The sequence below is a fragment of the Bifidobacterium sp. WK041_4_12 genome, assembly GCF_041080795.1.
In the GTDB taxonomy this organism is placed as follows: domain Bacteria; phylum Actinomycetota; class Actinomycetes; order Actinomycetales; family Bifidobacteriaceae; genus Bombiscardovia; species Bombiscardovia aquikefiricola.
In genome coordinates, this window is record NZ_CP129674.1 from 1268774 (window position 1) to 1384116 (window position 115343).

The 115343-nt window shown below is 54.1% G+C and carries 87 protein-coding genes, 1 other RNA gene, 1 pseudogene and 2 riboswitches (1 of these 91 cut by a window edge); of the genes and pseudogenes, 24 read left to right on the forward strand and 65 right to left on the reverse strand.

Annotated features, from left to right (window positions below; all coding sequences use genetic code 11):
* Window positions 1-134 precede the first annotated feature (134 nt).
* From tsf to QN215_RS05520, 6 genes are all read right to left on the reverse strand, one after another.
* A complete protein-coding gene (tsf, locus tag QN215_RS05495; RefSeq protein WP_369343352.1) occupies window positions 135-983 on the reverse strand; it encodes a translation elongation factor Ts in 849 nt (282 codons plus the stop codon).
* 78 nt (window positions 984-1061) lie between these two features.
* The gene (rpsB, locus tag QN215_RS05500) at window positions 1062-1928 is read right to left on the reverse strand and encodes a 30S ribosomal protein S2 (protein ID WP_369343353.1); all 867 of its coding nucleotides are present in this window, start codon (window positions 1926-1928) and stop codon (window positions 1062-1064) included.
* 221 nt (window positions 1929-2149) lie between these two features.
* Entirely contained in the window at window positions 2150-2635 is a 486-nt protein-coding gene (def, locus tag QN215_RS05505; protein ID WP_369343354.1) for a peptide deformylase, read from the reverse strand.
* A gap of 15 nt (window positions 2636-2650) precedes the next feature.
* Entirely contained in the window at window positions 2651-4747 is a 2097-nt protein-coding gene (locus tag QN215_RS05510; protein ID WP_369343355.1) for a long-chain fatty acid--CoA ligase, read from the reverse strand.
* A 40-nt stretch (window positions 4748-4787) separates the two neighbouring features.
* Entirely contained in the window at window positions 4788-5270 is a 483-nt protein-coding gene (locus tag QN215_RS05515; RefSeq protein ID WP_369343356.1) for an Rv3235 family protein, read from the reverse strand.
* Window positions 5271-5440: 170 nt separating this feature from the next.
* Window positions 5441-6565, reverse strand: coding sequence for a GuaB3 family IMP dehydrogenase-related protein (locus QN215_RS05520; protein WP_369343357.1), 1125 nt, complete (start codon window positions 6563-6565; stop codon window positions 5441-5443).
* A 156-nt stretch (window positions 6566-6721) separates the two neighbouring features.
* On the opposite strand from QN215_RS05520, the gene QN215_RS05525 reads away from it, so the two are divergent.
* Together QN215_RS05525 and QN215_RS05530 are read left to right on the forward strand one after the other, a co-directional pair.
* Window positions 6722-7954: an NADP-dependent isocitrate dehydrogenase gene (locus QN215_RS05525; RefSeq protein ID WP_369343358.1), complete on the forward strand. Its 1233-nt coding sequence runs from the start codon at window positions 6722-6724 to the stop codon at window positions 7952-7954.
* Window positions 7955-8129: 175 nt separating this feature from the next.
* Window positions 8130-9752, forward strand: a complete 1623-nt coding sequence (locus QN215_RS05530; RefSeq protein WP_369343359.1) for a hypothetical protein — start codon at window positions 8130-8132, stop codon at window positions 9750-9752.
* A 14-nt stretch (window positions 9753-9766) separates the two neighbouring features.
* Here the strand turns inward: QN215_RS05530 and QN215_RS05535 are convergent, their stop codons facing one another.
* A complete protein-coding gene (locus QN215_RS05535; protein WP_369343360.1) occupies window positions 9767-11605 on the reverse strand; it encodes a long-chain fatty acid--CoA ligase in 1839 nt (612 codons plus the stop codon).
* Window positions 11606-11761: 156 nt separating this feature from the next.
* The gene (locus QN215_RS05540; RefSeq protein ID WP_369343361.1) at window positions 11762-12367 is read right to left on the reverse strand and encodes a M23 family metallopeptidase; all 606 of its coding nucleotides are present in this window, start codon (window positions 12365-12367) and stop codon (window positions 11762-11764) included.
* A gap of 445 nt (window positions 12368-12812) precedes the next feature.
* Between QN215_RS05540 and QN215_RS05545 the strand changes: the two genes are divergently transcribed.
* The 5 genes from QN215_RS05545 to QN215_RS05565 all read left to right on the forward strand — a co-directional run bounded on the left by QN215_RS05545 (window position 12813) and on the right by QN215_RS05565 (window position 18406).
* Window positions 12813-14177, forward strand: coding sequence for an ABC transporter permease subunit (locus QN215_RS05545; protein ID WP_369343362.1), 1365 nt, complete (start codon window positions 12813-12815; stop codon window positions 14175-14177).
* A gap of 33 nt (window positions 14178-14210) precedes the next feature.
* The gene (locus tag QN215_RS05550) at window positions 14211-15194 is read left to right on the forward strand and encodes a branched-chain amino acid ABC transporter permease (RefSeq protein WP_369343363.1); all 984 of its coding nucleotides are present in this window, start codon (window positions 14211-14213) and stop codon (window positions 15192-15194) included.
* Complete coding sequence (locus QN215_RS05555) at window positions 15187-16281, forward strand: ABC transporter ATP-binding protein (RefSeq protein WP_404978484.1); 1095 nt, start codon at window positions 15187-15189, stop codon at window positions 16279-16281. Before QN215_RS05550 ends, QN215_RS05555 begins: the two co-directional genes overlap by 8 nt.
* The gene (locus tag QN215_RS05560; RefSeq protein ID WP_369343364.1) at window positions 16278-17078 is read left to right on the forward strand and encodes an ABC transporter ATP-binding protein; all 801 of its coding nucleotides are present in this window, start codon (window positions 16278-16280) and stop codon (window positions 17076-17078) included. Before QN215_RS05555 ends, QN215_RS05560 begins: the two co-directional genes overlap by 4 nt.
* Window positions 17079-17149: 71 nt before the next feature.
* Entirely contained in the window at window positions 17150-18406 is a 1257-nt protein-coding gene (locus tag QN215_RS05565; RefSeq protein ID WP_369343365.1) for an ABC transporter substrate-binding protein, read from the forward strand.
* A 204-nt stretch (window positions 18407-18610) separates the two neighbouring features.
* Here QN215_RS05565 and QN215_RS05570 read toward each other — a convergent pair whose 3' ends face one another.
* Together QN215_RS05570 and QN215_RS05575 are read right to left on the reverse strand one after the other, a co-directional pair.
* The gene (locus tag QN215_RS05570; RefSeq protein WP_369343366.1) at window positions 18611-20368 is read right to left on the reverse strand and encodes a flavodoxin domain-containing protein; all 1758 of its coding nucleotides are present in this window, start codon (window positions 20366-20368) and stop codon (window positions 18611-18613) included.
* A gap of 114 nt (window positions 20369-20482) precedes the next feature.
* Complete coding sequence (locus QN215_RS05575; RefSeq protein WP_369343367.1) at window positions 20483-21433, reverse strand: TMEM175 family protein; 951 nt, start codon at window positions 21431-21433, stop codon at window positions 20483-20485.
* Window positions 21434-21556: 123 nt separating this feature from the next.
* A riboswitch (M-box (ykoK) riboswitch) is annotated at window positions 21557-21714 on the forward strand.
* Between the two features lie 412 nt (window positions 21715-22126).
* Between QN215_RS05575 and QN215_RS05580 the strand changes: the two genes are divergently transcribed.
* Window positions 22127-23872: an ABC transporter permease gene (locus QN215_RS05580; protein WP_369345080.1), complete on the forward strand. Its 1746-nt coding sequence runs from the start codon at window positions 22127-22129 to the stop codon at window positions 23870-23872.
* Between the two features lie 84 nt (window positions 23873-23956).
* Window positions 23957-25276 (forward strand): nitrate/sulfonate/bicarbonate ABC transporter ATP-binding protein, encoded by a 1320-nt coding sequence (locus QN215_RS05585; protein WP_369343368.1) that lies wholly within the window; start codon window positions 23957-23959, stop codon window positions 25274-25276.
* Between the two features lie 7 nt (window positions 25277-25283).
* On the opposite strand, the gene QN215_RS05590 is transcribed toward QN215_RS05585, so the two are convergent.
* The 16 genes and pseudogenes from QN215_RS05590 to QN215_RS05665 form a co-directional block, all read right to left on the reverse strand.
* Window positions 25284-26072 (reverse strand): metal ABC transporter permease, encoded by a 789-nt coding sequence (locus tag QN215_RS05590; RefSeq protein ID WP_369343369.1) that lies wholly within the window; start codon window positions 26070-26072, stop codon window positions 25284-25286.
* A complete protein-coding gene (locus QN215_RS05595) occupies window positions 26065-26937 on the reverse strand; it encodes a metal ABC transporter permease (RefSeq protein ID WP_369343370.1) in 873 nt (290 codons plus the stop codon). Before QN215_RS05595 ends, QN215_RS05590 begins: the two co-directional genes overlap by 8 nt.
* Window positions 26938-27042: 105 nt before the next feature.
* Window positions 27043-27939 (reverse strand): metal ABC transporter ATP-binding protein, encoded by an 897-nt coding sequence (locus tag QN215_RS05600; RefSeq protein ID WP_369343371.1) that lies wholly within the window; start codon window positions 27937-27939, stop codon window positions 27043-27045.
* A gap of 11 nt (window positions 27940-27950) precedes the next feature.
* Complete coding sequence (locus QN215_RS05605; RefSeq protein ID WP_369343372.1) at window positions 27951-28880, reverse strand: metal ABC transporter solute-binding protein, Zn/Mn family; 930 nt, start codon at window positions 28878-28880, stop codon at window positions 27951-27953.
* 114 nt (window positions 28881-28994) lie between these two features.
* Window positions 28995-29486 (reverse strand): GNAT family N-acetyltransferase, encoded by a 492-nt coding sequence (locus QN215_RS05610; protein WP_369343373.1) that lies wholly within the window; start codon window positions 29484-29486, stop codon window positions 28995-28997.
* 41 nt (window positions 29487-29527) lie between these two features.
* Complete coding sequence (clpX, locus tag QN215_RS05615; RefSeq protein WP_369343374.1) at window positions 29528-30958, reverse strand: ATP-dependent Clp protease ATP-binding subunit ClpX; 1431 nt, start codon at window positions 30956-30958, stop codon at window positions 29528-29530.
* 216 nt (window positions 30959-31174) lie between these two features.
* A complete protein-coding gene (locus tag QN215_RS05620; protein ID WP_369343375.1) occupies window positions 31175-31855 on the reverse strand; it encodes an ATP-dependent Clp protease proteolytic subunit in 681 nt (226 codons plus the stop codon).
* A gap of 2 nt (window positions 31856-31857) precedes the next feature.
* Window positions 31858-32475, reverse strand: a complete 618-nt coding sequence (locus tag QN215_RS05625; protein ID WP_369343376.1) for an ATP-dependent Clp protease proteolytic subunit — start codon at window positions 32473-32475, stop codon at window positions 31858-31860.
* 216 nt (window positions 32476-32691) lie between these two features.
* Complete coding sequence (tig, locus tag QN215_RS05630; protein ID WP_369343377.1) at window positions 32692-34104, reverse strand: trigger factor; 1413 nt, start codon at window positions 34102-34104, stop codon at window positions 32692-32694.
* A 46-nt stretch (window positions 34105-34150) separates the two neighbouring features.
* Window positions 34151-35428, reverse strand: coding sequence for an HRDC domain-containing protein (locus tag QN215_RS05635; RefSeq protein WP_369345081.1), 1278 nt, complete (start codon window positions 35426-35428; stop codon window positions 34151-34153).
* Window positions 35429-35592: 164 nt separating this feature from the next.
* Window positions 35593-36300 (reverse strand): DUF3000 family protein, encoded by a 708-nt coding sequence (locus tag QN215_RS05640; protein WP_369343378.1) that lies wholly within the window; start codon window positions 36298-36300, stop codon window positions 35593-35595.
* Window positions 36301-36425: 125 nt separating this feature from the next.
* Window positions 36426-37268, reverse strand: coding sequence for a pyruvate formate-lyase-activating protein (gene pflA, locus QN215_RS05645; RefSeq protein ID WP_369345082.1), 843 nt, complete (start codon window positions 37266-37268; stop codon window positions 36426-36428).
* 222 nt (window positions 37269-37490) lie between these two features.
* The gene (gene pflB / locus QN215_RS05650) at window positions 37491-39863 is read right to left on the reverse strand and encodes a formate C-acetyltransferase (RefSeq protein ID WP_369343379.1); all 2373 of its coding nucleotides are present in this window, start codon (window positions 39861-39863) and stop codon (window positions 37491-37493) included.
* A gap of 253 nt (window positions 39864-40116) precedes the next feature.
* Entirely contained in the window at window positions 40117-40320 is a 204-nt protein-coding gene (locus tag QN215_RS05655) for a hypothetical protein (RefSeq protein ID WP_369343380.1), read from the reverse strand.
* 106 nt (window positions 40321-40426) lie between these two features.
* A complete protein-coding gene (locus QN215_RS05660) occupies window positions 40427-42124 on the reverse strand; it encodes an NAD+ synthase (RefSeq protein WP_369343381.1) in 1698 nt (565 codons plus the stop codon).
* 192 nt (window positions 42125-42316) lie between these two features.
* Window positions 42317-44020, reverse strand: a pseudogene (locus tag QN215_RS05665) (oleate hydratase); the annotation flags it as partial.
* Window positions 44021-44318: 298 nt separating this feature from the next.
* On the opposite strand from QN215_RS05665, the gene QN215_RS05670 reads away from it, so the two are divergent.
* Complete coding sequence (locus QN215_RS05670; RefSeq protein ID WP_369343382.1) at window positions 44319-44858, forward strand: peptidylprolyl isomerase; 540 nt, start codon at window positions 44319-44321, stop codon at window positions 44856-44858.
* 157 nt (window positions 44859-45015) lie between these two features.
* Window positions 45016-46062, forward strand: a complete 1047-nt coding sequence (locus QN215_RS05675; RefSeq protein WP_369343383.1) for a Gfo/Idh/MocA family protein — start codon at window positions 45016-45018, stop codon at window positions 46060-46062.
* Window positions 46063-46113: 51 nt separating this feature from the next.
* On the opposite strand, the gene QN215_RS05680 is transcribed toward QN215_RS05675, so the two are convergent.
* From QN215_RS05680 to hisS, 6 genes are all read right to left on the reverse strand, one after another.
* Window positions 46114-46851 carry an ECF transporter S component gene (locus QN215_RS05680; RefSeq protein ID WP_369343384.1) on the reverse strand — a complete coding sequence of 246 codons (738 nt, stop codon included), beginning with the start codon at window positions 46849-46851 and terminating at the stop codon, window positions 46114-46116.
* A gap of 197 nt (window positions 46852-47048) precedes the next feature.
* Window positions 47049-47153: riboswitch (TPP riboswitch) on the reverse strand.
* Window positions 47154-47155: 2 nt separating this feature from the next.
* Window positions 47156-48550 carry a replication-associated recombination protein A gene (locus QN215_RS05685; RefSeq protein ID WP_369343385.1) on the reverse strand — a complete coding sequence of 465 codons (1395 nt, stop codon included), beginning with the start codon at window positions 48548-48550 and terminating at the stop codon, window positions 47156-47158.
* 10 nt (window positions 48551-48560) lie between these two features.
* Window positions 48561-51131 (reverse strand): DEAD/DEAH box helicase, encoded by a 2571-nt coding sequence (locus tag QN215_RS05690; RefSeq protein ID WP_404978518.1) that lies wholly within the window; start codon window positions 51129-51131, stop codon window positions 48561-48563.
* Between the two features lie 170 nt (window positions 51132-51301).
* Window positions 51302-52273: a PPK2 family polyphosphate kinase gene (locus QN215_RS05695; protein WP_369343386.1), complete on the reverse strand. Its 972-nt coding sequence runs from the start codon at window positions 52271-52273 to the stop codon at window positions 51302-51304.
* Between the two features lie 216 nt (window positions 52274-52489).
* Window positions 52490-54289 (reverse strand): aspartate--tRNA ligase, encoded by a 1800-nt coding sequence (gene aspS / locus QN215_RS05700; RefSeq protein ID WP_369345084.1) that lies wholly within the window; start codon window positions 54287-54289, stop codon window positions 52490-52492.
* A gap of 74 nt (window positions 54290-54363) precedes the next feature.
* Window positions 54364-55755: a histidine--tRNA ligase gene (gene hisS, locus QN215_RS05705; RefSeq protein ID WP_369343387.1), complete on the reverse strand. Its 1392-nt coding sequence runs from the start codon at window positions 55753-55755 to the stop codon at window positions 54364-54366.
* An 82-nt stretch (window positions 55756-55837) separates the two neighbouring features.
* On the opposite strand from hisS, the gene QN215_RS05710 reads away from it, so the two are divergent.
* Window positions 55838-57310: a DUF349 domain-containing protein gene (locus QN215_RS05710; RefSeq protein ID WP_369343388.1), complete on the forward strand. Its 1473-nt coding sequence runs from the start codon at window positions 55838-55840 to the stop codon at window positions 57308-57310.
* A gap of 214 nt (window positions 57311-57524) precedes the next feature.
* On the opposite strand, the gene QN215_RS05715 is transcribed toward QN215_RS05710, so the two are convergent.
* The 3 genes from QN215_RS05715 to QN215_RS05725 all read right to left on the reverse strand — a co-directional run bounded on the left by QN215_RS05715 (window position 57525) and on the right by QN215_RS05725 (window position 60849).
* Window positions 57525-60008 (reverse strand): bifunctional (p)ppGpp synthetase/guanosine-3',5'-bis(diphosphate) 3'-pyrophosphohydrolase, encoded by a 2484-nt coding sequence (locus QN215_RS05715; RefSeq protein ID WP_369343389.1) that lies wholly within the window; start codon window positions 60006-60008, stop codon window positions 57525-57527.
* Window positions 60009-60085: 77 nt separating this feature from the next.
* On the reverse strand, window positions 60086-60556 hold the full coding sequence (gene dut, locus QN215_RS05720) for a dUTP diphosphatase (RefSeq protein WP_369343390.1): 471 nt from the start codon (window positions 60554-60556) through the stop codon (window positions 60086-60088).
* Complete coding sequence (locus QN215_RS05725; RefSeq protein WP_369341841.1) at window positions 60556-60849, reverse strand: DUF4193 domain-containing protein; 294 nt, start codon at window positions 60847-60849, stop codon at window positions 60556-60558. Before QN215_RS05725 ends, dut begins: the two co-directional genes overlap by 1 nt.
* 156 nt (window positions 60850-61005) lie before the next feature.
* On the opposite strand from QN215_RS05725, the gene sepH reads away from it, so the two are divergent.
* Window positions 61006-62427, forward strand: coding sequence for a septation protein SepH (gene sepH / locus QN215_RS05730; RefSeq protein ID WP_369343391.1), 1422 nt, complete (start codon window positions 61006-61008; stop codon window positions 62425-62427).
* Window positions 62428-62509: 82 nt separating this feature from the next.
* On the opposite strand, the gene QN215_RS05735 is transcribed toward sepH, so the two are convergent.
* Window positions 62510-63757, reverse strand: a complete 1248-nt coding sequence (locus QN215_RS05735; RefSeq protein WP_404978485.1) for an alkaline phosphatase family protein — start codon at window positions 63755-63757, stop codon at window positions 62510-62512.
* A 250-nt stretch (window positions 63758-64007) separates the two neighbouring features.
* Between QN215_RS05735 and QN215_RS05740 the strand changes: the two genes are divergently transcribed.
* A complete protein-coding gene (locus tag QN215_RS05740) occupies window positions 64008-66653 on the forward strand; it encodes a DNA topoisomerase (ATP-hydrolyzing) subunit A (RefSeq protein ID WP_369343393.1) in 2646 nt (881 codons plus the stop codon).
* Between the two features lie 116 nt (window positions 66654-66769).
* Here the strand turns inward: QN215_RS05740 and QN215_RS05745 are convergent, their stop codons facing one another.
* The 3 genes from QN215_RS05745 to QN215_RS05755 all read right to left on the reverse strand — a co-directional run bounded on the left by QN215_RS05745 (window position 66770) and on the right by QN215_RS05755 (window position 71444).
* Window positions 66770-69046 carry a type IIA DNA topoisomerase subunit B gene (locus tag QN215_RS05745; protein ID WP_369343394.1) on the reverse strand — a complete coding sequence of 759 codons (2277 nt, stop codon included), beginning with the start codon at window positions 69044-69046 and terminating at the stop codon, window positions 66770-66772.
* Window positions 69047-69169: 123 nt separating this feature from the next.
* A complete protein-coding gene (locus QN215_RS05750) occupies window positions 69170-70756 on the reverse strand; it encodes an RNA polymerase sigma factor (protein WP_369343395.1) in 1587 nt (528 codons plus the stop codon).
* A gap of 115 nt (window positions 70757-70871) precedes the next feature.
* On the reverse strand, window positions 70872-71444 hold the full coding sequence (locus QN215_RS05755; RefSeq protein WP_369343396.1) for a hypothetical protein: 573 nt from the start codon (window positions 71442-71444) through the stop codon (window positions 70872-70874).
* Window positions 71445-71738: 294 nt separating this feature from the next.
* Here QN215_RS05755 and QN215_RS05760 point away from each other — a divergent pair, with 294 nt between their 5' ends.
* On the forward strand, window positions 71739-72872 hold the full coding sequence (locus QN215_RS05760) for a polyprenyl synthetase family protein (RefSeq protein ID WP_369343397.1): 1134 nt from the start codon (window positions 71739-71741) through the stop codon (window positions 72870-72872).
* 134 nt (window positions 72873-73006) lie between these two features.
* A complete protein-coding gene (locus QN215_RS05765; protein ID WP_369345085.1) occupies window positions 73007-75061 on the forward strand; it encodes a protein kinase domain-containing protein in 2055 nt (684 codons plus the stop codon).
* A gap of 47 nt (window positions 75062-75108) precedes the next feature.
* Here the strand turns inward: QN215_RS05765 and QN215_RS05770 are convergent, their stop codons facing one another.
* A complete protein-coding gene (locus tag QN215_RS05770; RefSeq protein ID WP_369343398.1) occupies window positions 75109-75816 on the reverse strand; it encodes a lysophospholipid acyltransferase family protein in 708 nt (235 codons plus the stop codon).
* 49 nt (window positions 75817-75865) lie between these two features.
* Between QN215_RS05770 and QN215_RS05775 the strand changes: the two genes are divergently transcribed.
* Window positions 75866-76462, forward strand: coding sequence for a hypothetical protein (locus QN215_RS05775; RefSeq protein ID WP_369343399.1), 597 nt, complete (start codon window positions 75866-75868; stop codon window positions 76460-76462).
* Window positions 76463-76506: 44 nt separating this feature from the next.
* Here QN215_RS05775 and trpD read toward each other — a convergent pair whose 3' ends face one another.
* The 3 genes from trpD to hpf form a co-directional block, all read right to left on the reverse strand.
* Complete coding sequence (trpD, locus tag QN215_RS05780; protein WP_369343400.1) at window positions 76507-77556, reverse strand: anthranilate phosphoribosyltransferase; 1050 nt, start codon at window positions 77554-77556, stop codon at window positions 76507-76509.
* A gap of 149 nt (window positions 77557-77705) precedes the next feature.
* Window positions 77706-80636, reverse strand: coding sequence for a preprotein translocase subunit SecA (gene secA, locus QN215_RS05785; RefSeq protein ID WP_369343401.1), 2931 nt, complete (start codon window positions 80634-80636; stop codon window positions 77706-77708).
* A gap of 231 nt (window positions 80637-80867) precedes the next feature.
* Complete coding sequence (gene hpf / locus QN215_RS05790) at window positions 80868-81536, reverse strand: ribosome hibernation-promoting factor, HPF/YfiA family (protein ID WP_369343402.1); 669 nt, start codon at window positions 81534-81536, stop codon at window positions 80868-80870.
* 301 nt (window positions 81537-81837) lie between these two features.
* On the opposite strand from hpf, the gene rnpB reads away from it, so the two are divergent.
* Window positions 81838-82203, forward strand: an RNA gene (gene rnpB, locus QN215_RS05795) — RNase P RNA component class A.
* Between the two features lie 61 nt (window positions 82204-82264).
* Here the strand turns inward: rnpB and QN215_RS05800 are convergent.
* The 8 genes from QN215_RS05800 to QN215_RS05835 form a co-directional block, all read right to left on the reverse strand.
* A complete protein-coding gene (locus QN215_RS05800) occupies window positions 82265-82882 on the reverse strand; it encodes a MarC family protein (protein ID WP_369343403.1) in 618 nt (205 codons plus the stop codon).
* A gap of 42 nt (window positions 82883-82924) precedes the next feature.
* On the reverse strand, window positions 82925-83665 hold the full coding sequence (locus QN215_RS05805; protein ID WP_369343404.1) for a regulatory protein RecX: 741 nt from the start codon (window positions 83663-83665) through the stop codon (window positions 82925-82927).
* A 194-nt stretch (window positions 83666-83859) separates the two neighbouring features.
* Window positions 83860-85065 carry a recombinase RecA gene (recA, locus tag QN215_RS05810; protein WP_369343405.1) on the reverse strand — a complete coding sequence of 402 codons (1206 nt, stop codon included), beginning with the start codon at window positions 85063-85065 and terminating at the stop codon, window positions 83860-83862.
* A 231-nt stretch (window positions 85066-85296) separates the two neighbouring features.
* Complete coding sequence (locus QN215_RS05815) at window positions 85297-85530, reverse strand: DUF3046 domain-containing protein (protein ID WP_369343406.1); 234 nt, start codon at window positions 85528-85530, stop codon at window positions 85297-85299.
* A 107-nt stretch (window positions 85531-85637) separates the two neighbouring features.
* Window positions 85638-86174, reverse strand: coding sequence for a helix-turn-helix domain-containing protein (locus QN215_RS05820; RefSeq protein ID WP_369343407.1), 537 nt, complete (start codon window positions 86172-86174; stop codon window positions 85638-85640).
* 136 nt (window positions 86175-86310) lie between these two features.
* Window positions 86311-86892 (reverse strand): CinA family protein, encoded by a 582-nt coding sequence (locus tag QN215_RS05825; RefSeq protein ID WP_369343408.1) that lies wholly within the window; start codon window positions 86890-86892, stop codon window positions 86311-86313.
* A gap of 4 nt (window positions 86893-86896) precedes the next feature.
* Window positions 86897-87520, reverse strand: a complete 624-nt coding sequence (gene pgsA / locus QN215_RS05830) for a CDP-diacylglycerol--glycerol-3-phosphate 3-phosphatidyltransferase (protein ID WP_369345086.1) — start codon at window positions 87518-87520, stop codon at window positions 86897-86899.
* A gap of 218 nt (window positions 87521-87738) precedes the next feature.
* Window positions 87739-90492 (reverse strand): DNA translocase FtsK, encoded by a 2754-nt coding sequence (locus QN215_RS05835; RefSeq protein ID WP_369345087.1) that lies wholly within the window; start codon window positions 90490-90492, stop codon window positions 87739-87741.
* 108 nt (window positions 90493-90600) lie between these two features.
* On the opposite strand from QN215_RS05835, the gene QN215_RS05840 reads away from it, so the two are divergent.
* Entirely contained in the window at window positions 90601-90738 is a 138-nt protein-coding gene (locus QN215_RS05840) for a hypothetical protein (protein ID WP_369343409.1), read from the forward strand.
* Between the two features lie 115 nt (window positions 90739-90853).
* Window positions 90854-91576 carry a Fic/DOC family protein gene (locus tag QN215_RS05845; RefSeq protein WP_369343410.1) on the forward strand — a complete coding sequence of 241 codons (723 nt, stop codon included), beginning with the start codon at window positions 90854-90856 and terminating at the stop codon, window positions 91574-91576.
* 32 nt (window positions 91577-91608) lie between these two features.
* Here the strand turns inward: QN215_RS05845 and miaA are convergent, their stop codons facing one another.
* Entirely contained in the window at window positions 91609-92619 is a 1011-nt protein-coding gene (gene miaA, locus QN215_RS05850) for a tRNA (adenosine(37)-N6)-dimethylallyltransferase MiaA (protein ID WP_369343411.1), read from the reverse strand.
* Window positions 92620-92943: 324 nt separating this feature from the next.
* Between miaA and QN215_RS05855 the strand changes: the two genes are divergently transcribed.
* Complete coding sequence (locus QN215_RS05855; RefSeq protein ID WP_369343412.1) at window positions 92944-93663, forward strand: GTP pyrophosphokinase family protein; 720 nt, start codon at window positions 92944-92946, stop codon at window positions 93661-93663.
* A gap of 86 nt (window positions 93664-93749) precedes the next feature.
* Here QN215_RS05855 and QN215_RS05860 read toward each other — a convergent pair whose 3' ends face one another.
* Window positions 93750-94580, reverse strand: a complete 831-nt coding sequence (locus QN215_RS05860; RefSeq protein ID WP_369345088.1) for an aldo/keto reductase — start codon at window positions 94578-94580, stop codon at window positions 93750-93752.
* 210 nt (window positions 94581-94790) lie between these two features.
* Here QN215_RS05860 and QN215_RS05865 point away from each other — a divergent pair, with 210 nt between their 5' ends.
* Window positions 94791-95681 carry a Bax inhibitor-1/YccA family protein gene (locus QN215_RS05865; protein ID WP_404978486.1) on the forward strand — a complete coding sequence of 297 codons (891 nt, stop codon included), beginning with the start codon at window positions 94791-94793 and terminating at the stop codon, window positions 95679-95681.
* A gap of 167 nt (window positions 95682-95848) precedes the next feature.
* Here the strand turns inward: QN215_RS05865 and acnA are convergent, their stop codons facing one another.
* From acnA to QN215_RS05925, 12 genes are all read right to left on the reverse strand, one after another.
* A complete protein-coding gene (gene acnA / locus QN215_RS05870) occupies window positions 95849-98563 on the reverse strand; it encodes an aconitate hydratase AcnA (RefSeq protein ID WP_369343413.1) in 2715 nt (904 codons plus the stop codon).
* A 206-nt stretch (window positions 98564-98769) separates the two neighbouring features.
* Window positions 98770-101313, reverse strand: coding sequence for an HAD-IC family P-type ATPase (locus QN215_RS05875; RefSeq protein WP_369345090.1), 2544 nt, complete (start codon window positions 101311-101313; stop codon window positions 98770-98772).
* Between the two features lie 205 nt (window positions 101314-101518).
* Window positions 101519-102166: a hypothetical protein gene (locus QN215_RS05880; RefSeq protein ID WP_369343414.1), complete on the reverse strand. Its 648-nt coding sequence runs from the start codon at window positions 102164-102166 to the stop codon at window positions 101519-101521.
* A gap of 31 nt (window positions 102167-102197) precedes the next feature.
* On the reverse strand, window positions 102198-103529 hold the full coding sequence (locus QN215_RS05885; RefSeq protein WP_369343415.1) for a class I SAM-dependent RNA methyltransferase: 1332 nt from the start codon (window positions 103527-103529) through the stop codon (window positions 102198-102200).
* A 23-nt stretch (window positions 103530-103552) separates the two neighbouring features.
* Entirely contained in the window at window positions 103553-104266 is a 714-nt protein-coding gene (locus QN215_RS05890; RefSeq protein ID WP_369345091.1) for a DUF3159 domain-containing protein, read from the reverse strand.
* Window positions 104267-104413: 147 nt separating this feature from the next.
* Complete coding sequence (locus QN215_RS05895) at window positions 104414-105298, reverse strand: DUF3710 domain-containing protein (RefSeq protein WP_369343416.1); 885 nt, start codon at window positions 105296-105298, stop codon at window positions 104414-104416.
* A gap of 107 nt (window positions 105299-105405) precedes the next feature.
* Entirely contained in the window at window positions 105406-106266 is an 861-nt protein-coding gene (locus QN215_RS05900; RefSeq protein ID WP_369343417.1) for an exodeoxyribonuclease III, read from the reverse strand.
* Between the two features lie 34 nt (window positions 106267-106300).
* Entirely contained in the window at window positions 106301-108328 is a 2028-nt protein-coding gene (locus QN215_RS05905) for a dipeptide ABC transporter ATP-binding protein (RefSeq protein WP_369343418.1), read from the reverse strand.
* A 33-nt stretch (window positions 108329-108361) separates the two neighbouring features.
* Complete coding sequence (locus QN215_RS05910) at window positions 108362-109348, reverse strand: ABC transporter permease (RefSeq protein ID WP_369343419.1); 987 nt, start codon at window positions 109346-109348, stop codon at window positions 108362-108364.
* Between the two features lie 9 nt (window positions 109349-109357).
* Complete coding sequence (locus tag QN215_RS05915) at window positions 109358-110284, reverse strand: ABC transporter permease (RefSeq protein WP_369343420.1); 927 nt, start codon at window positions 110282-110284, stop codon at window positions 109358-109360.
* A 186-nt stretch (window positions 110285-110470) separates the two neighbouring features.
* Window positions 110471-112120: an ABC transporter substrate-binding protein gene (locus tag QN215_RS05920; RefSeq protein ID WP_369343421.1), complete on the reverse strand. Its 1650-nt coding sequence runs from the start codon at window positions 112118-112120 to the stop codon at window positions 110471-110473.
* A 308-nt stretch (window positions 112121-112428) separates the two neighbouring features.
* A complete protein-coding gene (locus tag QN215_RS05925; RefSeq protein ID WP_369343422.1) occupies window positions 112429-113364 on the reverse strand; it encodes a tyrosine recombinase XerC in 936 nt (311 codons plus the stop codon).
* 492 nt (window positions 113365-113856) lie between these two features.
* On the opposite strand from QN215_RS05925, the gene QN215_RS05930 reads away from it, so the two are divergent.
* Window positions 113857-114687, forward strand: a complete 831-nt coding sequence (locus QN215_RS05930) for an ABC transporter ATP-binding protein (RefSeq protein WP_404978519.1) — start codon at window positions 113857-113859, stop codon at window positions 114685-114687.
* Window positions 114684-115343, forward strand: the beginning of a protein-coding gene (locus tag QN215_RS05935) for an ABC transporter permease (protein WP_369343424.1). Its footprint extends 1974 nt past the window's final position; 660 of the gene's 2634 nt are visible here — the first part of the coding sequence; its start codon is at window positions 114684-114686; its stop codon lies beyond the right edge, outside the window. Before QN215_RS05930 ends, QN215_RS05935 begins: the two co-directional genes overlap by 4 nt.

Consider the following 115343-nt stretch of genomic DNA (forward strand, 5'->3'; position numbering starts at 1 on the left):
ATATGGGCAGCTGAGCAATGCAAAGCGAAGGACGGTGAGCCTGACAACTGCCAGGCTCACCGTCCTTCGCATTACTGATTCATGTATGACAAGCAATGCCAACAAAGGCGGCTTACATGCCATGCACTACGAAATCACTCTTCGCCCTTGCCCACTTCGAGTCGTGCGAAGTCAACGGCCTGTGCACCGGCAGCCTTGAACAGGTCACCGATTGTCTTGGACGTGTCCTTGACATATTCCTGCTCCAGAAGCACCGTCTCCTTGAAGAAGGCATTCAAACGACCCTCCACGATACGCGGAATGATCTTTTCAGGCTTGCCTTCAGCCTGTGACTTCTCCGTGGCCACGCGAGTCTCTGTCTCGACGACATCGGCAGGAACGTCTTCGCGACGCAACCACTTGGGGCTCATGGCAGAAATCTGCAAGGCGACCTCATGAGCGATGGAAGCTCCTGCTTCATCCGTTGCCACTACAGCAACGATTGAAGGAGGCAGCTCGACGGACTTGTGATGCGCGTAGATCTCAACGTGTGGACCTGCGACGCGAGCGAACTGACCAAGCTTGACATGCTCGTGGAACAGGGCTCCGGCCTCTTCGATGGTCTCGTTGACGGTGCCAGACTTCGAGGCAGCCTTGAGCACGTCTTCCGGTGTCTTGGCATCGGCCTTGGCGACATCGGCAACGACTTCGTCTCCAAATTCCACGAACTGTGGTGTCTTGGCAACAAAGTCGGTTTCTGAATTCAACTCGACGGCATAAGCGACCTGACCATCGGCAGCGTCAGTAACGGTGGATGCGATCAGACCTTCCTGAGCCTTGCGGCCCTCGCGCTTTCCAGCAGCCTGAATGCCCTTGGCACGAATGATTTCCTTCGCTCGTGCGACATCGCCTTCAGCTTCGGTGAGCGCCTTCTTGACGTCCATCATTCCGGCGCCAGTCGCATCACGCAGCTCTTTGATGAGTGCGGCAGTAATCTTTGCCATAGAAACTCTCCTCTGTGATAACTTGCCGGTCGCAGCGTTGACGCACTGCGACCGGAATGCAAGTTCCTGATGCCGAAACTACTCGGCCTTTGCTTCCTGATTTGGCTCTGCTGCAGGTGCTGCATCTGTCTTGTCAGCGGCAGCTGCACCTTCTGCACCTTCTGCGGTCTTCTCGCCTTCTGGAGTCTGAAGAAGATCCTTCTCCCATGCTGCCATCGGCTGTTCTGCGGTCTCTTCAGCCTTGGCAGCCTTGCCGGAACGCTCCAGCAGACCCTCGGCAACGGCATCAGCCATCAGTGAAGTGAGCAGTTCGATGCCACGAATGGCGTCATCGTTTGCAGGGATTGGATAGGTTACAGTCTCAGGGTCGGTGTTCGTGTCGACGAGTGCAACGACAGGAATGTGCAGCTTGTGCGCTTCCTGCACGGCAAGAGCTTCCTTGTTGATGTCGATGATGAACAGAGCCGAAGGAGTGCGGTTCATGTTGCGAATGCCGCCGAGCTGCTTCTCGAGCTTGTCCTTTTCACGCTCAAGCAGCAGGAGTTCCTTCTTCGTCAGGCCGGAAGCGTGAACGTCATTGAAGTCCATCTCTTCAAGTTCCTTGAGACGGGAGACGCGCTTGGTGACGGTCTGGAAGTTGGTGAGCATGCCGCCCAGCCAGCGTTCGGAAACATAGGGCATGTTCACGCGGGTTGCCTGGGTCTTGACTGCATCCTGGGCCTGCTTCTTGGTTCCAACGAACAGAATGGTGCCATTGTGGGCAACGGTCTGCTTGATGAAGTCATAAGCCTTGTCGATCAAATCGAGCGATTTGAAAAGATTGATGATGTGAATGCCGTTGCGCTCGGTGAGAATGTACTGCTTCATCTTCGGATCCCAGCGACGTGTCTGATGTCCGAAGTGGATGCCAGCCTTGAGCATTTCGCTCATGGTGATCTGTGCCATGATAGATACCTTTCATTGTCGGTTATTGCCTGGTCATGCGAACCTGAGTGCAACCTGAAGAGGCCGACCGACACAGGTCGTCGCCGACATGACGCGATGTCGTGTGTCATTTCTAGGAAAAGTTCGAATCCATAGAGCCTGCGACTGCCTATCGATTCATCGACACACAAATCTACATACTATCATGAGCCGTCGCCAGCATTGGCTATCCGCATTGGCTATCAATGGGCATGCGAGCGAAGCTCTCGCAACGCCTTGCGTCGCACGTCCTTTTCCAGACGATCAATGTAGACGTGGCCATCAAGATGGTCACATTCGTGCTGCAGCATTCTCGCCTTGATGCCATGGCCTTCAACGGTGATTTCGCCGCCTGACAAGTCGATGCCTCGCACGCGTGCAAATTCGGCACGGCGCGTGTCATACCACAATCCCGGCAAAGAGAGACACCCTTCGGCACCAATCTGTTCGCCCGAAGTCTCCTCCAGCACGGGGTTGATGACGTAGCCAAGTTCTTCGTCGATATTGAACGAGAAGATGCGCAAGGGCACACCGATCTGATTCGCAGAAAGCCCCGCTCTGCCAGGATCATTGACCGTATCCAGCAAATCCCGCACCAACCGTTCGATGGCGGGCGTTATGGACTGCACTGAGTCACAGACGGTACGAAGAATCGGATCGGGAACCACACGAATGTCACGAATTGCCAAAACTGCTCCTGAAACTTAGATATCAGAGCCTTGAGCATTGCCATCATGCGCATCAAAGCCTTCTTCATGGGATGAAGGCTCAGTGTCCGCAGAGGAGTCCTGCTCGGCCTGAGAACGAATTCTCTCAGAAACGTTAGCAAGGGAATCAGACACATTGCTGCGCGCACGGTCCAGGCTGCCGAGCATTTCGTTGATGCGCGGCATGGCATTGTCGTGGGCTTTATTGACGAGCGGTGAAATCGATTCGGAAGCTCGTTCCATCAGCTTTGCAGACGCGGGGACGGGTCTCGGCTGGCCAGGTCTTGGAGCATAGAGCACCTTGTCGATCAGATTCTCGTATTGGCGAAGCACCTGTGGTCGCACAACCTTCATGCTAGGAGTGAGCGTACCGCGCTCCTGCGTGAAGTCCTCGTCCAGAATCAGGAATTTTCTTACCGATTCCGCCCGAGAGACGCTGCTGTTGGCCTGATCGACAAACTGCTGGATATACGATCGAACCGCTTCGTTGCTTACCGCCTGAGCCATGGTGATCGAGGCATCCAGTTTCTGCGATGTCAGCCAGTTCTTCAGCATGTCGGGGTCGAGCGTGACCAAAGCGCCTATGAAAGGCTTTCCGTCGCCTACAACCACTGCCTGCGACACGATGGGGCACGATGCAATCGTATCCTCCATGGGAGCGGGGCTGATGTTTTTGCCTCCTGCAGTGATGATGATGTCTTTCTTTCTCCCGGTGATGAACACGAAGCCCTCGTCGTTGAGCTGAGCCAAGTCTCCGGTGTGCAGCCATCCATCGGCATCGACGGTGTTCTGTGCCAGCTCCGGCTGACCATAGTATCCGACGAATACGTTCGGTCCCTTGACGAGGAGCTCATCATCATCGGCGATGCGAACGGAAATGCCTGGGCCAGGACGACCTACCGATCCGACGATATTGTCATGCTCGCCATTGACGCAGCATGGCGCAGCCGTTTCGGTCATGCCATACCCCTGGATGAAGGTTATGCCGTCGAATCCGTTGAAGAAGTTCGCCAGATCGGCATTCATTGGTGCTCCGCCGCATGCCAGATAGCTCAGGTTCGGACCAAGCGCCGAACGAATCGAAGAACCCACCGTACGCATATAGAAGGAATGACGCATCTGCGCGATGACGCCATGATTGCCACTCTCCTGCTCGTCCTTTGACCATTGCACGAAATGCTTGAACGCACTGGCGAAGAGCCGGCCTTTGAATCCGGTTCCTGCCTTCTGCGATGCTGCGTTGTAAACCTTTTCGAATACTCGCGGCACACCGAGCAGATATGTCGGTTTGAAGCTGCGCAGATCGGCCAGAAGATGCTTGGCGTTGGGAACATACCCGACGACGCCCTGTGCCCCGATGCATACATATTGAATATAGCGGGCAAAGCAATGGGCCAAAGGAAGGAAGAGCAGCAACCTGGTGGGTGCAGCCAGCATGTCCGGCAACGCCTCATATCCGGCAAAGACGATATGGACGAAGTTCCGGTTCGATAGCATGACTCCCTTGGGTTTGCCCGTAGAACCTGAAGTGTACACGATGGTCAACAGATCATCCGCATGAACGTCTGCGATGCTCTTGTCGAGAGCTTCGTCAGTAACTGCCCTGCCGAAGTCGCTGACGGCATTGAGGCCTTCATTTTCAAAGTTAAAGACAAATTTCAGCTTGTTGTCGTCGAGGCGAACCTGTTCCATGATCTGCGTGTGATCGTTGTCGCCGGCAAACGCGACGACGGGATCCACGGCCTGGGTTATTGCAGCCGCCTGCTTGCTCGAATCGGTTTCGTAGATCGGCACGCTTACAGCACCAATAGCCGCACACGCAAAGTCGACTATCCCCCAGTCATAGCTCGTGGCGGAATAGATGATGATCTTGCTTCCCTTGACCACTCCCAAGGCAAGCAAACCCTTGGCAACCTGGCGCACCCGGTCAAGCATCTGCTCTGCCTTGACATCGTGCCAAGCCCTGGTATTCTCGTCCTGCCACTGAGCGATCACATCTTCGGGATCGCGTTTGCTGCGATTGCGCAGCAACGAATATACAGTATCGTCGTCCGTCGTTGGTCGGTTAGTTTTCACGGTGAATTCTCGCAACATGGATACCACTATAGAACCAGGCCAGAATCGTGGACGTGCACTACCCGATATCCAACAAGGAGCACCTCCATCGGCCACGTTCGACCTGCAGCACGATATTCGCCCAATAATGGCTGTCTCCTATGCTGAAGCAGACCGACACCTCATAGGTTTCCGGCCCTACCAGCAAGCCATGAATATGCTGCGGCACCACGGGCATATGTCTGAGCTCGTCCCTCACGAAACCCTTCTTCGGTCGTGACTGATGCAGAAGATTGGAAAAGGTGAGCAGCCGTCGAATCAGTTCAGGCTTGAGATAGCGCTCCAGCATCTTGGCATCGAGGCGATGACGGACCACATCCATGGCGATGCATGCGTTGCGGCAGGCGACGACTGCCAGTTGATAGCATTCCTCGTTGCTGATGGTGGAGGGAATGCAGCGCGCGATGCGTATCGGTATTGGCTTCATGGTCGCGACGATGCGGACCTTGCCAACATATGGTCCGGTTATTACCGGTTGTGCATCTTTGGTGGGAGCATCCATAACTTGTCCTCAACTACTAGCATTCGCTGTGCGCGTCATAGGTAGATTGAGCATCTCAGAGTTTTGACAAGTCGTCAAGATGACGATGAGTCTGTCGCAGATTGAGAACAGACCCATCGCCATCTTTACAGGAGCGGGTTATGGATGTTTCAGGAACGACCCTCGTCCGTTCAGATGTGCTGGTAAGGCGTGACGACGACGGAGCAGCGTTGGAAGTTCTTTACATCGACATAGCCAGTCGAAGCCATGGCCCTACGCAAAGCACCGATGTAGTTCGTGGCACCATCTGCCTGATGGCTTGGACCGAACAACACCTGCTGAAGCGGTGCAACGGTGCCCACCTCGACGCGATTGCCTCGCGGGAGCGTCTCATGATGAGCCTCTGACCCCCAATGCATGCCCTTGCCAGGTGCTTCGCTCGATCTGGCAAGAGGAGCTCCCAGCATCACTGCATCGGCCCCCATGGCCAGAGCTTTGACGAAGTTCCCTGACGTGCCCATTCCGGCATCGGCAATAACCTGAACGTAGCGTCCGCCCGACTCGTCAAGATAGTCACGACGTGCCTCGGCAACGTCTGCTATGGATGTCGCCATTGGTGCGTGGACTCCGATGGTCGTTCTGGTAGGCGAAACGGCGCCTCCCCCGAAACCTACAAGCACTCCGGCGGCACCCGTGCGCATAAGATGCAAGGCAGCCTGGTAGGTTGCGGCACCGCCAACGATTACAGGAACATCAAGTTCATAGATAAACTTCTTCAGATTCAAGGGCTGGTGGTTGGTAGACACGTGTTCGGCAGACAAGGCGGTGCCGCGAATGACGAACAGATCGACACCGGCCTTGATCAGCGTGGCAGTGAATTCCTGCGTGTGCTGTGGAGAAAGCGCACCGGCCACGGTCACCCCCGCCTTGCGAATCTCCTGAATGCGCTCTGTGATCAGCTCAGCCTTGATGGGTTCGCGATAGATTTCCTGAATCCTTGCAGTAGCCTTGTCGGCAGGCAGCTCGGAAATCTCTTGCAACAGTGAAGACGGATCCTCATAGCGTGTCCAGAGACCTTCCATGTCAAGCACACCAAGGCCTCCGAGCTTACCCAGTGCAATGGCCGTCTGTGGACTCATAACCGAGTCCATCGGAGCTCCAAGAACGGGGATGCCGAATTCATAGGCATCTATCTGCCAGGATGTGGAAACATCTTCCGGATCGCGAGTTCGACGTGAAGGTACTATGGCTACATCATCGAGTGAATATGCAAGGCGGGCCTTTTTGCCGAGCCCGATTTCGATTTCCTGAGACATAGTTCATAGGCTAATGCTCATGCCCGACCTATGCCCGACCCTCAAGTGGCCATGTACCGACCAAAGATCGAGTACCACGGTGCAATCGGTTAACATGAATGATGTATCAATGGGATTCGAAGCCGCCGCCATGCAAGGCGATCTTAGGAGGAATTCATGCCTACAAGCAACACTTCCAAAATCAAAGTCGAGGGCACCGTTGTGGAACTCGACGGCGATGAAATGACCCGCGTCATATGGAAGGACATCAAGAATCGTCTGATTCTGCCATATCTTGATCTCAATCTGGACTATTACGATCTGGGAATCGAGAATCGTGACAGGACCGACGATCAGGTGACCATCGACTCAGCCAACGCAATTCTGAAAACGCATGTTGGGGTAAAATGCGCGACCATCACACCCGATGAGGCCCGAGTGAAGGAATTCGGTCTGAAGAAGATGTGGAAGTCACCGAATGGAACGATCCGCAACATTCTGGGCGGCACGATTTTCCGCGAACCCATCGTCATCTCGAATGTGCCACGTCTCGTTCCAGGCTGGACCAAACCGATCATCGTCGCCAGACACGCATTTGGGGACCAGTACAAGGCTACCGATTTCACCGTTCCAGGCAAAGGCAAGCTGACCGTCACCTTCACTCCGGAGGATGGTTCGGCTCCAATCGAGCATCTCGTCTATGACTATCCGGGCGCAGGCATCGCGCAGGTTCAATACAATCTCGACGAATCCATCAGCGGCTTCGCTCGGGCATGTTTCAACTATGGGCTGCTGCGTCACTGCCCGGTGTACCTGAGCACGAAGAATACGATCCTCAAGGCCTATGACGGCAGATTCAAGGACATCTTCCAAGAGATATTCGAAACCGAATATAAGCAACGCTATGATGCGGAAGGTCTGACTTACGAACATCGACTCATCGACGACATGGTTGCCAGCTCATTGAAGTGGAGTGGCGGATACGTCTGGGCATGCAAGAACTACGATGGTGACGTACAATCCGACACCGTTGCCCAAGGCTTCGGTTCGCTTGGCCTCATGACATCGGTGCTTATGACACCTGACGGTCAGACCGTGGAGGCAGAGGCTGCCCACGGCACGGTGACCAGACACTATCGTCGATGGCAGAAGGGCGAGAAAACCTCGACCAACCCCATCGCTTCCATCTATGCGTGGACCGGTGGTCTGAAGCATAGGGCCAAATTGGATGGCAATCCGCAGTTGCAGCACTTTGCGGAAAGTCTGGAACGTGTCATCATCGAAACCGTCGAATCAGGCAAGATGACCAAGGATCTCGCACTTCTCGTAGGACCGGAGCAGCCTTGGCTCGATACCGAAGGCTTCATGGATGCCTTGGATGAAGCGCTCGCCAAGAAAATACACGACTGAATACTCGCTTCGGCCAGTATGAGCCCGTTGCCGTATGAGGCGAATGCCTCTCGCAGCGGGCTTTGTCATGTCCGAGACAAGCTCGCAGTCTTCGGTATGGCTCAGGCTCTACAATGGTGATGTCTCGAATACTGGTGGGCTCATGAGACGATGTTGATTGTTGCGAAGGGATTGCATGAACTGTATAGGGAAACGACTGGGACATGTCATCGCAATGGGCTTGAGTCTGTGTCTGATAGCGACCACATTCGGATGCTCTTCGGCACCGACTCCGACGAAGAGCAGCACTTCGAGCACAGCAGTGCGAGGTTCTGTGGCAATGTTCGTGCCTGCAGATGGCGTGACCTTTTCGGAACATACGCCACTGAACAAGTGGGCGACATTCACGCCGGAAGTGCAGGATGCCTTGGTTACAACCGAAGGCTTTCACAAGGATGCAATCACGACCACAGCCTCCGACAGCCTCGACGCTCAAAGCCGAGCGGTTCAGGACTATGTCGTAGGACACGTCACTTCGCAGAGTTCTGGTACTTCCAGCGCATCCGAAAGCTTCAAGCCCAGTCAGGAAACCATCATCATCGCGCCAGTTGCCGCCAATGACGATGCTATCCGGCAGTACGGTGATTATGTAGATCAACACGTTGGCTGGAATGAAACAACTGCCGATGCTTCATCCGCATCCAGCTCCCCTTCGGGTTCGGACTCTTCGTCTCCCTCACCCACGCCATCAAGTTCAGGCGACGATGGTCCGATGCTTGCGCAGCGGGCTGCCGGAGAACGTCTTGTGGCTGCCCTGCGTCTCGCACAACGTTCAGGCATGCATGTCATCGTCGTAGCCAATACTCTTCAAGGATTCACCCCTGAATTATTTGTCAGGATGGCGACCGCCCGTGAAATCGGCATCGTGCAGGCCAAGCAGCTGGTCAGCAAGCTTGCATTGAACTCGACAAGTTCGGAAAACCCTAAGCATATTGAAGTGATGATTCCCGTTTCGCGCAGTGCCGACGACGACACGGATACAGACTCGGCAGGAAATCTGTTCGCCAAGGAAGCCTTTGCGGGAATTTGGAGCGTGCTCGGAACATATTACCGCGATGGGCGTGTCACCAGCCCATCGAACACCTTGACGGCTTCGAGCACCGATTCCAGTTGGAACGATGTTGTGTTCGACGCGAGAAAGACATCCTCGGCACAGACTGCACTTGCCAGCCGACTTGGCAAGACCCCCGAAGGGCAGGATGTTCCCGCAACCATCAATGGAGTTCTTGCCATGAATGATTTCGTCGCATCCGGCATCATCGCAGAGTTGAAGAAGCTTGGTTACACGGGATCTTCCTCCGACATCAATCCGCAGATCAGCATCTCTGGAATCGTTGGCAACATCGCTGGCAAGCATGATTTGCAAAAGGGGAAGGCACCCGACCCGAAACGTGCTCCCACACAATCGAGCAGCGATGGTTCGGACAGTTCGGCCGCTGCGGACGGGAAGTCTTCGACGGCCTGGCCCATCATCACGGGCTATGGCTCCTATGTCGACAATATTCCGTCGATTGTTGACGGATTGCAGTGGATGACGGCGATTGAGGATCGAAAGAGCCTGGCAACCGATCTGGCACACGCCACGGCTCTGCTCAATGCAGGAGGAAACCTTACGTCACTGACTTCAATCGGTCAGGACACGATAGAGGGTACGAAAGTGCCGACTCTGTCTCGTGAGCAGCTCGTCATATCTGCATCAAATCTCAAGTCCATACTGCTCGACAAGGATTACATCACACCTGCTGAGGCTGGTCTATAGGACGAAGCGTGAACTCACGCTCTGCGATTGCGTGGTGTTGCGCTTTGACGCGGTACATAGATGACCTTGTCGATCAAATCGCTGTAGCGTTCGATGATTGCAGATCGCTTGGCCTTGAGACTGGGTGTGATCAGGCCATTCTCCTGAGTGAATTCATCATCGACGATCTCGAACTTGCGAATGGATTCTGCACGCGAAACCAGTTCGTTCGCCGTGTCTACGGCACGTTGAACCTCGGTGACGACAATTGGATTATGCTTGGCCTCGGCCAACGAGGTGACCTCTTCAGCACCTTGAGCCTTGAGCCACGCGTTGGTATCGGCAAGATCAAGTGCGATGATGGCCGCAATGAATGGCTTGCGATCACCAATGACCAGGCATTGACTCACCACGGGGGCAGTCATGACTGAGGCTTCCAACACTCCCGGCGATACATTCTTGCCTCCAGCAGTGATGATCAGATCCTTCTTCCGCCCGGTTATGGTAACGAAGCCCTGCTCGTCTATATCACCGAGATCACCGGTATGGAGCCAGCCGTCAACGATCTGGCTATGGGTGAGTTCAGGGTGGTTATGGTAGCCGACACACACGCTGTCACCCTTGATGCACAGCTCGCCATCTTCATCGATACCCATGCTGATGCCACCCAGCGGTTTGCCTATGGTGCCGATCTTGTATCCATCGGTTGGATTGACGCTTGCCGGTGCTGAGGTTTCCGTCATACCGTAGCCTTCAAGCAAAGGCAGGCCAACCCCATTGAAGAAGTGTGCTATCGAGACGTCGAGAGGAGCTCCGCCCGAAACGGCATATTCGACCTTGCCGCCGAATACGTTCATGATTGCGGAATAGATCAGCTTATTATAGAGTGCATATTTTGCGCCAGTCGCCAAGGATAGTTTCTCGCCACTCTGCTGGGCTTCGGATTTCAGACGTGCCACTTTGGCAGCATCGACGAACATGCGTCCTGTCAAGCCAGTGCCGGCGCGCTGGGAAGCGGCGTTATATATCTTTTCGAAGATTCGTGGAACGGCAAGCACGAATGTTGGCTTGAAGGTGTTGAAGTCATTGAGGATCGTCTTCATGTTGCTCGACAAGCCGAGTGTCACGTTGCCCGCGAATGAGAAGAACTGCATGTAACGGGCGAAGACATGTGCCAACGGCAGGAAAAGAAGCAGTCTCCTATCGGGCTTGAGACTGATGTCTGGCATGGTATTCACACCTGAGTAGGTGATCGATACGAAGTTGCTGTGCGAAAGTTCGATGCCTTTCGGGGTTCCGGTCGATCCTGACGTATACACGATGGTCGCCAGATCCGAACCTTTGACCGCTGACTCGCGCTCGAGAAACTCTTCTTCCCTGACTCCCCGCCCATAGGTCTGCAAGGTGTTGACGGCACCAAGGTCAATGACGTACAAATCATTCAGATATGCGCATTGATCACGCACGGAATCGACCTTGTCACGCATGGCATCGTCTTCGACAAAAGTCATTTTCACTTTAGAATCGTTGAAAATCGTACGAATCTGCGCTGGTGAGTTGGTTTCATAGACGGGGACGGTCAAAGCGCCGATGGACATGATGGCCATGTCGAGGGCTGTCCACTCCCAACGAGTATGTGAAATGATCGACACGGAATCACCGGGCATGATGCCACGAGCAATGAGACCCTTGGCAAGCTCGACCACTATGTTGCGAAACTCCAAGGCAGTGAAGGCCTGCCACGTGCCGTGTGCATCCTTGTATTCGACCAGCTTGTCTTCAGGAGCACGGTCAACTCGTTTCTGAAGTATGGAGAAAATATTGACATCACTATCGATGAATTCACTCAGTGGACGAGTATATTCTTTGTACATGCTGCTCCCTGTGTCGTGCCTCTTCCACGATTCTACCTTGTGTGCAGGCTAATGGCACTGGGTTTTGTATGACATGTTGCAGCATGTGAACATGCAGGCCAGCGTGCATGGCTAGCATGTCAGGAGCACATGCCAGTCAAGGAGTTCGGCACGTATCTACGGTGATTTCAGCACTATGCGCGTCCGTGCAACGCGAGATGCCGGATCGAGATAGTCGTCGCCTCGCTTGATGCCCCAGTGGATGCAAGAATCCTCGCAATGATCGGACACTCCTGCGACAGTGGCGAAGGGCTGCCCCTGCATGAGGTGCTCGCCTGTCGCGAACGATGTAGTTGCAGGCTCGAAAGTGAACGTCAAGGCTCCATGCTGAATGGAGACCACTGATTTTTGCGCCACCTTGCCTTGAAAGGAAATGATTCCTGAAACAGGCGAAAACAGCGTCTGACCAGGCGTTGTCTGTATGTCGACGCCTCGATGACCTGAAGACCACTGATGTGCAGGGGCGATGAATTTCTGTGTTATCGTCGGATTTTCAACAGGCCATATGGAAATCGCCCTGCAATCAGCAGGTACGGCTGTACCTGCCGTTGCTGCATGTACGGTGGAATCCGCCTGAAGCAACAACGGCGCTACGCATATCCAGCAGGCCGAACAGAGCAATGCAATCTGCAGACAGCACTGTCTGCCATATACCTGACTTTTCGCATAGGCGTGTGCGAAAATCCGAAACGCGCGTTCCTCACGCACCATTCGATCAATCATTGCAGCATTTCCTTTCTGAAATATGTTGCGGCAACGCTGTGTGATAAAGCTGTGTGATAACGCTGTGTGACAACGCTGTCCGACGGAGTGCTTCGAGAACGTATGAATCAGCAAGGTTCATCATGGCAGGTGTGAGCCGATGCATGGTGCAATATCAAGCAATGTGGTCGAATGTGGACCGTTTCGATGCCGGGTTGAACAGCGTTGAAAGTCACAGGAATCGACATGGATGCGGCTGGAATTCTGCCTTGAATCTGTACTGAGGGTGCACGCTTTTGTTTCGAGTCGTTAACCAACGTAATCTTTGCGAAACCTCAGCGCAATCCTTTTGGATGGTTACAGACTCTATCTTAGAGCACACCGAGGGAAGGGAAATCTCTTGAATCATTTTTTTGCTATTCGGAGTCATTGGAGAAGACCACTGACAATCCTTGCAATCATATGCATGGCTCTGGGCGTTGCTTCGTGCTTCACAATGCCCGCAGCGGCTGCCGAAGCCGTTCAGACTTGTAATCCCACCGCTTCCAATGGTTGCGTCAACGGGATACTCCAGGACGAGTCTCAACACGCTCTTGCTGATGTGACAGTGACCTTAAGCGGTGTAGAAAGTGCTTCGACAACAACCGATGCAAGCGGTAGATGGGCATTTTCGGTTGGTAAGGACGGATCCTATACCGTAAGCATCGATCCAACGGTCGCTTCTGCGCACGATTTGAAGGCAGACAAGGCAACGGTCGAAATCAAGAAGGGCGATTTCAGCAAATCTCGTCAAGTCGTGCGTTTCGACGAGGCTCAGAGTTCAGATCAGTCTTCACCGAGCAGCAGCGCTTCCAGCTCAAGCTCAAGTTCTGGTTCAAGTTCAAGCTCAGGTTCTTCCAAGCGAACTAGCTCTGCGGCTGCTACAGATGACACGAATCCTTGGGCGGACTTTTCAGCTCGCGTATGGGATCAATTGTTCAGCGGCATCGTATTCGGGCTGCTGCTCGGATTGATGTCCATGGGAATGAATCTCGTCTATGGAACGACCAAGCTCAGCTCATTTTCTCATGGCGAGCAAGTGACGCTTGGCGGACTGATGGCCTATGTAGGTACGCAGATTCTTCATTGGCCCCTGATCGTATCTGCCATATTTGCAGTCATCGTCGGTGGCATCACCGGCTGGATTCAAAATGATCTGATATGGTCTCCCCTGCGCAAGAAGCATGTGGGAGCGATGCAGCAGATGATTGTCACGATTGGCCTGTCCATGACCTTGCAATATCTTTTCCAGTTCTTCTTCGGAGGCGATGTCAAGGGCATCACGGTCAACGTGCCGAAGGGGTATCAAATCGGCCCCGTCACCACGGATACGCCCACGCTGATCGCTGCCGCCATAGCCATCGTGGTCATCATTGGCGTGACGTTCTTCCTCTACCAGACTCGACTCGGCCGAGCCACACGCGCAATATCCGATAACAGCGCACTGGCCGCAGCATCGGGAATCAACGTGGAGGAGGTCGTTCGTGTCGTATGGATTCTTTCCACCTCATTGGCAGCATTGTCCGGCGTGCTCATTGGCGTGTATTTCAATGGCATCCAATGGAATACCGGCGCGCTACTCCTGCTGCTGATGTTCTCGGCGGTCACGCTGGGCGGTCTGGGCACCCCGAACGGTGCGCTTGTCGGTTCGCTGGTCATAGGAATCGTCGCAGATATGAGCTCGCTCTTCATTCCCAACGACATGCGCTACGCCAGCGCACTCGCAATATTGATCATCGTCCTGCTCATCAGACCGCAAGGCATCTTTGGAAAATTGCAAAGGATTGGATGACATGTATTTGAAGATTATGAGAAGGGGCTCGCTATGGATTTCATGACTTTGCTCACCGACACCACTGCACAGTTGTTTGCACCGACGACCGCAGCCTACGTACTTGCAGCTATCGGCTTGAACATTCATTTCGGCATGACAGGTCTGATGAACATGGGACAGGCGGGATTCATGCTTCTCGGTGCATACGGATTCGCCATCACGCAGGGCATGGGATGGAATCTCTTCGCCTCATTGCTTGCGGCGCTTGTTCTGGCTGCCATATATGCGATTCTGCTGGGCATTCCGACATTGAAGCTCGGGCCTGACTATCTTTCGATGGTGACCTTGGCTTCCGCCGAAATCATACGAATCATTGCACGTTCCACATCGATGACAGCCATCACCGGTGGTTCGGGCGGCATTTCACCTCAGAACTTCACCAATCAATTCGAGAGCAGCTCACCCTTGCCAGAGGGTCGATCAACGATTCTTCTGTGGTCGTATTCCAACAATGTGGCTGATTCCTGGTGGATTCGCATTGTCTCTTGGGTACTGGTTCTGATTGCAGCATGGTTGACATGGCGTTGGTTCCATTCACCCTGGGGTCGTGTGCTGAAAGGCATACGCGAGGACGAGAATGCAGTGCGCTCATTGGGTAAATCAGTGACCCGCTTCAAGCTCGAGTCACTCTTCTTGGGTGGATCCTTCGGTGCCATCGCAGGCATCATCTTCGTGCTGCCGCGTTCCGTTCAGCCAGACTCACTCGGCCGTCAGGTCACCTTCTATGTATGGACGATCCTGCTTCTCGGCGGTGCTGCAACGATTTTCGGACCGATTCTAGGATCCTGCCTGCTATGGGTGCTCTTGACCTTCGTCAAGGAAATCATGCGAAGTGTCATACCCGACTCCATCATCTCCTCAAGCCAGATTGAATCACTGGGATGGGTCATCGTCGGGGTTGCACTGATGTGTCTGGTGATCTTCAGACCGCAAGGATTGCTAGGAGATAGAAAGGAGTTGGCGTTCAATGCGTGATACATCACAGAACACTCCTGAAGACAAGGCACCAGTGGAACAATCCGCTGCCACTGCCGCCACGGCAAGTAACGGCACCCATGATGGTGGCGGCCAGCGGTCTGCTTTTCAGGACATGACCAAATGGCCCATGAACAAGGAGCAAGCCGAGGGGCTTATCTCAACCGCATTCGTGGATCGCGTAGCCAAGGATCTCGAATTCGTGAAACCAATTCCTGGGGTCAAGAAACCCGATCCCATACTCGTTGCGGACAAAGTCACACGACGATTCGGAGGCATGACAGCAGTCGATGTAGACCATTTCGAGATTGAACGGCACGGCATTACGGCCCTGATTGGTCCAAACGGTGCTGGCAAGACGACCTTCTTCAATCTGATGACTGGCTTCGATACGCCGAACACCGGTGCATGGAACTTTGACGGCATGGATTTGGCCAAGGTATCCCCTGAACAGGTTGCACGCAAGGGCATGGTAAGAACCTTTCAGCTCACCAAGGTCATGAACCGGCTTACGGTCATGGACAACATGCTTCTGGGTTCGCAGCGTCAGAGCGGCGAAGGCATGCTGCGTTCATTGGTTCCAGGACTGTGGAAGTCACGCGAACGAGAGATCACCGAACAGGCCAGTGAGCTGCTCAAGAGATTCCTGCTCTGGAAGAAGAAGGATGATTATGCCGGATCACTGTCGGGAGGTCAGCGAAAATTGCTCGAAATGGCTCGTGCCTTGATGAGCAATCCGAAACTGGTCATGCTTGACGAACCTATGGCAGGTGTGAATCCGGCGTTGAAGCAGTCTCTTCTCGATCATATTCTTTCGCTGCGCGAAGAGGGCACGACGGTGCTGTTCGTAGAACACGACATGAACATGGTTCGTCATATTGCCGACTGGATCACCGTCATGGCAGAAGGCAAGATCGTTGCCGAAGGCAAACCATCCGAAGTCATGAACGACCAGGCGGTTATCGACGCCTATCTCGGTTCACATGCAAACATCGATCTTGGAGACATTCCCGAGTCGGACGTGACGCAGACATCCGCTCCACTCCCACAAGAAGAGCCTTCAGTCGATGGAAAGGAGCAAGCATGACATTGGCAGTCGAAGAACGATCACACGATAGCGAGCTCCGCAGCAATGCCCAGACTGAGACGGACACCCAGGAAATATTGCTGGAAGCCGACAATCTCATTGCTGGGTATCTTCCTGGGGTCAACATCCTCAACGGTGCTTCGCTGACCTTGCATGATGGCGAAATCGTCGGCATCATCGGCCCCAATGGTGCGGGAAAGTCTACATTGCTGAAATCCCTCTTTGGACTCGTGCACATCAATTCTGGTTCGTTGACGCTCAAGGGCACTGACATAACCAATATGCGTGCAGACAAGCTCGTAACCCGAGGTGTGGGATTCGTACCGCAGACAGAGAACGTATTCCCAAGCCTGACGGTGAGCGAAAACATGCAGATGGGTGCATATCAGCATCCGAAGGTGTTCAAGGAACGCTTCGACTACGTAGCTTCCATCTTCCCTCGGATCGCAGAACGCAAGGATCAGACCGCTGGCTCACTTTCTGGCGGTGAACGGCAGATGGTTGCGATGGGACGCGCGCTGATGATGAAGCCCACGGTGCTGCTGCTTGACGAGCCTTCTGCCGGTCTGAGCCCGATGCTGCAGGACGAGACCTTCATCCGTGTGCGTCAGGTAAACGCCGCCGGTGTCAGCGTCATCATCGTTGAACAGAATGCTCGCCGATGCCTTCAGATTTGCCACCGCGGATATGTTCTGGATCAGGGACGCAACGCCTATACCGGTTCCGGACGAGATCTGCTGAACGATCCCAAGGTCATTTCGCTCTATCTCGGCAATCTGGAAGAAGAGGATTCCTGATCGGATTCGCTTTTTCACCATTGAAATTTTTCCGTGTTATACCAAACAGAGAAAAGGAAGAGTAGGGAAACATGAATAAGAAATCATCAAGAAAGTATCTGTCTTCGACACTCGCTGCAGGCGCCGCGTTGGTGCTCGCATTATCAGGCTGTGGATCATCCTCATCGAGTTCTTCAGGATCATCCAAAGCATTCGTGCTGGGCGGACTATTCCCAGAGACCGGTTCCTTGGCGTATCTCGGACCGGCTGAAACCAGCGCATGGAAGCTGGCAGCCAAGGACATCAACGCCGCTGGCGGAGTCCTGGGCACCAAGATTCAGACGGTAAGCGCCGATATTTCCGATGCAGACCACGCTGATCAGAACACCGCCGGTGCGCAATCAGTGCTGTCCAAGAATCCGTCCGTGATACTTGGACCTGCATCCAGCTCCGTGGTGCTCAACACATACAAGTCCGTAGCCGAGGCGAAGGTTCCCATGATTTCCATGGGTGCAACCTCACCGACCCTTTCAGGCATCAGCCCGTACTTCTTCAGAACGGTTCCGCCTGATTCCGTTCAAGGTGCTGTGATGGGCAATCTGATTGCTCAGAATGGCGTTCAGAATCTTGCCATCGCCGTCTTCAACGACACCTATGGCACGAACCTGCGTGACGCCGTGGTCAAGTCCGCGACGGCAGCAGGTGTAAAGATTGTCTATGGTGAAAAGGACACCTTCGATCCTTCAGAGACCAACTTCTCGTCGCTGGTCACCTCGATAAAGGCAACCAAGCCTGATGCTGTTCTGGTCATCGCATTCGATCAGACCAAGCAGCTCCTGAAGGAAATGAGCAGCCAGGGCGTTGACACGAAGACCAAGCTGTACATGGTCGATGGCAACACTGCCGACTATTCCAAGGACTTCGAGGCTGGCATGCTCAAGGGCGCTCAGGGTACGATTCCAGGCGCTCACCCCAGCGATGCTTTCCAGAAGCAACTGAAGTCGGTAACGCCGAAACTCGCTGACTTCACCTATTCCGCAGAGACCTATGATGGTGCGATTCTCGCAGCTCTCGCCGCTGAAAAGGGCGGTAAAACCGACGGCACCACCATCAAAGACAATCTGGCCGCAGTATCAGGAGCCGATGGTGGCACGACATGCACGAGCTATAAGGCATGCCTGAGCCTACTCAAGGACAAGAAAGCCATTCATTACAAAGGTCAGTCCGGCATCGGTCCCTTCAACAAGAGCAACGATCCAAGCTCTGCAAGCATTGGCATCTACCAATTCGATGGCGATAACAAGCCAGTATTCAACCATGCAGAGGAAGGCGACGTCCCCGAGGCATGAGCCATGTGATCCGGAAGACCCAGTCACTGCAGCAGTGTCGAGTGAACTGTAGTGGCTGAACCCCGGAACATGGGAACGAACTACAATGCCTCGCTTGCGCATATCCGCAAGCGAGGCATTGCCATGTCTGATTCGATTGTCATAGCTGATTGCAAGCCATGTCTTGCTGACAGCACTGTCTTGCTGAAGGCGACTCCTCACACGCTACTGCTGAATGTGGTTGGTGCGCTGCAATTCAGCGATATATGATTCGGCTTCGTCACGTGTCAGTCTGCCGCTGAGCATCACCGCCCGTGTAAGGCTTTGCTCTATGGATGCAATCGCCGCATGGTCATGGCCGCAGATATAGAGGTACGCACCCGATTCGAGCCATTCGTAGAGTTTTCTCGCCTGATGCAATACGACATTTTGAACGTGTTCACGAACATCACCATAGCGAGACCATGCAATGTCAAGGGATTCGAGCACGCCCTGTTCGAGATACCGTTCGAGTTCATCTCGATAGAGATAGTCCTGCTCGGGATTTCTGTTGCCGACGATGAGCCAGTTTCTGCCACTTTCGCCAGCATGCAAGGCCCGCTCCTGAAGAAACGCTCGATAGGGTGCGATTGCTGAGCCGAGACCAACCATGATGATGTCTGACGACTGCTGCTCAGGAAGTCGGAATCGTTTATTGGCAAGAATTGAAATCGTGATGGGCGTGCCCAGCGGTGCACTTGTCAGATAGTTGGTGCACTCCCCCACAATGTGCTCATTTCGGAAACCGAACTGAACCTTGGTCACCGTCAGTTCAATATATCCAGACGAGACGGAGGCGGCATTCGAAATCGAATACAGACGCCTGTTGCTCGATGTGAACAGCGCAAGCATCTGGTCTGGTGTTATTTGAGCTGGAAAGTCCTGGAACAGCGCATATGGTGGGTGAGTCTGCGCGTAGTCTCTGAGAACTTGGTTGTCCGTCTGCAGACCGGCAAATGGGCTCTCCGGGGCATATTGCGTGTATCGCTCTATCAGCGCAGGGGTGTTGCGCGAAATGTCCTTGGAACTTTGCAATATGTCCACGATGCGGGCATCTACCTGAGATGCCTTGTCAGCGAACGCATTCTTCAGAAGACGCTCGACCGTCTTGCTGGAATTCGGATACTGAACGGTGACCATGTCGCCGGGAAGGAATGCGGTCTCCATCGAGGGAAGTCGCAGACGTATGCTGTACACCTGTTTCTCCGAAGTCGACGATGTCAGCATGCTTCGCGCTTCAAGGATGGCTTGGAATTCCTGGAAGCCGTTGGACTTGGCGTTCTTTTTGGTTGTTCCGGCCTGTGTTATGCCCCTCTGTGCATTCGGCTTCACCGGCGATGAATCATGCATCGCTGTTGCAGTGCGCTGCTGAGCGTCTGGTTGAGACGGATCCTGAGCAGGTGCTGAGGCTTCCGTGACTTCAGCGTCATCTGCTGCATCGGCTGGAATCTTGGATTTGCTCTGAGGGGTGCCTTGGGAAAGTCGTAGTTCTTTCTGTAACACTGGCATGAGTTCATGAATCCACTGCTGCGCCGCCAGTTCATAGTCGAAATCGCATTCGCCGTGCTTCAGGATTCTTCGTGCGCCAAGCTGTTCATATCGTGCATCGAACTGACGTGCCATCAGGTTGTAGCTTTCGCCGTATGCGCTGTCTCCCAGACCAAGCACGGCAAATGACATCGAGCTCAGCTTCGGCGCATCCTTGCCCATGATGAAGTCGTAGAGATCCTCCGCCTCGAATGGCGGCTCACCTTCACCCTGCGTCGAGGTGACCATGATAAGGATATCCTCTTCGGCAAAGTCTTCACATTCGTAATCAATGGAATCGACAAGGCGAACGTTGCTGAAGAGCGGCTGCACCGTTGCGAGCAAATCTTCGGCCACCCCACGGGAATTACCCGTTTCGGAAGCTGAAAGAATTGTTATATGTCGAGTCTCTTGCATGCCGGTTACCCCGTCCTTGTCATCAATCGTTGAAACATTGTTTCACGCAATGTTCCCAAACCCACTGCTGCGGGTTCAATCTATAGTAAATATTCCAGCATGGGTCAAGGCTGGCTAGTGTCGTCTGCCACGTTGCTGACGATTTCTCCTGCCATGCCGAGGCAGTGGCATGCCATGCTGCAATGTGCCCCTGTCGTAGGGTCGTTGAGCCATCGTTTCATGCTGGGTCTGACTGTCTCGATAACTTTTGTGCTCCAACGTTGCGTCATGGAACCATTGCGATGCCTGCTCTTCGCTGATTCCGAAGGAACGCTGAACGTCATTGACGAAACGCGTCCAGGCGGCATTCTTGTCGTCTCTGCTGAGATTTGGACTGCGCATCTGTCCAATGTAGCGTCGAAGAATCATGAGGAACCGACGCTTGTCGGACTGCGAAAGCTTCATGAAGCTCGATACTCCCTGACTGTCCAACTGCGAGATATCGTTGAAATTCTGCTGTTTCCCAGCATTTGAGATAAATGAGCGTATGGGGATGATGATGAACAGAACCAGCCCAAAGTATGGACGGAAGTATGCGAGAGCGATGAAGACAACCAATAGCGCGCTATTGGTCAGATAGGCGGAACCGAAAATATAGGTGTACACCTGCTTCATCTGTGCCGCGTCCTGATATTTTGCTGGCAGTATTGCTCTGGCTATGACCACTTCAAGAATCGTCACGATCAGATACGCCGTGCCGCACAGCATGACGGTGCCTTGTGCGATGTCCGAGATCATCAGCTTCGTGAACGCGGGGATCAGGGACACTGAAAGAAGCAGCAGAAAGTCAAGAATGATGACCGTATGTGGCACCTTGTCAACCTCATTGAACATCAAGGCATGCTTGTACCAGCAGTTGGCAACGAAGCAGAAGCTCACCACATAAATGCCAATATTCTGGGCGAGTTCCATATAGTTCAGTTCGCCATTGAGAACCTCGACCGGTACGTCCAAGACCATGATGGTAAGGATGATGGCGAAGACCGCATCGCTGAATACGTCGAACCGTTCCTTGAATTTCTTCACGCAAGTAGTATCCCGCACGCTCTCTACTCGGAGTGTCGCTGCGCTGGTAGTGAAACCGAGAGGGCTGTCGAGAGGACTCGCTGATTGAAGGAAGTTGACAAATAAAATGTGTGAAGCCTATCCTTTAGCCGTCGGTAGGCGAGACTGCCACGGGGATACGGGTTGCTGCCGCAGCACAGTGGAGACACTGTTCGTTGGTCAACAATTTTTGTCGAGTCAAGGCATTGATTAATGCAACATCATTGCCCCGTGAGGTTGAAGCTTGAACGATGACAACCAAAGGGAAGCACAAACCGCTGTCTGAGTTCATGGCATGGTCACCGATGATCGCTGTGTGAACCTAAGGGGGTGGGAATCATGGATAGTGATAGTGCACATCAATCCGATAGTCATAGATGTTCGAGATTCATAGCTGCACCAGGTATAGCTGTTTCATCCAATTCCACCCATACGAAACCCCAATCGATTACTGTGTCAATCACGCTACCTTGCCATATGACGCTGTGAACTGACTCATTGCTCTTCTGCGGTGTAGTCAGTCAGGAAGCACGCCATCAATGCACGTCTAGCGCGGCAGTATAACGGCAGATTCCAGAGAAGGGCCTGTTTCGTCCTTCAAGCCGCAGAAGGTTTCAGTGTGGGTGAGCAACCGTCGAAAAGAGGTTCCCCATGGCTTCGGTCTTTACTCTGACCATGAACAACGGCATAGCAGGAAGCACTGCCGAAGGAACAACAAGAGCCAGGCATTCATTGCTCTCCGATATCGTCGTCATCATTGGCATTCTTGCCTTGATAGGTGGCATCGCCGTCATGCTTCCCGATATAAACAGGGCAGTCGGACCGCAGGGCTTGCCGTCGACAATTTCTACGGACCCGAGCAATCTGCCCTATTATGCGATGCGTTCGGTATTGCGCATGTTCATAGCGCTTGCCTGCTCGTTGCTGTTCACCGTGGTCTACGGCTTGGCGGCAGCGAGAAGCAGAAGGCTGGGTGCCATACTCATTCCCTTGCTTGACATTCTTCAGTCCGTGCCGATTCTTGGATTCCTCTCGGCAACCATTTCGCTATGGCTGGTGCTCTTCCCTGGCTCGATTCTTGGTGTCGAGGCAGCTTCCATCTTTGCTATATTCACAAGCCAGGCATGGAACATGACCTTCTCATTCCACCGCTCTCTGCTCAGCGAACCAACCGAACTTGACGAGGCCGCGAAAATTCTCAGGCTTAGCCATTGGCAACGATTCTGGAATCTTGACATGCCGAACGCTATGATTCCCCTGCTCTGGAATTGCATGATGAGCGTCGGTGGCGGCTGGTTCTTCCTGACAGCGTCGGAAATGATCTCGGTCAACAACCACACCTACGCACTTCCCGGCATTGGCAGCTATGTCGCAGAGGCATCACGTCATCGTGAGCTGGGCAATATCGGATGGGCAATTCTGACCATGGTCATCGTGGTGGTACTCATTGATTTCTGTCTATGGAAGCCATTGACCGCATGGGCCGAAAAGTTCCGCATCACATCAAGTGCATCGATTGTCCAACGGCGCAGCATGGTGCTTACCATCATTCGCCAGTCGCATCTCAACGATGTGCTCGCCTGGCTCTGCCGTCCGATTGGCGAAGGCTTGGACATGGTGACACGGCCGTTGGGACGTACAGGCTCACGTTGGCATGTTCGTTCGACCCGTTCGCGCATCGGTGACATGGCATTCGGCACGGTTATCGTCATCGCGATCTCGATAGGCATTCTTGCGTGGATTGAATTCATCAGGCGTGGCACTGGCATCGATGAGATATGGCATGTTTTCGGTCTGGGGCTGCTGACCTTCCTTCGTGTCATGCTGCTCACTCTCGTCTGCTCCATTATCTGGGTTCCCATTGGCGCAAGCATTGGCATGAACCCACGCTTGTCCCGCATCTTCCAACCGCTGATCCAGGTGCTTTCGAGCTTTCCTGCGAACTTCACCTTTCCCTTGGTGACGTTGTGGTTCATCGCCTGGCACATAGACATCAACTGGGGCACGATGCTGCTGATGTCGTTGGGAACACAGTGGTACATTCTCTTCAACGTCATCGCCGGTGCGAGTTCGATCCCTGACGATTTGCAGGAGATGACCCGTAGCTTCAGACTTACCAGATGGCAGCGGTGGAGCAAACTCATTCTTCCCGCAGTGTTTGGCTCATGGTGCACGGGCGGCATCACTGCTGCTGGCGGAGCGTGGAATGCTTCGATTGTCTCCGAAACGGTCGCCTATGGCCATGCAACCTTGACTGCCACAGGTCTGGGGTCATACATCGCCGCATCCACGGCATCGGGAAATATGTCGAAGACGCTGCTGGGAGTGACGATCATGTCGCTCTTCGTGGTGATCGTCAATCGCATATTCTGGCATCCCTTGGAGAAGCTCGCAGAACAGCGATTCTCGCTGACACCCTGACCAGGCCAGCTCTCGATCAACGATCCGGACGACGACATCACCGAACATCATCACAGCATGTGACTAACAGATAAAGGAGCAGTCATGAACATGATTCAGGCCTCTCACATCAACACGACGTTCATGAGCGACAAAGGCGAAGAACTCTCCATATTGAAGGACATGTCCTTCACCTTGCAGGAAGGGGAGATCGTAGCCATTCTCGGCCGTTCAGGAGCGGGAAAATCAACCTTCCTTCGCACCCTTGCCGGTCTGGTGCCTCCCACCAGCGGCAGTGTCAGCTATCGAGGCACCGAACTGCACGGACCGAATCCCGGGGTGGCCATGGTCTTCCAGACCTTTGCCCTCATGCCATGGCTGACCGTCGAGTCGAACGTCGAACTGGGCTTGCAGGCTCGAGGCATCGGCCGAAAGGAACGTGAGCAAGCAGCACTGCAATCCATTGATTCGATTGGTCTCGACGGCTTCGAAACAGCATATCCAAAGGAACTGTCCGGCGGCATGCGCCAACGCGTCGGCATCGCACGCGCATTGGTGCTCCAGCCAGACGCGCTGTTCATGGATGAGCCGTTCTCGGCACTGGATGTCCTGACCGCTGAAAATCTTCGTCAGGAAGTGCTGAATCTATGGTCGAATGGTGAAAGCAAGCTGCGATCCATTCTGATCGTGACGCACAACATCGAGGAAGCCGTGCAGATGGCTGATCGAGTAGTGGTTCTGGGTTCGCACCCAGGGCATATCATTGCCACGGTGGACGTCGACATTGCTCGACCGAGGGACAAGCATGCGCCAGAATTCGAAGACATGGTTGACAAGCTGTATTCGATTTTGACTGGTAAGGTCAGCGAAAGCTCGATCAAGTCAACGCGCACACCGAATTCCTTGTCTGGCGTCAAGAAGATGGCTGCCGAATCGCCAACCAATCGCATGCTCCCAGACGCGACGCCTGGCGGTCTTGCAGGCCTTCTTGAAATCGTTGCCAGCTATGCTGACGGCATCGATCTTGCGGACCTGGCATCGGCACTCTCATTCGAGGTTGACGACCTCTTCCCGCTCCTCGATGCAGGCACGTTACTGGGCATGCTTGATGTCAGCGAAGGCCATGTTACGGTGACTGAAACCGGGCATCGTTGGAATGATGCAGACATTTTGAACAGCAAGGTCGTGTTCGCCGACATCGCCATGAGCCATGTGCCGCTGGTCCGAGCCATTGACAGGGCGCTACGCCAATCCAAAAACGGAAGACTGCACGGTGACCTGATCGTTGACCTGCTCCATAGCAAAGAGCCGGAAGATGTTGCAAGAAAGCAATTCCATATCGCCATTGAATGGGGGCGCTACGGTGAATTGTTCGATTACGATGCCGATGACGACTTGCTCACCCTTGACGAAGCAGCCATGTGAATGGTGTCTAGTGCTTCCACATATGAGCAATGACCTTGGCAATCGCATAGATGCATGCACTTGATGTAGCGACGAAGAAACCGACCGGCAGATCTGTCATGATTGACAGGGCTACGGAAAGCCACATGCAGAACAGAGCGAACAGAGATGAGAGCATGATGGCGTGAATCGGATCATGTGCCAAGGCGCAGGCGGCAGCAGGTGGAGCGATGAGCAGGCTGAACAGCAGCATCGCTCCGACAATCGGCACGCTTGCCGTGGTAACGCAAGCAATCACGATGGTGAAGAGCAGAGCGACAAGATTATTGTTCACACCGCGCACGCTCGCCTGTTCAGGCATGATGGACGATGCCAAGAGTGGCCGAACCATGCAGAGTACCAATCCGACTGCGATGACAGCAAGAATGGACATGGTGAGCAAATCTCCATCGGTCACCGCAAGCACCTGTCCAAAGAGCAGGGCATAGACTTCGTTGCTGTAATCTCCGCTCAGACTGAGCATAAATGCACCGCCAGCGAGCAGAAAAACGAGCAGCAATGCGATCACGGCATCGCGCCGTCCCTTCTTGCCAAGAAGGTGCATGGCCAATGCAGAAACCAGCGCCGCAATTCCCATGCCAGTCACGGGGCTTAATCCGACGGTCACGGCTATTGCTGCGCCTGCAAAAGACCCATGAGGAATGGCGTGAGCCAGAAATGAATCTCCGCGAAGCACTACAAAAACGCCTATGATTCCAGCGCTCAGGGCCACGATGGTGCTGGCATACCAGGTGTTCATCACATAGGCCTCAAACATGAGCGACCGCCGCCCTTCTGCGTGCAACCGCATTGATCACACCAAGAGACCTCAGGATTCTGCACAGCAGATAGATGAACAGGATTATGGCAACGATGCAAAAACTCACCGACCATGATTTTCCACCGGTCCAATGGTAGCTTTCGTATGACACAATGACGCCAATCCAGATGCTGATCACACCGATGATGCCTGCGGAAAGGATTGCATCACGCATGCGGCTGGCGAGAAGGAGACCGCATGAAGCGGGACCGATCAACAGCGCAGTCGAGAGAATGGCTCCAACGGAAATTGAACCCAGCGCTACACCAATGCCAAGAACACACATGAATGCGGCATTGATGATGCCGGTTCGTACACCATTGGCATGGGCAAGCTCAGGTGACACGGTAACGAACAATGCCGGACGCCAAAGCACTGCCATGGCTATGATGCTGCAGATGGCAAGCAGACAAATCAGTGGAACAGTCTGCGGATTGATGGCGAACAGCGAACCGAAGAGTACGGCAACTGCGGCACTTCCCCCGGATTTGCCTGTCATGGAAAGGGTGATGAACAGCGAAGTGAAACCCATTCCGGTCGCAAGCACGATGCCGGTAGCCACATCACGGCCACGAATGCGTTCGATACCGATGGCGTGCATGCCCAGTCCAGCCAAAACGCTGGCAGCTAGGAATCCCCACAGCTGATTGACACCGAGAAGGTAGGCGGCAGATCCTCCAACCGACGCAAGGTCGGTCAGCGAATGGCCGGCGAATGATTGCCCTCGCAGCACAGTAAACACCCCGATGCATGCCGTTGCTATGGCAACCGCCGATCCGACCAACAAGGCGGTCCGCATTTCCTGGACCTGCCAGAGTTCCATCAATAGCTTCATTGCAATCCTTATTTCCCTTGCGCAAGCCTGCAGTCAAACGCGGTGACATCTTGCGGCAATTTAGAACGCTCCCCTTGCCTTCCAGACATCCGTCTAATCTTCCACTGGCTTCGCTGCGAACGGATCGACATCATTGACATGCGCGTGACTCGTCTCCCCTGCCATGACCATGACTCGGCCGCCAGCATGCAATACCTCAATGGGGTGTCGATACAGGGCGCTCAGTACCTCAGTCGTAATCACTTCATCGGTTGTTCCGACCACGGCATTGCCACTGGCCAGATAGACCACTTTATCAAGGGAATCAATCAATGGATTGATGTCATGCGCAGAAAGAATGATGCTGATGCCCTCGTTCTTGCGAATGTCGTTGAGTAGTTTGACGATATCGTCGGCATTCGCAGGATCAAGGTTGGCGAGGGGCTCGTCAAGCAGCATGAGTTTCGGACTGGCAACAAGTGCAGCTGCAATCAGTACACGCTGCTGCTGACCGCCAGAGAGACGTCCAACAGGCCGATCTGCGAACTGCCACGCTCCAACGCCTGTCATCGCATGCTCGACCTGGTTCCAGAATCGTGCGCCCCTCATGCCGATTCCAAAACGCTGACCGTCAAGACCCAGAGCAACCAGGTCCTTGGCTCGGATGGGCAGATCTGGGTCCAATTGGATTTTCTGTGGTACATAGCCAATCATGCCGGCCTTTGCATGCCTTCTACCTTCGATGGAAACATATCCACGAGAGGGTTCGACATCTCCGAGAATTGTTCTCAGCAGTGTCGTCTTTCCAGCTCCATTTGATCCAATCAGACCCAGAAATTCGCCCGGATCAACGCGCAAATCAATGCCTTTGAGAATTTCATTGCCGCCCAGCTCCACGTGGACATCCTGTACGCTCAGCAGACTGTCCTCGTGCATGTGGGATGTGCGCGCAAGCGATGATGCCGTGGCTTGCATCGATGCGTCACGTGCATTCGAATTCTTCAATAACATTGATGGTGACATCATAGGCTTTCAGTAGATTGCTTCTGCGAAATTGCCTTTTCCAGTGCGGCAAGTTCAGCTGTCATCCATTGTACATAGTGATAGTTCTTTGGCATTGTTTCGTAGACGCCAACGATTGGAATGTCGTTCTTCTTTGCTTCAGCCTTGTACTTGGCCGTCAGATCGGAAGTGACCTGCTGGTTGTATACGAATGCCTGAACGGATTTGTTGGAGAAGAGTCCCATCTGTGTCGCTGAATCCTGTGCCGAAGGATCCTGATCGTTCATGATGGCGGCTTGAAGTGTCCAAGGTGTCTTGATGTTGACCTTCGCAGCGTCAAGCATATAGTTCGCAACCGGTTCGGTTGCAGCAACCGCAACATTGGGATACGAGGTCTGGAAGTGCGACAATGCATCGGTGTACGAATCCATCGAAGTGTTGAAACTCTTCAGGTTCTTCTTGTAGTCACTGGTATGGCTTGGATCAATGGATTCAAGTTTCGAAGCGATCTTTGAGGCGACGGCTGGCATGGTCTTTGGCTCATACCATAGGTGTGGGTTCTTGGTGCTGTCGGGCAGTCCGAGAACTTCCTGCGCATTGATGACCGTACGGTCTGAACTTGTATGAGCCTTGAGCATCTTGTCCAGCCAATCGTCATAGCCAACGCCATTTTGAACCACGATCTTGGCCTGTGCGATAAGCTTCACATCTGACGGGCTTGCCTCAAAATCATGAGGATCCGCATTCGGATTGCTGATGATCGATGTCACATTCACATGTGAGCCACCAATGGACTTGGCAACATCGCCATATTCATTCTCAGCGGCAAGAACGTCAATCTTCCCATCGCTGCTGCTTGCAGATGACGTACCGCACCCCGCGGCAGCCAATGCCATGACTCCGGTAAGAATCGATGCCACAATTGCCTTGCTGGCATGTTTGAACTGCATGATTTCCCCAACTTTCTATTATTTCGCCTGATAGGCGCAATCTCTTAATGAGAATAATTACTATTGTCACATAGAGTAGCGACTATGGGAAGAGGGATGTTCATGCTCGAGGAGCTACAGCGTTTTGATATAGAACCTATCCATCGCTGCATGATCAGCCCTGACAAGCGGTCGTTTCAGCAGCGTGAAACCGCAGCGCTCATACACATGCATCGCTGCAACGAGTGCGTGGTGCGTTTCCAGATACAGCTGGCGGTAGCCATCGGCGCGTGCTGACTTTTCTATCTGGTGGATCAGATGATAGCTTGCGCCACTGCCTTGACCCTGCGGTGAGATATACAGCTTCTGCAGCTCGGCGACCTCTGGTCCAAGACCGGAAAAATGTGCATATCCCGCTCCCCCAAGCACATGATTGTCACCGTCGGTGACGACGAAATATCCACGACCCAGTTCAGACGTGGAAGCGTCATAGAAATCACTTAATGCATTGAGCTGTGGGTCATAATATGCCGTGCCTGGAATATCCAGGCCGAAGCGGGCAAGTCCCTGCTGAATGATGGTCTTCATGGCTTCATTATCGGTGGATGTGATGGTTCGAATGCTCAACGCCTCATTATGCAACAGCAATTCTCCAAGCCTTATGCAGGTCAGGCCGTCTTGCGACGTGTCTGGTTACCGTTCTTCGATTGAATATAGCGGGGTTTCGACAATCCCATAACCGTTGCGGCATCGACAATCACAGCGTCGACATCATCCCGTTCGGGAATCTCGAACATGGTTTCTTCCAATGTTTTCTCAATAATGGATCGAAGTCCTCTGGCACCCACCTTGCGGTCCATGGCTGTCTGCGCGATCTGTGCTATGGCATCATCGGTGAATTGCAGATCCACACCATCGGCAGCGAACAGGCGACGATATTGCTTGATCAGAGCATTCGATGGTTCGGTGAGAATTGACTGCAGATCCTGCTGAGTCAAGTCACGCAGCACACTGATAATCGGCAACCTGCCAATGAATTCCGGCAACAGACCGAATTCGGCCAGATCATCAGCGCTGACCTGCTTGAGCAGTTCCTGGGTCGTTGCCTCATGGGTATGCCATGTCGTCCCAAAACCGCTTTCGCGGCCACCGAGACGCGTGCGAATCACATCATCGAGTCCGACGAATGCACCGCCACAGATGAAGAGAATTCCACGGGTATCGATCTGTTCGACTTCCTGATCGCGATGCTTGCGTGTCCCTTCCAGAGGTACGCTCGCAATGGTTCCTTCGAGAATCTTCAGCAAGGCCTGCTGCACGCCCTCACCGCTGACATCGCGGGTGATCGAGGTGTTCTCGCCGGATTTACGTGCTATCTTGTCAATTTCGTCAATATAGATGATGCCATGCTGCGCACGTTCGACATCACCATCCGCTGCCTGAAGCAGGCGCTGGAGCACCGTTTCAACATCATCCCCGACATAGCCCGCCTCAGTCAATGTGGTGGCATCGGTGATGATGAACGGCACATTCATTGCCTTTGCCAGTATCTGAGCCAGATAGGTCTTGCCAACACCTGTTGGTCCGAGCAGCAGGATGTTCGACTTTGCAACTTCAACATCAGCGAGCGAACGCTCAATGTCTTCGCGAGCGTTCGCTGACAATGCAGCTGCCGATGCCTTAGCGTTCGGACGGGTTCCGTGTGAACGGGAATGCCCATCTCGATGCGTCTGATCCACACCAGAACCGCGAGTCTTGCTGTCTTCGGAGGATGGCCAGTGCCGAGCCTCTGACTGCAATTCCATATTGACACGCTTGTAATGGTTATACACGGCCACGGACAGTGATCGCTTGGCTTCTTCCTGACCAATCACATACCTGTCGAGAAATGAGAAGATGGTGCTCGGCAGAGGCAGTTGCAGTGCATTGGCCTCTGCGTCATGCTCGCGTTCATCGGAGATGATATCCATGCATAGACGAATGCATTCATCACAGATGGCCGAATTTGGACCGGTGACGAGCTTATGAACCTGGCGCTCTGTTTTGCCGCAGAACTCACAGCGTGGAATGTCCTCGTTATAGCTGACTACGCGCCCCATCCAAGCCTCCCTCACCGTGCTTCATACCGTGCATAACTATACCTATGGTGGCTGTGACTGGTGAGGATTGAACGCTGTCTTCACCAATGATATCCGTTTGGGTACGCATAGTGTTCGCAGGCCCAAATATACGCTTGTGGTGCGCCGCAGAAGCGACGCACCACAAGTTAATGTCACACATGAATCAGAGCAATTGAGTCACGCTGCTGGCAGCGATTATTGCTTGTCGGAACGGTTTATCAGAACCGAATCCACGATGCCATAATCCTTGGCCTGATCCGCCGTCAGAATCGTATCGACTTCTATATCCTTGCGAATCTTTTCGACATCTTGACCGGTATGCTTGGCAAGCGTATTTTCAAGCCATTCACGCATGCGCAGCATCTCACGTGCATGAATCTCAATCTCGGTAGCCTTGCCGAAGTCCTGCTGCATGGCAGGCTGGTGAATCAGGACTCGCGCGTTGGGCAGAATCAGACGCTTTCCCTTGGCTCCCGATGCGAGCAGGATGGCGGCAGCCGAGGCTGCCTGACCCAGGCAGACGGTCTGCACGTCAGGCTTGATGTATTGCATGGTGTCATAGATCGCTGTCATGGCAGTCATGGAACCGCCAGGCGAATTGATATAGATCATCACGTCGCGATTCGGATCCTGACTCTCCAGAACAAGCAGCTGAGCCATGATGTCATCCGCTGACGTATCGTCAACCTGAACGCCCATGAAGATGATACGGTCATCAAACAGGCGCGTATACGGATCCTGACGCTTGAAGCCGTATGGCGTCTTCTCTTCGAACTGTGGCAGGATGTAACGATTTTGCGGCATGAATCCTGCAACGCCGCGAGCTCCGGCCAATCGATCAGCGCGTGCGATAAAGCGTGCTTCTTCCGATACCATCGTCACTCTCCTTTCTGCGCGTTCATCGTGCCTGGCGTGGTTACGATCTTGTCGATGAACCCATATGCCAAGGCCTGTTCGGCTGTAAACCAATGATCGTACTCATTGTCCTTGTAAATCTCATCGAGAGTATGACCCGTCTGCTCTGCGGTCAGCTGAGACAGGGTCTTCTTCATATCCATGATGAGCTCTGCATTGATGCGCACATCGGTTGTCGTGCCTCCAATGCCACCAGAGGGCTGATGCATCAGCACTCGAGCATGCGATGTGATGAATCGCTTGCCTTTGGTTCCGCTCGACAGCAGGAACTGGCCCATCGAAGCGGCCATGCCAACAGCAACCGTTGCGACATCAGGCTCAATGAGCTGCATGGTGTCATAAATCGCCATGCCAGCCGTTATGGAACCGCCAGGTGAATTGATGTACAGCCAAATATCCCTTGAAGGATCTTCAGCTGCCAACATGAGCATCTGAGCACAGATGATGTTGGCGTTATCATCCTTGACCTCATCACCCAGCCAGATGATGCGATCCTTCAACAGGCGGTTGAAAATTGGATTTGTTGCGGTAGGAACTTCTCCTTCCGCCATAACCGGCGGACTCGCAAGGGTGTTGCTCACCGTATCTCCTTACATTTGATTACCTGTATGAGCCTACAGCCATCAAGGTACGTTCATTCCCGTTTGAGCTATGGGCTATGTGAGTTCAGCCATGAGACCAACTGAGGCTCAGACGCCACTTTGGGCGAAAAGACTTATAAAAAAGCTCCGAACATCGTGTCTTGCGGCAGATGTTCGGAGCGAAGCTAGCTCGTTCAGCGCTTCAGCGTCGGCGTGTCACTCAGCCGATGCTTCGGTGTCTGATGACTTGTCAGCCTTGCCAGCTACCTGATCGGCCACGGCAGCTGCAGCGGAAGCCGCCTCCACGCTTTCGTTCTCTTCTTCCTGAGCTTCGTCACCGAGGAACTTGCTCAAATCGAGAACATTGCCATCGGTATCCTTGAACGTCACGGCACGCATTCCTGCGAGCAGACCCTTTGAACGTCCGACTTCCTGGACGGCAGAACCAAGCTGCCCATTGTTGACGATGGCATTGATGAAGTTGTTGGGGTCCATGCCATACTGCTGGGCAATGGATGAGAGGAAGTTCGTCACGTCGGTTTGAGAAACCTTCACGTCGAGCTGCTCAGCAAGTGCATCGAGCACCATCTGATCACGCAGCTCCTTCTCGACAGCCTCTTCGGCTTCCTTCTTCTCGTCATCGGTAGGTGCCGCATCCTTGGCGGCATTGCCCTGGGTCTGAGCGTTCTTCAGACGCTCTTCGACCATGTTGGCCTTGACACCGGCAGGAATCGGGAGTTCAAGTCCTTCTTCCAGCTTCGCAATGAATGCGTCGCGAGCTTCGGTAGCCTGACGACCCTCGGCATCCATTTCGCTTTGCTTGCGAACGTCTGCCTTCAATTCCTCGAGCGTATCGAACTCAGATGCTTCTTGCGCAAAGTCGTCGTCTACGTCAGGCAGTTCCTCTGCCTTGACCGAGTTGACCTTGACGCTGACCTGAGCCTTGTCGCCCTGGTGCTCTCCCGCTTCAAGCGTGCCCTCAAAGGTGGTTTCCTCACCTGCGGAAAGGCCGTCCAACGCCTCATCAAGGCCGTCGAGCATGGTGGCTGAGCCGAGTTCGTAGCTCACGCCTTCCTGAGAATCGACGGACTTGCCGTCAATCTTTGCATCGAGATCGATGTTGGCATAGTCGCCCTTCTTGGCAGGACGATCAACGCCGACCAGAGTGCCGAAACGCTGACGCAGCGCTTCAATGCGCTTGTCAACATCCTCGTCGGTCACTACTGGCTTTGCCACTTCTATGGTCATGCCCTCGACGGCCGGGAGTTCAAACTTTGGTCGTACCTCAACCTCGGCGGTGAACTTCAGCTTGGTCTTGTCACTTGCGGACTGTGGCACTTCCTTGACATCGAGCTTAGGCTGATCCATCGGGTGGATCTTCTTTTCGTTCAAAGCCTTCGAATACAGCTCGGGAACACCGTTGTTGACAGCTTCTCCTGCAACGGATGCAAACCCAACACGCTGATCGATGATCTTTCCTGGCACATGCCCCTTGCGGAATCCAGGAATGTTGACCTGCTTGCCAATCTCTGTTCGAGCGGCATCCAGATATGGATTCAGCTCCTCTGCTTCCACGGTGACGGTGAGCCTTACCTTGGTTGGCTCGAGGTTCCTGACACTGATTTTCACGCTGCGCTCCAATTCATACGTACATTATTATGCCCGTAGGCAACCGTTACATGATAGCTCGACTTAAGGACTCGTCAACCAGGTCAATCTGCCAGTTGCGTGCACCTTGGTTTGCAAGGAACTCTGCCACGTCACGGCTTTCGGGTTCGTCGGTCCAACACAGATTTCTCAGATACTGTGGTTTGAGAATCACGTCCATCGGTGTTTTCGTGTCCTGAGAAATCTGTGAAATCGCGGATTTCCCAGCCATCAATCTGTCATATCTCTGGGGATGTCTCTCACGCCAGAACTTCATCGAATGGGGTGCATTGTTCTCCTCGGAGACAACGGGAGACACCGGTGGAACGGGAAGTTCGCTGATCGGCAGCTCCAAGGTCTGCTGAATGATGTCTTTCCAATGCGAGGGCTTGACGTTGCGCTGTATGGGAGCATACCGTTCGAACATCTTGTCCTGCTCGCCGCCGGTATGCATGCGAACGCGCTGATTGATCGAGCGTATCGCCCGAAACTCCTTGGCATTGCGCGGCTTCTGCCGAGCTGCTTCAATGATCGAAGCATCGGAAAGCAACAGTGACGGGGCGATGTCGTAGAGCCGTGCCAGGCGGTCTCGCTCTGTCCACAGTGCACGCACTATCGCCAGACCCCACCGATCATTGTGCAATGAAGTGATGTGCGAAACCCGTCGCCAAGGCTGCGGATGGGCATGACGATTCCTTGAACCCTTTCTGAGCAGATATGCAAACTCCTCCTCTGCCCAATCGGCCTTGCCCTGACCGCTCAGATCGTCACGCATCTTGCGTTCCAGAGGTATGAGCAGTTCAACGTCCAATGCCGCATAGTTGCGCCAATCTCTCGGCAGCGGCCTATATGACCAGTCTGCGGCAGAATGCTCCTTGGCCAAAGTCAGATCGAGATAATGCTCCGTAACCGCCGCAAGTCCTACATGGTGCAGTCCGAGCATTCTCGCTGCCATCTCTGAATCGAAGAGTCGCTGAGGCTGCATGCCGAGTTCCGTGAATCCGGGCAGATCCTGCAATGAGTCATGAATGATCCACGTCGCATCACCGACGGCATCATTGAAATCGCCCCAGAAGTCACCCTCTTGAGCAAGTGCGACGGGATCGACCAAAGCTATTCCGCATCCATCACGCTTGAACTGAACAAGCCAATCCTCATGCCCATACCGAAAGCCCGAGGCGCGCTCAGCATCAGCGGCCAAGGAGCTGGTGCCTGTGGAAAACCGTTCACACATTCGTTCAAATGCATCGTGCGTGGAGATGACGTCCGGTACTCCAGCGCGTGGTTCCGACAATAAGCGTGGCATCTGCTCGATTGACACTGTGTTCAACTCCCCGTTCTGTCAACGTGGCCAGTATGTGGTCCTTCCCCATACTACTGGGTGCGGAGAACCAGCGGGCAGCGCGGTGGCATGCTCGGTCATCCGCGCAGCCGTCGCTGAAACAGCGTTGAGCATCGATATGCGCAAGCTCACCGACTCGAATCTGCATCGCTCTCGCACTGATCCATCAGATCCAAACCAAAATCGAGCATGAGCTGCGACCAGAGATACACATAGTCTGCGGCAGTCTGTCCGTCCTGTTCACCGAAATGCGGTGTCCATGAAGCACGAATCTCGTAACTGTCCTGTATTTTCGACTCGTCCATGCCGAAGCTATGGTTCTCGGTCGAGGATATCGTTCCAGAGATCTGCCGGGCATCCGCATTGCGCAGTCGTTGCTGAACGGTGGTGAGGAGTGCCTGAGTTTCGGAATCGTCGAAGTTGGTTTCAAATTTCGGTTCACGCATATAGGCAACGCACTGCCATTGGGAATGCGTGTTGACGTCCGGTGAGTGAGCAAAGAGCACAATGATCCATCCATAGAAGGATGCTTCGGTCTGCGTCTTTTGACACTGCTTGTCCAACATGACCGGATACTGGATCTCTATGCCGATGCCATAGTCAGCAATCGATGATGGGGTCGGCATCTCAGCATACGTCATTCCGGGAATTTTGGGCATGGTTCGGATGGATTCGACAGCTTGCCATACAGCAGAAGGAACATTAGCCTTCTCAAACTGTTGCAAGACTGCGGATCGCTTATTGTCACCTTCGCGATTGGCAGTGGCGTCAGAGGAACATTGTCGATGGCTTGAAAATTCCTGACGCTCCTGTGGAAATTGGTAGATCTCAGCCATGCCTCCTAGACTACTCGAATCGGTCAAGGAATTGCGAGTGCTTCGTGCATATTCTTCACGTAACCCAAACCAAAGAAGAGTAAATCTAAATCTTCATTATCGCCCTGCATAAGGGGAGGATGGGTTTAATAGACGGTAAAACCGTGTGACTCGAACTGTTCGCGCACACGTTCCCGCAACTGCTTTGATGGCCCCTTGGCATGCTCCAGAGGATAGGGAATGCGCAGCTCATGCCATTTTGGTCGTCCAAGTTGGTGGAAGCCGAGCACATCAATATGTTCGACCGCGTCACCGAACTGTTCGCAGATGCGTGCGACGCCTTCCACATTTTCGACGGAGTCCGTCAATTCTGGCACGAGAACGAAACGTACCCATATCTTGCTGCCCAGACGTGACAGACGCTTGCCAAAGTCAATGGTGGGTTGCAGCACTCCCCCAGTCACTTTTTTGTATGTTTCCTCATTTCCCGACTTCACATCCAGCAGGCACAGATCGATGTCTCGTATCATGTCGTCCGTGTAGTTGCGGTTCAGGAATCCTGAAGTATCCAGGCATGTGTGCACGCCCATCTCTTGTGCCGCTCTGAACACGCGTGAAACGAAGGCCGGCTGCATCATCGATTCGCCTCCAGAGAAGGTGATGCCTCCGCCTGTTGCTTGGAAGAGATCCTTGTAGCGCTCGACTTTGTCGATCATGGCCTGGAGATACACGGGCTGACCGTCGCGCATCTTCCACGTATCAGGATTCTGGCAATACTGGCATCTGAGCGGGCATCCGCTCATGAACACCGTCATGCGTGTCCCCGGCCCGTCGACGGAGGTGTTGATATCCCAGGAATGCACGAAACCAATGTCTCCTGAGCGCAGGGCATTGAGTCGATCTCGTCTATCGAGTCCAATCGGTGACGCAAAGCCGGAGAGCCCTCCCATAAGTGTCTGGCTTTGATAGGTCTTCGATTCCTTGAGCATATGTGGACTGGTTACATGGAATCCACCAGGTATGTGCCCTTCCTGCTGCCGTTGCGCACCAGGAGTCGCAATCCCGGTGTCGTTCGTTTGTGGCTGCGCCACTCGAGTCGCCGTTGCCTGAGACATCATTGTCCTCCTTGAATAGCGAAGGGGCGGGACTCATTGCCCCGCCCCAAACTATCATCTAGCGAATGATTGCGCCGTGAGCTTGTTGGAAAGCCTTCAGTCGGTTACCGAACCCTGATGGAAGGTTCGAGAAATGACATCGAGCTGCTGCTCCTTCGTGAGTTTCACGAAGTTCACCGCATATCCGGAAACGCGAACGGTGAGATGCGGGTACTTCTCTGGGTGCTCGACTGCATCTTCAAGCTGCTCCTTGCGTAGCACGTTGATGTTGGCATGGTAGAGACCATGCCCATTGCCCGCATCGAGAATGCCGACAAGATTGCCGATCCGCTCCTGTTCGTCACGGCCAAGGCCATCGGGTGTGATGGTGTTGGTCAGAGAGATGCCATCGAGAGCATCGTCATAGTTGATCTTGCCAACCGAGAACATCGATGGGAGCATGCCGTGCGAATCCATGCCGTTCTCTGGATTCGCCCCTGGAGCGTATGGCTCGCCCTTCTTGTGTCCCGATGGGAAGGAACCGGTGTTCTTGCCATATTCGACATTGGAGGTAATCGTGAGAATGGACTGGGTCGGTACCGCTCCACGGTATACGGGCAGACGCTTGACCTGGCCCATAACGGTCGAAACGACCCACTTCGCGAGATCATCGGCACGGTCATCGTCATTGCCGTAGACAGGGAACTCTCCTTCAGTCCTGTAGCCGACGACCAGATCGTCCGCTGCGCCGTCCACATGCTCGTAGCTGGAGTCTTCGCTGTTGTAGATTGGATAGACCTTCGCATACTTGATTGCAGAGAGTGAATCTGCTGCGATGGAAAGACCCGACATGCCGCATCCCAAGGTTCGGTAGACTTCCTTGTCGTGCAGCGCCATTTCGATGGACTCATACGCATACTTGTCGTGCATGTAATGAATGATGTTCAACGCTTCGACATAGGTTTCGCTCAGCCATTCAAGTGCCTTCTCATAGTTGGCCTTGACCTGCTCGAAGTCGAGTGTTCCATCGGCTTGCGGCTTGATGGGTTCGATGACGCCTTCATCGATGACCTGCATGCCGGTCATCTCGTCCTTGCCGCCGTTGATGGCATAGAGCAAAGCCTTGGCGCTGTTGACGCGGGCTGCGAAGAACTGCATCTGCTTGCCAACGCGCATTGGCGAGACGCAGCAGGCGATTGCAGCGTCATCACCCCAGTGAGCACGAATCTCCTTGTCGGACTCGTACTGGATGGCTGAGGTATCGATGGAGATTCTTGCGCAGAAGCGCTTGTATCCTATTGGCAGCTTAGGATCCCAGAAAATGGTGATGTTCGGCTCTGGTCCCGGTCCAAGATGCTCAAGCGTCAGGGTGTTGAGCAGACGGAAGGATGTCTTGGTGACCATCGAGCGACCGTCGTCGCCAAAGCCGGCATCCGACCAGGTTGCCCAGTATGGGTCGCCAGAGAAGATATTGTCGTAGTCCTTGGTGCGTAGGAATCGAACGATGCGGAGCTTCATCACAATGTTGTCGATGATCTCCTGCGCGTCAGTCTCGTCGATGACCCCGTTCTTCAGATCGCGCTCGAAGTAGATGTCGAAGAATGTGGAAATGCGGCCGATGGACATCGCAGCACCATCCTGACTTTTGACGGATGCAAGATAGCCCATGTAGGTCCACTGCACTGCTTCCTTGGCCGTCTGCGCAGGACGGCTCAAATCCAGACCATATTCGTTGCCAAGCCTGATGAGCTTCTTCAATGCCTTAATCTGCTCGTCATGTTCTTCACGGAAACGAATCCAGTGCTCGATCTCCGGTTCGGTGAAATCATTGCGATACGGTACCGAATCCTTGTCACGCTTCTTGAATGCGAGGAGCGCATTCACGCCGTAGAGCGCAACGCGTCGGTAATCGCCGATGATGCGTCCGCGGCCGTATGCATCAGGCAGACCGGTCAGAATCTTATTGTGACGGGCAACCTTGATGCGGCGAGTATATACGCCAAAAACGCCATCGTTGTGCGTCTTGCGATATCGGGTGAAGATTTTCTTGATTTCAGGATCTGGCGTCTTTCCCGCTTCAAGAATGGCCTGCTCGACCATGCGCCAGCCGCCGTTTGGCATCATCGCACGCTTGCAAGGCTCGTCGGTCTGCAGTCCGACAATCACATTGTCTTGAGTGTCAGCAGCATTCTTGCCATCGATATAACCTGCTGCGAATGCGTCGACATCTGATGGGATGTGGGTTTCAATGTCATAGACGCGCTGCTTGCGCTCTACTGAAAGGATGTTGTCGTCAAGATAGTTCCAGAGGAATTTAGTTTTCTCTGTGGCGGGGGCCAGGAATGACTCGTCGCCATCGTATGGGGTGTAGTTCTTTTGAATGAAATCGCGGACCTCAATGTCCTTCTGCCAGTTTCCTGCTTTGAACGAGTCCCAAGCCTTTGCTTGAAGCTCTTCCTGTGACAAGGCTGTTGATTCAACTGCTGTCATGGTCACTCCTTGGGTGATTGGTTCGGTACACGCATCTTCACGCTGCCGGATGTACATAATCTTAGTCTGTGGTGCTGAACGACCATTACGAGAGTTCTGTGATTTGAGTCACATTTCACTGAGCGCCGAGCCACAAGCGGATAGTTATGCTATGCGACACGCCATGCCTGCACGCTGTGTTCGGTTTTGGATCCGCTCGTCTGAACGCATCTGCAACTATGCGATTGTGCAGGTTTCGATGCGTCATAGTCTTTCAGTGAGAGTCATTGATGCCCCACTCACGATCCTGATCTTCCCACTGCTTGTTTCGTTCGTTGAAGATCTTCCAGGCATTCATCGCTTCCTCTTGTGTCTGGTATGGACCCATTCTGTCGCTCACGGGGGAAATTCTGCCCTGTTCCGCTTCCTGCTTCACGGTATTGAAATACCAGAGTTGGTCCTTGTGTTCGTCAGCCATTGCAAGCCTCCCTTAGTTGCGTGCTGATTGAATAGAATGACATGGTATTGAATGCAACTGAGTTTTCAATAACTGTCGATGATGGTCAATGATGGCGTGCCCTTGCCTATTCCCTGAATGCATTCGTAACAGGTAGACGCCGATCTCGTCCAAAGGCCAAGGCGGTCACTTTCGGACCAAGCGGATACTGCCGCCGTTTCCATTCCGCTCTGTCGACCAGCCGCATAACGGTATCGACGGTATCTTCATCAAAACCGTCTGCCAAGAGGTCTGCCCTACCGTGTGCGAGTTCGATGTAAGCTTCAAGAACCTTATCGAGCAAGGCATATTCAGGCAGAGAATCTGAATCCTTCTGTCCCGGGCGAAGCTCAGCGCTGGGAGCCTTGTCGATGGAGTTGACTGGTATCGGTGCCAATGCACCGTGTGCTTCGGCATCGCGGTTGCGCCAGCGTGCCAAATCCCACACCTTGGTCTTGAGCAGGTCCTTGATTGGAGCGAAACCGCCGACCGCGTCGCCATAGATGGTGGAATACCCGCACGCCAGTTCTGACTTGTTGCCGGGGGCCAGAGCCAGCAGTCCCTTGCTGTTGGAGTAGGCCATCACGATCACTCCGCGAATTCTCGCCTGAATATTCTCTGCGGCTATGCCTTCGAGATGCAGCTGCTGCTGATAGCAGTCGAAAACATGTTCGATTGATTCGGTCTGGTAATGAATGCCCAGATTAGAGGCGAGCTGCGCTGCATCATCGCGTGAGCCTTGTGAAGAGTATGCGCTTGGCATCGAAATGCCCCATACATGCTCACCGCCGCACGCGTCGGATGCCATGGTCGCCACCAGCGCCGAGTCGATTCCTCCGGAAAGACCCAGGCATGCGCCCGTGAAATGATTCTTGCGCATATAGTCGCGCAATCCCAGCACGCAGGCTCGATACATCTCTTCGTCAGTCGCAAGTTCCGGACTCATCGTTGACGAATGCTGCTGAGCTGAAGAGCGCTGTGTTGATGACTGCTCGGTAGACGGGCTCGGCTTGGACGCTTCGTGATGCAAATCCCAGAAGCCGAGATGCTCGACAAACTGCGGGGAACGCTCCAGCAATTCACCATGCTCGTCAATGACGAAGCTGCCTCCGTCAAATACGAGATCGTCCTGCCCACCCACCTGATTGAGGTATATGACTGGGGCGTGCAGCTCCTTGGCTCGCCGAGCGCCTAGCTCGTGACGAGTATGACCCTTGCCTGATTCATAGGGAGAGCCGTTGATGGTGAGTAGCACATCGATGTTTTGTTGTGCCAATTCAGCGACTGGACCGCCGTCCTGCCATATGTCCTCGCATATGGCAAGGCCTATCCGGTAACCCGCAATGTCAAGAACGACGGACTTCTGTCCTGAGGTGAAGATTCGGAACTCGTCGAACACACCGTAATTCGGCAAAAAATGCTTGTCATAGCCAGCCCAGACAATGCCATCGTGCAGCACGACCATGCGATTGCGTGGCAGTCCTCGTTCATTGTCGGTTCCTACAGTCCCGACGACCACATAGGCATCGCCGCAAGCTTCCTGCTTCAACTGCGAGGCGAGCGCGTTCGCCTTGTCCCATGCGGCAGTTCTGAACGTTGCGCGGAAGGCAAGATCTTCAATCGGATAGCCGGTCAATGTCATCTCTGGGAACACAATAACTTGCGCCTCTCGAGCAACGGCTTTTCTGGTGTAGTCGAGCACCTTTTCAGCATTGCCATCCAGGTCGCCGACACATGTGTCTATCTGAGCGAGCGCAAAACGAAGATTTCTGTTCCCAATTGTCATATCAACATCCTATCGCTACCGAGATTACGAGTTTTGCGGCCTTTCCCATGTAGACATGCTCAAATTTGGCTTTCTGACAGTAACTAATTCAACGATTCCAGTAGTTTATACTGTGCAATTGCCGCAAAACTCAATATTGCGGGTCGAAGATGGATCATGTGAGCCTTGTCGGGCTGAATACAATGCCATTGTTCATCTCATCATGGTTCGAGCGGCCTTGAAGAGAACCTTCGGATCTTTTTCATAGTGATGCAAGGGTGTGAGCTGGGACGACGGGATGCCGAGGAACTTGTAGACGGCTACCTGAGCGCAGCGAATCGAATACTGTTCGGTGAATACCATGTCGAAGGGCATTTCGGCGAATTCGCTGACGAAGGCCAGATTGCGGGAATGACGCGGCACCACCAATGGCCGGTCTCCGACCGAACGCTGGTTAAACAGTGCGCTTGCATAGGGCATGTGGGCGGGAACCACATTCACTATCGAATCGAGTATCTGATCGTGATGGTCGGCTATGCCTTCGGTTCGTGAGTCCGCAGCGGCGAGGAAGCCTAGCGTTTCCTCGAGCATTTCACGTCCGGTCATTTCAATGAATGGCTTGCTGACGTATCGTCCCACGGCTCTTGGATAGAGTGCGTAGCCCCATAGCACCCCTTCGTTCTCTTTCTGGGATGTGTAGTGAGGTTGATGGTGCACCACCAGCGAGAGTAGCTCTGGGCTGTCAACGAAGGTGTTCAGGGCATTGCCAGGATGCTGCTGCGTGATCTGCGACATGTCGTTAATCAGCAGATGCGAGTTGGTGGTTACGGTAAAACTGGTCCATTCGCTCTGGTTGCGGTCACCGAAGAACTTGTCTGGATGGCCAAGATCGTAGAAGTGTTCAGCGGCCTGCTTCCATAATGCTGCACTCGGGGCATAGCTCATGTCTTCCACGATGGGGATGTCGAGATCACCCAGCGAAGTGCTGTCCGTTATCGAACCGTTGGTGTCGAAGACAAGATCCTCGGGTTCAATGTCAATCGTTCCTTCTGGAGTCTCGTTGTCTGCCTCGGCTTCGGACGGATTGACGTTTCGGTACTTCAGCGCCGTGACGACAATCTCATCGCGGAGTGTGGTGTCCTTGAACTCAAAGTCCGTAACCATACGGTTGTTGACGAAATGGACGCCTTGATGCTTCAGCCAAGCCCGCAGAGGCATGATGAGACTTTCATACTGGTTATAGGGGGTTCTGGTGACGCCTGCGAGGGTATTGATGCGGCTGAATTCAAGAATCATGCGATTCATATACCTTCTGAGTTCCATTGCGGAACTGTTTCGTTTGAAGGCGAAGGTGGTCTCCCACATATACCAGAAGTTGGTGGTGAACATGTGTGGGCTTGAAGCGAACCACTGTTCGATGCTCACGTCGTTCAGCGAACGCTCCTGCGATTCGGGCATCATCATGAGCTTGGTGAGCAGCAGACGGTCCATCGTGTTGAATTGCATGTGGGAGTAGTCGTTCTTGTCTCCCTTGTTGCGTACGCCATTCAGTGAATCTATCAGACGTCCAACGTCATGCGTCGGATGGGCGTGATCGAAGTCGAGAATCTCCTCGGTAACGGACTTTCCTGGAGCATTGAGCGAGGGTATGCTGCGGAAGATGTCCCACAGGTTCTCATAGGTTTCCTCATTGAGCATTCTTCCGCCACGATTGACATAGCCACGGGCGTTGTTGATGTTCGCCACTACAAACTCGTTCTCGAACTCCTGCACGGTATTGCCATCGTTGGCTCCGTGCTTCTCCAACCCCATGATCGTGATGTCGCTGCCATCCCAATGTCCATCACGGATCAGATACACCGCTGCTGAAAGGTTTCCGATTCCTGCACCTATCATGTATGCCTTGGCCATGCTGCAACCACTCCCCTTGGTGTCAAACCATGAACTCGACTGGTCATCCTTGTCACAGTCATTCCATACGACTCTACTCCGTAAGCCTTCGAGACGGGCATATGCTTCAACCGGTGTTTCGAGCGAGGGGCAAGGGGTGAAGGGGAACGGGGAACGGGCGAACGGTCAGGGTCAATTGGCAACGGACAAACGCAAAGGGTTAGGTGAGCATCGAGAGCATGATGATTCATGGCATGTCGTGGAACTTCACTGAACGCGTATGTCACTGATCGCACGGTCTGGTTCGCGTGAAAGACTATGAATCATGACACACATAATCATGCACACCTCATCTGGTGATATCGCAATCTCACTCTTCGACGACAAGGCTCCCGAGACCGTCAAGAACTTCGTCGCTCTCGCCAACGGCACACGCACCTGGACAGACCCCATCACCGGCGAAGCGAGCAATGAGCCGTTCTACAACGGTCTCACCTTCCATCGCATCATCAAGGACTTCATGATTCAGGGCGGATGCCCGCTGGGGAATGGCACCGGTGGCCCGGGATACACCTTCGACGATGAGATCGATCCCGCTCTGCATTTTGACAAGCCATACCTGCTTGCCATGGCCAACGCAGGGCTTCAGCGTGATCCGGTTTCTGGTGAGGTGCATGGAACCAACGGTTCACAGTTCTTCATCACCACCGTGGCCACACCATGGCTCGATGGCCATCACACGATCTTTGGCGAGGTCAGCGACGACGCTTCCAAGGCTGTCGTTGATGCTCTCGATGGCATTGCCACAGACCCTAGCGATGCACCGCTTGACCCGGTTATGATTGAAAGCATCGAGATTCTCTAAGCATCACGTTTCTCTAGAAGTAGAGGAACTCAGTCGGTGAACTTCTGGAATGATTCTTCAATCAAGCGCTTACTACCGCTTGTTGAACCATTCCAGATACATAGAGCTTTTCAGGGGTGAAGCTGATTCTCAGGTTTGAAACAAAGGAGTGGATTTCATGAGCAGGATGAACGGCAATCGTAAAGCCTTCGAAGATGAGGGAAGGCCGGTATCAATCGCGATTCTTGGTGCCGGCAGCATAGCCAATGCCATGGCAAGGACCATTCAGGCCATGACGGACGACGAGCGCTATCGCAATCTCGTGACGCTGCACGCAGTCGCTGCTCGTGACGAACGTCGTGCAGCAGCGTTTGCCAGTCGCTACAACATCCCTGTGCATTACGGATCGTATGAGGAGCTGGTCGAAGACGATGACGTCGATCTGGTGTACATAGCAACGCCGCATAATTTCCATGCCGAGCAGGCGATACTGTGCATGAACCATGGCAAGAATGTGCTGGTGGAAAAGTCATTCACTGCCAACCGGGAGCAGGCGGATGCGGTTCTTGGCGTTGCGGAATCCACTGGGCTGCTCTGCACCGAGGCCATATGGACGCGCTACATGCCGTCACGTTCGATAATCGACGATCTGCTGCTGTCAAACGTCATCGGGGATGTCACTACAGTCACGGCAAATCTTGGTTATCCGCTCACCGGTGTTCAACGATTGGTCGACCCGGCACTTGCAGGTGGAGCGCTTCTGGACGTTGGCATCTATCCGCTGAATTTCATCGACATGGTGCTGGGACCTCAACATCTGTCGTCGCTGGAAAGCAGCGCCTCCTTCTTCGAAACCGGCGTCGATGCGCAGAGCTCCACGACCTTGCATTACGAGAATGGACACATGGGGGTTTCGACCTGCACCATGCTGGGCATGAGCGACGCACAGGGCATTGTCTGGGGCAGCAAGGGATACATGATATGCAGCAACATCAATAACGTCGATGGCATTGACATCTATGCAGATGGGCACCGCCTCTCCAAGCACGTTGACATTCCCCAGCAGCTTACGGGATATGAATACGAAGTCGCTTCGGCAGCCAACGCGGTTCTCGATGGAGAGACTCAATGCCCTGAAATGACACATGAAGACACACTGCGAATGGTCACGTTGGAAGACAACATCAGAGATATCTGGGGAATGACCTATCCGTTTGAGGACTGACGATTCATTTCCCTGCCGATGTTGCCTTGAGCAATGCGAGTGACAGCTCGGTCAGCTGCGGATGCCGCCACTGATCATGCGCCCGGATGCAAAGTGTGACAACGCCCCTGTTTTGGCGATGGCGATGGCGAGATACCACATGAGAATTCCGGAAATCACCGCGCCCGAAATGCAGTTCGCCACGATGTTCGTTACCACATAGCCTCCGGTTGCCTTCAATCCAGACTGCAAGATGAACAGTGCATACAGCGCACCGCCGAAACCTGTGACCAGACCGGACAATGTGGCAGTCCACGCGTTCCAGACACGGTACATGACGATGGCGAACACCAGTTCGCTGAAGATGCCCTGCACCAGACCCGCCACCAGCGAACCGGAGAATCCCCACTGGTTGCCGAGCGCGAGTTCCAGCAGCCCGCCGATGGTTTCGGCGTAGATTGCCGCGCCGGGCTTTCGCACGATGATGATGGCCAAGGGTCCGGCTATGTACCAGAAACCACTGATCAATCCAGAAAGTCCGGGAACAAGCCCCTCCAGAAAAGCTGTAGGCGCAGTAACGACAAGATCGAACATCCAAAAGACAAGTCCGGATGCGACGGCAATAACCGAGGTGACCGTGATGTCGATGGGACGCCAATGGGCGTTGATGCGTCGCCTTGCAACGGTGTCGCCTTTGGAATCTTGCGATTCAGCATCATGTATTGCTGAAACAGCGTTATCTGTTGCCGAAACAGGGTCGTCTGTTGCCGAAACAGGCCTGTCCGGTGCTGAAACTGAATTGTGTGACATTGAGTTATTTGATATTGAGTGGTGAGTTGCAGCAGCATCCGCAGCCGTTGAACCGGCCGAGATAGTACTGTTCGTCGTATGTTGCATAAGTGCAGACATGTTCTCCTCCGATAATCTCGTCTGCTTTCGTCGGATTGCGCACGAATGACTCATGTGAAGGCGAGCGAGAACAGACATAGGTATCACGAGAAGGATTACCAAGATAGGAATTGACTTCGTTCGACGGTATTAGCCGCTTCACGTTCAACGGTCGGAGATTGTTGCATCTCCCTCTCAGCTTTCCAGCTCCCGTGTCTTGCAGGATTCACGATAGATTCTTGTGTGGACTGCCCGGCTTGTCACCATGGAGAATCTCACGAATGCGTTTGAGACGCGCACCGATATCGTGCTCGTAGCCTCGATCATTGGGATGATAGTATTCATGCCCTCTGAGTTCCTCAGGCATGTATTCCTGCTCGGCAACGGCTCCGGGCGCATCATGGGCATACTGGTAGCCTTCATGGTTGCCCCACGCTTTCATGAGCTTGGTGGGAGCGTTGCGCAAGTAAAGGGGCACTTCACCGATATGACCGGCGTCGACGTCGGCGAGTGCGGCATCCATCGCCTTGTAGCTGGCGTTCGATTTCGGTGCCGTCGCTACGGCCACGACAGCCTCGGCGAGAATGATTCGAGCCTCAGGCATGCCAATCATCGCCACAGCCTGAGCGGCCGCAACCGTGGTCTGCAGAATCTGAGGTGCCGCCATGCCCACCTCTTCGGCTGAAGCGATCATGATGCGCCTGGCGATGAAGCGCGGATCTTCGCCTGCTCGAATCATGCGTGCCAGATAATGCAGTGCCGCATCAACGTCGGAGCCTCGCATGGATTTGATGAAGGCGCTGATGACGTCGTAATGGTCGTCACCTTGCTTGTCATATCGAACGGTTGCGATATCCATGACTGAAGACACCACGTCTGGTCTGATGATTGGCCTTCTGCTGCCTTTGATGCGTTGTTTGTCACCTGTCATCGATCCCGCTGCAGCTTCCAGGATAGTGAGCGCCTTGCGCGCATCTCCCCCAGAGAGACGGACGATCTGATCGACCGCCTCATCATCGATTTTCACCTGATGGTCCAGGCCACGCTTGTCTTCGATTGCACGATGAATCAAGGTTGCAAGATCATCGTCGTCCAACGATTCAAGCTTGACGACGACGGAGCGCGACAACAATGGGGAGATAACCGAAAAGCTCGGATTCTCAGTGGTTGCGGCAATGAAGGTCACGTCGCGGTTCTCAACGCTCGGCAGTAGGGCATCCTGCTGGGATTTCGAAAAACGGTGCACTTCATCGATGAACAGCACCGTTTCCTTCCCTTGCGTCACCAGGCGTTCGCGGGCGCGCTGTATAACCTCGCGCACGTCTTTGACACCCGAAGTCACTGCGGAGAGTTCTTCGAATTCGCGTGCCGACTGCTGCGCTACGATATGGGCGAGTGTCGTCTTGCCCACTCCCGGAGGGCCGAAGAGAATAACCGAACTCGGTGAGGTAACCGAACCTTGTGACGATGGTGTGGCAAGCCGTTGCAATGGTGAGCCTGGCTTCAATGCCTGGGCCTGACCCAGTACCTGCTGCAAGGTGGTAGGCCTCATGCGCACGGCAAGCGGCCTGGTCATGGCATCTTCGGGAACTTCGGCGGCACTGAACAGATCTTGACTCATACGCCCCACTCTAATCCTGATTCAATGCTTCGATTGGGCCAACCGAATAATCCTCGAACACCGCTTCGCCACGATCCTGCGTTTCATCCAAATCGACGTATGCCGCTATCCCCCAGTCATGGTCGCCTTCAGCGTCGTCGAAAATCTGACGGACGAACCATCGGTGCTCGCTGCGTTCGAGATGCTCGTCAAAGGTGATGTATTTCGAGGAACGAGCCTCGCTGTCAACGCCAATCGATTCATGAGCGTCGTAGAGGTCATCGAGCGCGTCTTCCCACCGATGAACCCCGTAACCCCACTCGGAGTCGAGGCTTCCAAGCTTTTCAGCCTCGTCAAAAGCCACGAGCTGGACACGAGTGAACATGGCATTGCGGATCAGCACCTGCAAGCCTTGCCGGTCGGCAACGATCTGAGCCTCTCGCGACGGTGGCGCTACCGTAAGCCCTTCGCCTCTGTTTTCGGTCTCTCCTGCAGATTCCCACTCGTCAACCAGCGAGGAATCGACAGAACGCACCACCACTCTCAGCCATGAGATGATGTCGTGAAGCTGCTCGTCTACCTTTTCTACTGGAACCGTGCGACTCAAAGCTCTATACGCATCGCTCAGGTATCGCAGGAGCGTACCTTCGGAGCGAGAAATCCCGTATCTGGCAATGTAACCCTTGAAATCGGATGCGGTCTCCACCATGTCTCGGACTACGGATTTGGGATTCAGCTCATAGTCGTTGGCCCAGGGAACATCCTTGCAATACTGCTCGTATGCCGATGCCAGCAGCTCTTCCAGAGGCTTCGGATAGGTGATTTCAGCAAGATGATCCATGCGATCGTCATATTCCACACCATCCTCTTTCATGGTCATCATCGCCTGATCCTTGGCCTGCCGCTCTTGTGCGCGCAATACCTGGCGAGGGTTTTCCAGTGTCGCTTCGACCATCGAGATGACGTCCAAAGCGTATGTCGGTGACTGCGGGTCCAGCAGTTCGAGAGAAGCCAGCAGGAAGGGTGAAAGTGGCTGGTCAAGTGCGAAATCCTCTGGCAGATCGACGGTGGTGAAGTAGTCATCGTTGCCATCGTCGTCCTGCTCTATTTCGATCACATCGGAGTCAATCAAAGTTTCGAAGATTGCTTCTGCACGCTCGTGCAGCTGCATTTTCTGCTGTTCGGTCTGCAGCGAATCGTCAATCAGCCGGTCTACGCGCAGGCGTGCATTACCACCCTGCGCCACTTCGTTCAGCACCATCGAATGGGTGATGTTCAGATGCGGCGTCAACTTTTCCGGCTGTGCCTCTATCAGCTTGCTGAACGTGCTCTCGTTCCAGGTGACGAAACCCTCCGGCGGCTTCTTGCGCTTGATTCGCTTGAGTTTCTTCGGGTCGTTCCCGGCCTTGGCGACTGCTTTGGCATTCTCAATCTCATATTCAGGGGCTTCGGCAACGACAAGCCCTTCTGAATCGAAGCCCATGCGTCCTGCACGCCCGGCAATCTGGTGGAATTCTCTTGAACGCAGACGGCGTTGCCGATGGCCGTCATATTTGGTCAGCGCCGTGAACACGACGGTATGAATCGGCACATTGATGCCCACGCCAAGCGTGTCGGTTCCACAGATAACCGGAAGCAGTCCCTGCTGGGCAAGCTGTTCGACAAGTCTGCGATATCGCGGCAGCATGCCGGCATGATGGATGCCGACACCGGTTCGAAGCAAGCGTTGCAGAATCTGACCGAAGGCTGTCGTGAATCGCGTTCCCTTGATCGCTTCCTTGATCTTCTCACGCTGCTGCCTGTCAGATATGCCTGTGCTGGAAAGTGCCTGAGCCGTTTCCAAAGCTGCATCCTGCGAGAAATGCACGATATAGACGGGCGTGTCACCCTTGCCTATAAGGGTTTCCAAGGTTGTTGGCAATGGTGTGTCAAGGTATTCAAAGCTCAGAGGCACCGGGCGTGGAGCATCGTCGATGACATCGACGTCCGTAGCTGTAGCATCTTCGAGGGATGCCGCGAGATCGCTGACATCGCCCAATGTGGCTGACATGAGTAGAAATTGGGTGTGCCGCAAGGTCAGCAACGGCACCTGCCATGCCCAGCCGCGCTCATAATCGCCGTAATAATGGAATTCGTCCATGGCGACACATCCGACATTCGCGTGTGCACCTTCGCGAAGAGCCTGATTCGCAAGGATTTCCGCCGTGCAGCATATGACTGGAGCCTCGGTGTTGATATGCGTGTCACCGGTGATCATGCCGACATTGTCGCGGCCAAGAAGCTTGACAAGATCGAAGAACTTCTCACTCACCAGCGCCTTGATGGGAGCCGTGTAATATGAGCGCCTGCCCGTGCAAAGGGCCGCAAAGTGCATGCCAAGAGCGACCAGAGACTTGCCTGATCCTGTCGGCGTGCTCAAGATTACATGGTTTCCAGACAGCAGGCTCAGGACGGCATCCTCCTGATGTGGCCACGGCGTGATGCCGCGTCCTTGCACCCAGGTGAAGAAACGATCGTAGATGTCATCGGCACCGATGGCTCTGGAATCCTCACCGGCGATGGGTATCAAGTCTCGAAGCGTCTGCTCTTCCTCTGGCAGTATCGACGCTGAACCGTCTCCCGATGAAGACTCCGAAGATCCTAGTGCAGACGATGACACGCTGACAACCTCACTCTCACCATATTCCAGTAAATGCTCACTTCAACCAAGACTATCCGTAGCTCGCTATGTATCGAGAGATGCTGCAGCGACAATGGTTTTCTGCCAGATTGTCAGTCGAGCAATTCTTGCTTGACCTCATCGACATTGAAGTCGGCGGGCGGCCATGCAAGATTCATCTCCTGCATTCTCGCTCGAAGAATCTGGGAAAGCGCCGCCCTTGAATACCAGCGATGGTTGGCTGGCACCACATGCCACGGCGCATAGTCGGTGGATGTTCGTTCCATGACTTCCTGCCAAGCGTGCATATAGTCATCCCAGTGTGACCGAGCCTTCAGATCACTTGGATCAAATTTCCAGTATTTGGTCGGGTCGTCAAGTCGCTTCAGAAATCGCTTCTTCTGAAAATCCTTGGAAATGCTGAGGAATATCTTGATGATAGAACATCCATCGTCAGCCAGACGATGCTCGAAATCGTTGATCTCACCATAGCGCGATTCCCAGATCATACGCGGATAGGTGCCGTAGATGCGTGGCATGACAATATCCTCGTACTGTGACCTGTCGAAAATGGATATCCAGCCATCCTTGGGCAACTCTCTGCGGATGCGCCAGAGAAAATCATGGTTGCGTTCCTCGTCGGTAGGTGCCGCAAAACCGTGATAATGGATTCCCATGGGGCTGGTCTGACGGAACACATGCTCGACCATGCTCCCCTTGCCCGACGTATCCATGCCCTGCAAGATGATGAGAATCCGACGACGTGAACCTTTGACGCCATTCGCGTAGAGCTGTTCCTGAAAACTGCTGATTTCACCGGAACTTAACGAAACGAATTCCTTGGCATCCGCCTTTCGCCCTTCAAAGCCGGGCGTTGACCCACAATCCAATTGTCCAAGATCCAAACCTGCATGAAACTTCAACGCAGCATCGGGATCGACATCCCAGATGGAGCTCAACTGGGATGATTCCTTGCGCACCAGACGCATCTGGTCACCGATATGATGCCGTGTCTGCTCGCGCAGCTGCTGAGCCTGAATTTCGCGCATCTGCCGCGCCGTGAACTTCTTGTCTGCTGAAGACATGACAACCCCCCGATTCATAAGACCATTGCTTGGTGCTCACACGCATGTGAAACGCATCTGCTTGCACTATTCACCAAGCTGCGATATTCACAAACCGTGCTATTCACAAACCGTGTTATACAAACTGTGGCATTCCCTTCGGAATACCACAGTAGTCGCCCAGACGATGAAACGAGGGCACTATCGATGAAGACGCTCAAGAATCACGAACGAATGTCAGTCTTCATCCTCGTCAGGATCGTAGTCCACGCCGCTCTCGGCACGCTGTGCATCGGTGATCGGTGCCGGAGCGCCCGTAAGCGCATCCTGGCCACTGCCAAGCTTCGGGAAGGCGATAACGTCTCTGATGGAGCCGACGCCAGCGAGCAGCTGGGCCGTGCGGTCCCAGCCAAGCGCAATGCCAGCATGAGGCGGTGCACCGAACTTGAACGCATCAAGCAGGAACCCGAACTTTTCCTGTGCTTCCTCGGGGGTGATGCCCAGAACCTTCAAAACACGGTTTTGAATGTCGTCACGATGGATACGGACAGAACCTCCGCCGATTTCCTCGCCGTTGCACACGATGTCATAGCTGTCACTCATGGCATGCTCAGGATCCTTGTCGAAGCTGTCAATCCAGTCAGCGCTTGGCATGGTGAAAGGATGATGCATCGAAGTCCACTTGGAATGGCCAACGGCCACATCGTCATCATCTGGATCATCTGCCTGCTTGAACAGCGGGAAGTCAACAACCCACGTCAACGCGAACTCGTTCGGCTTGAGCAGTCCCTGGCGACGCGCAATCTCGACACGCACCGCTCCGAGGAGCAGCTGCGAGCTTTCACGACGGCCTGCGGCGAAGAAGACCGCATCGCCATTCTCGGCATGAACTGCCTGCTGAAGGCCATTGCGTTCCTCTTCCGACAGATTCTTGGCGACCGGCCCCTTGAGATTGCCGTCCTCCTCGAACTGAACATAGGCGAGACCCTTGGCTCCACGCTGCTTTGCCCATTCCTGCCACGCATCGAACTGACGACGTGGAAGAGATGCGCCACCCTTGTAGACGACAGCGCCAACGTATGGGTTCTGGAACACGCGGAAAGGCGTGTTCTTGAAGTAGTCGGTGAGCTCGACGATCTGATTGCCGAAGCGAAGATCAGGCTTGTCGGAACCATACTTGTTCATCGCATCGGTCCAAGAGATGCGCGGAATGGGGAGCGTAACCTCATACCCTGCGCTCTTCCAGATATTCGCAATGACCTTTTCGGCCATCGCCATGACGTCTTCCTGATCGACATAGCTCATTTCCATGTCGAGCTGGGTGAATTCCGGCTGACGGTCGGCACGGAAGTCCTCGTCACGATAGCAGCGAGCCAGCTGATAGTACTTTTCAAATCCACTCACCATCAGCAGCTGCTTAAGCAGCTGAGGGGACTGCGGCAACGCGTACCATGAACCAGGAATCAGACGGGCAGGAACCAGAAAATCGCGTGCTCCCTCTGGTGTGGACTTGATGAGGGTAGGCGTTTCGATTTCGCAGAAGTCCATCTCGTCAAGCGCCTCGCGTGCAGCCCTGCTCATCTTCGCCCGCATGCGAATGCTGCGCTGCATGGCAGGACGACGCAGATCAAGATAGCGATACTTCAAACGGGTGTCCTCGCCGGGAAGCTTGTTCTCGGATTCGTTCTCCAACGCTGTGGAAACCTGGAAAGGCAGAGCATCGGACTTTGCAAGAATCGTGACATCCTTTGCCACGATTTCAATCTTGCCGGTCGCCAGATGCGTGTTCTCATTGCCATCCGGACGTGCGCGAACCTCGCCTTCGATCTTGACCACGAATTCACTTCGCAAAGGTCGGGCGATTTCCTCGTCGTAGATAACGATCTGAACCAGGCCGGTCTGATCACGCAAATCGATGAAGGCTACGCCGCCATGATCCCTTCTACGATCAACCCATCCTGAGACGGTAACGTTCTTGCCGATCTCAGCCTCGGTCACTTCGGTGGCATAATGCGTTCTGTAAGCCGACTGGCCCATAACTCCTCTATTCCTATTCGACACAACACTCATTGACAACGCAGTTGAACTGATTGCCATATTTCCTTGGAAAATCAGCGCTTATCGCTGTCAACGCGCACGGTTTGCTGGGCATACACACTATCGGGAGTCCAAGACACGGCTTGTGCCGCAAGCTGTTCTCCCGTAACGATATTCTTGACGGACTCCTCGGCATCGTCGCTAGCCGGGAACCAGACGTAGGGAATGCCAAGATGATCGGCATATCTGATCTGCTTGCCGAGCTTCGCAGCCTTGGGAGCCACATCGGTCGAGATGCCCCGGCTTCTGAGTTCACGGGCGATGCGATTGCTCTCTCCCCTGCTCTCTTCATTCCAGACGGCAACGAGCACCGACGCGGGAGAAATACGCGAGGCCTGCGCATGCGCGCCGTGAAGCATGTACGAGACGAGACGTGACAATCCTATGGAAAGACCGACGCCTGGATATTTGCGATTCCCCTGAGAAGCGAGATTGTCATAGCGTCCGCCAGAGCAGATCGAACCGAGAGATGCTGCACCATCCAGGAAGGTCTCGTACACGGATCCGGTGTAATAATCGAGTCCGCGCGCAATCTTCAAATCGGCGATAACCGAGCCGGGTCGAATCTTTGCCGATTCATCGACAATCATGGCCAGCGTCGACAGGCCTTGCTGCGCCAATGCGAACGCTTCGGAAGTCTTGTCAATGCCGCATTGCTTGCTGAGGGCATTGAATCGTGATTCCAGTTCCGCTCCCGTCGAGGCGGAAAGTTCTGCGAGTCGAAGGCATGCTTCAGCCTGCTTCGCTGTCGCACCGCATGTTTCAACGAGAAGCTTGGTCACTTCGTCGGCTCCGATTTTGTCAAGCTTATCGATTTCGCGAAGCACGCCTTCAATGTCGGTCAGTCCAATGCCACGATAGAAGCCCTCGGAAAGCTTGCGATTATTGGCATGTACGGTTGCCTTAGGCAATCCGAACGCTCTGAGGCTCTCCATCGCGTTGACCATGACCAGTGGCAGCTCGACCTCGTAATGCTCTGGCAGCTCCGCGTTGCCGACCACGTCGATATCAGCCTGGACGAACTCTCTGAAACGTCCTTCCTGAGGACGCTCACCACGCCAGACCTTCTGAATCTGCCAACGTTTGAAGGGGAAGGTCAAGGCTCCCGCATTCTCTACCACATACCGGCTCAGCGGCACGGTCAGATCAAAATGCAGGCCCAGCCGATCTTCAACTGGCGTGTCATGTTCCTGGCCCACCTCCTGAAGCCGACTCAGCAGGTAGATTTCCTTGCTCGTCTCTCCCTTTTTCAGCAGGCTAGAGCCCTGTTCGACCGCTCGGGTCTCGATTCCGAGGAATCCATTGAGCTCGAAAATCCTGCGTAACGTATCAATTGCTTGTTGTTCGACAACCCGTTCTTCGGGAAGCCACTCCGGAAATCCGGATAATGATGCACCTTTAGCCACGATTCCATATAATAGGTGAGGTTGCGGAAAAGGTGACACCCTCTTTCGTGATCCCTCTATCCCACAAGCTAAGGAGCTGGCCATGGCCGATGAAGCTGCCACCACACCCGTAAACACTCAGACACCCCAAGACAACGATCACGATACCGCTTCTCAAGGGTCCACACTGAAGCCAGCTGCAACCAATGTCACAGCCTCCAAGCAGCCCGTACATGCCAATGTTCCCAGGCCTCACGCACCATCGCCCGCAGCCTTTGCAAAGAAGCAGCCAGCCGTAAAACCGTCTGCGCCACTAGCGGCGGTAAGCTACTCGGACGAGGCGATTGCGAAGGCACAATCATTCGGCCACGTTGATGATAAGGGCGATGTTTTCGTCACTGAGAACGGCACCGATCGCAAAGTAGGTGAATTCCCCGATGCCAAGCCTGGTGAGGCGCTCAAACTCTACGCAACACGCTATCTCGAGCTCAAGGCGAAACTCGATCTGTTCGAGGCGCGTCTGAAGAGCGTTGCAATCAAGCCGCATGAAATCGAAGAATCCCTGAAGGCGTTGGAGACCGAAACCGCTGAGCCGCAGGTCGTAGGCGATCTGGCAGCGTTGAAAGCACAATATGAAAGTCTGAAGGCGACCGCAGCGAAGAAGAGGCAGGAACTGGCCGAAGAGCGCAAGAAGGCTCAGGATCAAGCCAGGCAAGAGCGCACCGTGATCGTCGAGAAGGCAGAGAAGTTGGCTGCATCCCTCGGAGACAGCACCAATTGGCGTTCCACTGCGGACAAGTTCCGTTCACTGTTTGACGAGTGGCAGAATCATCAGCGCAACAGCGTCAGGCTTGACAAGACGGTTGCCGATGAACTGTGGAAGCGATTCTCCTCCGCACGTACCACCTTCAACCAAGGTCGTCGCAAGTGGGCACAGATGCGAGATGCCGAGCATGCCAAGGCAAAGGATGCCAAGGAAGCGATCATTGCCGAGGCTGAGTCGATGAAGAATTCCACTGACTGGGCCGAGACTTCACGCAGCTTCAACGCACTGATGGACCGTTGGAAGCAGGCAGGTCGTGCGGGCCGCCGCGAGGACGATGACCTGTGGACTCGATTCCGCGCTGCCGCCGACACCTTCTTCAATGCGCGCCAAAGCGACCGCGACAAGACTTCAAGCGACGAGAAAGCCAACCTTGTCAAGAAAGAGGCTCTTGTCATCAAGGCAGAGGCCCTGCTCCCCGTCAAGGATGACAGCGCGGCCAAGAAGGCACGTCAACAACTTGCTGCCATTCAGGAAGAATGGGATCAGATCGGTTACGTTCCCCGCGAGGACGTCCATCGCATCGAAAGCCGCTTGGATGCCGTCGACAAGCAGATCAAGTCCGTCGAGGATGCCGTCTGGAAGCAGTCAGACCCTGAAGCCGATGCCCGCAAGACCAGCTTCGAAGATCAACTGAATGCACAGCTCAAGGAAATCAACGACCAGATCGCTGCAGCCACCGACCCGGCGAAGATCAAGAAGCTTCAAGCCGAAAAGGCAACGAAGGAGCAGTGGCTCAACGCCATTCGCTAAATTTTGGACGAAAAGGATGCCTCTGACTGCGCACATGGCTCGCAATCAGAGGCATTCTTTTCGTATATGGTGAAAGAAAACGCTCATTGTGAACTTGTCGAAGTATCACGCCCCGATTTTCGTGGATTTACCATCGATGTTGACTGAAATCAGCCACTTTTTATGCGTGTATACTTCGACGAGTTCACAATGAAGATTGAACCGACGTTTTTACTCATTGGATGTGTCTCATTCTTGATTCTGCCGAATCCTTGGCACCGGTGAGTCGATAGACATCGAACACTCCATCGATTTTTCGCACTGCTGACAGCAGACGATTCAGATGCTGCGGGTCTGCCATTTCGAACACGAATTGGCTTACGGCCACGCGGTCTCTGCCCGTTGCCTGGCTTCCAGACAGGATATTCACCCCATGGTCGGCCAATACTCGAGTCACATCGGACAGCAGGTGCTGACGATCCAGCGCCTCAACCTGAATCTTGACCATGAATGAGCCTTTGGTGCTGATCCAGGAAACGGGAACGATACGTTCCGGCTGACGCTTCTTCAAGTCGATAAGATTCTGACAGTCGGCGCGATGCACTGAAACTCCCTGATTGCGAGTGATGAAACCTTCAATCTCATCTCCAGGCACAGGGGTGCAGCATCGTGCCAGCTTAACCCACACATCACCGACGCCCTTCACCGATATGCCTTGCGAGCCGCTGTTCTGTGGCCTTTCAAACTTGCTGAGCGGCAAGGCTTCCTGTTCGACCTCGTCATCGACTTCAGACGGACCGGCATCCTTGACCAGTCGTGAAATCACATTCTGGGTGGAAATCTGGCCTTCTCCCAAGGCTGCATATACCGCATCGGCGTTGGGATAGTTCAACTCATCCGCAATGCCGATGAGCGCCTCATTCGTAAGCAGGCTCGCGACCGGAAGATTCTGCTTTCGCAGCGCACGAGTGAGATCATCCTTACCTTCGTCGATGGCTTCAGATCGACGCTCCTTGCTGAACCACTGCCGTATCTTGTTGCGCGCCTTCGGACTCTTGACGAAGCTCAGCCAGTCACGCGATGGCCCTGCGTTCTCGGAATTGCTAGTCAGTATTTCAACCGTATCGCCATTTTCGAGTTCAGTATCGAGTGGAATCAGCCGTCCGTTGACACGGGCACCCATCGTGCGATGACCGACTTCCGTGTGCACGGCATAGGCAAAGTCCACCGGAGTCGCATGAGCCGGCAGCGATACGATCTTGCCCTTCGGCGTGAAGACATACACCTCAGCCGAACCAAGATCCTCTTTGAGGGATCCAAGGAACTCATCTGAATCCGGCGTTTCGCTCGTCCAATCGGCCAGCTGCTGAATCCATTTGAGATTGTCAGCCTCGCTCAGCTCGGAACTCTCCTGCGTCAGACGCTTTCTATCGGTCTTGTCAGGTTTGGAAAGAACGCGCCCAGCTGAGCCATTTTCCTTGTATTTCCAATGGGCAGCGATACCGAATTCTGCTCGGCGATGCATATCCCACGTGCGAATCTGAATCTCGACAGGCTTGCCGCCAGGGCCGACGACAGTAGTGTGCAGTGACTGATACATATTGAGCTTCGGCATCGCAATGTAGTCCTTGAACCGTCCCGGAACAGGATTCCATCGCGCATGAACGGCTCCAAGAGCCGCATAGCAATCCTGAATCGAATCGACAAGGATTCTCACGCCCACCAAGTCATAGATATTAGCGAAATCATGGCCGCGGACAATCATCTTCTGATAGATGCTGAAATAGTCCTTGGGCCTGCCCGTCACCGAGCCTTCGATGCCCTGATCGTGCAAGTCATCCTTGATCTCCTGCAGAATCTGTTTGAGGTAGACACCTCGCTGCCCGGCCCTGCGAGCCACCAGCACGACGATTTCGTCATAGATCTTCGGATAGAGCACCTTGAAGCTAAGCTCTTCCAACTCGGTTTTGATGGCGTTCATTCCCAGACGATTGGCAAGTGGAGCATACACATCAAGCGTTTCGCTCGCCTTGCGCTGGGCGCTGGAACTCTTCACATAGCGCCAGGTTCGAGCATTGTGCACTCGATCTGCAAGCTTGACGACCAGAACGCGGACATCACGGCTCATGGCCACGACCATTTTCCTAATGGTCTCCGCCTGAGCTGAATCACCATAGTCCATCTTCGTCAGCTTGGTGACGCCATCGACGAGACCGGCAACCGTATCTCCGAACTCTTCACGGCATTGGTCCAGCGTGTAATCGGTGTCTTCAACGGTATCGTGCAGCAGACCTGCAGAGACGACGATTGGCCCCATGCCAAGATCGGCGAGAATCTGAGAAACTGCAAGCGGGTGAATGATGTATGGTTCGCCTGATTTACGACGCTGCAGACGGTGCTGAATGACGGCGCGCCGGTATGCTCGCGGAAGCATCGTCATATCTTCATCAGGATGGTGGTACTGACAGACTTTAAGAATCGGGGCTAGCGGATCAAGCGGATCATCGCTGATTTCGCATCCAAGAGCCCTCGATGAAAAATCCTGGAGCCTTTCGCCGACGCCAGTTTGAACTTTGCCATTCGCTTGCTGTGCATCGCTGAGGGAAGTTGGAGTCGAATCCCCTCGGTCATCCTTGCTGCCCGCTTGGTGGGCCCCATCACTGTGGCTCCCTGCAGACTGGTTCAATCGCTTCACATGCTCATCCGATGTGCTTGCCATCATTCCTCCTTCTGCAGGGTTGACTTCATCATCCTACTCGCGTATTTGATTTCTTCGACGCACTTCGCTTCAGGCAGCTATGCGATTCCCGTCGAACCAAATCCACGATCAGATCGATCCGACCCTGGAAGGGTTGTGGCCTCGATGAAGCTGGCCTCGACATATCGCTGAATCACCAGCTGGGCTATACGGTCTCCGACATGGAAAACCGCTGGTTCATGGGCATCCAAGTTGATCAGCGTCACCTTGATTTCGCCCCGATAGCCTGCATCGATGGTTCCAGGTGTGTTGAGCACGGTCACACCCTTCTTTGCTGCCAAGCCAGAACGAGGGTGTACCAGGCCAACATATCCAGCTGGGAGCGCAATGCGAATTCCCGTAGGAATCAATTTACGTTCAAAAGGTGCGAGCGTGAAGTCGATGCTGCTGCGCAAATCAGCACCTGCATCTCCGGCATGCTCATATGCCGGAATGACAGAGTGCTCACCGTCTAGGACGATGAGCACTTCGCTCTGTTCCGGTTCGTTGTATTGCTCGTCAAACGACATCAGGCGGCGCACTCCTTGCAAACCGGCTGACCATCTTTATCCATGTAGGCCAATTGGCTTCGGTGCTTAACCAAGAAGCACACTGAACAGATGAATTCGTCACCTTGCATGGGGATCACCGTGACCGAAGAATCCTCGTTGCTCAAGTCCGCACCGGGCAGTTCATAGTCTTCAGCGATGGCATTCTCATCGTCATCGATATCGTTCGACGAATTCTGCGACCCTTTCCCAAGCGCTTGCAAGGACTCCTCGTCGTCATCCTTGTTGCGTGGGGAATCATAGTCCTGAGCCATTGTTTTCCTTTCGTCATAACGTGGTGCTGTGCCGAGCACTGCGCCATAGGATACACGATATTTGGTCATTCACACGAACTTCAGCATAAATACTCGTAAAACGCCGTAGCTAGTGCACAATAGAATGGAAGCGTTGGAAGGAAGTAAGGTACGAATATGCCCGAAGAACCGCTAAGAATAGCGCAATTTGACCATGTCAGTGATGGTGGAGACCTTGTGTTCGTGTTCGACCATCGGCATTTCGCTGTGCGCGTGGATGACGCGCTCGAACGCGGAATCCTAGAGGCCAAGCAGATTCGTGCCGAAGAGGAAGGCTTCCCTTCCCCTCAGTCAGCATCGGCCCTTCCCATTTCCAGAATCCAATCCTACATTCGTGCGGGCGCTGATCCAGAGGCGGTTGCGCGCCAGTTCAACATTGCGCAGGCATTGGTACGTCGCTTTTCCGCACCCGTGGAAACCGAAAAGAAATATGCAATCGATCAATTTCTCACGGTCGCCGTTCCTCCGAACTCCAAGGCCAAAAGCTACGGCGATCTGATCGACATGACCCTGCGCAACGCTCGCATCGCCATGTCTTCCATAACATGGTCGGCAACACGCCGAGGACATGAACCGTGGAGGATTCGTGCACAGTTCCAATCCGCGGGACGCATCGTCACGGCCGACTGGAACTGGAACATCCGCGACAACACGGTCAGTCCCATCAACCGTCAGGCCAGGCGTCTTATCGGCGTGCCCGACAATGATGAAGCGAATGCAACATCATCGCTGGAACAGGTTCTTGACGGTCGCGGCCCGCTCCCCTTCGCGTGGATGGAAAACAACGACGAGGACGCATCGCAGAACCTTCCCCGTCAGAACGCAGACCGCTCAGTAAACAGTCAGAGCGTTGCCACATCCAAGGATTCACGTGAGAGCAGTGCATCGCTTTCCGATTCCGATACCCGTACAGATGCAGCGCGTGACGCATCCTCAGAGCGTGCAGGGAACCGACCCAGCATTGACTTTCTCTCGCATCATCCGCAGATCGCCGATGTGAGCAGCAGACTGGCATACGTCGAAGGGAAAGAAGCGCAAGACGGTGACGATGTATCAGCTGCATCGTCACCGCATCAGAACACACCGTCAGATGAGCATGAACCAGATGATCATGAACCAGATGAGCATGAACGCAGGCACGGCAACAAATACAGTTCATGGATGTATAAAACCGCTCATGGCAGGGCACATGCAACTGCACCACATGTCACCAGGGATGAACCTTCAGTGCAGACTGCCGCTCAGCAGCACACAGACACGCACACAGATACGTCTGACAAGCATGTGAAGTCTGACAAGCTTACGAATTCTGAGAACCCGCTGCGTTCGAACGCCGTAGCGCAAGAGAGTCACGGAGCTGGAGAAAGCGCAAGACGTCAGCCGCCGCAATCGCCGGCACAGACTTCACAGCAAGCGGCTCGGAACACAGACAAGACAGCCGCCGCATCGAAGGACTCCACCAAGAATCAGGATTCATCAAAGAAGAGGTCCGGACGTTCCGCCGTTCCCAGCTGGGACGAAATCCTGTTCGGCGATTAGCAGTAGCAATTTCTACGCGCAAGGGCTGTAAGAGCTATAGGGGAATTCAGACCTTCATGCAAAATCCTTCAGACCAGATCCTTCAGACTAGATCCATAAGACATGGGATATCAGATTCCATCATGGATTTCGAACCATGAACGCCCGGCAGACGCGTCGCCCCATCTCTCTGAACCCGCGAATCGACCAGCGTTGCGCGATCATGCATGATGGCAAGAACATCCCCGATCATCGGCTCTACATCGGGTTTGACAGGGCCGAACATACCAGCATCGATGCCCTCCTGCTTGGTGAGCACCTCGGCAGATCCACCGAGTCCACTGAGTTCACTGCGCCAGCGTTCCGCTATGCTTTCCGGCTCAACATGTTCATCCGCATAGGCCATGACGAATCGCGGCTCACCGCCATAGAATTTCACGCCCTCAAGCAATTCCGGATTCTGCGCCATGTCAATGCGCTGGTCTGGATCAGTTTCTATCATGCCATGATCGGCAACGATGACGATAAGCGTGCCTTTCGGAGCGTTCCGGTGCAGCAAGGCCAGCTGTGCGTCAACGGTTTCGAATTCTGCGATCCACGATTCCGATTCCCAGCCGAACTCGTGCCCAGCCTTGTCAACGTCACGAATGTAAAGATAGGTAAGACCTGGCTTCCGGGCAGCCTTGCACGCTTCAAGCACCCGCTCTTCCGCATCCTCTCGACCGATGTAGCTGCTGCCTCGCAAGGCTGCCTGAGTGAGGGCTGAATCGGCGAATTCGGGCAAGCCCGATGATGTGACCCGTACGCCTTCTTCGCTCAGTCGTTCAAACACGGTGGGTTCTCGTTGCAGCTCAAGAGGCGGTATGGCGTTGCGGAACTGAATCATCTGGCTGATGCGGTGTTTGCACGGGTTGAGCTGAGTGTAACCCGTCATGGCGGTCATGCCCGGGCATGTACCAGTACCGAATGATGCCAGAGCGACCACGGTCGTACTGGACAGGCATGTCGAAATCGGGCGCGCATTCGCGCTCTCATGCATCAGACTGCGCAAATACGGCGCATGACCGGATCGTGTCGCGATATTCCAGAAGCCCATGCCGTCGACGAGTACGACTATCGCGGATGTGCAACTGGGGAAACCCAGTGCCTCCTGAAGCTTCTTCGGATCATGGTGGATGGATGTCTGCACAGGATGTCCGAGAGCGCTGCTGATCGCCGGCAACACTGATGAAATTCTGAAAGCCCCTCCCCTATGAAACCCGTCATTGCTTGAGACGGGAATGTCATCGCCATACGGGGCAATGTCAACGTGCTGCAGGAGGGTCTTGGGGTCTGGAATTTCAATACTCATGCTTTTCATTGAACTACTCACATGCGATATCCGCGTTACCGGGCATTTCCACAGGGAAGCACGCTCCACAGTCATGCATGATGGAACGGCAAGCAAGCATCGAGCCTGGAAATCCCTTTTTCCACATGTCGGCTAGACTTGATGAGTTTGCAGAAGGCGTAAGCCTTCGAATCCCAGACAAGACACGCAGGCATGAGCATCCTGTTGGATAATGGTTGCCGGTGTAGTCGTACAGCGAGGAGTTTCAACCATGGCATCGCGCAGAAAGCCGCCGTTTGATCCGAGAAGCATCAAGGAGCACATTGTCGAAACGCCTCTGGGCGATGAGATGAGCAAGTCGTTCCTCGAATATGCCTATTCGGTCATCTATGCGAGAGCTTTGCCTGATGCCCGCGATGGTCTGAAACCGGTGCAGCGCAGAATTGTCTATCAGATGGGACAGATGAATCTGACACCTGACAAGGCGTATATGAAGTCAGCGCGTGTGGTGGGAGAAGTCATGGGCAAGCTGCATCCCCACGGCGATTCTGCAATCTATGAGGCTATGGTGCGTCTAGCGCAGCCATTTGCGATGAGACTCCCCCTGGTCGATGGTCATGGCAATTTCGGTTCACTTGACGATGGTCCCGCCGCCTCGCGATACACGGAAGCTCGTCTGGGATCTGCCGCCTTGGGAATGAATGAAAACATCGATGAAGAGACCGTCGATTTTTCACCCAACTATGACAATAAGCTGCAGGAGCCAATCGTCCTTCCCGCAGCGTTCCCGAATCTGCTGGTCAATGGCGCATCGGGCATCGCGGTGGGTATGGCGACGAATATGGCGACGCACAATCTGGGAGAGGTCGTTGCGGCCGCACAATATCTGATGGGCAATCCTGATGCCAGTCTGACCGATCTTATGCGCTTCGTGCCTGGACCTGACTGGCCGACTGGTGGCATCATCGTCGGCCGAGACGGCATCCGCGAAGCCTATGAGCATGGCAAAGGTGCCGTGATCACACGTTCTGCAACACATATTGAGAATGTGACCGCGCGCAAAAAAGCCATCGTGGTCACCGAGCTGCCGTTCATGGTAGGTCCGGAACGAGTGCTCGAACGCATATCCGAAGGCGTCAAGAACCGCAAGCTCGAAGGTATCTCAGGTGCCATCGATCTGACAGACCGTCATAATGGCACACGACTCGTCATCGAGATCAAGACAGGTTTCGACCCTGATGCCGTGCTTGCACAGCTGTTCAAGCATACGCCGTTGCAGGAATCCTTCACCATCAACAATGTGGCTCTGGTCAACGGCAGGCCGCATACCATGGGACTGAAGGAGCTGCTGAGCGTCTGGATCGATCACCGTCGACTCGTGGTCAAGCGCCGCAGTGAATACCGCAAGCGCAAGGCATTGGAACGCCTGCACCTGGTTGAGGGAATGCTGCTTGCCCTCATTGACATTGATGAAGTCATCCAAGTGATTCGCAGCTCCGACGATGCCGATGCCGCAAAAACCCGTTTGATGGCTGTTTTCGATCTTGATGACATCCAAGCACAGTACATTCTTGACCTTCGTCTTCGTAGGCTCACCCGCATCAGCAGGATCGAATTGGAGGCGGAACAGGACGAATTGCATAAGCGCATCGAAGAGCTCAATACCATCCTCTCTTCCAAGACTGAACTGGACCGTGTCGTCAACGATGAAATGGGCGTTGCGGCTCAGACATGGGGAAATCCACGCCGTACCGTGCTGCTTGATGCCGATCCTTCCGGGTCACTCTTGCCCGTAGCCATATCCGATGAATCTGGCGCACCCTCGCAATCCGCTTCAGCGCTTGCAGCGGCTCATTCGGCAAGCAAGCTGTCAGGCCACTCAGGGAGTGGACGATCCAACGCTGCAGCGTCAGCAGCAGGCAAGGGTTCTGGACTTCGCATTGAGGATGAACCATGCACCGTGATGCTCAGCGCATCCGGCCTGATAGCTCGAAGCTCCTCGACTGCTCTGGATGGATGGAAATCTCGTTCCGCATCCGATGGCCGTGCCGAGAACGACCAGATCGTGTCCATCTTCTCTACGACAACACGATCCAAATACGCGCTGGTGACCTCAGCAGGGCGATACGTGCTTGCAAACGTCAGCGATCTACCAGCATTGCCCTCCACCGCTGCCTTGAGCGTGAGCGGAGGGGTGCATGCGGATGAACTGCTTGGCATGACGCAATCGACCGAACAGTCACCGCATGAGCACGTTGTGGCGGCCGTGGTTGCCGATAGCACCACGCCTCTAGCGATCGGCACTCGCCATGGCATCGTCAAACGGTGGAATGGTGAAGCGCCGAGCACGATGGATTCTTGGAATGTCATCGATCTAAAGCAGGATGATCAGGTGGTATTCGCAGCTCCTGCCGATGACGAGGCCTTGGTCGTTTTCGTGTCTTCCGATTCGAGCCTGCTTGCCTTCCATGCCAAGGACGTTCGCCCGCAGGGTCGAAATGCGGCGGGAATGGCGGGCATTCGTCTGAGTGAGGGTCAGCATGTGTGCGCTTTCAATGCCATTGCTGCCGGCCAGATCTCGTGGACCTATCTGGAGAATGACGACAGCGGCATGACATCTCAGGCCGGAGCGGTCGTGTTCACGGTTGCAGGCGATTCCCAGGCACTGGCAGGCACGGAGAACGGCTGTGGCAAAATAACCCCGCTTGAGATGTACCCCACCAAGGGACGCGGAAGCCGTGGCGTGCGCTCTCAGCGCTTCTTGAAAGGTCAGGACACCCTTATCTTGGCTTGCATCGGTACGTGGCCGCTGCGGGCTTCCACAGCTTCGGGTACCCCTGTTGACCTGCCGGAAGTCGACATGCGCAGGGATGTATCCGGGCAGGATCTGAGCGCTCCCATCGCCTACGTTGCCTGAGCAACGTGTGTATGTACGAACGGTGTACCTGTATCACTGCGTGCACGTGAATGCCTAGGCATCGATGTGTCGTTCAGTGCGTGGCTTAAGTCTCGCACTGAACGACACTCAAGCAATCAGGTGTCGATTTTGGTGCGGTCGAAGTCGTCCGCATTGTCGACGATGAACTGCTTGCGCGGCGGAACCTCGTCTCCCATAAGGAGTGAGAACACGCCGGAAGCATTCTCCGCATCCTCCATGCGAATCCGACGCAGCATCCTCGTTCTCGGATCCATGGTCGTGTCCGCCAACTGGTCTGCGTCCATCTCTCCCAGGCCCTTATAGCGCTGAACGTCCTCACGGAAATCGATGCGCTGCTTTCGTAACTCGGACATGCGCTGCGCCAGCTCATCATCCGAATAGGTGTAGATGTACTCACCCTTGTGCTTTCCAGCCAACGCAATGCGATGCAAGGGAGGCACGGCAGCGTAGACGCGTCCCGCCTCAATCAGCGGCCGCATGTAGCGGTAGAACAGCGTCAGCAGGAGAATGCGAATATGAGCCCCATCAACATCGGCATCCGTCATCATGATGATCTTGTGGTAGCGAGCTTGCTCGATGTCGAAGCTCGCTCCAGAACCCGCACCTACGACCTGAATGATTGCAGCACATTCCTTGTTCGACAGCATCTGATTGAGCGATGCCTTCTGCACGTTCAGAATCTTGCCTCGGATGGGCAGCAATGCCTGGAACATCGAGTTCCTTGCAGCCTTTGCGGTGCCGAGCGCTGAATCACCCTCAACGATGAACAGCTCCGCTATGTCATCGTTGCCAGGCTGCGAATCAGAAAGCTTGGCAGGCATGGACGCCGATTCCAATGCGTTCTTGCGTCGAGTCACTTCCTTGGTCTTGCGCGCCTGGACACGGGCATGCATTTCGCCGACGATCTTGTCGAGCACACGCGCCGCCTGATCCTTGAACCCACGTCGAGACCCATTGATCATTTCGCCGAACTGCTTATCGGTCAGCCGCGTCACGATGGGCTTGACCTGAGCGGTTCCCAGCACATCCTTCGTCTGCCCTTGGAATTGTGGCTCAGCGATGCGCACGGTCACGACGACGACCAGACCTGCAAGAATGTCTTCACGTTCAATCTTGGTATGCGAATCTCTGAGATTGACCTTGAGCTTTCGCGCATTCGCTTCAACGCATTTACGCACCTGACGCGTCAAGGCGTTGAGATATCCATCGACATGCATGCCGCCACCTGGCGTCTCCACGACATTGACGAAGCTGCGCATCGTGGTCTCATAGCCATTGACCCAACGCATCGCAATGTCCACGTTACAGACGCGCTTGACCTTCTCGGCCTTCAGCTCGCCGTTGGCTTCGACCTTCTGCGTCTCCTCCTCGTAGTTCGCCTCACCGCTGACATGCCAGACATCGCTGATGGGCTCTCCGACGGTGAGAAAGTCGACAAAATCCCTGACACCGCCCTCATGCATGAACTCTACGACACGACGGTGCGCAGGAGCGGCAACGGAGCTTCCAGCCAAAGGGATTTCAGCACTGGGACCGCCGTTGTCATCGGAATTCGCATCAGTGTTCTCAACTGTTTTTTCAGCAGTGAGTTCACCAGTGTTGTCTGCAGTGTTGTCCGCAAGCTTTTCGGCAGTGTTTTCAACGCTATTGTCAGTAGTGTTTTCAGCAATGTTTTCATCAATGACTGAAAGTTTCAGGCCGGGTACGAGAAAGCTGGTCTGACGAACTCGGTCAATCAGCTGGTCATAGCTGAAATGCGCGGTCTCGTTGAATATTTCAGGATCTGCCCAGTATCGGATGCGCGTGCCGGTAGTCTTCTTGGATACTTTGCCCACTTCTCGCAACTCGGTGGGCTTATTCTTGCGCGTCCGCACAAAATGTGAAGTGGGCGACGGGTTGCTAGGGTCTGCATCTTCAAAGATTCCGGGATGACCCTGATGAAATTCCATCCTGTAGGTCTTGCCATTGCGATCCACTTCAACATCGAGACGCGTGCTCAACGCGTTCACCACTGACGAACCCACGCCGTGCAGACCGCCGACAGCGTTATAGGAATCGTTGCCAAACTTCGCACCCGCGTGAAGCTTCGTCAACACGACTTCGACACCCGTCAATCCCGTTCTGGGCTCGATGTCTACCGGAATGCCACGGCCGTTGTCCGCCACGGAAATCGAACCATCTGTATGCAGCGTCACCACAATATTCGTGCACACGCCTGCCAGCGCCTCATCGACGGAATTATCGATGATTTCCCACAGACAATGCATCAGTCCTTGACTATCGGTCGTGCCGATATACATGCCCGGACGCTTGCGTACTGCATCCAGACCTTCGAGAACCGTAAGGCTCCTTGCGCCATACGAATCCGCCATACCACTTCTCCCCTGTTCCGTCAGTCCACCATCTCACGAGTCCGTTCACGCCGACAACGCTCAATCACACAGCGATGCGGCGTGACGCTCGACTCAGTACTTGGTCACCATTGGTCATCACGATCATTGGTCAAGGAAGTCACGCAAAGTCTGAGAACGCGACGGATGACGCAGCTTCGACATCGTCTTGGATTCGATCTGACGGATGCGTTCACGGGTCACCCCATAGACACGCCCAATGTCATCGAGCGTCTTAGGCTGGCCATCCTCAAGCCCATAGCGCATCTTGATGACCCCAGCCTCACGCGGGCTCAGAGTCTCAAGAACCTGCCTGAACTGTTCCTGCAGCAGCGAGAATGCCACGGCGTCGGAAGGCGCAATCGCATCAGTGTCTTCAATCAGATCACCAAACTCGGAATCGCCGTCCTCTCCCAGTGGCGTGTGCAGCGAGATAGGTTCACGGCCATACTTCTGCACTTCCTGAACCTTCTCGACGGGCATGTCAAGCTCTCGCGCCAACTCGTCAGGAGTAGGCTCACGCCCGAGGTCCTGAAGCATCTGACGCTGAACGCGGGAAAGCTTGTTGATGACCTCTACCATGTGGACGGGCACACGAATCGTACGTGCCTGATCAGCCATGGCACGAGTGATTGCCTGACGAATCCACCATGTCGCATATGTTGAGAACTTGAAGCCCTTCTTCCAATCGAATTTCTCCACAGCGCGAATCAGACCTAGATTGCCTTCCTGAATCAGATCCAGGAACAGCATGCCACGTCCGGTGTAACGCTTGGCAAGCGAGACGACAAGTCGAAGATTGGCCTCCAACAGGTGATCCTTGGCTTTCTTGCCATCGGAAGACGCCCATTTCAGTTCACGCTTGCGCTTGAAATCCATGCCGTCAGCTTCGGTCTCCAACAGATGCTGAGCGTAGAGCCCGGCCTCAATGCGCTCAGAAAGATCGACCTCCTGCTCGGCATTCAGCAGGCTGACACGACCAATCTGCTTGAGATAATCCTTGACCGGGTCAGCCGTTGCACCAGTGGCCACCACACGACGCTTCGGATTGCCCGAGGGCGTGATGTTCTCGTCATCGTCGGAATCGCTGACGACGAAGGCACCCTTGGCCTTGATTACCGGAATTCGTGGAGAGCGTCGCGAGTGATGCCCAGAGCCATGGGCATGCGCATCATTCGCATCGTCGCTGCTATCGTCATCAGAGTCATCGTCGCTGTCATCGGCATCATCGTCAGTGTCGGTGTCGTCGTCAGCATCGTCGTCGTCAGTGTCTTCATCACTGTCGTCATCGTCCGAGTCGTTTGCATCGTCAGCGTCTTCCAACTCGTCGTCAGCCAAGTCGATGTCTGCATCGTCAGCATCGGAGTCGCTATCCACATCCGTGGCTAAGTCCTTGTGCTCCACATCATCGTCTGCTTTGGAAATCGGCATCTCCTCGGATTTGGACGCCTTGGATCTGGCTGGCTTTCTCTTACGCGAGGAAGGCGATTTCGCAGGCGATTTCGCAGGGGATTTTGCAGACGCTTCCGCCTTGCTTCGCGACTTGGACACGCGTGTGCCAGAAGTGTTGTTGGTTTTCTCCTGCCTTGTTTTCTCCTGCCTTGTTTTCTCCTGCCTTGTGTTCTCCTGCGTTGCCGTGCTCGAAGTTTGTGTGCGTACCGTCTTCTCAGCCGTATCCTTTGTGGCCAACATATCCTCCTGGAAGTTCTTGTCCGCTACCTATCAGCATCTAGGCCCAATTATGGCAAGGGCAAATTGTCAACTAATAGAGTGAACCATCTTCCAAGGACGATTATTCCCGAATTGCTCAATCTTCGCACTGCGCCGGAAACATATCTTCCTCCAGCGCGGTGAGAATGATTGCAGCCATCGTGCAGTGCGAATCGCGTTTGAGACAGGCCTGAGCCCATATAAATGCTGAGCGATCGCCCATCCACCATTTCAGATAGGTGATGATTGCCAGCAACGCAGTCCCTTGAAGCGGGCCGGCATGTTCTATCGCATATTCAAGAATCGCCAGGCCACGGTTGCATCGACGTCTCATCTCAAGGTCAGTTGCATGAGCAAAGGCCTCATCAAGATTGTTCGTGATGATCTGAGCAGAACTTGGAGCATCTGGATTCTCGAGGACCGTACGTATCCGTTCACTGTTCCTACATTCCTCGTTGCCCAGCATCGATAAGATCAGCAAATCTCTCAGCGTTTTCGAATGCTTCATACTCGCATCGAGAATGCGTGTGGATTCAACGCTCAGCGTTCCTGAGGATGATTCAATCAGTGCCAGCCATTCCTCAATGGGCCTGACCACCTTGTTCCAAGCTGTTCCGTCCCGTTTTCGTGTACGCGACGAAGAGAATGCCGATGCGATGGATGTTGTCATGGTTGCTATTCCTCACTGTGAAGAAGCGCAGTAGAGACGAGGACTCTCAGAGCACAAGCACGAGTCAGGCTCAGCCCCACTGCAGGTCATATGGATGCGGCTTCAGCCAAGACACTGTGTTGTTTTATCGAAGGAAGAAGCCGTTCCCCAACAGTGTCATCATCATTGACATGCGACCAGCGCATCTCGGCGATGTGGTCGAATGTGAACGCTTAAGCAATCAATCCGTTGCTGTCTCCCACATTGCCACGAATAATACGACAAAAATCGCAACAAGCGGTTAGTCTCGTAGGTATGACGCTTCCTGACGACATTCCGGCAATCAACCACCGCATCTTAGAACTGATAGACCGGCATCTCAGGGCTCCCGCTGGAACGCATATCCCCCAATCATGCGCAGACATCTACGATGCTGTCGTCAGCCAGGGGCAATCATCGAATGAAGGTGGGAAAAGATTGCGCGCTCGCCTGCTGCTCTCCATCTATGATGCGATCACAGGCAGCCGTTCAGCAGATCGAGACGCGGTCATGGACGTTGCGTGTGCCATCGAAGTCTTCCAGACCGGAGCACTCATCCATGACGACATCATCGACAATTCAGACCTTCGCCGAGGAAAACCTTCAGCTCACCTCGCACTCACATCGGCTTTGACACGGATGGCCACCTCGGAGGATCATGACATTGCGCTCCCCTCGGCAGTGGAGCATATAACGCACATTGGCGCGGGTCTTGGCATCATGCTGGGTGATCTGCTTTCCACGGCGAGCATCGATATCGTCAATGACATCACCCCACATATGGAACATGCAGACGGCATACTCAAAGCTTTTCTGAACATGCATCGCGAAGTCGAAATCGGTCAGGTGCTTGACCTCGCGGTTGAACACGTTTCCCTGAAGGATCCTCAACGTCTATCGCAAGCGTCGTTGGCAGTGTTCCGTTGGAAAACGGCCAGCTACACGACTGTTGCACCACTGACCATCGGCATGCTGGCTGCTGGAGCTGATCCGCACGACGAAGCGGCGGCTATTGGCTCCGATCTTGGGACTGCCTTCCAGCTGGCTGACGATCTACTCGACATCATCGGTGACCCTGCACGAATCGGCAAGCCAACCGGCGGAGACATACGTGAGGGCAAGCGAACCGTACTGCTCAGCGATGCGCTCAGCTCCTCCAGTCCACAAGACCGAAACTATCTCCTCAACGCATACACGGCGGAGCAGCGAGACGACGATGATGTCAGAGAAGTCACCCGCATCTTCAAGGACAGTGGTGCCATCGAAGCATCACGCAAGCGCATCTCCACTCTGTGGTCTACGGTTCAGGATGCGATCAATCGCACATCGCAGAAGCTCAATTTCTCTGACGAGGCACATCATGACGTCATCGAGTGCTGCTCGCTCTTCATACCGGAAAATCTTCGATAAGTTGGACACGCCAACGATCTGTAAGCATCGACCGGCAATGCAACGAGCTTGCATACGCTCCTATGCGTGTATTTTTAGCCAAGAAGCATAAGGCAGCGAGAGCATTTGACGAGCGCGAACCTTACGATACCTATATGAGTGAAGAACCGTATCCATCCGAGCATCGTGCAATCAAGGGAACTGTGATAGACGGCCGCTATCGCATCATCCGCAAAATTGCAGAGGGAGGCATGGCAACCGTCTTCGAGGCGATAGATGAACGCCTTTCACGCCATGTCGCATTGAAGATGATGCATATGCAGCTCATTCAGGGCGCACATCGCGAACAGTTCATTGAACGCTTTCAACGTGAGGCACGCTCATCCGCATCCATAGCCAATCCACATATCGTTCAGGTCTACGACACCGGCACCTGGGATGGTGTCGGCTTTCTGGTCATGGAATATGTGCATGGAGTCAATCTTCGCTACGAAATGAACCAGCAGGGTACCTTCAGCGTGCATGAAACGCTGCGCATACTCTCTGAAATCCTGGATGGGTTGTCATCCGCACACATGGCTGGCGTCGTGCATCGAGACGTGAAGCCGGAGAACATTCTCATCAATGATCGCGGCCATGTCCAGATCACCGATTTTGGATTGGCCAAAGCCGCCTCACAAGCAACGCTTTCAACCACCGGCATGCTGCTGGGAACCGCCGCATACCTTGCACCTGAGATGATTGAGTTCAACGAAGCCGTTGCCCAAGGCGACGTGTATGCATGCGGCATCATCGCCTACGAAATGCTTACCGGTGCGGTGCCCTTTGTCGGCGATAACCCCGTCACGCTCATTTTCAAGCACGTTCACAGCGACATCGAACCGTTGAGCGAAACATGCCCGGGTATCGACGCTGCCGTTTCCCAGTTCATCTCGCGTCTTGCATCTCGCCAGGTGACAGACCGACCAAAGACTGCCCAGGAAGCTTTCGAGGAACTTCAGGAACTGTCCGCAAGCCTATCGGCACAGGCCCAGCATTTTCAGATGCCGGCTCGACAGTCATCTCAAAAGCCGGTTAATCAGCTGGCTAACCAACAGAATCGCCAGCCAGCTCTCCAAGCTCCGCCAGCGCAGCCGAAAGACGACACAGCGCTGCTGGCACTTGACTCCCATACAAGCGTCCTGTCTGCGACCGGAGACACCCCCACGGCTCATGTCACGCAGGCGATGCCGTCTCGATCACGATTCAGGCTCATAGCAGGCATAGTCGCCCTGCTGCTGATCCTAGGGGCCTCAGGCACCTCGGCATGGTGGTACTTCCTAGGCCCAGGCAGCTATCTGAGCCTTCCCATGCCGACAGACGTATCCTGCCCTGCCAATCAAGGCTGCACGGTGAAAGGGGCGTCCTGGACACGGTACAAGGACATGCTGCACCAGATTGGCATCAAGTTCTCCGAATCCGAGGAATTCAGCGACTCAATGCCCAAAGGTTCGATAGTTTCCGGCAGACCCGATACGGTCGGTTCTCATATCAGCAAACGTGGAGGCTCCGCGAGCTTTGTCATATCCAAAGGCATTCGCCAGGCCACAATTCCGCAGGATATCCTCGATGCCACGACCGCTCACGGCAAATCTCCTTTGGACGCTTTGAAAAGTGCAGGCTTCAGCAATGTCAAGCATGATGCGAACGCAGACGAATACTCCATCGACGTTCCTGAGCACGCTGCAATCAGCGTGGTTCCTGCACCCGGCACAACCACGAACCACAACACCAGCATCACCGTGGTGCTCTCCAAGGGACCCAAGCCTGTAAGCATGCCCAACATCGTAGGTTTGACCAAGGATGCAGCACAGCATCAGCTTGACGAGGCGCAGCTCAAGTCGAGTTTCACGCAAGATTGGTCGGATAGCGTGGATTCGGGGAAGGTCATTTCCAGCAGCGAGGAAGCAGGAGCGCAGCTGCATTGGGGCGATGCCGTTTCCGTCGTCATTTCCAAAGGGCCTCAGATGGTGACGGTTCCAGATGTTCGCGGCAAGAATGAGAATGATGCCAGCTCGATCTTGAAGGCACTCGGATTGGATGTGAAGATATCTGCGCCGCTTGGTGATCTCACACAGACCGTGCGTTTGCAAGATCCGGATCCAGGCCAGCAGATTCGAATCAGGGACACGTCAGGAAAGCCTACCGTCATCACGCTTACCGTGGTCTGAACCAACACCCCTGATACACAGCATGCTTCAGCATGGTTCAGCGTGACTCAGTGCGACTGAGCCTCTTCCTGAAGCTTGCGCGCTGCAATGTCCTTTTTCGCCACCTGCGCATAGATATCAACATATTCCTGACCACTGAGTCGTGCGATTGCCTCCATCATGGTGTTCGTGAGTGCACGAATCTGCTCATGCGTCAGTTCATCCTCGGGTATCTTCGGAACTTCGATGCACTCGCCAAACAGCACCTTGGTGCGGCCCTTCAGGGGCAGAACCTTGCCTGGCTGCTGCAATTCACGTGTTCCTACAAGGGCAGCCGGAACAATCGGAGCACCGGTTTCGAAGGCAAGCCGTGCAACGCCGGTATGCCCACGGTATAACCGTCCATCAGGGCTTCTGGTACCTTCTGGATGAATGCCGAACAGCTCCCCCGCTTCGAGAATGTGCCTGGCTGTTTCCAGCGCTCCCAGAGACTTTGTTCCTCCGGAACGGTCCACAGGAAACACGCCGACCGAGGTAAACCACCACTTCTTGAAAGCGCCCTTGAAGCCTTTGCCGGTGAAATATTCGGACTTACCCATGAAGTGAATCATGCGTGGACTCACCAGGGGCAGCAGCCCATCGTCAATAACCGCCAGATGGTTCGATGCAATGATGGCTCCACCCTGTGCCGGGATGTGTTCGAGACCAGAAACCTCTGGGTGCAGACGGCGGCGAGCTAAGGGTCCTATGAGCTTAACGAAAAACCAATACAGCATGTTCCTCCTGGCCAGCGGATTGCCAACCGCTGAGGTTAAAATGTTGAGTATGACCGAGCACAAGAATACCAATCCGTTTGACGAGCAGCCAACTTCAGGTGATGACAACGCCCAAAACCATGATTTTCAAGGTGACGGCGAGAGCGACAAGGGTGCTGAACCCTCCAAGTCCGACGACTGGGCAATGTTCCTTTCAGAGCACCAAGACGATATGGGTTCAATCGAGCACTCGCGCAATGCGAAGAAGTTTGAGAAGCATGTGAAGCGCGAGCAGAAGAAATCAGCGCTCAACGTGCGCGATCTCAAGGCTGATTCCTTCGCAGGCGTTCATGGTGCAGGTCATGGCCCTCGTGATTTCACGGGAAGCAGCTGGCTGGACACCGATGACGTGATGGATGCCGGCAACGACTTCATACCGCCAGATCCCGCAATAGGTCCCGTGCGAAGAACAACGATACTATACGTCATCCTGATCGTGCTGGGCATGCTCGCGCTAGGCGCAGCAATCATTATCGCTCAGCTGGCATCTCTGCTAGGCACGATTGGAGGCGTTCTGACCATTCTTGGAGCAGCGGGACTGTTCTACCAGCATCGTGGCCATACGGAAACGAGGCGTGATCCATTCGATGACGGATCACGCGTCTGACCGATCATATGCTGAATGGCTGAACTAGGCGTATCTTGGCGATTTCAACGCTGTGCCACTGAAATCCAGCGTTCCAGAAGGTCATGAGCAGCTCCGGAATCGACCGCATTCTCGGCTATCTCATAGGCCTGCTTGAAGCGCTCGGTGAGCGTGAGTTCAGGGGAATCGAGAAGATGACCATCAGCGACGATGGCCGATGCTGCATTCAACAAGGCGGTGCTGCGAGAGGGAACTCGCTTGCCGTCAAAGAGATCGCGTGCAACCTGCGCATTGAACGCAGGCTCACCGCCTCTCAGATCAGCGACATCTATGGTGTCTAGCCCCAGCTCGACCGTGGGGTCGAACTCTGTCTCGCGAACCTGTCCGTCTCTGATCTCCCACACTGAAACAGGTCCTGTCGGAGCCATCTCGTCCAACCCTTCCGAAGATGTGTACACCATGCCGCTCTGGCCTCTCCGCGCGTAGACATCAGCCATCATAGGGCTCAGCTCCCGCTTCGCGCATCCGATGGCAACATGGCTGGGCTGCGCGGGATTCGTCAGTGGACCCAGCAGATTGAAAATCGTGGTGACGCCAAGGGCGGAACGAACGGGTCCTGCAAAACGCATCGAGGGGTGGAAGGTTTTGGCGAATGCAAAGGTTATGCCCACTTCGTCGCCTATCTCGCCCACGCGGGTTGCTGGAATGTCAAGAGGCAGCCCCAGCGCCTCAAGACAGTCTGCAGCGCCACATTTGCTGGTGGCGGCACGATTGCCGTGCTTGACTATCTTCACGCCTGCAGCTGCTGCGATGATTGCACCCATTGTGGAAAGGTTGACGGTTGCGGCCCCATCGCCACCGGTGCCAACGATGTCAGTCGTTTCACCGGAAACGCGCAGTGGCACTGCATGGGCGACCATGGCCTTGGCAGCTCCGGCAACTTCTTCGCTCGTGAATCCGAGCGCTGACTGAACCGCCAGAACCGCAGCGACCGGTGCCGGATCTGCCTTGCCGCTCATGAGCTCGTCCATATACCACTCAGACTGTTCCGCAGAAAGATGTGTACCTGCCACCAGAGTGGCGAGTGTGGACTTCCATGTAAACGGCTCAGTCATAATTCCTCCGAATGTGAATGGTGATGTTGAGTGGGATATTTCATAGTTGCTGTCAGTGACAAGCAGCTGATAATGAAAACCCGCTTCCCTTACTGCACGATAGTAGCGCACAATAAAGCAGCGGGTTATTTCATATCAGCGTAAGAAGTCTAGTGCTTCTCATTGTGACCATGGCACATCTTGTATTTTCTTCCTGAACCGCATGGGCAGGGAGCGTTCTTGGATGTTCCTGGATATGTCTTGCCATCCGCCCAAGGGGAACGAAGTTCCTCGTCCTTGGGACGCTTGACCTTGACGTGAGAATCCGCATGGCTCATTGGTTCTGGACCGGTGATGCCGACAGACTGCGGGTTGCTTTCATCTTGCATAGCATCGTGATCAGCTGTCGTGTCGGCAATGTCCGTCTGTTCATCAAGGGATTCGCTCTGATCCTCTACTGCTTCATGGGCATCGCTGTCTGCATCGTTCGGTAACGTCTCACCGGGCTGATCCTTCGTGGAACCGATGTTGAGCTGTGCCTGTGCGGAATCCACAGCGGCATCTTCATCGCGTTCTGAATCTGGATCCTCGGTTGCAGCAACCTGCTGAATGTCCACGTTGAAGAGCAATTGCACAGACTCTTCCTTGATGGCTTCGATCATCGAGTTGTACATCTGATAGCCTTCACGCTGGTATTCAACCAGAGGATCACGCTGACCCATGCCACGAAGGCCAATGCCATCTTTCAGATAGTCCATCTCATACAGATGCTCACGCCACTTGCGGTCAAGAACCGCGAGAACGACACGTCGTTCGAGTTGACGCATGCCGACTTCGCCTATCGTGTCTTCGCGAGTCTTGTACTGTTCCTCGGCATCCTCGACAATCATCTTCTGCAAGGTTTCGGCCGCCTTGTCAGCCTTGAGCTTGGCGATGGACTCCTGAGCCTCGTCTTTGTCGATGCTTACGGGATAGACGCTGGACAATGCTTCCCAAAGTCCATCGATATCCCAATTCTCAGGCTTGTCGGAACCCTTGTTGGCTCCTCGTATGTATGAGGCTACGGTGTCGCCGATGAATCGTTCGATGTCATCGTGGATATCCTCGCCCTTCAGCACGGCCTGACGTTCCGCATAGATGACCTGACGCTGCTTGTTCATGACGTCGTCATATTTCAAGACGTTCTTACGAATTTCGAAGTTTCTAGATTCAACTGCCTTCTGAGCGTTACGGACACCCTTCGACACGCTTTTCGCTTCGATTGGCTCGCCCTCAGGCATGCCCTTGGACATGACTCTTGCCACGAGCTGGGTGTTGAACAGGCGCATCAGATCGTCTTCAAGGCTCAGATAGAAGCGGGATTCGCCGGGGTCTCCCTGACGACCGGAACGACCACGCAGCTGATTGTCGATTCGACGTGATTCGTGACGTTCGGTTCCGAGCACATACAGACCACCAAGCTTGACTACTTCCTCATGCTCGTCCTTGGCCTGTTCCTTCACCTGCTGCAAGGTTTCAGGCCACAGCTTCTCATAGTCCTGAGGAGTGTCTTCGGCGGAATATCCCTGGGCACGAAGCTGCTGATCGGCGAGGAATTCAACGTTGCCACCGAGCATGATATCGGTTCCACGACCAGCCATGTTGGTTGCCACGGTCACGGCATCCTTGCGACCTGCGACGGCTACGACCGCAGCTTCCTTGGCATGCTGCTTGGCATTCAACACCTGATGCGGAATCTCTGCAACATCGAGCAGAGATGACACGACTTCGGAGGACTCAACGGAAGCGGTACCCAGCAACACCGGCTGCCCCGACGCATGGCGCTTTGCCACATCCTTGACGATGGCGGTGAGCTTCTCTTTCTTGGTGCGGAAAATCAGATCGTCCTTATCCTGACGAACCATAGGACGATTCGTGGGGATTGGAATCACGCCGAGCTTGTAGGTTCCCATGAACTCGGCAGCCTCTGTTTCGGCGGTACCAGTCATGCCTGCCAGCTTGTCATACATGCGGAAGTAGTTCTGCAGCGTGATCGTCGCAAAGGTCTGATTCTCTGCCTTGACCTCAACGTTTTCCTTGGCTTCGATGGCCTGATGCAGACCTTCGTTGTAGCGACGTCCAGAAAGAATGCGGCCGGTGTGTTCATCGACGATAAGCACTTCGCCGTTCTGCACGACATAGTCACGGTCTCTGATGAAGAGTTCCTTAGCCTTGATGGCATTGTTCAAATATCCGATAAGCGGCGTGTTGCTTGGCTCATAGAGGTTTTCAATGCCTAGGTAGTCCTCGACCTTGGTGATGCCGGGATCGAGTATGCCAACGACCTTCTTCTTTTCATCGACCTCATAGTCTTCATCGCGGCTGAGACGGGGCACGAGCCGAGCGAATTGACGATACCAGCGGGTGACATCGCCTTCGGCAGGTCCAGAAATGATCAGAGGGGTACGAGCCTCGTCGATAAGAATCGAGTCAACCTCATCAACGATGGCAAAGTTATGTCCACGCTGAACGAGATCCGACTTCTCCCAAGCCATGTTGTCTCGAAGATAGTCAAAACCAAATTCGTTGTTGGTGCCGTAGGTGATGTCGGCTTCATACTGCTTGCGTCGCTCAGCTGGCTTCTGATCCGTGACGATGCAGCCGACAGTCATGCCGAGGAAGCGGAAGATACGACCCATGAGTTCGGACTGATAGCTCGCGAGGTAATCGTTCACCGTCACGACGTGCACGCCCTTGCCTGAAAGAGCATTCAGATAGCTTGGCAGGGTTGCGACAAGCGTTTTGCCTTCACCGGTTTTCATTTCGGCTATGTTGCCCCAATGCAAGGCCGCACCGCCCATGAGCTGCACATCGAAATGACGTTGGCCGAGAGTACGGCGTGACACCTCACGCACAGTGGCGAAAGCTTCTGGCATCAAGGAGTCGAGAGACTCACCATTATCGATGCGTTGCCTGAATTTTCCGGTCTGAGCCTTCAGATCCTCATCACTCATGGCTTTGATGTCGTCTTCCAATGCGTTGACGGCCTTCGCCACGTTCTGAAGTTTACGAAGCTGGTGACCTTCGCCCATGCGAAGGACTTTGTCCAGGACTGCTACCACGTTGAGCTCCCTAATGTGTTGCATCTGCAACAACTAAACAACAAGGTGAAATACCTAATACGAATACAAGGCACAAACTCAGTCCATAGTACTTGAAAGCGAGGATTTTGCCTAACAGGAGTTTCACGCTTTGCGCTATGAGATGGGTTGAATTCCATACATGAATGTGGGTCTGCCATGACGTTGATCACGGCAGACCCACATTCCAGATGCATGCACAGCCTGTAACGACTACTTGGCTACGTTCTCAGGCGTGTCAATCTCAAAGACACCATAGCTCCAACCATGACGGTGATAGACCACGGACGGTCTGCCGGTCTCCTTGTTGACGAAGAGGAAGAAGTCGTGCCCGATCAGTTCCATTTCGTAGAGAGCCTCGTCAATGCTCATTGGCTCTGCAAGGTGCAGCTTGCGCCTGATGACTATCGGCGTATCGCCAACCTGAACCTCTACGGACTCCCCTGGACCCAATTCGCTGGCAAGGGCGGCTGCAGGGCTGTCTGTCGGCTCGGCTTCTTCGACTGACTCGGGTTCTGGAGCGGTTTGTGGCACCACAACGCCCATGTCGACGGGAACGGGATTGGTATATCCGCGACGGTGATCCTTGCGACGGTCACGAGCACGACGCAGACGAAGAGTCAGCTTGTCAAGAGCCAGGTCGAGAGCGCTGAATTCGTCGGCGCTGGAAGCCTCTGCTCGGACAACGGTTCTTCCTGCGATAACCGTGATCTCAACTCGTTTTGCTGTATCCGCCTGCCTTGGATTGCCCTCATGAGACAGCACAATCTGGACGCGTTGCGCATCTGGCGCTATGGCGGTCACACGATTCATCTTGGTATCAGCTACATCACGGAACCTTTGCTTGATTTGCGTGTGGCGTCCCGTTACGACGATTTCCATGTGAGCCTCCTTAATCGGGCGGTATGACCCGCCGTGTGCGTTGAACGGCTTCATCACCGTTCCGGTAATCAACATTGTAGCCGAAAGCTTCGCATTATTGAGGTTTCTTGGTCTTCCGGCACTCAATCAGCATAGAATTTCGCGGTCTTTGAAACATGTGCATGTCGTAACTTCGGGCGTTTGCAACCCCTGTACAGTGGTGGTCAATATGGATTGTGCAGACATCATGATGTTCCGTGCCATGGAGCAAGAAGTGAGCGACGAGGCTCGCCACATCCCTCGATGCTGTATCCTTAACCTCTGAGACCTCTTTATGGCCGCGGTGCTGCGTTGAGCGGCACTGAGGAACTTCCGGGCTCCATAGAGCACAATGGCGGATAACGTCCGCCCAGGGTGACCTGAGAGATAGCGCAACAGAGAATAGACCGCCTGCGTTTGGAAACATGCGCAGGTAAGGGTGAAACGGCGGTGCAAGAGACCACCGAATCGCTGGTGACAGTGATTGCAAGGCAAGCCTCATTGGGAGCAAAGCCAAGCAGAAGATATCAAGAGCTGCTCGCTCACATCTTCGGGTAGGCCGCTAGAGCCTGATGGCAACATCAGGTCGAGATGGATGGCCATACGTCTGCAAAGACGACAGAACCCGGGGTACGAGAGGTCTCACATACTTTTGCAATACCGTTCTCCTCAACATGGAAGAGGGATCGGCAGGGACAGCCATCGGTGCGTCACAATCTCAGTGTTGTGATGCCGTGAATCATCAGTTCCACGCCTATGCACAGAATCAGGAAACCAATCACGCGCACCAGCGCTCCGATGCCAGTCGGACCGAGTCTATCGACAATCGGAGTTCCCCACATCAGCAATGCGCCGATTATGACAGCAAGGAACACAATCGCAAGGATAAGCGCGACGTGTCCCTCAAGGCTGGGATACCTTGCCGACAGACCGATGACCTCACCGATGGCACCTGGCCCAGCGACCAGAGGCAAAGCCATAGGCGTGAACGATATGTCCTTCTTGATCTTGGCATGATCATTTTCTTCCTGGGAGAGCTGCTGCTTCGGACTGAGCATGCCGAGACCCGAGTTGGCCACTACAAAGCCGCCTGCTATCTGCATTGCCGGAAGGCTCAATCCGAAGACATTGAGAATCAGAGAGCCGAGCACGGCAAAGGCAACAAGGATGATGCCGACATTGATACCCGTGCGTGCACCTTGTCTGCGTACCTCTCGAGGCGCAAAGCCATCAGTCAATCCAGCATATGCGGCAACGGCCCCAGCCGGATTGACTATCGGGAATAACGCCAGCAGACATGCGGTGAACATGGTGAAGAAATTCGACATGGTTCGATACTACCGGGAAAGGCTCCAATACATGATGATTTCCTAGCGATTGTCGAAGAGTTCGTTGGCAACCTGACGAATGATGTCAGGCGAGTGACCCTTTCGCCCTCCTGCGCTCCAGAATCTGCGCTTGCGCTTGACGGGATCCATGCCGCGAGTCTTTCGCAACACGGTTCTGCCAAGCTCATATGCAGCATCGACAAAATCACCCGCGTCAGCAGCCTCAGTGACAAGACGCTGAGCCAAGGCACGATCTACACCTTTACGCAACAATTCACGCTCGGTAAATCGTGCGCCCAAATTTCGGGAAAGACAGTATCTCACCGCGGACTGCGCATATTCCTCGTCATTGATCAATAGCACCCGCTGCAAACGAGCAATGACCTCGTCAATGACTGGCTCAGCGAATTCCTTGTCCATCAGACGCTGTTTCAAACCGCCCGAAGACCTCGGAGCCGCATCCAGAAGTCTGAGCGCAGCTTCTCGACAGGCATCGATGTCGTCATCGTTCAACGCGTTGCAGACGTGTTCGGTGTCATCGACCCTGTCATCAACTCTGCCTCTGAGTGTGCTCACAGCGGCATCATCAACAGCGGCATCATCAATAACAGCTTCATCAACAGTGCCGTCAAGCTTTTCACTGAGCGGATTCTCACCCTGGTCAACGGCCGTGCGCTGAGTAGGTGAACAATCAGCCGATTGGCGCTCGTCAGAGTGAGATTGCGAGTGAGATTCGGGAATGACGATCTTATGCGATGCGAGGAACGTATCGGCAGTTATCACACAGCACCACTCCATTCATAGGATTCCAACTTCATAGCACGCCACTGATGACACTCCACTGATAGCACGCCACTGATGGGACCGTCCACACGGCCATACCCTATAGCGATACCCATGTGGCAGTGCTCGTACAGGAAATACCCGTTCGATGTGAAAAACTCACAGGCTTTGAAAATTCATACGACGCGCGCTGCTCATGCGTGAGCGGGAACCTTTGCCTGCGATTCGACGTCTGCAGAAGACTCAGCGTGGGCTGGATCCTCGGAATTCGAGGAACCCTTGTTTTCCGATCCGCTGTCAGTGCCAGTCTGTCCTGCTGCCTGCCCCGCTGCCTGGTCTGCATCTTCAGGAACTTCGTCAGGAGCTTCAAGTCCAAAGGCAATCTTGACCTTGTGCTCGATTTCCTGCGTGAGTTCGGTGTTGTCTTTCAGATATTGCCGCACGTTCTCACGTCCCTGACCAAGCTGATCGTCTCCATAGGTAAACCATGAACCCGACTTCTTCACGATATTGGTCTGCAATGCCATATCGAGAATCGAACCTTCCTTAGAGATGCCTTCTCCGTAGAGTATGTCGAATTCCGCTGATTTGAAGGGCGGAGCCATTTTGTTCTTCACAACCTTGACTCGAGTCCTGTTTCCTACGGCATCCTCGCCATTCTTCAATGTCTGTATTCTACGAATATCGAGACGCACTGAGGAGTAGAACTTCAGGGCCTTGCCGCCTGTTGTCGTTTCAGGGCTGCCGAAGAAGACACCAATCTTTTCACGAAGCTGGTTGATGAAGATTGCGGTAGTGTTGGCCTGTGCAAGTGCACCTGTCATTTTTCTGAGAGCCTGACTCATCAGTCGAGCCTGGAGACCCACATGACTGTCGCCCATCTCGCCTTCAATCTCTGCTTTCGGTACCAGCGCCGCCACCGAATCGATGACGATGATGTCCAGCGCACCGGAACGAATGAGCATATCCGCAATTTCCAGAGCCTGTTCTCCGTTGTCTGGCTGAGAAACGATAAGGGAATCGGTATCGACGCCGAGCTTACGAGCATATTCAGGATCCAACGCATGTTCCGCATCGATGAATGCAGCCACTCCGCCCTTCTTCTGAGCATTGGCAACTGCATGCAAAGTGAGTGTCGTCTTGCCGGAAGATTCAGGGCCATACACCTCTACGATTCTTCCACGGGGCAATCCCCCGATACCCAAAGCCATGTCCAAAGCCAAGGATCCGGTAGGAATGACTTCTACATTCTGCACTGGTCGGTCACCAAGGCGCATGGCCGATCCCTTGCCAAAGTTCTTTTCTACTTGATCAAGAGCCGTCTTCAGCGCTTGATCCTTGCGCTTCGCGTTGTCTTCCGGGCTTTTGCGCGATCCGCGGGCGCTTGTGTGCTGGGCCATTGGCTCTCCTTAGTACAATCTCTATACAAACAACAGCGCAACCGTATGACATTGCGACGCATACCATAAAGCTTTACAACCAATGTGGTCGAATGTGGCACGTATCCGACGGCATGTGCTGAACACTCATGCCAAGTATAGTCGAACATTTGTTCGAATTCCAGTTTCAAGCAATAATAAACAACGGGCGTGTCTGATCATCCAGTGATCCTCCACACCCGCTCCATACGTCTACACCGCCGGCAATGGCGGCGCATTATGATCTTTTCCCCAACGCCTTGAATCAGGAATGTCCATCTGGTCGCACAGAACATTCCATACGACTCTCGGCTCAACACCTTGGTTCAGCGCTTCCACGACCGTCATCGAGTCCAAGGCTGCAAGCCTTTGATCATGCGAAAGACTGCGACCATAGACCCGTCCAAACACTTCTTCGAGTAACTGCCAGAATTCTCTTTCTCGCACCCATGACCTTATCTATGCTGTGAACAACTCTGCAATGAAATGCGACAATGCGGGCTACCTATCAACCCGCATCCTCCTCGACACTAGGATAGCCACACCAGTACCGGCTATCGTTCAAGCGATTCCAAATAATCTGCAACCATGCGAAGCATCTGCGGAACACTGACACCGAGTGCTTCAGCTATCGAACTCAACAACTCAGAACTTGCCTCTTTCTGTCCTCTTTCGACTTCAGAAAGATAGCCCAAGGAAACGCCTGCGTTCTCGCTCACTTCACGCAGCGTCTTGTGATCCTTCGTTCTCAGGTCGCGCAGCACATGGCCGATAGCCTCGCGCAGGGATACATGCTGAGTGCTGTCTGAAGAATCCTCTACAGAAATCTTCGCTGCGCGCTTTGCTTCAGGAGCATCTTCATCTTGCATCCACATACGGCTGAGAGCTGCCTGCCGGTCATCCTTGGCCTTTTTCGCTGCCTTGGCTCTCAGCACCTGCTGCTGGGCAAACATTACTGCCCGTTTCTGTGCAGGAGTTAAATCGCGCACACGCGCGTTGCCACGTTGAGGAAGTGATACCGGCTTGAGTTCATATGACTCACCACTGTGAGCCAGTTCGGTGCGATTCAATACTGAATTTTCAGTAACCATTGCATATCCCCTTTCGCCACCATCGTTTTCAACTACAACTCGTTCAACAAGGCTCAGGGCTGAATATTCCATCAGCGAAGGCATTTCGGACTCAATGTGAGCGACCTCACATTCGGGAATCACATTGATCCATCGGTTACTGCAAGCGAGCTGCTGTCAGCTCCAAAGCGTGCTCAAGATAGGTGAGCACATGGTGCACGGTCTCCAGACGCACCTGCTCACGCGAACCTTCTAGCTGCAGTCGATAGCTGACCGTGTGCGCTGAAGCGACACCTGATTCAGCGCCTTCGAGCGGTGAATAGATGCCCACATAGACCATCCCCGCAGGCTTGTCTCCGTCAGGACCTGGACCTGCCACTCCTGTGGTCGAAAGCCCGAATACCCTGCCTCGAATGTCATCTCGCTCATAGAGACGAGCCGTCGATTCAGCCATCTGAGCCGCAACACGAGGGTCCACCGCCCCGGCAGTATCGAGTATGTATTCGTCAACGTGCAGGATCGAAGCCTTGGCAGCGATGTCGTAGGTGACCGCCGATCCAAGAAAGACCTCGGACGCGCCTGGAATTCTGACGAAGGCATCGGCAAGCAGTCCGCCCGTGAGGGATTCGGCAGCCGCCAGATACAGTCCATGCATACGGCATGTGGTGATGATATGCGCTGCAAGTTCGTCTCGCTGCCGCTGCGACCGTGCAACGGCATTGTTCTCGTGCAACGACATGATCTTATTGCTTGCTTCTGCGCAGCGTGTGATACAGATATTCAGCGCCTGAATACAGGCACAGGATCAATGCGATGTAGACGACAGCCGCTGTAACAATGGTGTAGACATGAGCCGAAGCTGTTTCCATGCCTACCGCCGCTGGTATAGGGGCCAGCAGCAGAGCGATCGCACAGCATTCGAACAGGGTCTTGTATTTTCCAGCCTTGGATGCCGCGATAACGCTTCCGCCTGAATCGATGACCATGAAACGCATGACGGTGATGCCCAGTTCTCGTATCACAAACAGCGCGGTAACCCACCATGCAATCTCGCCGAAACATGAAGCGACCACCAACGCGGCAAGGATAAGCAACTTGTCGGCAATCGGATCGAGCAGCTTGCCAAGCTCGGTTACCTGATTGTACTTACGAGCCATCCATCCATCGAGCTTATCGGTTGAAGCCGCAATGATGAACAGCACTGTCGCTGACCAGCGCAGTGGCAGACTTTCAGAGCCGAAGCGGCCGGAAGCAATATACAGTGCCAAAAAAACGACGACAAGAACGATCCTGACATAGGTCACGAGGTTGGGAGGGCTGTTCCACCCGTCAAACAGGCTGCCACGAACATGGGCATCGGCCCGCATGACTTTGTCTCCAGTTGAATCTGACTCTGACTTGCCTTCAAGGTGTTCCTGCATGACCTCTCCTCGATCGCCGCCCTGCGCCACTGCCGGTGAAGAAAAAACCTTTGCATTGCAGCTCTGTATGTATGACACCCACACCATGCTACCCCGAAAGGGCTATCTGCATGGCGATGAGCGTCATAGCATTGGCGCTTCGCGCTTCCTATCGTTCCTATCTCTTAATTATGTGCTTCGACGTCTTGCTGCGACTGACTCAATGTTGGCTGAGACTGTTGCAGAGAGGATGTCTCACCCTTCAGGAATGAAAGCACCGCCTGCAAATCCTGTGGCTGCACGAGTACTTCGCGGGCCTTTGATCCTTCGGAAGGGCCGACAACGCCATGTGATTCGAGGAGATCCATCAAACGTCCAGCCTTGGCGAAACCGACGCGCAGCTTTCGCTGCAGCATTGAAGTCGAACCGAATTGCGTCGTTACCACCAGTTCTGCTGCCTGCAGCAGCACATCGAGATCGTCTCCGATCTCCTCATCGATTTCTGGTCGATTCTCTGCCTGCTGAGCCATCTGTTCGATGTCCTCGCGATAATGAGGCTTTCTCTGCGTTCTCACATATTCGACGGCACGGCGAATTTCCGATTCCCCAACCCATGAGCCCTGAACACGCAAAGGCTTCGCTGAACCCATGGGCAGGAAGAGTGCATCACCCTGGCCGATAAGTGTCTCAGCCCCTGTGGTATCGAGAATGACGCGGGAATCCGTTGCAGACGATGTTGCAAAGGCCAGACGTGACGGAATGTTGGCCTTGATCAGACCGGTGACCACATCAACCGAAGGTCTCTGCGTTGCCAGCACGAGATGCACGCCCGCAGCTCGTGCAAGCTGGGTTATTCGCTGAATGGAGCTCTCCACATCATTCTTCGCGACCATCATCAAATCCGCCATTTCGTCCACGACTACGAGCAGATAGGGATAGGGAGCGACCTTGCGCTGTGAACCTTCTGGAACATGCACCTTGCCGGCGCGAACAGCCTCGTTGAAATCCTTGACATGTCTAAAGCCGAAGTATTGCAAGTCGTCATAGCGAGCATCCATCTCCTTCACCACCCATTCCAAGGCCTGCGCTGCCTTCTTGGGATCGGTGATGATGGGTGTCAGAAGATGCGGAATGCCGGCATAGGCGCTTAATTCAACACGCTTGGGGTCAACCATGATGAGTCTGACCTGTTCGGGCGTTGAGCGCATGATCACCGAAGTCAGCATGGAATTGATGAAGCTGGATTTTCCTGAACCGGTTGCACCGGCGACCAGCAGATGTGGCATCTTCGTCAGATCGGCCGTGATGAAATGCCCTTCGACATCCTTGCCGACACCCGCAAGCATCGGATTGGGATCGGACTGGGCTTTGTCAGAACGAAGCACATCACCAAGATGGACGATTTCACGATCCACATTGGGAATCTCGATGCCGATTGCGGACTTGCCGGGAATCGGAGAGAGAATGCGAACATCAGAACTGGCAACCGCATACGCAATGTTGCGCTGCAGATTGGTGACCTTCTCCACCTTGACACCCGGACCCAGCTCAACTTCGTACTGGGTGACCGAAGGCCCTCGCAGGAAACCGACCACCTTCGCGTCGATGTCGAACTGTTGGAAGGTTGACTGCAACGCCCTGATGACATTGTCATTCGCAGGAGTTCTCGCAGCGTGAGGCTTACCTTTCACAAGAAGATCCATGGTCGGCAGCTGATATTGTGCCATGGACTCCTGGTCGTCTGCATCGCTGGTTTCAGCATCATCGGCACGCTGCACGGAACCATCGGCACGCCGTGAAGCTTGATCGGTGCCGTGTCCAGCAGTGCCATTCGCCTCTGACTGATACGCTCCTGCAACGGCATTGCCTGCAGATTCAGCGTCGCCACCAGCATGATGCGCCGCTGCAGCAGCACCATCGGCAATTGCTGAGGCACCAGTGTTCGCTGCTCCTGCTCCATAGGCTCCCGGCATGGCAACCGTTGATTCACCGGGTGTCATGCCATCGCCTTCGTTACGGTGCTGAGGCATACCGAGCATCTGCGAGGAAGCTTGGTCATCTGGCGAAGAGCCTGCTATAACCGAGGTTTCGTCAATGTCCCCATGCTGGCTTGCCGCCCGGACGAAGGGATCATCACCCTCGTATCTGTCGAGCTTGGCATCGTCATCCTTATGCCGGTTCAGGTGGAACAGACGCGTGAACCAGGAACCCCGTGTCTTGCTGCCATCCGCCTCGTCGGTGCCGTCATGGGCGGGGACTCCCGGAGCCAGCACCATCGTTTCATCGGCATCAGGCATACCCGCCGCGAATGTCGACACGTGAGAGCCATCGTCGCCCGCCGTGTCGCCAGCGTCGGCGCTGCGGCCGCGAAGCCTGCTGAACCCTGCCCTGCCGATATCCGGCACGTCAGTAACATGCAACCCTGCAATCATCAGTATCGAAAAGAGCGCAACCACGACGAACACGATGATGGCGAAGACATTCGACAGTCCCCATGCCAAGGGAGAGCCGAGGAAGAAACCGAAAAGTCCCCCAGCGTTCTGTATCGCCTCAAGATCGAAGCTTCGGGAACTAGCCGTTTTCGCAATGTCGAGAATCGAGCAGATCGACCACAGCATCAGAACCCAACCGCTGAGTATTCGTGGGTTGTTCTGGTCATCGCCAACGTGCCGTATGAGTCTGAAAGCGATATAGGTCAGCAGCACGGGCAGAATCAGGCTCATGACTCCCAGCATTCCTGATGCAGCAGCGTGAAGGACACGTCCCAATGCGCCCCTGACGCGAAACCATTCACTGGCGCAGAACAGCACGGCGCAGATCAGCAGGAAGAAGCAAGTGCCATCCCGACGAGCTGCCGGATCGAAGTCACCGACACCGGTCAGCGAGCGGACGATGGATGCGAAGCCACGAGGAATTGCCAGAGAGACCTTCTTCCACATCGACTCCTGCTGGTCCGACTCGGATTGAGAGTGTGTTGCGGCATTCCTTCCACGCGAAGGTGTAGATGATTGATGCTGCTGTGACCTCACATTGACCTCTCATATATCATGTCTCAATATCATGTTCATGCATTGAGGCTTCCCGGCGTGATTTCGCTGACCTATGTCATATGGCCGCACAGCAAGCAGCAACGAATCCATCTGCTCACACAACGCGGCATAGTGACGATACCGAATCCAGAATAGCCAGTGCACCGAATGAGTGGCGGATTTCGAAGAATTTCGCACAAACACCATACAGGACACTGCCAAAATGCTTCAATATCGGCAGAACGTTCCAAGAGCGGCTACCATCGTGTCTATGACGACCGATGCAGAACGTGCGAGCGCAGTCGCATTTGCTAGACAGAACTGCGCACTGGAACACATCACTCCAAGCGACGAGGCGCTCAATGCAGCTCGCCATCATATGGATCATGCGATTTCAGTCGGTGACATGGCAAGTTCAATCGAGCATCCCAGCGTTGCCGATTCAATCTTCTTCAATACGATTGCGCTTGGCGAGCTCGGCTGGAAGGCTTCGGGAGATTTGGATGAGCTGAAGGCAATTCATAGGCGCATCTTCGATGGCGTTTTCGACGATGCCGGTATCATCCGCACGAGCAACACCAGAGGCAAGGTGGGAAGAGCTGCGGATCCAGAAGCTTTCTTCCCTGCGAATCTGATCGAAACCGGTGCCGCAAACATTTCGACGGAGCTGAGCGATAAACGTAATCTTCATAGCCTGGACCGCGACGTGTTCGTGAAGGAACTCGCGCACGTCTATGATGAACTCGGCTATCTGCACCCATTCATCGGTGGCAATGCCGTCACGCTGCGCATATTCGCGTCACGACTGGCCCATGACGCAGGATGGGACTTGGATTGGGGCAAGGTGGATGCATCCACTTACAAGACTGCCAAGCGTAGTGCTTACGAAGGCAATACCTCGGATCTGGAACGCATGTTTCACCAGATGATCCGTCCGGCAAATCCTTCACGTACCTTCCTGATCGCCGGTTGGGAACAGGGTCCCGCTCACTGAGGAGATGCTGGTCAGGTAGGCGCTGTGCTGTCTCAGGTGCGCCAGCGTCGTCCCGTATCGCCGAGATGGTGCGAGGCATAGGTGTCTGCCTCGGCATCGAACCCATCGAACTCGCCTTGGTCGGCACGAATGATCACCTGCATGGCCTTGTCGACCAATTGTGGGTCAAGCGCCTGAATCCAATGAATCCTCGGGTCTCTGCCGAACCATCCCATCTGTTTTCGGGCCAGCCGCTTCGTCTTCTGGGCTATGGCTTCCTGGGCTTCTTCAAGCGTCATGGTGCCATCGAGGACTTCGAACATCTCCTGGTATCCAAGGGCTTTTGCAGCAGTGACTCCAAGCTTGGGACGCATGTCGCGCGCCTCGTCAAGCAATCCATGCCGTATCATCGCTGCCGTTCTGATGTCGATGCGTCTGTCAAGTTCATCTCTGTCAATGTCGAGACCGATTTGAACCGTGGGAATTCGATAGCAGTAATGCGGCAGGTTTGCCGAATAGGCCTTGCCGGTGATCTCGATGACTTCCAGGGCGCGAATGGTGCGGCGCACATTGTGAGGGTCCATCCGCGATGCCGCTATCGGATCTCGGTCTTGTAGCTGCGAGAACAGAACCGTTGACCCTTCGACTGCTGCGCGTCGTTCCAAACGTTCGCGAATCTTGGGGTCAGTGCCGGGAAAGCTCATTTCATCTACGGCGGCGCGCGAATACAAGCCTGAGCCACCTACGAGAATGGGACGAATGTTCCTCTGCTGCAATTGCTCGATGCACGCTCGGGATAGCTTCTGGAATCTGGCCACGGTCATCGGCACATGCGGATCGGAGATACCCATGAGATGGTGGCGAACCTCGTAGAGCTGGGCTGGCGACGGCTTGGCCGTGCCGATATCCATGCCTTTATACATCTGGTACGCGTCGGCATTGATGATTTCCGCTTCCATGTCATGATGGCGGAACACACGTACGATATTGATCGCCAGATCGGTTTTGCCCGTTGCTGTTGGACCAACAATCGAGATTACTCGTTGATTTAACAAGGTTGGCATTGCCGCATTCTTTCCACTCGCATATCATCATGGCGCTGCCCGGAACATAGCCGCACTGCTGCACGCATCACGATGCTGTTCAAGGGCATGACTGCTTGTTATAGTAGTCGAACGTGCGGGCCAGCATATGACTGACAAGGGAGCGACGTATGCGCTGGTGTCGCCCTGCTCTAAGATTCTTCTCATGGTTACGAGTGAATATAGTGGGCAGCTCATGACTTCATCCCCTTGAGTGCAAAACGCTGAGGGTAGAATGATGAACCCGGAGATGACGAACCGGTCTGCTATGGAAGGCAAACAGTGATATTAGATCGCAAAAATGTGATGAACTCGGCTGAATTGGAGCAAAGTCTGCAATCCTTTACATCAAGGCCAGGAAGCTCACTGTCCAAGGGCGACATCGCCGAATTCGTTGATCTTATGCAGGTATATGAGGGAGCCATGCACGAGATCAGCACGAAACTGGAAATACTCGATGACGAGTTCCAGGTCAGGTTCAGGCATAATCCGATTCATCACATGGAACGCCGGTTGAAGAGTATGACATCCATCTTCGGCAAGCTTGAGCGCAAAGGGCTTCCAGTCACGGTGGATGCCGTGAAAGACAATCTCTTTGACGTTGCCGGTATCCGCGTCGTGTGCAATTACCGCGATGATGTCTATTCCGTGTCGCGCTATCTGTCTGACCAATCGGACATTCAGGTCTTGAGGGTCAAGGATTACATCCGCAATCCGAAGCAAAACGGATATCGCAGTCTACATGTCATCTATGCCGTTCCGGTCTTTCTGACGAGCGGCCAGCATTTCACGCCGGTCGAGGTGCAGTTCAGAACGATTGCGATGGATTATTGGGCCAGTCTTGAGCATCAACTGCGTTACAAGTCGAATCTGCCTGACCAGAGACTTTCCGAGCATTCCCAAACCCTGCTTGATTGCGCGAAATCATTGCAGAACGTTGAGGTTCAGATGCAGTCGATTCACCGCGACATCAGCGGATCTCCCCAGGAAACCGAAAGTCCGCAGGAAGCCACCACTCAGGACTGAACGCCACTCCTGCTTGTTGCTGCTGGCCGCGACCAGGGCAACAAGCAGTGCAATGGTCACGACCAGAGACATGGCTTGACCGTGGGTCAGAAGTTGAAGTTGTCCGGGTCAGCACCGTTTCTCTTGCCGGTGTCTAAGGCGGATATGGCGTGCATGTCATGATCGCTCAGGCTGAAATCGAAGACGTCGAAGTTCTGCTCGATGCGTTCCTTATGCGTTGACTTCGGGATGACGATGACGCCTCGCTGCAGGTGCCAGCGAATGATGACCTGTGCAGGAGACTTTCCATAGCGATCGGCAATCGCTTGCAATTCTGGCTGCTTCAACAGACTGCCGCCAGTGCCACCCAGTGGGCTCCACGCCTCGACGTCAACGCGCATCTGGGAATTCGTCCAGTCGATCAGGGTCTGGTTAGTGAACTGCGGAGAGGATTCAATCTGGTTGACGGCGGGTTTTACCGAACTGAGCGCATGCAATTCCTCGAGATGGTGCTGCTCGAAGTTGCACACGCCGATGGCACGTACTCGACGCTCGAGGTAGAGCTCCTGCATGTCTTTCCAAGCTTGCTGCCATCCGTCTGCAGGCCAGTGGATCAGATACAGATCGACATAGTCGGTTCCGAGACGATCCAGGCTCTCCTCATATGCTTCGCGGGTTCTGCCAGCCCGAATGTCAGCGTTCCAGAGCTTCGTCGTGAGGAAGATATCCCTACGGTTCACCCCTGATTCGCGGATGCCCTGACCGACTGATTCTTCGTTATTGTAGGCGCGTGCGGTATCAATATGGCGGTAGCCGGATGCAAGCGCCCATTTCACCGCATTGACTGTTTCATCGCCTGCAGGGGTCTGGAACACTCCCAGTCCCAATTGGGGAATTGAAACACCATTGTTCAGCACTATCGTATTGTTGACATCAATATTATTCATATGCTTCCTCCTCCTAGAAGTATCCTCCTATGCGCTGATGACAAGGATTACCGGTTACGCCTGCCGCCAAGAACGCTCTGATCGGGGGATATTGTGCGACCATCTGCATCGCAGTGTCGCCTCCAGCTGAAATTCGGTTCTTAAGGAATTCGTAAGGTCTCTCCCCTACTATCAAGTGTACAGAGCAAAAGGAGAACAGTCATGACATTTGGAAGGCAACCACACAGTGGACAGCAGTCACAAAACCAGCAGTCTCAAGGCAATCAGATGCCAATGAACCAGCCAATGTTTGGGCAGTACAGCAATGCGACAGACAATCGCCAAGCTCAATATGGAGCTCAATACGCCACATCTGCCTATGGTTCGCAACCGCAGATGACGATGAATGGCCAAACCGCGTATTCGTATGAAAGCATGGAGAAAGCAACCCACGCTTCAGTCACTCGAGCCTATGGAGAAATGACCCTGGGACTGGTGCTGACGGCGGTCGTTGCCGTGATCGCTCAGTCCACTGGCGCGCTTGAAGCCTACATGAGTGCCACGGGCATCATCGGATGGATTGCCTTGGCAGTCATTCAGGTTGGTCTCGCCATCACGCTGGGCGCACGAATCATGAAGATGAGTTCAGGAACAGCTCGATTGATGTTCTATGTCTATGCGGCACTGATGGGCTTCACCCTCAGCTCCATTTTCTGGGCATTCAGTGTCGGTACGATCGTGATCACGCTGGGTCTGTGCGCGGCATTCTTCTTCACACTGACAATGATTGGCATGACCACCAAGCTCAACATGCTCAAGGCTGGCCCAATTCTGATGGTTGGTCTGCTGGTGCTCATCGTCTCTCAGGTCGTGCTGATGTTCGTCGCGCCAAGCGCCTCCACCTTGAGAATCGTCGCCGCCATTGGGCTGCTTCTGTTTGCAGGCATGACCATGTATGATGCCCAGCGCACCCGTCTGATCTTCCAACAGGTTTCCACGCAAGGTCCTGAGATGGTCAAGAAGGCATCCATTCTGTGCGCCCTCAACCTCTACCTTGATTTTGTGAATATGTTCCTCTACCTGTTGCAACTGGTGGGCTTGAACAACAATTAACACCGACACATCCCCTGCAAGCGTGATATGAAACGAGATGCCGAGTTTTGTTGCCTTTTCAAAGTATCAAACGCTGTTTTGGGTTCAATCGCAGAGCCAAATCAGCGGTTATAAGAACTTCTACTTTGAAAAGGCAACAAAACTCGGCATCTCGTTGTTTTATGCCCTTATTTGGCGCTTTTCATCAGGTTTCGTAGCACATATTGCAGAATGCCACCGTTGCGGAAGTAGTCGGCTTCACCGGGGGTATCGATTCGAACGATAGCAGCGAAAGTGATGGCCGCTCCATCGTCTGGCGTTGCCGTGACCGTGACGGTCTGTGGAGTGATGCCATCGTTGAGAGCGGTGATGCCTGCAATGTCGTAATGCTCGGTACCGTCAAGGCCTAGACTTTCGGCGCTTTCGCCTTCTGGGAATTGCAGGGGCAGCACACCCATGCCAATGAGATTGCTGCGGTGAATGCGTTCGAAGCTTTGCGCAATGACTGCCTTCACTCCCAGCATGCTCGTACCCTTGGCAGCCCAGTCACGCGAAGAACCGGTACCGTATTCCTTGCCGGCAAGCACTACCAACGGAACGGACTCAGCACGATAATGCTCTGAGGCTTCGAAGATCGTCGTCGGCGCATGGTCGATGAAGTCATACGTGAATCCACCCGGTGTGACTTCCTCGCCGACAGAGGCGAGCAGCTGATTGCGCAGACGAATGTTGCCAAAGGTTCCTCGCACCATGATCTCGTGATTGCCGCGCCGTGAACCATAGGAGTTGAAGTTCTTCGGTTCGATGCCATGCTGCTGCAGATAGACACCTGCTGGGCTGCTGGCCTTGATTGCGCCTGCGGGAGAGATGTGATCGGTCGTGACTGAGTCACCGAGCAGGGCAAGCACTCGGGCATGGTGAACGTCCGCTACCGGAGCAGGGTCACCACTCATGCCATCGAAGAAGGTCTGCTTGCGAACATAGGTTGAGGCGTTATCCCATGCAAAGGATTCACCTGCCGGAACGTCCAAGCTCTTCCAACGGTCATCGCCCTCGAACACTGAAGCATAGTCCTTGACGAACATGTCGCGACTTACCGTTTCGTCGACTACTTCCTTGATGGCTTCGTTCGATGGCCATAGATCGCGCAGATACACCTCGTTGCCTTGCGAATCCTCCCCCAGTGACTGCCTGTCGAAATCGAAGTCCATCGTGCCGGCAAGCGCATAGGCAATGACCAGTGGCGGAGAGGCAAGATAGTTCATCTTGACGTCGGGGCTGATTCTGCCTTCAAAGTTTCGATTGCCGGAAAGCACTGCGGTTACCGAAAGATCATTGTCGTTGATGGCTTGGGAGATTGCAGGGTCAAGGGGTCCTGAATTACCGATGCAGGTTGCGCACCCGTATCCGACGAGCTGATAGCCTAAATCGTTCAGATCCGTGGTGAGTCCGGCCTTGTCAAGATAGTCCGTGACGACCTGTGAACCAGGTGCCAGAGAGGTCTTCACCCAAGGTTTCGGCTTGAGTCCACGATGATGGGCATTGCGGGCAAGCAAACCTGCCGCAATCATCACCGATGGATTCGACGTGTTGGTGCAACTGGTGATCGAGGCGATGGCAACGTCACCATTGCGCAGCTCAAAATCTCCGTGGGTTTCAGTCGCAACAGCAACTGGTTCCGTATTGGTGGACTCCGTGATGTATGCAGGCACGGTCTTCTCAAAGGTCGACTTGGACTCGGTCAGCATGATGCGATCCTGCGGACGCTTAGGACCGGCAATCGAAGGCACGACTGTGCTCAGATCAAGTTCCATGTATTCAGAGTATTGAGGCTCCACATACTCGGGATCCTTGGTGTCGTGCCACAGCTTGTTGGCCTTGGCATATGCTTCAACCAGTGCAATCTGCTCGTCGCTGCGCCCAGTCAGATGCAGGTAGTCGAGTGTCACCTCGTCAATGGGGAATATGCCGCATGTGGAACCGAATTCAGGACTCATGTTGCCCAGCGTCGCGCGGTTGGCAAGCGGCACGTTCGCAACACCGTCGCCATAGAATTCGACGAACTTGCCGACCACGCCATGCTGACGAAGCATGTCGGTGATGGTCAGCACCATATCGGTCGCCGTAACACCTTCGCGGAAGCTTCCTGTGAGCTTGAAACCGACGACACGCGGCACCAGCATGGAAATGGGCTGACCCAGCATCGCAGCCTCCGCTTCGATGCCGCCAACGCCCCAACCGAGAACGCCCAGACCGTTCACCATCGTGGTATGTGAATCGGTGCCGACACACGAATCCAGATAAGCCAGCTCACGGTCAGGATGAATGTCAGACTGCTTGCTCATGACCACTTTGGCCAAGTATTCGATATTGACCTGATGGATGATGCCGGTCCCCGGAGGCACGACGCGGAAGTTGTCGAAGGCTTGCTGCCCCCAACGGAGGAACTGGTAGCGTTCGCGGTTTCTCTTGTATTCGATGTCCATGTTGCGTTCGATGGCATTGGGGACACCGGCAACATCGATCTGCACTGAATGATCGATGACCATCTGCGCAGGAACCTGCGGATTGATGACTTCAGGGTCGCCGCCCAGATCGTTGACTGCATCGCGCATCGTCGCCAAGTCAACGATGCAAGGCACACCGGTGAAGTCCTGCATGACCACGCGGCTTGGCGTGAATTGGATTTCATGACTTGGTTCCGCCTGTGGATCCCAGTCAAGCAAAGCCTTGACATGGTTGTCGGTGATATTGGCACCATCGACGTTACGGACCAGATTCTCGACCAATACCTTCAACGAGTATGGAAGATGATCTATGCCAGGCAGATTGGCGATTGCATAGTAGTCAAACTCCTTATTGCCGACATGCAATGTTGATTGCTGATCCTGATGCACAGACATGCTACCTCCGAATATGCTCATTCATACGCTAACAACGCATGAAGTACGACTGTCAAGGCACAGGCTCATTCATTGCCGTTACGCTGAAATACCTGCCCTATTGCCGACACGTGGTCTGCTCCTGCAAGAAGTTGAAGAAATCAACTTATGAAGCGCTCATCAACCTTAGCATCGACCAACCTCAGCTTAGTTCTAGCGTGTTTGTATTACGACTGAGATAATTCGCTCTCGGCTTGGCGATGACTGCTGAAGCGGTCTGCGACCCAAGTAATTGCCGCGAAGAGAAGCGCTGCGCAGAGCATTGCAATCAATGATACGAGCATAAGCCTGCCGGAAGGAATGATCAGCTGGAAGAAACTCGCTACTGGTGGAATCACCGCTCCCAAGATCCCTATCAGAGCAAAGGCGGCAACCAAGATGCCACGCCATGAACGCAAGGGACGAGCCACTCGGCACAGCACAAGAATGCCCATGACGAACAGTATGATCGCGCAAACCATGCGCCAGGCGTTCAGATCCGCATCATTGCCCAGATTCCAGTGCATCATCTCAGGTATCAGCCAGGCTGCGAGCAAGACTGACAGGCCAGTGGCAATGCCACTGGGCAATGCGAAGGCAACGACTCGAGACAGGAATCCCGGCTTGTATGCCCTGGTATTGGGCGCAAGCGCAAGCAGGAACGCTGGTATGCCGATGGTCAGAGAACCGATATAGGTGATATGACGCGGCAAATATGGGAATGGAATTGCAGTGAGCACGACTCCGAGGGAAATCAGTGCGGAATACACCGTTTTCACGACGAACAGGGATGCCACGCGTTCCATGTTGGCCATGACCTGACGGCCTCGAGCAACGACGTCCGGCAGATGCGAGAACTTGGAATCCACCAGAACGACCTGGGCGACCGCTTTCGTAGCTGGAGCCGCATTGCCCATGGCGATGCCTAAATCGGCTTCTTTCAATGCGAGAGAGTCATTGACTCCGTCACCGGTCATCGCGACAACATGATGCGTGGTGTGCAACGCCTCAACGATTGCCTTCTTCTGTTCGGGCAGAACCCGGCCGAGCACATCGACATCCTCAAGCGTGCTCGCCAGCTGATGGATGTCCTCAGGCAGCTTTCTCGCGTCCATGACGCGTGGCTGCTGCTGTCCGGTCAGTTCGACCTTGGCGGCTATTGCACCGACCGTTGCCGGATTGTCGCCGGAAATCAGACGGCATCGAACCCCTTGATCCCTGAACCATGAAAGCGTGCGCTTCGCATCGGTGCGAATGCGTTCGGAACATGCAATCAGGGCATGTGGGTGCAATGCACCGGGAAGCTTCTCGGATATTTCACGTTCTGCGGAGTCTGTATGTGTCTGAGTCTCCTCGGCAAGCAGCAGTACGCGAGATCCTGCTGACGCCAGCTGCTCTACCTGTTGGGTGAGCTGATCTTCACTCTGCTGGCTGGATTCAGTGCTGGCAATGCTGGAGCTGAGAATTTCCGGGGCTCCAAGATACCACGTCGATCCATCCGCATATCGGATGGCACTCCACTTTCTTGATGACGAGAATGGAAGCCGAGCTTCGATATCCTGTGATTTCGTATAGGAATCCAAGCCTTTGAGGATGGCTTCGGCTGTGGCATTCGGATTGTCCTCGCCGCTGACGTCAACCGCCCGCTGCTCCAGATCGTGCTGATCGTGTTGAGCGTGCTGAGCGTGCTGAGCGTGCTGGTCGGCATGGCTCGGTTCTTCATTTGAGGAATCGAGCGCGATAAGCTGTTCGAATGCGATGCCACCATCGGTGATGGTTCCTGTCTTATCAAGATTCAGGGCATCGACGCGTGCCAGCGTTTCCACGGATTCCAATTCCTGCACCAGTGTGTTCTTCCTCGCCAGACGAATCGTGGCAAGTGCAAAGTTCAAGGATGTCAGGAGCACGAGGCCTTCAGGAATCATGCCGACAACGCCAGCTACCGCAGCGACGACGGCCTGACGCCAGTGACCGGATGCAAAGGCCTGGCTGAATCCTCCGACAGTGCGCATCTGCGTCCATATCAGGAGGATGCACAGCGGAATCACCACAATCGTCATGACCTTGAGAATCTTGTTGATGCCTTCGTTCAGATCGGAACGATTCTTGCTATACACTTTGGCCTTGGCAGTCAGACGCGCCGCATAGCTAGCCTTTCCGACAGCAACGACCTTGCCCAATGCGAGACCCGAAACGGCGGTGGTTCCGGATAGAGCCTCATCGCCATCCTTTTTCCTGACGGTCCTCGATTCTCCGGTCAGCATGGACTCATCGAGTTCAAGGCCGTAGGAGTGCGCAATCTTGCAATCGGCAGGAATCTGCTCCCCCGAACGAATCCACAGCATGTCATCGATGACAATCTGCTCGCCCGGAATCTCCACATCCTTGGAATCCCTACGAACCAGGAAGTTCGATGCCACCAGAATCGAGAGTCTGTCAAGCGTCGCCTTTGCCTGAAGTTCGGTAGCCACGCCGATTCCCGAATTTACGATGATGACGAAACCGAAAACGGCATCCTTCCATTGCCCTGTCAGCAGCACCAACACCATGGCGGAGAAAATCAGAGCATTGAAGAAGGTGAATACATTCTCGCGAAGAATCTGCAGCAGAGACCGTGAACTCTTGGTATCGGCACGGTTGACCTGATGATTCGTGACGCGAGATTGAACGTCATCGGCGCTCAGACCTTGTTCCTCGACCTGCGGCATCGAAACCGAAGAGTTGTGCTTCATCTGTGATGCTGGTCTGCGTGTATCCAAGGATTTCCCATTTCTGTGCTGAACTACCGTACGAGTATTGCCCCACTTGATGCATTATCATAGTATTCGAACATATGTTTGAATACTCTATATGTTCGAATACTATGAAATCCCCTGCTCATGCGATTCTATACGTCCCCAGAGGCAGAGTCACGGATGTACGCCATCACATCGCCCATCAATAGCTGACGTACATGGTCTTCGCATGCTCGCCGTCATTCATCACGATGAACGATGCTGCTTCCAATGACATGATCGATTGCTGTCTGTGCATCGCATAACTGCCCGCACGCTCGTGCTTGGAAGAGTCGGTGTCATCAGATCGTGGCTGCAGCACAAACTGAGCGGCGTAGAGGTGAGGATCTAGCGTGGTGCTCTGCCTGCTTGATGAAACAAGCACGGTGGGAATGCCATCATCTCTTGCGCCGCGCAGTGCGGCAACCACACGATCATTGAAATTGCAACCCGTCGTGTTCCCCGTGGCATTGCAACGCAGCAGAATCATGGTCGATCTGCTGGCAATCGCTGCTTCGATGGCCTTGGCCTGAGCATCCGTGACATGTCCTGACGATGCATATTGGGTTCTCATGGACTTCGTCTGCAAATACTCCAGAACCTGCCGATCCTGCGATTTCGTGGCAGCGGTCTCGGCGCCAATGAAAGCCATCAGCACATCCGAACGGTCTATGCCATCATGAGCCATGGCACTGCTTTCCATGGAGTCACCCACCGCCGCGGAGCTCGGAGCGCAACCGCCTAGCGACAAGCCGACACAGCCGAGAACAAGCATCGCAGCGACGATTGCAGCGGTTCTGCGCCTCGCCATCTTGGAAAGAACGGTCATCGCAGCACGACGCTCACCGTGTAAAGACAGCCAATGATTCCACATGGTGCGTCATCGGATAGATGTCATAGGCGCTGAGATCACTGAGCTTGTAGCCTGCGGCATCAAGGGTTGCGGTATCGCGTGCGAGGCTTGTTGGATCGCACGCTACATAGATGATGGCTTTCGGATTCGCCGCTGCGATGCGCTCGCAGACCTTTCTGCGTGCTCCTGCGCGTGGCGGGTCAAGCACAACGACATCTGGACGTGACAGATGCGAAGGCACATTGCCAAGCACCGCCCCAACATCACCGATTCGAGCGTCGACGCGTGATATGCCGAGGCTTCGAAGATTGCGACGTGCATTGATAACGGCTGGCTTGGCACCTTCGATGCTGAGCATGCTGGTTCGTTCAGAGGTCATCGTTGCCAAGGGAATGGTAAAGAGACCTGCTCCTGAATACAGATCCCAGATGCATGCGGCATCAGATCCGTCAAGTGCACGCTGCGCCGCATGGAGCACTTCAGAAGCCAGCACTCTGGGAGCCTTGCGATGCACCTGCCAGAAACCGTCGGCGTTCACACGGTAATTCCATGTGCGATCGTCAACCTTCACCTGCTCTTTGAGCAGAAATTCACCGGCAGTGAGTTCACCATCCACCATCACGGCATAGTTCTGGAAGTCTGCTGCAGAAGCTTTATCTTCGGATCCGTCTGAGTTCGCGCTTTCTCTATCCTTCGCGCTTTCACCGTCGTCCGCAGTCTGCATCGCTTCGGGAACGGCAATTCTCAACTGTGCTCCGGGAGTGAAGCCACCGTCCCAGAAATGCGTGTCTTCGGCAACCTTCAGCACGGATGCCGTTGCAAGAGGCATGGTGTCCAGCGTCACGCGACGATGGGTGCCACGACGTCGCATGGATGGCCGTCCATCCTCGTCTGCAATCATTTCGACGCGGGTACGCCAATGAAGACCGCCAAGCTCCTCATCTTCTGGCATGCGAATGACTTCCACGTCAGTGTCGACATGTCCCAAACGTTTCATCTGCTCGTTGATGGTGTCTGACTTCCACACGAGCTGGCCAGGAAGTGACACGTGAACCAAATCGGCTCCGCCAACGCCGCCACCATCGCATAGTGGACCTGCAAGCTTCCATGCGGGTTCGACACGATAGGAGCTTGGCTCAATGACCTCGATTACCTCGCCCGTCCAGAAACGATCTGTGCGCTCATGCGGCTCGTCAAGCACGATGCGCACCAACTCCCCCGGCAATGCGAAACGTACGAATACCACTCGCCCATCGATATGCCCGACGCACCGACCCTGATCGGCATAGCGTTCAATGCGAAGCTGTGTTTCAAAACCCAAATCAATCCCCAATTGTCGAATGTTCAGTATTGTCGTTCAGTATTGTCGCTCTTGCGGTTCAGTTCAGCATGGCGATGCAGCGGATCGGCCACAAGAAGCCATGATATCCATATCACCAATGCAAAGCATGGAACGCCCATAACCAGTCTCGCAGTCCCCAGCCATGCTACATGGTCAGTGACGTACATGGGCAACTGCACGAGCAGACGCGCGGCAAAGAGACCGATCCATAACGCCGTGACCTTCGCATAGGCGCGGTACAGCGAAACGTCACCTCGCCACCCATCAAGCCATGCTCCGAAGCCGCTGAAGGTGGGATGCCGCAAGAACTCGATGCACGCACCGATGCCAGGAACTTTGATAGCCAAGGAAATCAGCAGCACAACAATCCATACGATGTTCGTGATGAAGCCAGGCACATAATAGTTTCTCGCATCTTTGGTAAGCCAAGCCCAGACGAGGCACAGGGCAACAGCGAACAGACCGCTTAACGCGCCCATAATCGACTGTCGCTGGACCATGCGAATCACCAGCTGCACCGCTGCCTCCACAAGAGACAAGACCACGGTGATGCCAAGATTGCCGGTAGCGACATAGGTGACGATAAAAATCAAGCCCGGTAGCAAGGATTCGATCACGCCTCTGACACCGCCGATGGCATCCATAATCGAAAAGTCATCTGCAGCCAGTGATCCAATCCCTGTTCTGGAACTGCTCTTGTCTGTCTCTCCCGTCATTTGGCGAAAGGCTGACTGCCAAACATTGTCTTCCAGGAATTGATCGTCACGCTGGCCTTCCTCGTCGGCATCGTGAGGGTCAGTCATTGAAGCATCGGGCTGATTGTCGCTCTGATTGCGCATACCACTCACCTTGAAGGTCTGAAGCTAACGTACCTCGGAGAACATGGGCCCTCTGGAAAGCGTCGTCTTGACCTCGGTGTTCTGATCGCTGTCAAATGGACCTTTGGGCTTCTCCGGAATGGACGTATCATGCTTATCCTTGCCGCTCTTTGATGCATGTTTCTCTGATGACGCATCCTGGCCATCCGCCTGCGCTTCCTGCTCTCTGCGTTGCTTGGGCGTCACCGGTGCGTGCATCGGGATCATGTCGCGCGGTGCGAGCGGCTCGTCACCGCGTTCGACGACAATCTCCTGGAATAGGTTGTCCAGAATCTGCTTCTCCTCACCTGCTGAAGCCGCTGGCCCAGAGAAGATGCCCCGAAGCATCCAACGTGGACCGTCGACACCGACGATTCGAGTGACCACAGTATTGCCTTTGACCTCAACCGGCAGACACACCTCGGTTCCAAACACCCCGGGCTTGCTGGATGCATCGTCATTGCCAGCGAGCAAATCCTCGCGCACATCATCCCAGAGTCCCAGTGTCTTGGGCGCGGCGAAGGCTTCGATCTCAAGACTGGAAGAGCCATACGATATCGTGACACCCAGCACATCACCACTTGCACGATTGGCCTTCAGACGCAGCTCTATGCCTTGAAGATATGGCAGATGGAAAGCGCCGACATCAAGGTATTCGTCGTAGTCCACGACTTCCTCATCGTCAACGTCCCATGGCCCGCGATCTTCACCCCTGCCCTGGTACTCGGCGCTGTCTTCCTGACCGTGGCCATCAGTGTGATCGTGACCGTCGATCTGATCGACATCGGCATCCTGGTCCTGCAGTGCATGGACGTCGCCGTTCTCCACTTCAGATTGATCAGCAGCTGACTGCTGCTTTGCACGTTTCTTGCCGAATCCGAACAAGCCCATGATTCCTCGTTTCTGACCTCATTTAGTAAGGTTATTCGTTACGCCCGCTATCCAAGAATAACCGCAACGATAAGCATGCGCATGTCTTTGCGGAAATTCTCAGAATCTCAGACCTTATACGTTATTTCCAGGGCCGCATGATCGCTCCAACGCGTGTCATAGGAGCTGGCCTTGTCGACGGTGAAGCCTTGAGCTGTTTCCGCAAATTCTGGAGTTGCAAACTGATAGTCCAATCTCCATCCCACATTATTGTCAAACGCTCGTCCGCGCTGGCTCCACCACGTATAGGGACCTTGAATATCCCCTGCCAGATTGCGCATGACATCGACATAATCAAGGTCATCAAGCCATGTGTCGATATACGCACGCTCGGAAGGCATGAAGCCTGCATGAGTGACATTCGCCTTGGCATTCTTGATGTCGATTGGCGTATGGGCAATGTTGAAGTCGCCACACAGCACAGCCTGCTTGCCTCCGTGTGCTGCTTCGTCGCGCAAATCCTCGAGACGGCTCCTCATGGTATCGAGAAAACGGAATTTTTGCTTCATCTTCAGTGCATCGTCCGCCATGCCCGAATGCACATATATGCAGATGACGGTGAGTACATGCCCGTCGGGGGTCTTGACATCCGCCTCTATCCAACGGCCAGTATCAACCGGTTCGCTCAAACCAGGCAGACCGATTCTCGTGTCCAGCACCGGTAAGGTGGTCAGCAGAGCGACACCGGCACGCCCCTTGATCTCACAGATGTCGTTGACTCTGAAGAGGTCCTCGGGCTTCTCGATCTTGCCCTGCTTGACATATCTATCGGCAAAATCGTCAAAGATCGGATCGATGGCCGATTGGGGAGCTCGCACCTCCTGCATGCACCAGACATCGGGAAGTTTCGCACTCACCCACGCGCCCACATCCTTGCGTGCAGCGGCACGCACACCATTCACGTTCGAAGTTGCAATAGTAATGCTCATGCCACACACCCTACCAGCGTCAGCATGAAACCGCTCAGGAATCCAGTCCCAGGCTCAAATTGCCACCGGGAATAGCATCCAGCAAATCCTTGGTGTACTGCTGCTTCGGATGCTCGAACACCTCATCGGTCGTGGCGTGCTCGACAAGTCTGCCATGCTGCATGACAACGACCTCGTCGGCGATCTGACGGACAACCGCGAGATCGTGAGTGATGAACAGATAGCTGAGACCTTGCTCTGCCTGCAAATCATTGAGCAGTTCAAGGACCTGATTCTGCACCAGCACATCGAGTGCCGAAACTGCCTCGTCACATACGATGACGCTGGGATTCAAGGCCATGGCGCGAGCTATGGCGATACGTTGGCGCTGACCTCCGGAAAGTTCGTTCGGATATCGACGCATCACCGACTGCGGCATTTCTACCATGTCCAGCAACGACTTGACGCGCTGGGCACGAGACTTCGCGTTCCCAACCTTGTGAATGCGCAAGGGCTCTTCAACCGAACGGAATATCGAGTACATCGGGTCCAGCGAACCATAGGGATTTTGGAATACCGGCTGGACCTGCCGTCTGAATGCGAGCAGTTCCTTACGCTTGAAATCGGCAACATTCTTGCCCTCGAAGGTTACTGTCCCTGCTGTCGGCTCCAGCAGGCGCAGCACCATGTTGGCAACGGTTGACTTTCCTGAACCTGATTCGCCAACGATTGCAAGGGTGGTACCGCGCTTGACCGAGAATGACACATCGTCTACCGCCTTGAACATCTCAGACCTGCGAGGCAGCTTGAATTCCTTGGTCAAATGATCAACGGTAATGATGTGCTCGCTGCTTTCCAGGGTCTCCTCATCCTTGACTCTATGTTCCAGCAGTGCATCGGCGTCGCTACCTCGTTCTTTGGCTGAGATGATGCGCTGCGAAGCCAACGACGGTGCAGCATTCACCAAACGCTTGGTATAGGGATGACGTGGATGCTGGAGCACTTCCAGACTTGGACCTGACTCGACGACGCGTCCCTTGTACATGACGACGATATGCTGGGCACGCTCTGCGGCGAGACCAAGATCGTGAGTGATGAACAGTACCGCAGTGCCGAGTGAATCAGTAAGCACTTTGAGATGGTCAAGAATCTTTTTCTGTACCGTAACGTCCAAGGCGCTGGTAGGCTCGTCTGCTATCAGCAGATCGGGGCGCGAAGCCAGTCCGATCGCAATCAATGCACGCTGCCGCATGCCACCGGAAAACTCATGAGGATATTGACGCGCTCGAGTTGCTGCATCGGGCAGACCAGCCTCTGCAAGAAGACCTGCAATGCGATCATTCATCGTGGCATCATGCACGTGTTCTTTGGCAATCGCCCATGCCTGGTCACTGTTGACACCGGCATCTATGAGATCCTGCGCCACGATCCATCGCGGTTCTGAACCAGGAATCCAGGAAGCCTTGAACCGTGTGAGAGCCTTCTCAACATTCTGGCTGCCTGACTGCTCAAGAGCCTGCTTGGAAGCTTGCAACAGTCCAGGCAAGCCGGCAGAGGAAACGAAGGCTTCGTCATCCTCCTTGCGCACGTCAACCTCCGCTTGGGCCAAGGTCTTGGAAAGGCTGCTGCGTCGCTCGTGGGAAACATCGACGTTGTTGGCAATCAGCGCCTCTTTGACCTGTGAGCCGATTCGCCATACCGGGTTGAGGTTGCTCATAGGATCCTGTGGCACCAATCCGATATGATGCCCTCGAATCTGCTCGTATTCCTTCTTGCTGATTGTGGTGAGCTCATTGCCCTGAAGATTGATGCTGCCACCGGTGACGTGACCTGTTCCAGGCAGCAGTCCAAGTACGGACATGGCACTCGTCGATTTTCCAGATCCCGATTCACCGACGATGGCAACCCATTGACCGGGATACACGGTGAACGATGCATCACGCACGGCATGAATCGGCTTGTTGGTGTCCGTCGTGAAATCGACGCTCAAGTTCTTGACCTGCAGCAGCGGCTCGTTTGCAGACTGCTGATGAATGGGTCTTTCGTTCCAGCTCTCGACATTTTCATTCGTCTGGTTAGTCATTAGTTCTCCTCATTGCGCTTTTCTGCGTGGTCGTTAGACTCTGCTCTTGGGATCAAGGGCATCTTTCACTGCATCGCCCATCATGATGAAGGCAAGAACCGTGACGGCCAAGGCCAATGATGGATAGAAGAGCACCTGTGGATCGATTCTCAGCAATGATTGTGCATCAGAAATATCTCCACCCCAGCTGACCACCGTGGAGGGAAGGCCCACGCCGAGGAAGCTCAAGGTAGCTTCTGCAACAATGTAAGACCCAAGCGACGTGGTGGTGAGCACGATGACTGGTGCCAACGCATTCGGAACCACATGGCGGAACAGGTTTCTCAGAGGCGACGATCCCAGTGCCGTCGAGGCTGTATTGAACTCGAGATTCTTTGCCTCAAGCACAGAACCTCTGATGATTCTTGCCGTGGTAACCCAGCCGAAAAGTGCGAGTACAAGAACAACCTTCCAGATCGAGGTTGAAGTCTTGAACATCTGCAGCACGACGATTGCACCGAGGAGCATTGGAATGGCGAAGAAGATATCGGTGATGCGGCTCAGAATGGAATCCAGCCAGCCACCATAGAATCCTGCGAGAGCTCCGATGACGCCGCCGAGCAATGTGACGATGATGGTGGTGAGAATGCCGACACTCGCGGAGGTGCGAGCACCATAGACGACGCGGGAATATACATCGCAGCCCTGCAGATTGAATCCCAGAGGATGACCTGATTTCGGACCGCCCAATGATTGTGGAAGATTGCAGTAATTGGGGTCGACCTTGGTAAATATGCCTGGGAAGAGTGCAATGACAAGAATGATCAGGATCAGAATGCCCGATACGATGAACAATGGATTTTTTCTCAGGTTGCGCCATGCGTCAGCCCACATGCTTGTAGCGACCTTAGACTCATCGACCGAGTCAACCTCCTGAACGGGCGTTTCATCGATGGGAGCTACATAGCGTTCCTGACCGTGCAAGGGCTGCACGACAAAATCATTGATATTCTCACTGATTGTTGTATTTGAGTCTGTCATCAATCCACCTCACGCATATCTGATTCTTGGGTCGAGTGCCGCATAGAGCATGTCGACCACAAGATTGCACACCACGAATACCAGCACGAGAATCGTCACGATGGAAACGACCAGCGGACCCTCGCCTCGTAGGATTGCCTGGTACAGAGTGTTTCCCACACCTTGAATATTGAAGATTCTCTCTGTAATCATGGCACCAGCCATCAGAGAGCCGATATCGGTTCCTAGATAGGTAACGACTGGAATCAGCGAGTTTCTCAATATATGACGCATGATGACCGAACGGTTCGACATGCCTTTGGCACGAGCAGTGCGTACATAATCCTCACTGATATTCGAAGAAACCTCGGTGCGGGCAAGTCTGATGATATATGCCATGGAGACGCTTCCCAGCACCATTGCTGGCATCAGCAGGTCAAGGAATCCAGGGGAACCTCCCGCCGTTACAGGAAGAATCCGCCATTTCACACCAATGAAGTATTGCATCACGAAGCCGGTGACGAATGTCGGCACGGAAATCAGCAACAGCGACACGATAAGAATCACTGAATCGTACCATGTGCCCTTTTTGAGTCCTGACACGACACCGAATATAACGCCAAAAATACCCTCAAAGACAAAAGCCATCAGTGCGAGCCGGATGGTTACCGGGAATGCTCGACCAATGACGGCTATCACAGGCTGACCAGAGAATGTCATGCCAAAATTGAGGCTCATCGCATTCTTCAGGAACAGCAGATATTGAATTATGAACGGTTTATCAAGATTATATTCGGCACGAATCTGTGCAGCGACTGCAAGGTTTACGGGTCTGGAGCCGAACATGGCTCGTACCGGATCACCTGGAAGCGCAAAGACCAACGCATATATCAACAATGTTGTACCGAGAACAACAGGAATCATCTGCAACACTCTTCTGAGCAGATACTTACCCATCGGCCATCTCCTTTATCTATGTAAGACCCGACCTCATCGTCTGCATTGTGCGCTGCACTATACGCTGCCATAGGCATTCAACGACAGTGCAAGCATTCATCAACAACAATTCAGGCCGCATAAATGGAGGAAAGGCACACGTATATGATGCCTTTCCTCCATATGCTTTCTAGAAGGTCGTAAACCTTACTTGGTCAGGTTCTGATAGACAGGAACGTTCTTCCAGTTGAGAACGAATCCCTTCACACCCTTCGCTGCAACACCTGCCGCATTGCTGTAATAGAGCGGCACTGCAGGCAGATCCTTGAGCAAGAGTTCCTCGGCCTGCTGATAGTCCTTGTTTGCATCAGCGGTCGTGGATGCCTCATCTGCCTTGGCAAGCAAGGCATCGAATGCAGGGTTCTTGTAGTCGCCATCGTTGGAACCGTTGCCATCAGCAGCTGCACTTGAATACAGCGGCGTGAGGTAGTCTTCTGCGGATGGGTAGTCTGCCTGCCAGCCGGTACGGAAGGCCGAAGTTACCTTACGGTCACTGATAGCCTGACGGAAGGCGCTGAAGGTTGCGTAAGGGTTGGTCTGCGCATCAATGCCAAGCGTGTTCTTCACGGAATTGGCAATGGCATCGTATACAGGCTTTGCACCACCATCTGCATTGTATGCAAAGGTGAGCTTGTCAGAAGCGCCCCACGGAGCGATGGCATTGGCTTCCTTCCAAAGCTTCTTGGCTTCGGTTGGATTGTAGCTCAGGACGTCCTTGCCGGTGAGCGAGTCTGAATATCCTGGGGTCACTGGTGAGGTGTAATCGACTGCAGGAGTTCCGACACCACCGAGGACCTTCTTGACGATGGTCTTGCGATCAATGGACATGGAAACTGCCGCACGGCGAAGTCGGCCTTCCTTGTCGAGCTTGAAGTGAGCGAGCGTTGATGGGAAGGTGAAGGACTGGAATACCGAGCCGGCCTTGTTGTATGCCTGAACGGTGTTGTCAGTCTGGAATGTCTGCGAGTCTGAGCTTGGTATGGTCTCCAGGGCATCAAGATTGCCGCCTTGAACATCAGCGTATGCTGCATCGGTATCTGTGTAAACCTTGAAGTCTATGCCAGCGTTCTTGGCTGGCTGAACACCCTTGTAGTCGGGGTTCTTTACCAGATCGATGCTCTGGTTATGAGTCCAGGACTTGAACTTGTAAGGACCGTTGCCGACCGGCTTCTCTCCGAACGCCTTGGAATCCTTGTAGAAGGATGTTGGCAGCGGTGCGTATGCCGTGTATCCGACCATGGTCGGGAACACTGAGCTTGGAGCACTCAATGTCACGGTGAACTCGGTGTCGCTGTTGACCTTCAAACCTGAAAGCTGAGCGTCGGAAGGGGTGCCCGTTGCCTGAAGCGCGTCATAGCCCTTGATCATCGAGAAGAAGCTTGCGTTGACCTGAGCGTTTGTTGCATCGGCAGCATAGCTCCAAGCCTTCGTGAATGACTCTGATGTGACAGGAGTGCCGTCACTGAACTTCCATCCGTTCTTCAACACGATGGTGTAGACAGTCTTGTTAGCATTTGCTGTAATCGACTTTGCGACTTCGTTTTGACGATTGCCCTTTGCATCGAAAGTTACCAGCTTTGCAAACAGCAAATCAATTGGATTTCCACCACATGTTTCATTGGTGTTAGCTGGAATCAGCGGATTCTGTGGCTCGCAGCCATAGACATTCATAACCTCGTTGGTAGATGCCGCCGTAGATGATGAACTTGTGCTTGAAGAACCTCCACAACCGCTGAGCAACAGTGCCAATGCACTGCCTGCAGCAGCCATGTATGAGAGTCTTGAGACTTTCTTCATATAACTTCTCCCCCATGAAACCATTCATAATGCAGAACCATTTTCTGCCCCCAATGTGACGCACGTATCCCGCGTGCATTCATCTTTGGATTGGTCGCCATTATTATCGCAAAATGTTTCGAGTGCAAGTTCATACGAAATAACGTTACGAAAAGTTGAAAAAAATGTGAATGAAACATGAACTGTTAGTACGAGAAATCTTTGAATTCTCTAGGTGTTTCCGATCCATGAGTCATAGTGACGCAGGTTTTCGCAGAAAGTTACCAATCATGCACCACGGCGTTTCATAATGTCGCTTCACGCGGTATTCATTCGCGTGGAAAGGCCAATGCGTATTTTCGTTTCAATTGCTCGATGGAAACATGCGTGTAACGTTGCGTCGTGCTTAAGGATGCATGGCCGAGCATTTCCTGCACTTCGCGCATGTCGGCACCTCCATCAAGCAGATGTGTCGCTGCGGAATGCCTCAGCGCATGGGGACTGATATCGGGCACCTGGGATTCAGCTGCATAGCGATGAACGAGGTTGCGGACTTGTCGTTGCCCAATTCTTCTGCCCTGCACCCCAAGGAAGGCTGCACCAGAGTCCCGACTCTCCTTGTTCGTCTTGCCCAGCATTGAGTTCCTGGCTGTTCCGAGCCATGCCGTCAGCGCCTTGGCTGCTGGAATGCCGAAGGGAATCACACGCTGCTTATTGCCTTTTCCTGTCACACGAACAGTGTGCTGCGAAAAGTCGATGTCTTGCACGTCCAAGCTGGTGAGCTCGGCGACACGCATTCCCGTCGCATACAGCAGCTCAAGCATTGCAGCGTCCCTTGCCGCCAACGCTGCGTGCTTGCTATGGTGCTGATGTTCGTAGCTTGCATCCTCGTCCACATCCTCCATCAGGCTTTGCGCTTGCGCCTCCGTCAATACTTCCGGAAGAACCTTTGGCAGCTTTGGCGTCATGAGGGTTGCTGCAGGATCGGTCGAGATGATGCCGTGCGCAAGGCAAAATGCAAAGAAGCGGCGAACTGCGACGGTTTTCCTTGCGATTGAAGATTTTGCATGGTTCTGAGAGACATCGGCCTGCCATGCACGAAGCTCCTGAATGGTGACGTCTGACACCCGCCCGACGCCTGTTAAGGCCATGTACTCAAGGCACTGGCGAATGTCCGAGTTATAGGACTTGATGGTGAGCACCGCAACACCGACCACAGCGGACATATGGGTGTCAAAGGCCTCCAACTGCTGCTCGAATTGCAATGGTCCTCCCCCATTCTGTGTCAGTTTTGCAAGATGCAGAGCGCCTCACGCACTTGCACTTGCATGTGCACGCAGCATCGTTCATTGCCGTTATCCGTGTTCAATCTCACCTTCAGTGTAATGGCTGATGATGCTCGAATAAATAAGCCTCAAGCATCAGGACAAGGCATCCCTCTAGTATATGAATCAGCAAGAAACCTAGTTGTGATAATTATTCAGGCTTGTACATCGGATTTCATGACAATGTGCAACATCACACATGATATGGATTGGCACGTTATGGCTCGTCACTCAGCACACGAAGCACACAGACACAGCAATACCTCCGAGAACGTTCAGCCCAAGCTTCCAGAGCACGGCTATGGCTCTGAACCGACGGCTTCTGATCCGCTCGAAGCCCAGCACGAAGGTACAGCGGACGCAGTGTCGCCAGCAGCCACTGCGATACCAGCAGACACTGTTCCATCAGAAACTACAGTTTCAGGAGCTGCCGTGTCAGAAACTGCCGTGTCAAATACCGTGGCAGCACATACTGTGGCATCGGCAAGCGATCTGACGAAGACCTATGGCACGCATGATGCCATTGTCACGGCTCTTGACCATGTGAGCGTCAACTTCGAACGCGGCAAGATGACCGCCATCATGGGACCTTCTGGTTCAGGCAAGTCCACACTCATGCACTGCATGGCAGGTCTGGACACTCCCGATTCAGGCACGGTACTCGTTGAGAACCTGAAAGTCTCGTCCATGACGCAAAAGCAGCTCACCAAGCTGCGTCGAGAGCAGATAGGCTTCATCTTCCAATCATTCAATCTGATTCCCACTCTGAGCGCTGAAGAGAACATTCTGCTGCCTCTCGAAATTTCCAAAAGAAAGATTGACCGCGATTGGTTCAACCACATCGTTGATGTCGTCGGTCTGCAATCTCGACTCACCCACCGACCAAGCCAACTTTCCGGTGGTCAGCAGCAGCGCGTCGCATGCGCTCGCGCCATGATGTCTCGCCCCTCGGTAATCTTCGCGGACGAGCCGACAGGCAATCTCGATTCAAAATCCAGTGGCGAAGTGCTTGGATTCCTCAAGTCATCGGTGCAACGTTACAATCAGACCATTGTCATGGTCACCCATGATCCTCGCGCAGCCTCGTACGCTGACAGAGTCCTCGTGCTCGCCGATGGTCGCATCACCAACGACATGAAGGAACCCAGCTACGAGGAGATTCTTGCAGTGTTCGCCAATGAAGGATCGGACAGCAGCCAGTCTACCCAGAAAGACGATGCTGCTGACGATGCCTCGGCCATGCAGAAGGGATCGCACCGGTGATCAAACTTGGCTTGCGAGACGCTCGCTCTCACTTCTCTCGATTCGTGATGTCCATCATCGCCATCGCACTGGGCGTTGCCTTTGTTGTCGGATCGTTCTGCTTTAGAGAGATGCTCAATAATCAGGTGAGTGACATGCTCTCCACCAACGCGGATGCAGACGTATATGTCCGCGGCACTACAAAAAATGCCACGGATTCAACTACTGCAACCAATTCGAGCCGTTCAGACTACAATGCGATTCCTGTCTCTCTGCTCGATACCGTCACTGCCGTGGACGGAGTGAAGGGCACCTCGCCACTGTATACCGTGTCCGGACTGGTGCTTGTCGCCAAGGATGGCAACGCCGTGGCCACAACCGGTGCGCCTACGCTCGCCATGGGATTCAACGCCAAGGATTCATGGCGCGCTGTCACCTTTACCTCCGGCACCTATGCCAAGAACAGTAATGAAGTGGCTTTGGAATCGTATGCGGCTGAGCGCGCGAATCTGAAGGTTGGTGACACCACGACGCTGGTGTATCCGACCGGACCACGGCATGTGAAGGTCGTCGGCATTTTCCATACCGCTTCCAGTCAGGCAGGGGCGATTCTTCTCGGCATCGACGAGAATTCGGCAAAGATGCTCTATGAGCAGACCACTGGTTCGGCTACCAAG

Excerpts from the sequence above, each read along its gene's own strand:
- tsf (WP_369343352.1), bottom strand. The coding sequence starts at position 983 with ATGGCAAAGATTACTGCCGCACTCATCAAAGAGCTGCGTGATGCGACT.
- rpsB (WP_369343353.1), bottom strand. The coding sequence starts at position 1,928 with ATGGCACAGATCACCATGAGCGAAATGCTCAAGGCTGGCATCCACTTC.
- QN215_RS05510 (WP_369343355.1), bottom strand. The coding sequence starts at position 4,747 with ATGTTGCGAGAATTCACCGTGAAAACTAACCGACCAACGACGGACGAC.
- QN215_RS05515 (WP_369343356.1), bottom strand. The coding sequence starts at position 5,270 with ATGGATGCTCCCACCAAAGATGCACAACCGGTAATAACCGGACCATAT.
- QN215_RS05520 (WP_369343357.1), bottom strand. The coding sequence starts at position 6,565 with ATGTCTCAGGAAATCGAAATCGGGCTCGGCAAAAAGGCCCGCCTTGCA.
- QN215_RS05525 (WP_369343358.1), top strand. The coding sequence starts at position 6,722 with ATGCCTACAAGCAACACTTCCAAAATCAAAGTCGAGGGCACCGTTGTG.
- QN215_RS05530 (WP_369343359.1), top strand. The coding sequence starts at position 8,130 with ATGAACTGTATAGGGAAACGACTGGGACATGTCATCGCAATGGGCTTG.
- QN215_RS05535 (WP_369343360.1), bottom strand. The coding sequence starts at position 11,605 with ATGTACAAAGAATATACTCGTCCACTGAGTGAATTCATCGATAGTGAT.
- QN215_RS05540 (WP_369343361.1), bottom strand. The coding sequence starts at position 12,367 with ATGATTGATCGAATGGTGCGTGAGGAACGCGCGTTTCGGATTTTCGCA.
- QN215_RS05545 (WP_369343362.1), top strand. The coding sequence starts at position 12,813 with ATGGCTCTGGGCGTTGCTTCGTGCTTCACAATGCCCGCAGCGGCTGCC.
- QN215_RS05550 (WP_369343363.1), top strand. The coding sequence starts at position 14,211 with ATGGATTTCATGACTTTGCTCACCGACACCACTGCACAGTTGTTTGCA.
- QN215_RS05555 (WP_404978484.1), top strand. The coding sequence starts at position 15,187 with ATGCGTGATACATCACAGAACACTCCTGAAGACAAGGCACCAGTGGAA.
- QN215_RS05560 (WP_369343364.1), top strand. The coding sequence starts at position 16,278 with ATGACATTGGCAGTCGAAGAACGATCACACGATAGCGAGCTCCGCAGC.
- QN215_RS05565 (WP_369343365.1), top strand. The coding sequence starts at position 17,150 with ATGAATAAGAAATCATCAAGAAAGTATCTGTCTTCGACACTCGCTGCA.
- QN215_RS05570 (WP_369343366.1), bottom strand. The coding sequence starts at position 20,368 with ATGCAAGAGACTCGACATATAACAATTCTTTCAGCTTCCGAAACGGGT.
- QN215_RS05580 (WP_369345080.1), top strand. The coding sequence starts at position 22,127 with ATGAACAACGGCATAGCAGGAAGCACTGCCGAAGGAACAACAAGAGCC.
- QN215_RS05585 (WP_369343368.1), top strand. The coding sequence starts at position 23,957 with ATGAACATGATTCAGGCCTCTCACATCAACACGACGTTCATGAGCGAC.
- QN215_RS05590 (WP_369343369.1), bottom strand. The coding sequence starts at position 26,072 with ATGTTTGAGGCCTATGTGATGAACACCTGGTATGCCAGCACCATCGTG.
- QN215_RS05595 (WP_369343370.1), bottom strand. The coding sequence starts at position 26,937 with ATGGAACTCTGGCAGGTCCAGGAAATGCGGACCGCCTTGTTGGTCGGA.
- QN215_RS05600 (WP_369343371.1), bottom strand. The coding sequence starts at position 27,939 with ATGTTATTGAAGAATTCGAATGCACGTGACGCATCGATGCAAGCCACG.
- QN215_RS05605 (WP_369343372.1), bottom strand. The coding sequence starts at position 28,880 with ATGCAGTTCAAACATGCCAGCAAGGCAATTGTGGCATCGATTCTTACC.
- clpX (WP_369343374.1), bottom strand. The coding sequence starts at position 30,958 with ATGGGGCGCGTAGTCAGCTATAACGAGGACATTCCACGCTGTGAGTTC.
- QN215_RS05620 (WP_369343375.1), bottom strand. The coding sequence starts at position 31,855 with ATGGTATCGGAAGAAGCACGCTTTATCGCACGCGCTGATCGATTGGCC.
- QN215_RS05635 (WP_369345081.1), bottom strand. The coding sequence starts at position 35,428 with ATGCCACGCTTATTGTCGGAACCACGCGCTGGAGTACCGGACGTCATC.
- QN215_RS05640 (WP_369343378.1), bottom strand. The coding sequence starts at position 36,300 with ATGGCTGAGATCTACCAATTTCCACAGGAGCGTCAGGAATTTTCAAGC.
- pflA (WP_369345082.1), bottom strand. The coding sequence starts at position 37,268 with ATGCTCAAGGAATCGAAGACCTATCAAAGCCAGACACTTATGGGAGGG.
- pflB (WP_369343379.1), bottom strand. The coding sequence starts at position 39,863 with ATGACAGCAGTTGAATCAACAGCCTTGTCACAGGAAGAGCTTCAAGCA.
- QN215_RS05655 (WP_369343380.1), bottom strand. The coding sequence starts at position 40,320 with ATGGCTGACGAACACAAGGACCAACTCTGGTATTTCAATACCGTGAAG.
- QN215_RS05660 (WP_369343381.1), bottom strand. The coding sequence starts at position 42,124 with ATGACAATTGGGAACAGAAATCTTCGTTTTGCGCTCGCTCAGATAGAC.
- QN215_RS05670 (WP_369343382.1), top strand. The coding sequence starts at position 44,319 with ATGACACACATAATCATGCACACCTCATCTGGTGATATCGCAATCTCA.
- QN215_RS05675 (WP_369343383.1), top strand. The coding sequence starts at position 45,016 with ATGAGCAGGATGAACGGCAATCGTAAAGCCTTCGAAGATGAGGGAAGG.
- QN215_RS05680 (WP_369343384.1), bottom strand. The coding sequence starts at position 46,851 with ATGTCACACAATTCAGTTTCAGCACCGGACAGGCCTGTTTCGGCAACA.
- QN215_RS05685 (WP_369343385.1), bottom strand. The coding sequence starts at position 48,550 with ATGAGTCAAGATCTGTTCAGTGCCGCCGAAGTTCCCGAAGATGCCATG.
- QN215_RS05695 (WP_369343386.1), bottom strand. The coding sequence starts at position 52,273 with ATGTCTTCAGCAGACAAGAAGTTCACGGCGCGGCAGATGCGCGAAATT.
- aspS (WP_369345084.1), bottom strand. The coding sequence starts at position 54,289 with ATGGGCCAGTCGGCTTACAGAACGCATTATGCCACCGAAGTGACCGAG.
- QN215_RS05710 (WP_369343388.1), top strand. The coding sequence starts at position 55,838 with ATGGCCGATGAAGCTGCCACCACACCCGTAAACACTCAGACACCCCAA.
- QN215_RS05715 (WP_369343389.1), bottom strand. The coding sequence starts at position 60,008 with ATGGCAAGCACATCGGATGAGCATGTGAAGCGATTGAACCAGTCTGCA.
- dut (WP_369343390.1), bottom strand. The coding sequence starts at position 60,556 with ATGTCGTTTGACGAGCAATACAACGAACCGGAACAGAGCGAAGTGCTC.
- QN215_RS05725 (WP_369341841.1), bottom strand. The coding sequence starts at position 60,849 with ATGGCTCAGGACTATGATTCCCCACGCAACAAGGATGACGACGAGGAG.
- sepH (WP_369343391.1), top strand. The coding sequence starts at position 61,006 with ATGCCCGAAGAACCGCTAAGAATAGCGCAATTTGACCATGTCAGTGAT.
- QN215_RS05735 (WP_404978485.1), bottom strand. The coding sequence starts at position 63,757 with ATGAGTATTGAAATTCCAGACCCCAAGACCCTCCTGCAGCACGTTGAC.
- QN215_RS05740 (WP_369343393.1), top strand. The coding sequence starts at position 64,008 with ATGGCATCGCGCAGAAAGCCGCCGTTTGATCCGAGAAGCATCAAGGAG.
- QN215_RS05745 (WP_369343394.1), bottom strand. The coding sequence starts at position 69,046 with ATGGCGGATTCGTATGGCGCAAGGAGCCTTACGGTTCTCGAAGGTCTG.
- QN215_RS05750 (WP_369343395.1), bottom strand. The coding sequence starts at position 70,756 with ATGTTGGCCACAAAGGATACGGCTGAGAAGACGGTACGCACACAAACT.
- QN215_RS05755 (WP_369343396.1), bottom strand. The coding sequence starts at position 71,444 with ATGACAACATCCATCGCATCGGCATTCTCTTCGTCGCGTACACGAAAA.
- QN215_RS05760 (WP_369343397.1), top strand. The coding sequence starts at position 71,739 with ATGACGCTTCCTGACGACATTCCGGCAATCAACCACCGCATCTTAGAA.
- QN215_RS05765 (WP_369345085.1), top strand. The coding sequence starts at position 73,007 with ATGAGTGAAGAACCGTATCCATCCGAGCATCGTGCAATCAAGGGAACT.
- QN215_RS05770 (WP_369343398.1), bottom strand. The coding sequence starts at position 75,816 with ATGCTGTATTGGTTTTTCGTTAAGCTCATAGGACCCTTAGCTCGCCGC.
- QN215_RS05775 (WP_369343399.1), top strand. The coding sequence starts at position 75,866 with ATGACCGAGCACAAGAATACCAATCCGTTTGACGAGCAGCCAACTTCA.
- trpD (WP_369343400.1), bottom strand. The coding sequence starts at position 77,556 with ATGACTGAGCCGTTTACATGGAAGTCCACACTCGCCACTCTGGTGGCA.
- hpf (WP_369343402.1), bottom strand. The coding sequence starts at position 81,536 with ATGGAAATCGTCGTAACGGGACGCCACACGCAAATCAAGCAAAGGTTC.
- QN215_RS05800 (WP_369343403.1), bottom strand. The coding sequence starts at position 82,882 with ATGTCGAATTTCTTCACCATGTTCACCGCATGTCTGCTGGCGTTATTC.
- recA (WP_369343405.1), bottom strand. The coding sequence starts at position 85,065 with ATGGCCCAGCACACAAGCGCCCGCGGATCGCGCAAAAGCCCGGAAGAC.
- QN215_RS05820 (WP_369343407.1), bottom strand. The coding sequence starts at position 86,174 with ATGGTTACTGAAAATTCAGTATTGAATCGCACCGAACTGGCTCACAGT.
- QN215_RS05825 (WP_369343408.1), bottom strand. The coding sequence starts at position 86,892 with ATGTCGTTGCACGAGAACAATGCCGTTGCACGGTCGCAGCGGCAGCGA.
- pgsA (WP_369345086.1), bottom strand. The coding sequence starts at position 87,520 with ATGCGGGCCGATGCCCATGTTCGTGGCAGCCTGTTTGACGGGTGGAAC.
- QN215_RS05835 (WP_369345087.1), bottom strand. The coding sequence starts at position 90,492 with ATGTGGAAGAAGGTCTCTCTGGCAATTCCTCGTGGCTTCGCATCCATC.
- QN215_RS05840 (WP_369343409.1), top strand. The coding sequence starts at position 90,601 with ATGTCTCAATATCATGTTCATGCATTGAGGCTTCCCGGCGTGATTTCG.
- QN215_RS05845 (WP_369343410.1), top strand. The coding sequence starts at position 90,854 with ATGACGACCGATGCAGAACGTGCGAGCGCAGTCGCATTTGCTAGACAG.
- miaA (WP_369343411.1), bottom strand. The coding sequence starts at position 92,619 with ATGCCAACCTTGTTAAATCAACGAGTAATCTCGATTGTTGGTCCAACA.
- QN215_RS05855 (WP_369343412.1), top strand. The coding sequence starts at position 92,944 with ATGAACTCGGCTGAATTGGAGCAAAGTCTGCAATCCTTTACATCAAGG.
- QN215_RS05865 (WP_404978486.1), top strand. The coding sequence starts at position 94,791 with ATGACATTTGGAAGGCAACCACACAGTGGACAGCAGTCACAAAACCAG.
- acnA (WP_369343413.1), bottom strand. The coding sequence starts at position 98,563 with ATGTCTGTGCATCAGGATCAGCAATCAACATTGCATGTCGGCAATAAG.
- QN215_RS05875 (WP_369345090.1), bottom strand. The coding sequence starts at position 101,313 with ATGAAGCACAACTCTTCGGTTTCGATGCCGCAGGTCGAGGAACAAGGT.
- QN215_RS05880 (WP_369343414.1), bottom strand. The coding sequence starts at position 102,166 with ATGGCGAGGCGCAGAACCGCTGCAATCGTCGCTGCGATGCTTGTTCTC.
- QN215_RS05890 (WP_369345091.1), bottom strand. The coding sequence starts at position 104,266 with ATGACGGGAGAGACAGACAAGAGCAGTTCCAGAACAGGGATTGGATCA.
- QN215_RS05895 (WP_369343416.1), bottom strand. The coding sequence starts at position 105,298 with ATGGGCTTGTTCGGATTCGGCAAGAAACGTGCAAAGCAGCAGTCAGCT.
- QN215_RS05900 (WP_369343417.1), bottom strand. The coding sequence starts at position 106,266 with ATGAGCATTACTATTGCAACTTCGAACGTGAATGGTGTGCGTGCCGCT.
- QN215_RS05905 (WP_369343418.1), bottom strand. The coding sequence starts at position 108,328 with ATGACTAACCAGACGAATGAAAATGTCGAGAGCTGGAACGAAAGACCC.
- QN215_RS05910 (WP_369343419.1), bottom strand. The coding sequence starts at position 109,348 with ATGACAGACTCAAATACAACAATCAGTGAGAATATCAATGATTTTGTC.
- QN215_RS05915 (WP_369343420.1), bottom strand. The coding sequence starts at position 110,284 with ATGGGTAAGTATCTGCTCAGAAGAGTGTTGCAGATGATTCCTGTTGTT.
- QN215_RS05920 (WP_369343421.1), bottom strand. The coding sequence starts at position 112,120 with ATGAAGAAAGTCTCAAGACTCTCATACATGGCTGCTGCAGGCAGTGCA.